This window comes from Rhodanobacter sp. C01, from assembly GCF_002001045.1.
Taxonomy (GTDB): Bacteria; Pseudomonadota; Gammaproteobacteria; order Xanthomonadales; family Rhodanobacteraceae; genus Rhodanobacter.
Genome location: NZ_MUNR01000006.1, coordinates 173014 through 286615, shown reverse-complemented (window position 1 = coordinate 286615; position 113602 = coordinate 173014). Strand labels below are relative to the sequence as shown.

General features: G+C 64.0%; 114 protein-coding genes and 1 tRNA gene (2 of these 115 running past the window's edge). 49 read left to right on the top strand and 66 right to left on the bottom strand.

The genetic code is table 11. From position 1 onward, the window contains the following. The 3 genes in view from recC to recD are tightly spaced (each overlapping or abutting the next) and all read left to right on the top strand, a layout consistent with a single transcriptional unit that may run on beyond the window. Window positions 1–1777: the 3' portion of an exodeoxyribonuclease V subunit gamma gene (gene recC, locus B0E50_RS04005; RefSeq protein WP_077439882.1), read on the top strand. Its footprint begins 1694 nt before the window's first position; the window shows 1777 of its 3471 coding nt (coding positions 1695–3471); its start codon lies beyond the left edge, outside the window; the stop codon is at window positions 1775–1777. Continuing rightward, window positions 1774–5370 (top strand): UvrD-helicase domain-containing protein, encoded by a 3597-nt coding sequence (locus tag B0E50_RS04000; protein WP_077439881.1) that lies wholly within the window; start codon window positions 1774–1776, stop codon window positions 5368–5370. Before recC ends, B0E50_RS04000 begins: the two co-directional genes overlap by 4 nt. After that, a complete protein-coding gene (gene recD / locus B0E50_RS03995) occupies window positions 5367–7259 on the top strand; it encodes an exodeoxyribonuclease V subunit alpha (protein WP_077439880.1) in 1893 nt (630 codons plus the stop codon). The genes B0E50_RS04000 and recD overlap by 4 nt, the downstream gene beginning before the upstream one ends. A 50-nt stretch (window positions 7260–7309) precedes the next feature. Here the strand turns inward: recD and B0E50_RS03990 are convergent, their stop codons facing one another. The 11 genes from B0E50_RS03990 to B0E50_RS03940 all read right to left on the bottom strand — a co-directional run bounded on the left by B0E50_RS03990 (window position 7310) and on the right by B0E50_RS03940 (window position 20743). Then, window positions 7310–7708, bottom strand: coding sequence for a type IV pilin protein (locus B0E50_RS03990; protein ID WP_077439879.1), 399 nt, complete (start codon window positions 7706–7708; stop codon window positions 7310–7312). 114 nt (window positions 7709–7822) lie between these two features. Next, window positions 7823–11671, bottom strand: a complete 3849-nt coding sequence (locus tag B0E50_RS03985) for a PilC/PilY family type IV pilus protein (protein ID WP_077439878.1) — start codon at window positions 11669–11671, stop codon at window positions 7823–7825. A 67-nt stretch (window positions 11672–11738) separates the two neighbouring features. Continuing rightward, the gene (locus B0E50_RS03980; RefSeq protein WP_254427170.1) at window positions 11739–12437 is read right to left on the bottom strand and encodes a PilX N-terminal domain-containing pilus assembly protein; all 699 of its coding nucleotides are present in this window, start codon (window positions 12435–12437) and stop codon (window positions 11739–11741) included. Between the two features lies 1 nt (window position 12438). Continuing rightward, a complete protein-coding gene (locus B0E50_RS03975; protein WP_077439877.1) occupies window positions 12439–13446 on the bottom strand; it encodes a prepilin-type N-terminal cleavage/methylation domain-containing protein in 1008 nt (335 codons plus the stop codon). A gap of 11 nt (window positions 13447–13457) precedes the next feature. Next, on the bottom strand, window positions 13458–13976 hold the full coding sequence (gene pilV, locus B0E50_RS03970; RefSeq protein WP_254427169.1) for a type IV pilus modification protein PilV: 519 nt from the start codon (window positions 13974–13976) through the stop codon (window positions 13458–13460). Continuing rightward, a complete protein-coding gene (locus B0E50_RS03965) occupies window positions 13961–14554 on the bottom strand; it encodes a GspH/FimT family pseudopilin (protein WP_256364085.1) in 594 nt (197 codons plus the stop codon). The genes pilV and B0E50_RS03965 overlap by 16 nt, the downstream gene beginning before the upstream one ends. A 476-nt stretch (window positions 14555–15030) precedes the next feature. Beyond that, window positions 15031–15106: transfer RNA gene (locus B0E50_RS03960), tRNA-Thr, on the bottom strand. Window positions 15107–15180: 74 nt separating this feature from the next. Further along, window positions 15181–16143, bottom strand: a complete 963-nt coding sequence (ispH, locus tag B0E50_RS03955; RefSeq protein WP_077439874.1) for a 4-hydroxy-3-methylbut-2-enyl diphosphate reductase — start codon at window positions 16141–16143, stop codon at window positions 15181–15183. Window positions 16144–16207: 64 nt separating this feature from the next. Beyond that, on the bottom strand, window positions 16208–16708 hold the full coding sequence (gene lspA, locus B0E50_RS03950) for a signal peptidase II (protein WP_077439873.1): 501 nt from the start codon (window positions 16706–16708) through the stop codon (window positions 16208–16210). A 126-nt stretch (window positions 16709–16834) separates the two neighbouring features. Then, a complete protein-coding gene (gene ileS, locus B0E50_RS03945) occupies window positions 16835–19696 on the bottom strand; it encodes an isoleucine--tRNA ligase (RefSeq protein ID WP_077439872.1) in 2862 nt (953 codons plus the stop codon). A 93-nt stretch (window positions 19697–19789) separates the two neighbouring features. Beyond that, window positions 19790–20743, bottom strand: a complete 954-nt coding sequence (locus B0E50_RS03940) for a bifunctional riboflavin kinase/FAD synthetase (protein WP_077439871.1) — start codon at window positions 20741–20743, stop codon at window positions 19790–19792. Between the two features lie 300 nt (window positions 20744–21043). Here B0E50_RS03940 and rpsT point away from each other — a divergent pair, with 300 nt between their 5' ends. The 3 genes from rpsT (at window position 21044) to B0E50_RS03925 (ending at window position 23541) form a co-directional block, all read left to right on the top strand. Next, complete coding sequence (rpsT, locus tag B0E50_RS03935) at window positions 21044–21307, top strand: 30S ribosomal protein S20 (protein WP_072760571.1); 264 nt, start codon at window positions 21044–21046, stop codon at window positions 21305–21307. A 252-nt stretch (window positions 21308–21559) separates the two neighbouring features. Further along, window positions 21560–22468, top strand: a complete 909-nt coding sequence (locus B0E50_RS03930) for an SEL1-like repeat protein (protein WP_077439870.1) — start codon at window positions 21560–21562, stop codon at window positions 22466–22468. Between the two features lie 137 nt (window positions 22469–22605). Then, window positions 22606–23541: an SEL1-like repeat protein gene (locus B0E50_RS03925; RefSeq protein WP_077439869.1), complete on the top strand. Its 936-nt coding sequence runs from the start codon at window positions 22606–22608 to the stop codon at window positions 23539–23541. A gap of 100 nt (window positions 23542–23641) precedes the next feature. Here B0E50_RS03925 and B0E50_RS03920 read toward each other — a convergent pair whose 3' ends face one another. From B0E50_RS03920 to B0E50_RS03910, 3 genes are read right to left on the bottom strand one after another with little or no spacing between them, the layout of a single operon-like run. Beyond that, on the bottom strand, window positions 23642–23944 hold the full coding sequence (locus tag B0E50_RS03920; RefSeq protein ID WP_077439868.1) for a DUF6587 family protein: 303 nt from the start codon (window positions 23942–23944) through the stop codon (window positions 23642–23644). Continuing rightward, the gene (locus tag B0E50_RS03915) at window positions 23941–25779 is read right to left on the bottom strand and encodes a ferrous iron transporter B (protein WP_077439867.1); all 1839 of its coding nucleotides are present in this window, start codon (window positions 25777–25779) and stop codon (window positions 23941–23943) included. Before B0E50_RS03915 ends, B0E50_RS03920 begins: the two co-directional genes overlap by 4 nt. After that, window positions 25776–26021 (bottom strand): FeoA family protein, encoded by a 246-nt coding sequence (locus B0E50_RS03910; protein WP_077439911.1) that lies wholly within the window; start codon window positions 26019–26021, stop codon window positions 25776–25778. The genes B0E50_RS03915 and B0E50_RS03910 overlap by 4 nt, the downstream gene beginning before the upstream one ends. A gap of 116 nt (window positions 26022–26137) precedes the next feature. Between B0E50_RS03910 and B0E50_RS03905 the strand changes: the two genes are divergently transcribed. From B0E50_RS03905 to B0E50_RS03880, 6 genes are all read left to right on the top strand, one after another. After that, on the top strand, window positions 26138–26938 hold the full coding sequence (locus B0E50_RS03905) for an enoyl-CoA hydratase-related protein (RefSeq protein WP_077439866.1): 801 nt from the start codon (window positions 26138–26140) through the stop codon (window positions 26936–26938). Window positions 26939–27063: 125 nt separating this feature from the next. Next, on the top strand, window positions 27064–29052 hold the full coding sequence (locus tag B0E50_RS03900) for a biotin carboxylase N-terminal domain-containing protein (protein ID WP_077439865.1): 1989 nt from the start codon (window positions 27064–27066) through the stop codon (window positions 29050–29052). Between the two features lie 12 nt (window positions 29053–29064). Then, window positions 29065–29964 (top strand): hydroxymethylglutaryl-CoA lyase, encoded by a 900-nt coding sequence (locus tag B0E50_RS03895; protein WP_077439864.1) that lies wholly within the window; start codon window positions 29065–29067, stop codon window positions 29962–29964. Between the two features lie 32 nt (window positions 29965–29996). Then, a complete protein-coding gene (locus B0E50_RS03890; RefSeq protein WP_077439863.1) occupies window positions 29997–30485 on the top strand; it encodes a GNAT family N-acetyltransferase in 489 nt (162 codons plus the stop codon). Window positions 30486–30492: 7 nt separating this feature from the next. After that, window positions 30493–31095 carry a YdeI/OmpD-associated family protein gene (locus B0E50_RS03885; protein ID WP_077439862.1) on the top strand — a complete coding sequence of 201 codons (603 nt, stop codon included), beginning with the start codon at window positions 30493–30495 and terminating at the stop codon, window positions 31093–31095. Further along, window positions 31092–31664, top strand: coding sequence for a GNAT family N-acetyltransferase (locus B0E50_RS03880; protein ID WP_254427176.1), 573 nt, complete (start codon window positions 31092–31094; stop codon window positions 31662–31664). Before B0E50_RS03885 ends, B0E50_RS03880 begins: the two co-directional genes overlap by 4 nt. Window positions 31665–31741: 77 nt before the next feature. Here the strand turns inward: B0E50_RS03880 and B0E50_RS03875 are convergent, their stop codons facing one another. Next, a complete protein-coding gene (locus B0E50_RS03875; protein WP_077439910.1) occupies window positions 31742–32074 on the bottom strand; it encodes an RcnB family protein in 333 nt (110 codons plus the stop codon). Window positions 32075–32351: 277 nt separating this feature from the next. Then, the gene (locus tag B0E50_RS03870; protein WP_077439860.1) at window positions 32352–32693 is read right to left on the bottom strand and encodes an RcnB family protein; all 342 of its coding nucleotides are present in this window, start codon (window positions 32691–32693) and stop codon (window positions 32352–32354) included. Window positions 32694–32944: 251 nt separating this feature from the next. Here B0E50_RS03870 and B0E50_RS03865 point away from each other — a divergent pair, with 251 nt between their 5' ends. From B0E50_RS03865 to kynU, 7 genes are all read left to right on the top strand, one after another. Then, window positions 32945–33712 carry an SDR family NAD(P)-dependent oxidoreductase gene (locus B0E50_RS03865; RefSeq protein WP_077439859.1) on the top strand — a complete coding sequence of 256 codons (768 nt, stop codon included), beginning with the start codon at window positions 32945–32947 and terminating at the stop codon, window positions 33710–33712. A gap of 39 nt (window positions 33713–33751) precedes the next feature. Then, window positions 33752–34315 (top strand): elongation factor P-like protein YeiP, encoded by a 564-nt coding sequence (yeiP, locus tag B0E50_RS03860; protein ID WP_077439858.1) that lies wholly within the window; start codon window positions 33752–33754, stop codon window positions 34313–34315. A gap of 41 nt (window positions 34316–34356) precedes the next feature. Then, complete coding sequence (locus B0E50_RS03855) at window positions 34357–34686, top strand: hypothetical protein (protein ID WP_077439857.1); 330 nt, start codon at window positions 34357–34359, stop codon at window positions 34684–34686. Window positions 34687–34775: 89 nt separating this feature from the next. Continuing rightward, window positions 34776–36878, top strand: a complete 2103-nt coding sequence (locus B0E50_RS03850) for an FUSC family protein (RefSeq protein ID WP_077439856.1) — start codon at window positions 34776–34778, stop codon at window positions 36876–36878. Window positions 36879–36947: 69 nt separating this feature from the next. Continuing rightward, entirely contained in the window at window positions 36948–37982 is a 1035-nt protein-coding gene (locus B0E50_RS03845; RefSeq protein WP_077439855.1) for an amidohydrolase family protein, read from the top strand. Beyond that, window positions 37979–38503, top strand: a complete 525-nt coding sequence (locus tag B0E50_RS03840; protein WP_077439854.1) for a hypothetical protein — start codon at window positions 37979–37981, stop codon at window positions 38501–38503. Before B0E50_RS03845 ends, B0E50_RS03840 begins: the two co-directional genes overlap by 4 nt. A 116-nt stretch (window positions 38504–38619) precedes the next feature. Continuing rightward, on the top strand, window positions 38620–39897 hold the full coding sequence (kynU, locus tag B0E50_RS03835; RefSeq protein WP_077439852.1) for a kynureninase: 1278 nt from the start codon (window positions 38620–38622) through the stop codon (window positions 39895–39897). Here the strand turns inward: kynU and B0E50_RS03830 are convergent, their stop codons facing one another. Next, window positions 39898–40368, bottom strand: coding sequence for an Lrp/AsnC family transcriptional regulator (locus B0E50_RS03830; protein ID WP_077439850.1), 471 nt, complete (start codon window positions 40366–40368; stop codon window positions 39898–39900). A 123-nt stretch (window positions 40369–40491) separates the two neighbouring features. Here B0E50_RS03830 and B0E50_RS03825 point away from each other — a divergent pair, with 123 nt between their 5' ends. From B0E50_RS03825 to B0E50_RS03800, 6 genes are all read left to right on the top strand, one after another. Continuing rightward, window positions 40492–40902, top strand: coding sequence for a VOC family protein (locus B0E50_RS03825; RefSeq protein ID WP_217343192.1), 411 nt, complete (start codon window positions 40492–40494; stop codon window positions 40900–40902). Window positions 40903–40936: 34 nt separating this feature from the next. Further along, a complete protein-coding gene (locus B0E50_RS03820; RefSeq protein ID WP_077439847.1) occupies window positions 40937–41137 on the top strand; it encodes a hypothetical protein in 201 nt (66 codons plus the stop codon). Window positions 41138–41369: 232 nt separating this feature from the next. Then, a complete protein-coding gene (locus tag B0E50_RS03815) occupies window positions 41370–44177 on the top strand; it encodes a TIM-barrel domain-containing protein (protein ID WP_077439845.1) in 2808 nt (935 codons plus the stop codon). A 371-nt stretch (window positions 44178–44548) separates the two neighbouring features. Beyond that, the gene (locus tag B0E50_RS03810; RefSeq protein WP_254427167.1) at window positions 44549–44902 is read left to right on the top strand and encodes a BlaI/MecI/CopY family transcriptional regulator; all 354 of its coding nucleotides are present in this window, start codon (window positions 44549–44551) and stop codon (window positions 44900–44902) included. Window positions 44903–44907: 5 nt separating this feature from the next. Continuing rightward, window positions 44908–46470, top strand: a complete 1563-nt coding sequence (locus B0E50_RS03805) for a cytochrome c oxidase assembly factor Coa1 family protein (protein WP_077439841.1) — start codon at window positions 44908–44910, stop codon at window positions 46468–46470. A gap of 60 nt (window positions 46471–46530) precedes the next feature. Next, window positions 46531–47628: a S41 family peptidase gene (locus tag B0E50_RS03800; RefSeq protein WP_077439840.1), complete on the top strand. Its 1098-nt coding sequence runs from the start codon at window positions 46531–46533 to the stop codon at window positions 47626–47628. A gap of 147 nt (window positions 47629–47775) precedes the next feature. On the opposite strand, the gene B0E50_RS03795 is transcribed toward B0E50_RS03800, so the two are convergent. The 12 genes from B0E50_RS03795 to B0E50_RS03740 all read right to left on the bottom strand — a co-directional run bounded on the left by B0E50_RS03795 (window position 47776) and on the right by B0E50_RS03740 (window position 59548). Further along, entirely contained in the window at window positions 47776–49041 is a 1266-nt protein-coding gene (locus B0E50_RS03795; protein ID WP_077439838.1) for a glutamate-5-semialdehyde dehydrogenase, read from the bottom strand. Next, window positions 49038–50192: a glutamate 5-kinase gene (proB, locus tag B0E50_RS03790; RefSeq protein ID WP_077439836.1), complete on the bottom strand. Its 1155-nt coding sequence runs from the start codon at window positions 50190–50192 to the stop codon at window positions 49038–49040. Before proB ends, B0E50_RS03795 begins: the two co-directional genes overlap by 4 nt. After that, window positions 50189–50551, bottom strand: coding sequence for a cupin domain-containing protein (locus B0E50_RS03785; protein ID WP_077439909.1), 363 nt, complete (start codon window positions 50549–50551; stop codon window positions 50189–50191). Before B0E50_RS03785 ends, proB begins: the two co-directional genes overlap by 4 nt. A gap of 14 nt (window positions 50552–50565) precedes the next feature. Continuing rightward, the gene (gene argH / locus B0E50_RS03780; protein WP_077439908.1) at window positions 50566–51861 is read right to left on the bottom strand and encodes an argininosuccinate lyase; all 1296 of its coding nucleotides are present in this window, start codon (window positions 51859–51861) and stop codon (window positions 50566–50568) included. 90 nt (window positions 51862–51951) lie between these two features. After that, window positions 51952–52905, bottom strand: a complete 954-nt coding sequence (gene argC, locus B0E50_RS03775; RefSeq protein ID WP_077439834.1) for an N-acetyl-gamma-glutamyl-phosphate reductase — start codon at window positions 52903–52905, stop codon at window positions 51952–51954. A 3-nt stretch (window positions 52906–52908) separates the two neighbouring features. Continuing rightward, window positions 52909–54174, bottom strand: coding sequence for an acetylglutamate kinase (locus B0E50_RS03770; protein WP_254427175.1), 1266 nt, complete (start codon window positions 54172–54174; stop codon window positions 52909–52911). 37 nt (window positions 54175–54211) lie between these two features. Next, window positions 54212–55312, bottom strand: coding sequence for an acetylornithine deacetylase (locus tag B0E50_RS03765; protein ID WP_077439831.1), 1101 nt, complete (start codon window positions 55310–55312; stop codon window positions 54212–54214). Further along, complete coding sequence (locus B0E50_RS03760; protein WP_077439829.1) at window positions 55309–56502, bottom strand: argininosuccinate synthase; 1194 nt, start codon at window positions 56500–56502, stop codon at window positions 55309–55311. The genes B0E50_RS03765 and B0E50_RS03760 overlap by 4 nt, the downstream gene beginning before the upstream one ends. 28 nt (window positions 56503–56530) lie before the next feature. Further along, the gene (locus B0E50_RS03755) at window positions 56531–57010 is read right to left on the bottom strand and encodes an OsmC family protein (RefSeq protein ID WP_077439828.1); all 480 of its coding nucleotides are present in this window, start codon (window positions 57008–57010) and stop codon (window positions 56531–56533) included. Continuing rightward, a complete protein-coding gene (locus tag B0E50_RS03750; protein WP_077439826.1) occupies window positions 57007–57633 on the bottom strand; it encodes an FMN-binding negative transcriptional regulator in 627 nt (208 codons plus the stop codon). Before B0E50_RS03750 ends, B0E50_RS03755 begins: the two co-directional genes overlap by 4 nt. 19 nt (window positions 57634–57652) lie before the next feature. Further along, complete coding sequence (locus tag B0E50_RS03745) at window positions 57653–58660, bottom strand: N-acetylornithine carbamoyltransferase (RefSeq protein ID WP_077439825.1); 1008 nt, start codon at window positions 58658–58660, stop codon at window positions 57653–57655. 324 nt (window positions 58661–58984) lie between these two features. Next, window positions 58985–59548, bottom strand: a complete 564-nt coding sequence (locus tag B0E50_RS03740; RefSeq protein WP_077439823.1) for a glycine zipper 2TM domain-containing protein — start codon at window positions 59546–59548, stop codon at window positions 58985–58987. A 176-nt stretch (window positions 59549–59724) separates the two neighbouring features. On the opposite strand from B0E50_RS03740, the gene cysS reads away from it, so the two are divergent. Beyond that, window positions 59725–61098 carry a cysteine--tRNA ligase gene (gene cysS, locus B0E50_RS03735; RefSeq protein ID WP_077439821.1) on the top strand — a complete coding sequence of 458 codons (1374 nt, stop codon included), beginning with the start codon at window positions 59725–59727 and terminating at the stop codon, window positions 61096–61098. An 88-nt stretch (window positions 61099–61186) separates the two neighbouring features. Then, window positions 61187–61633 (top strand): SufE family protein, encoded by a 447-nt coding sequence (locus B0E50_RS03730; protein WP_077439820.1) that lies wholly within the window; start codon window positions 61187–61189, stop codon window positions 61631–61633. 85 nt (window positions 61634–61718) lie between these two features. On the opposite strand, the gene dksA is transcribed toward B0E50_RS03730, so the two are convergent. After that, complete coding sequence (dksA, locus tag B0E50_RS18450; protein WP_305775355.1) at window positions 61719–62762, bottom strand: RNA polymerase-binding protein DksA; 1044 nt, start codon at window positions 62760–62762, stop codon at window positions 61719–61721. 259 nt (window positions 62763–63021) lie between these two features. Here dksA and yidD point away from each other — a divergent pair, with 259 nt between their 5' ends. Next, window positions 63022–63288 (top strand): membrane protein insertion efficiency factor YidD, encoded by a 267-nt coding sequence (yidD, locus tag B0E50_RS03720; protein ID WP_077439906.1) that lies wholly within the window; start codon window positions 63022–63024, stop codon window positions 63286–63288. Between the two features lie 278 nt (window positions 63289–63566). On the opposite strand, the gene folE2 is transcribed toward yidD, so the two are convergent. The 7 genes from folE2 to efp form a co-directional block, all read right to left on the bottom strand. Continuing rightward, a complete protein-coding gene (gene folE2 / locus B0E50_RS03715) occupies window positions 63567–64550 on the bottom strand; it encodes a GTP cyclohydrolase FolE2 (protein ID WP_139350737.1) in 984 nt (327 codons plus the stop codon). Window positions 64551–64658: 108 nt separating this feature from the next. Then, the gene (locus B0E50_RS03710) at window positions 64659–65513 is read right to left on the bottom strand and encodes a phytoene synthase (RefSeq protein ID WP_077439818.1); all 855 of its coding nucleotides are present in this window, start codon (window positions 65511–65513) and stop codon (window positions 64659–64661) included. Continuing rightward, entirely contained in the window at window positions 65510–66190 is a 681-nt protein-coding gene (gene gph / locus B0E50_RS03705) for a phosphoglycolate phosphatase (protein ID WP_077439816.1), read from the bottom strand. Before gph ends, B0E50_RS03710 begins: the two co-directional genes overlap by 4 nt. Continuing rightward, complete coding sequence (ubiG, locus tag B0E50_RS03700) at window positions 66187–66894, bottom strand: bifunctional 2-polyprenyl-6-hydroxyphenol methylase/3-demethylubiquinol 3-O-methyltransferase UbiG (protein ID WP_077439814.1); 708 nt, start codon at window positions 66892–66894, stop codon at window positions 66187–66189. Before ubiG ends, gph begins: the two co-directional genes overlap by 4 nt. A gap of 30 nt (window positions 66895–66924) precedes the next feature. Next, window positions 66925–67179 (bottom strand): YciI family protein, encoded by a 255-nt coding sequence (locus B0E50_RS03695; RefSeq protein ID WP_077439905.1) that lies wholly within the window; start codon window positions 67177–67179, stop codon window positions 66925–66927. A gap of 14 nt (window positions 67180–67193) precedes the next feature. Continuing rightward, window positions 67194–68525: a TRZ/ATZ family hydrolase gene (locus B0E50_RS03690; RefSeq protein WP_077439904.1), complete on the bottom strand. Its 1332-nt coding sequence runs from the start codon at window positions 68523–68525 to the stop codon at window positions 67194–67196. A gap of 142 nt (window positions 68526–68667) precedes the next feature. Then, on the bottom strand, window positions 68668–69249 hold the full coding sequence (gene efp / locus B0E50_RS03685; protein ID WP_077439812.1) for an elongation factor P: 582 nt from the start codon (window positions 69247–69249) through the stop codon (window positions 68668–68670). Between the two features lie 88 nt (window positions 69250–69337). Here efp and epmB point away from each other — a divergent pair, with 88 nt between their 5' ends. Then, complete coding sequence (epmB, locus tag B0E50_RS03680) at window positions 69338–70348, top strand: EF-P beta-lysylation protein EpmB (protein WP_077439811.1); 1011 nt, start codon at window positions 69338–69340, stop codon at window positions 70346–70348. 134 nt (window positions 70349–70482) lie between these two features. Next, entirely contained in the window at window positions 70483–72525 is a 2043-nt protein-coding gene (locus B0E50_RS03675; protein ID WP_077439809.1) for an EAL domain-containing protein, read from the top strand. 114 nt (window positions 72526–72639) lie between these two features. Here the strand turns inward: B0E50_RS03675 and rplS are convergent, their stop codons facing one another. From rplS to ffh, 5 genes are all read right to left on the bottom strand, one after another. Continuing rightward, on the bottom strand, window positions 72640–73035 hold the full coding sequence (gene rplS / locus B0E50_RS03670; protein ID WP_077439807.1) for a 50S ribosomal protein L19: 396 nt from the start codon (window positions 73033–73035) through the stop codon (window positions 72640–72642). Between the two features lie 51 nt (window positions 73036–73086). Beyond that, a complete protein-coding gene (gene trmD / locus B0E50_RS03665) occupies window positions 73087–73860 on the bottom strand; it encodes a tRNA (guanosine(37)-N1)-methyltransferase TrmD (protein ID WP_077439805.1) in 774 nt (257 codons plus the stop codon). A gap of 35 nt (window positions 73861–73895) precedes the next feature. Continuing rightward, entirely contained in the window at window positions 73896–74417 is a 522-nt protein-coding gene (gene rimM / locus B0E50_RS03660; RefSeq protein WP_077439803.1) for a ribosome maturation factor RimM, read from the bottom strand. A gap of 10 nt (window positions 74418–74427) precedes the next feature. Beyond that, the gene (rpsP, locus tag B0E50_RS03655) at window positions 74428–74682 is read right to left on the bottom strand and encodes a 30S ribosomal protein S16 (RefSeq protein WP_077439801.1); all 255 of its coding nucleotides are present in this window, start codon (window positions 74680–74682) and stop codon (window positions 74428–74430) included. 174 nt (window positions 74683–74856) lie between these two features. Continuing rightward, on the bottom strand, window positions 74857–76245 hold the full coding sequence (gene ffh, locus B0E50_RS03650) for a signal recognition particle protein (RefSeq protein ID WP_077439799.1): 1389 nt from the start codon (window positions 76243–76245) through the stop codon (window positions 74857–74859). 96 nt (window positions 76246–76341) lie between these two features. On the opposite strand from ffh, the gene ccsA reads away from it, so the two are divergent. Next, on the top strand, window positions 76342–77142 hold the full coding sequence (ccsA, locus tag B0E50_RS03645; protein WP_077439798.1) for a cytochrome c biogenesis protein CcsA: 801 nt from the start codon (window positions 76342–76344) through the stop codon (window positions 77140–77142). A gap of 15 nt (window positions 77143–77157) precedes the next feature. On the opposite strand, the gene radA is transcribed toward ccsA, so the two are convergent. The 7 genes from radA to B0E50_RS03610 form a co-directional block, all read right to left on the bottom strand. After that, complete coding sequence (radA, locus tag B0E50_RS03640; RefSeq protein WP_077439796.1) at window positions 77158–78543, bottom strand: DNA repair protein RadA; 1386 nt, start codon at window positions 78541–78543, stop codon at window positions 77158–77160. An 85-nt stretch (window positions 78544–78628) separates the two neighbouring features. Further along, window positions 78629–79717 carry an alanine racemase gene (gene alr, locus B0E50_RS03635; protein ID WP_077439794.1) on the bottom strand — a complete coding sequence of 363 codons (1089 nt, stop codon included), beginning with the start codon at window positions 79715–79717 and terminating at the stop codon, window positions 78629–78631. 19 nt (window positions 79718–79736) lie between these two features. After that, on the bottom strand, window positions 79737–81131 hold the full coding sequence (locus B0E50_RS03630; protein ID WP_077439792.1) for a replicative DNA helicase: 1395 nt from the start codon (window positions 81129–81131) through the stop codon (window positions 79737–79739). A gap of 253 nt (window positions 81132–81384) precedes the next feature. Next, window positions 81385–81837 carry a 50S ribosomal protein L9 gene (rplI, locus tag B0E50_RS03625; RefSeq protein ID WP_077439790.1) on the bottom strand — a complete coding sequence of 151 codons (453 nt, stop codon included), beginning with the start codon at window positions 81835–81837 and terminating at the stop codon, window positions 81385–81387. Window positions 81838–81970: 133 nt separating this feature from the next. After that, window positions 81971–82201, bottom strand: a complete 231-nt coding sequence (rpsR, locus tag B0E50_RS03620) for a 30S ribosomal protein S18 (RefSeq protein WP_007081973.1) — start codon at window positions 82199–82201, stop codon at window positions 81971–81973. Window positions 82202–82215: 14 nt separating this feature from the next. Then, entirely contained in the window at window positions 82216–82647 is a 432-nt protein-coding gene (gene rpsF, locus B0E50_RS03615; RefSeq protein ID WP_077439788.1) for a 30S ribosomal protein S6, read from the bottom strand. Window positions 82648–82801: 154 nt separating this feature from the next. Next, on the bottom strand, window positions 82802–83128 hold the full coding sequence (locus B0E50_RS03610; protein WP_077439786.1) for an iron-sulfur cluster assembly accessory protein: 327 nt from the start codon (window positions 83126–83128) through the stop codon (window positions 82802–82804). Between the two features lie 156 nt (window positions 83129–83284). On the opposite strand from B0E50_RS03610, the gene asnS reads away from it, so the two are divergent. The 7 genes from asnS to B0E50_RS03575 all read left to right on the top strand — a co-directional run bounded on the left by asnS (window position 83285) and on the right by B0E50_RS03575 (window position 89393). After that, a complete protein-coding gene (gene asnS / locus B0E50_RS03605; RefSeq protein WP_077439903.1) occupies window positions 83285–84685 on the top strand; it encodes an asparagine--tRNA ligase in 1401 nt (466 codons plus the stop codon). Between the two features lie 14 nt (window positions 84686–84699). Next, window positions 84700–85560, top strand: a complete 861-nt coding sequence (locus B0E50_RS03600) for a MalM family protein (RefSeq protein ID WP_077439785.1) — start codon at window positions 84700–84702, stop codon at window positions 85558–85560. Then, complete coding sequence (locus B0E50_RS03595) at window positions 85557–85871, top strand: hypothetical protein (RefSeq protein WP_077439783.1); 315 nt, start codon at window positions 85557–85559, stop codon at window positions 85869–85871. The genes B0E50_RS03600 and B0E50_RS03595 overlap by 4 nt, the downstream gene beginning before the upstream one ends. Before the next feature lie 19 nt (window positions 85872–85890). Continuing rightward, a complete protein-coding gene (locus tag B0E50_RS03590; RefSeq protein WP_077439781.1) occupies window positions 85891–86682 on the top strand; it encodes an SDR family NAD(P)-dependent oxidoreductase in 792 nt (263 codons plus the stop codon). A gap of 78 nt (window positions 86683–86760) precedes the next feature. After that, window positions 86761–88227 carry an aldehyde dehydrogenase gene (locus tag B0E50_RS03585; protein WP_077439779.1) on the top strand — a complete coding sequence of 489 codons (1467 nt, stop codon included), beginning with the start codon at window positions 86761–86763 and terminating at the stop codon, window positions 88225–88227. Window positions 88228–88308: 81 nt separating this feature from the next. Next, window positions 88309–88968, top strand: a complete 660-nt coding sequence (gene can, locus B0E50_RS03580; RefSeq protein WP_254427173.1) for a carbonate dehydratase — start codon at window positions 88309–88311, stop codon at window positions 88966–88968. Next, window positions 88965–89393: a Rid family hydrolase gene (locus tag B0E50_RS03575; protein WP_077439776.1), complete on the top strand. Its 429-nt coding sequence runs from the start codon at window positions 88965–88967 to the stop codon at window positions 89391–89393. The genes can and B0E50_RS03575 overlap by 4 nt, the downstream gene beginning before the upstream one ends. 94 nt (window positions 89394–89487) lie before the next feature. Here B0E50_RS03575 and B0E50_RS03570 read toward each other — a convergent pair whose 3' ends face one another. The 3 genes from B0E50_RS03570 to B0E50_RS03560 form a co-directional block, all read right to left on the bottom strand. Next, window positions 89488–89730, bottom strand: a complete 243-nt coding sequence (locus B0E50_RS03570; protein WP_077439774.1) for a hypothetical protein — start codon at window positions 89728–89730, stop codon at window positions 89488–89490. Window positions 89731–89921: 191 nt separating this feature from the next. Beyond that, on the bottom strand, window positions 89922–90707 hold the full coding sequence (hutG, locus tag B0E50_RS03565) for an N-formylglutamate deformylase (RefSeq protein ID WP_077439772.1): 786 nt from the start codon (window positions 90705–90707) through the stop codon (window positions 89922–89924). Window positions 90708–90718: 11 nt separating this feature from the next. Continuing rightward, window positions 90719–91978: an FAD-dependent oxidoreductase gene (locus B0E50_RS03560; RefSeq protein WP_077439770.1), complete on the bottom strand. Its 1260-nt coding sequence runs from the start codon at window positions 91976–91978 to the stop codon at window positions 90719–90721. 112 nt (window positions 91979–92090) lie between these two features. On the opposite strand from B0E50_RS03560, the gene B0E50_RS03555 reads away from it, so the two are divergent. Genes B0E50_RS03555 through B0E50_RS03545 form a run of 3 tightly spaced genes read left to right on the top strand, consistent with a single transcriptional unit; the run spans window position 92091 to window position 94342 of the window. Continuing rightward, a complete protein-coding gene (locus B0E50_RS03555) occupies window positions 92091–92477 on the top strand; it encodes a BlaI/MecI/CopY family transcriptional regulator (RefSeq protein ID WP_077439769.1) in 387 nt (128 codons plus the stop codon). Window positions 92478–92479: 2 nt separating this feature from the next. Further along, window positions 92480–93715 (top strand): M56 family metallopeptidase, encoded by a 1236-nt coding sequence (locus B0E50_RS03550; RefSeq protein WP_077439767.1) that lies wholly within the window; start codon window positions 92480–92482, stop codon window positions 93713–93715. Between the two features lie 60 nt (window positions 93716–93775). Then, window positions 93776–94342, top strand: coding sequence for a C40 family peptidase (locus B0E50_RS03545; RefSeq protein WP_077439765.1), 567 nt, complete (start codon window positions 93776–93778; stop codon window positions 94340–94342). 84 nt (window positions 94343–94426) lie between these two features. Here the strand turns inward: B0E50_RS03545 and B0E50_RS03540 are convergent, their stop codons facing one another. Together B0E50_RS03540 and B0E50_RS03535 are read right to left on the bottom strand one after the other, a co-directional pair. After that, window positions 94427–94912, bottom strand: coding sequence for a peptidylprolyl isomerase (locus tag B0E50_RS03540; RefSeq protein ID WP_077439764.1), 486 nt, complete (start codon window positions 94910–94912; stop codon window positions 94427–94429). 50 nt (window positions 94913–94962) lie between these two features. Beyond that, the gene (locus B0E50_RS03535) at window positions 94963–96195 is read right to left on the bottom strand and encodes an MFS transporter (RefSeq protein WP_077439762.1); all 1233 of its coding nucleotides are present in this window, start codon (window positions 96193–96195) and stop codon (window positions 94963–94965) included. A 327-nt stretch (window positions 96196–96522) separates the two neighbouring features. Here B0E50_RS03535 and B0E50_RS03525 point away from each other — a divergent pair, with 327 nt between their 5' ends. Next, window positions 96523–97851 (top strand): DEAD/DEAH box helicase, encoded by a 1329-nt coding sequence (locus B0E50_RS03525; protein ID WP_077439758.1) that lies wholly within the window; start codon window positions 96523–96525, stop codon window positions 97849–97851. A 45-nt stretch (window positions 97852–97896) separates the two neighbouring features. Here the strand turns inward: B0E50_RS03525 and fghA are convergent, their stop codons facing one another. Further along, a complete protein-coding gene (fghA, locus tag B0E50_RS03520; RefSeq protein WP_077439756.1) occupies window positions 97897–98745 on the bottom strand; it encodes an S-formylglutathione hydrolase in 849 nt (282 codons plus the stop codon). A gap of 135 nt (window positions 98746–98880) precedes the next feature. Between fghA and B0E50_RS03515 the strand changes: the two genes are divergently transcribed. Together B0E50_RS03515 and B0E50_RS03510 are read left to right on the top strand one after the other, a co-directional pair. After that, complete coding sequence (locus tag B0E50_RS03515) at window positions 98881–100821, top strand: DEAD/DEAH box helicase (protein WP_077439754.1); 1941 nt, start codon at window positions 98881–98883, stop codon at window positions 100819–100821. Between the two features lie 127 nt (window positions 100822–100948). After that, window positions 100949–101731 carry a class III extradiol ring-cleavage dioxygenase gene (locus B0E50_RS03510; RefSeq protein ID WP_077439902.1) on the top strand — a complete coding sequence of 261 codons (783 nt, stop codon included), beginning with the start codon at window positions 100949–100951 and terminating at the stop codon, window positions 101729–101731. A gap of 24 nt (window positions 101732–101755) precedes the next feature. On the opposite strand, the gene B0E50_RS03505 is transcribed toward B0E50_RS03510, so the two are convergent. Together B0E50_RS03505 and B0E50_RS03500 are read right to left on the bottom strand one after the other, a co-directional pair. Next, window positions 101756–102142, bottom strand: coding sequence for a YkgJ family cysteine cluster protein (locus B0E50_RS03505; RefSeq protein ID WP_077439752.1), 387 nt, complete (start codon window positions 102140–102142; stop codon window positions 101756–101758). A gap of 100 nt (window positions 102143–102242) precedes the next feature. After that, complete coding sequence (locus B0E50_RS03500) at window positions 102243–103109, bottom strand: neutral zinc metallopeptidase (protein WP_077439750.1); 867 nt, start codon at window positions 103107–103109, stop codon at window positions 102243–102245. 119 nt (window positions 103110–103228) lie between these two features. On the opposite strand from B0E50_RS03500, the gene B0E50_RS03495 reads away from it, so the two are divergent. Continuing rightward, window positions 103229–103621 (top strand): MAPEG family protein, encoded by a 393-nt coding sequence (locus tag B0E50_RS03495; RefSeq protein WP_077439748.1) that lies wholly within the window; start codon window positions 103229–103231, stop codon window positions 103619–103621. Between the two features lie 9 nt (window positions 103622–103630). Here the strand turns inward: B0E50_RS03495 and B0E50_RS03490 are convergent, their stop codons facing one another. Continuing rightward, complete coding sequence (locus tag B0E50_RS03490) at window positions 103631–104407, bottom strand: class I SAM-dependent methyltransferase (RefSeq protein WP_077439747.1); 777 nt, start codon at window positions 104405–104407, stop codon at window positions 103631–103633. A gap of 208 nt (window positions 104408–104615) precedes the next feature. On the opposite strand from B0E50_RS03490, the gene B0E50_RS03485 reads away from it, so the two are divergent. Further along, window positions 104616–105464 (top strand): type II CAAX endopeptidase family protein, encoded by an 849-nt coding sequence (locus B0E50_RS03485; RefSeq protein ID WP_254427166.1) that lies wholly within the window; start codon window positions 104616–104618, stop codon window positions 105462–105464. Between the two features lie 3 nt (window positions 105465–105467). Here the strand turns inward: B0E50_RS03485 and B0E50_RS03480 are convergent, their stop codons facing one another. The 7 genes from B0E50_RS03480 to B0E50_RS03450 form a co-directional block, all read right to left on the bottom strand. Continuing rightward, the gene (locus tag B0E50_RS03480; RefSeq protein ID WP_077439745.1) at window positions 105468–106046 is read right to left on the bottom strand and encodes a Maf family protein; all 579 of its coding nucleotides are present in this window, start codon (window positions 106044–106046) and stop codon (window positions 105468–105470) included. A 90-nt stretch (window positions 106047–106136) separates the two neighbouring features. Then, on the bottom strand, window positions 106137–106586 hold the full coding sequence (locus B0E50_RS03475) for a GNAT family N-acetyltransferase (RefSeq protein WP_077439743.1): 450 nt from the start codon (window positions 106584–106586) through the stop codon (window positions 106137–106139). A 59-nt stretch (window positions 106587–106645) separates the two neighbouring features. Continuing rightward, window positions 106646–107116: a 23S rRNA (pseudouridine(1915)-N(3))-methyltransferase RlmH gene (rlmH, locus tag B0E50_RS03470; protein ID WP_077439741.1), complete on the bottom strand. Its 471-nt coding sequence runs from the start codon at window positions 107114–107116 to the stop codon at window positions 106646–106648. A 13-nt stretch (window positions 107117–107129) separates the two neighbouring features. Then, entirely contained in the window at window positions 107130–107516 is a 387-nt protein-coding gene (gene rsfS / locus B0E50_RS03465) for a ribosome silencing factor (RefSeq protein ID WP_077439739.1), read from the bottom strand. An 88-nt stretch (window positions 107517–107604) separates the two neighbouring features. Beyond that, entirely contained in the window at window positions 107605–108687 is a 1083-nt protein-coding gene (locus tag B0E50_RS03460; protein WP_077439738.1) for a nitronate monooxygenase, read from the bottom strand. 181 nt (window positions 108688–108868) lie between these two features. After that, a complete protein-coding gene (locus tag B0E50_RS03455; protein ID WP_077439737.1) occupies window positions 108869–109558 on the bottom strand; it encodes a DUF1345 domain-containing protein in 690 nt (229 codons plus the stop codon). Window positions 109559–109643: 85 nt separating this feature from the next. Continuing rightward, complete coding sequence (locus B0E50_RS03450; RefSeq protein ID WP_077439736.1) at window positions 109644–109919, bottom strand: GNAT family N-acetyltransferase; 276 nt, start codon at window positions 109917–109919, stop codon at window positions 109644–109646. Between the two features lie 149 nt (window positions 109920–110068). On the opposite strand from B0E50_RS03450, the gene B0E50_RS03445 reads away from it, so the two are divergent. The 3 genes from B0E50_RS03445 to B0E50_RS03435 all read left to right on the top strand — a co-directional run bounded on the left by B0E50_RS03445 (window position 110069) and on the right by B0E50_RS03435 (window position 113452). After that, window positions 110069–110494 carry an OsmC family protein gene (locus B0E50_RS03445; RefSeq protein WP_077439735.1) on the top strand — a complete coding sequence of 142 codons (426 nt, stop codon included), beginning with the start codon at window positions 110069–110071 and terminating at the stop codon, window positions 110492–110494. A 47-nt stretch (window positions 110495–110541) separates the two neighbouring features. Further along, entirely contained in the window at window positions 110542–111483 is a 942-nt protein-coding gene (locus tag B0E50_RS03440; protein WP_077439734.1) for an oxygenase MpaB family protein, read from the top strand. A gap of 97 nt (window positions 111484–111580) precedes the next feature. After that, entirely contained in the window at window positions 111581–113452 is a 1872-nt protein-coding gene (locus B0E50_RS03435; RefSeq protein WP_217343191.1) for a 3'-5' exonuclease, read from the top strand. Window positions 113453–113522: 70 nt separating this feature from the next. Here the strand turns inward: B0E50_RS03435 and nadD are convergent, their stop codons facing one another. Further along, window positions 113523–113602, bottom strand: partial view of a nicotinate-nucleotide adenylyltransferase gene (gene nadD, locus B0E50_RS03430; RefSeq protein ID WP_077439732.1) — the 3' portion only. Its footprint extends 553 nt past the window's final position; only the last 80 of its 633 coding nucleotides appear in the window; its start codon lies beyond the right edge, outside the window; the stop codon is at window positions 113523–113525.

Genomic DNA, 113602 nt, shown 5'->3' with positions numbered 1-113602 from the left:
CAGGGCACGCGATGCATTCGCCGGCACGCGACCGCTTGCCGCATGGAGCGAGTGGCTGCTGGAATTGATCGACGCGCTGTTCCTCACCGACCAGCGCGACGATGCCGAGAACAATGCACTCGATGCGCTGCGCCGGCTTGTCGCCGGTCTCGGCGTGCAGGCTGCCGAAACCGGCATCGCCACGCCGCTGCCATGGAGCGTGGTGCGCGAAGCGGTGCGCGGCGCGCTCGATGCGGTTCCGGAACGCCAGGCCTTCCTGCTCGGCGGCGTGACGTTTTGCGGGCTGGTGCCGCAACGCTCCATTCCGTTTCGCGTGGTCTGCCTGCTCGGCATGAACGAGGGCGAATTTCCGCGCCCCGGCAACGACGCCGGACTCAACCGGATCCTCGGCCAGCCTCGGCACGGTGACCGTGACACGCACAGCGAGGATCGCTACCTGTTCCTGGAAGCGATGATGTCGGCGCGCAGCGTGCTGCATATCAGTTACGTCGGCGAAGGCGTGCGTGACGGCAAGCCGCGCAATCCGGCCGCTCCGCTAGCCGAACTGCTGCAATTCCTCGACGAGCAGCATGGCATCGCCGACAACGAAAAAGTCGATCGACCGTGGCGCATCCGCCATCCACTGCAACCGTTCGACGCGCGCTATTACGAGCGCGATGCCGGTGGCCAGCCACGGCACGATTCGCGGTTGTTCTCGTACGACCCCGGGTATCTCGCTGCACCATCCGGCGCCGGCACACCATGCTTTCTCGATGAAACCCTCGGCACAGCCGCCGTCATCGCCCCATCCGGGGGTGAAATCGCGCTCGCTGCCCTCAAGCGCTACTGGCGCGATCCAGCCAGGGATACGCTGCTGCACGGCCATGGCATCAGCCTGCAGGCACTCGACCATATCGGCTGGCCTGATCGCGAGCCGCTGGAAACCGGACTCGACCGGATCGACCGGATCGACCATCGGCTGCTGTTCGAAACCCTCGCCGCCGGACGCAGCGAGCTGCCTCCCGAACCGCCGGCGTGGCTGGCGCGCTCCGGCATGCTGGCCGGCGGAGCCATCGGCGCCGAAACCTACGTGCAACTGCGTGATTCGCTGCAAGGCCTGCTCGAGAACGCACAGTTGCTGTTCGCCGATGGCATCGCCCAACCACGGGCGCAGGCGATCGACCTGGATCTCGGCGACGGCCTGCGCCTGACCGGAGTGGTCGACCGGGTCTTTCGCGGTGCCGACGGTGAGCTGCTGCTGTTCGATGCGCAACCGGGCCGCAGCGCTGGCTTGAAAGACATGCTGGCGTTCTATATCGACTGGGCCGCGTTGCGACTGAGCCATGCCGATACCGTGCACGGCGATTATCTTGAGCCGACATCAAACAACAAGAAGGCACGCAGTTCGGGACTGCTCGATCCCATCCGCGCACAGGATGCCGCCCAGCTCCGGCAGGGACTGCGCCGCCTGATCGACGCGTATCGGTCTGCCACGCAACAGCCGCTGCTGTTCTTCCCACGCAGTGCCCAGGCCTATGCCACGAGCGAACCCGACGCACGTCTCGGCAAGGCACAAGCTGCATGGGCCGGCGACGATTTCAACGGCGGCGAGCGCGACTACGCTCCGGGTTATGCCGCGTTGCTGAGTCGCGGACTGGAACTGTTCGATCAGGACAGTCCGGCACATCGTGCGTTCGTCGCCGCCACCGAACTGGTCTGCGAGGTGCTCGACCCGCAGCACACGATGCTTTTGAGAGTGCCAGCAACTGGACCCGCCAAAAGCGGGGAAACGGCATGAGCACCATCGACACCACGACATACGCTGCCCTGCCTGCACTCGACTGGCGTCGGATGCCACTGCACGGCCGCATCCTGATCGAAGCCAGCGCCGGTACCGGCAAGACCTGGAACATCGGGCTGATCTACCTGCGTCTGCTGCTGGAAAGCGAGCTGCGGGCGGAGCAGATCCTGGTCACCACGTTCACCGATGCCGCCGCGCAGGAACTGCGCGAGCGCCTGCGACGGCGGCTGGTCGAGGCCGAGCGATTACTTGAGTCTTGCTCCATCGAGCCGGCCGATGACGATTCTCTGGAAAACTACCTGGCGTCGCTGTGCCCCGACGAAGACAGCCGTCGTCGTGCCTTGCGCAAGATCCAGCTGGCACGCACCGATCTCGATCGCGCCCCCGTATCGACGATTCATGCCCTGTGCCAGCGCATCCAGCGCGACTACCCGCTGGAAAGCGGTGCCGCGTTCGCCAACGACAAGCTGTTCGACGAACAGCAGTTGCAGCGCGAATGCGTGGAGGATTTCTGGCGCCGCCGCTACCTGGCCGGTGAAGTCGATCCGCGTGAAGCCGAGCTGCTGCTGAAAGATGGCCCGGAAGGTTTGCTGCGCGATCTCGGCGGCCTGTCGAACAGTACCGATGCGCGGATCGAGGCTGGTGGACTGGCCGAACTCGAGCGACAGATCGCAGCCTTGCATGCGCAAGAAACCGTTGCCGAATTGCAGCGGCTGGCCAACGAGAAGTCGCTGTACGGGCCACGCAAGACCGCCCTGTCCAACCGTCTCAACAAGATCGTCGCTGCACTCGAGGCTGACGACGAAGAACAATTGACGGCCGCACTCGACAAGACGTTTGAGCCGGACAACATCCTCGAACAGGAATCCCCGGATCACACGGGCACGCTGAACGACCATCCGCTCATCCGGGCGCTGCAGACCCTGCGTCCGCTGCTGCAATTGCGCACCATCTTCACCCGCGGCGCCGTGCTGGCCGAAGCGGCGCAGAGCTGCCGCGAGGAAATGCCGCGTCGCGCACGCCAGCGTCACGTCCTGACGTTCTCGATGCTGATCGACGCGGTATACCAGCGCCTCTGCGGCGAGCACTCGGACAGCGTGCTCGCCGATCGCCTGTTCGAGGCGTTTCCGGTTGCCCTGATCGACGAGTTCCAGGACACCGACCAGCGCCAGTTCGCGATCTTCGACCGCATCTATCGCGGGCGCGGCACGCTGGTGATGATCGGCGACCCCAAGCAGGCCATCTACAGTTTTCGCGGCGGCGACATCGCCGCCTACCTGCGCGCCAGCGAGCAGGCCAGCCAGCGTTTCTCGCTGGGCACCAACCACCGCTCCAGCCGTGCACTGGTCGAGGCCTTGAATGCCTGGTACGGCCACACCGAAGGCGGCTTCGGCCACCCGCAGATCCGCTATCAGCCAGTCATCCCGGCGGGCAAGGCGGACGACACGCCATACGCCATCAACGGCGAACCCGCGGCGCAGCCGCTGGTCATCCATCCGTTCCGCGGCGATGCCACCGACAAGCGCGGCAATCCGCTGAAGGCGCTTGGCGAGCTGGAGGCACTGGCGCTGGACGACTGCGCCAACCGCATCGCCGAACTGCTCAACGATCCGCAACAGCAGATCGGCGGCCGGCGCGTGACGCCTGGCGACCTCGCCGTGCTGCTCTCGACCAACAGCCAGATCGTGGCATTGCGCATGCGGCTGGTCGCACGCGGCGTGCCCTGTGTCGGCAGCGGCCGCGGCAATATCTTTGCAAGTGACGTGACGCGCGAACTGGAGTTGATCCTGTTCGCCGTGCTGCACCCCGACGACGACCAGGCCGTGCGCGGCGCCCTGGCTACCTGCCTTCTCGGCGTCACGCTGGAGCAATTCGGTGCATGGGCGCTGCAGCCAGCCGCTTTCGAATACGAGCTGGAGCGCTTCGAAGCATGGCGCACGTTGGTGCGCATGCGCGGTGTGCTGGCACTGATCGATGCCTTGCTGGCCGCACGCGCGACCGCCCTGCTGGCGCTTCCCGAAGGTGAACGCATGCTCACCGACCTGCGTCATCTGGGTGAACTGCTTGCAGCGGAAGAAGCTGCCCTGCAGGGATTGGATGGCCTGTACGCATGGCTGCTCGAAATGCGTGAGCAAGGCAGTGATGGCGACGCCGATGCCGCCGACGAGCGCCAGCTGCGCATCGAAAGCGATGCACGTCGGGTGCAGTTGCTCACCATCCACGCCAGCAAGGGTCTGGAATTTCCGATCGTGTTCCTGCCACTGGTCTGGCGCATCGGTGATCGCAGCGGCCCGCGCGCGCCGAAGTTGCTGCGCTATCACGATGCCGACGGCCAGCGCTGCGTCGACCTGGGCTCGGCAGACTTCATCGAGCACCGTGGGCAGCACTTCCGCGAAGAGCTCGAAGAGCGCCTGCGCCTGCTCTATGTCGCCCTTACCCGCGCGGTCCATGCGGTGCACGTGTACTGGGTCGACCGCGGCCCATCACCCGGCAACGACGCGCTGGCCTGGGAGTGCGCGGCGATCGACCTGCTGATCCGGCAAGCGCAGCAGAAGCTGGCATTGCCCGAGGGCGAGAGCTCACTTGAGCCCATGGCCAGGACCCTCGGCGGCATTGCGCTGGCTGCGCCATATGCGAATGTCTTCACCCGTTACCAGGCAGCCGTTTCGATTGCCGCGCCACGTGCCACGCAAACCCCGCTGCCGCGCTCGCGGCCGTTCCAGTGGCTGCACAGTTTCAGCGGCCTGACCCGCTACGCAGCAGCAGCCGTGGTGATCGACGACAACAGTGCTGTGGACGAAACCCCGGCAGCTCCCGAAGACCCCGACGACAGCGCCGAGGACATCCGCCTGCTGGCGCTGTACCCACTGCGCGGCCCGCGCTTCGGCGATGCCGTGCATCACGTGCTCGAACTGGCCCACCAGGGCCCGATATGGCCAGGGCAGCGTCAGCTGCTGCAGCATCAGCTCGGGGTACAGGCGGTCAAGGGCGGCAACCTGACCCACGACGAAGCTTTGGAACGCGTCGGCCGCCTGATCGACCGTGCCCGCCAGGCCGATCTCGGTGATGGCCTGCGCCTGATCGACGTGCCGGCCGAACACCGCATCGTCGAATTCGAATTCCAGTTCCCGGTGCAGCAGGTGTCGCTGGCACGATTGCGCCGGCTCTGCACCGCCCATGGCCAGTCCGATGTGATCCCGGCCAGCCTCGAAGCGACCACACTCAACGGCATGCTCACCGGCTTCGCCGACCTGATCATCGAACGGGATGGCCGCTTCCACGTGCTCGACTACAAGACCAACTGGCTCGGCGCACGGTTGGAGGACTATCGAGGTACTTCGCTCGATGCCGCGATGGCCGAACATCACTACCCGCTGCAGGCGTTGCTCTATACCGTGGCGCTGCACCGTTACCTGCGCCAGCGGATGAATGGCTACAAGGCCGCCCAGCATCTCGGCGACAGCTGGTATCTGTTTGTCCGCGCGCTGGGCATGGAGCCGGGGCTTGGCGTGTGGCGTCACCGCTGGCCGACAGCCCTGATCGAGGCGCTGGACGATGCATTCGCCGGCGCGCAGGAGGCTGCTGCATGAATCCCGCGTTGCCACAAACCACCGAAACCGACGAGCGCGCGATCGACCACACCCTCGCCCAGTGGGTGCTGAAGCGCACCGGCTCACCCTTGCTGGCCGCAGCCGTGCGTGCAGCCAGCCAGGCAGAGGGACACGGTCATTCCTGCGCATGGCTGACCGATCCATTCACTGACGTCGGCTTCGATGCCGATGCACTGACCGCACTGCATCGGCACGAATGGGTTGGCGACGGATCACGCTTCACACCCTTCGTGCTCGATGCGCAGAACCGCTTCTACCTGTGGCGCAACTGGCAGCATGAGTCGAAGCTGGACACTGCGATCCTGCACCGTTGCGAGCAGCGCAGCTTGCCGATTGCCACTGCCACACTGGCCGAGGATCTGCGCACGTTGTTCGCCGACATGCCGCCCGGCCCCACCGACTGCCAACGGGCAGCGGTGGCCGCCGTGCCCGGTGCGCGCTTCTTCGTGCTCACCGGTGGCCCCGGCACCGGCAAGACCACCACCGTCGTGCGCATGCTTTTGATGCTGCTGCGCCATGCCCGCGCATGTGGCTTGCCGGCGCAGCCATCGATCGCGCTGGCCGCGCCTACCGGCAAGGCTGCGCAGCGACTGCTGCAGGCGATCGCCAAGGGCAAGAACGAGCTGCAGGTGATGTTGGGCAACGTCGCCCCTGCAGGAGCGCCCCCTGTGCGCGAGCTCTTCGCTGAAGACCATCGCGCGTGGGGTGCGCTCCTGCAGCAGATCCCACACACCGATGCACGCACACTGCATCGCCTGCTCGGCTATCAGCCACGCGACAACAGCTTCAGTCGCGGTTCGCACAATCCGCTGGCCGAGGACATCGTGGTGGTCGACGAAGCCTCGATGGTGGATCTGGCGATGATGCGCCAGCTGCTGGAGGCGCTGCGCCCCGATGCGGTGCTGATCCTGCTTGGCGATCCGGGCCAGCTCGCCTCGGTGGATGCCGGCTCGGTGCTCGCCGACATCGTCGCCGGCACACCGTCGAACCAGCTGCCATCAACCATGGCCAGCCTGCTTGCGCCATTGCTGCAACATCCGCCGGAGACCGCTGGCGACGACACACCACTGGCGGGCAACGTGCTGACCCTTACCCACAGCTGGCGCGCCGGCAGCGGCCTGCAACACGGCATCGAAGCCATGCGCCATGCGCCGGATCCGCTGTGGCTGGATACGCTGTTGACCAAGCGTGCGGATGGCGATCTGCACCTGCGCCCATGCGCCAGCACGCAGGCGCTGCGCGACTGTGTCGACCGCTGGATCGAGCGGCATGCCGAACTGCTGCAAACGCTGCTCGCTTCGCGCATCGAGCCAGGTAACGCCCTGCCGCATCTGCACCAGCTGCAGATCCTGTGCGCACTGCGTGATGGCCCGTTCGGAGCACAAGGCATCAACGCACTGCTCACTCGCCGGCTCGCGGTGCGTTTCGGCATCGACATCGGCCATACCTGGTACCACGGCCGCCCAGTGATCATCACGCGCAACGACTATGCACGCGGCCTGTTCAACGGCGATGTCGGCATCACGCTGGAAGGTCCTGAAGGATTGCGCGTGTGGTTCGAACTTGGCGACCGCGACGGCAATGCCAACCTGCGCAGCTTCTCGCCACGTGCCCTGCCCGCTCACGAAAGCGCGTGGGCGATCACCATCCATCGCAGCCAGGGCTCGGAATACGGGGACGTCGCCGTGGTACTGCCGCCCGACGCGGACAACCGCATACTTACCCGCGAACTGGTCTACACCGCCATCTCGCGCGCAAGGAGCCACGCCGAAATCTGGAGCACAGATGCTTCGCTGCGCGCGGCATTGGCGCGCCCGATTCGACGCCAGGGAGGACTGCGCGAGCGGCTGCAGTCACGCCCGGATTGAAGGTCTCTTGTACATTCTCACAGGCGGGAGTGCACAAGGTTGAGCCGAGCTCACCAGCAACCCGTGTCACTGGCTGCTGTGCGCGCACCAGTCTGGTTCAACGTGAGCGTACCGCACTGGGTGTCCGCAACTTGCGGACCCTGTGGCGTTGCGCTGACTTCGTAGGTTGAAGCATCCGGGGTACCGACGAAAGCGTAGGCGTAGTTGTTTCCCGTCTGCGCGGCACTCTCGCAATCCAGTCCCGGGTTGGTGGCGTCCGTGTAGCTCAGGTTGGTGGTGTAGTAACGCTCCATGTAATTGGCGTATTCCGACAGGCAGGCCTTCGCCGCTGCCCGGCGCGCCTTGATGACATGCTGGGTGTACGACGGATACGCGATCGCGGCCAGTACCGCGACGATCGCCACCACGATCATCAGTTCCAGCAGGGTGAACCCCGCGCCATATCGCATGCGCCTCCGCGCAATAGCCGGCGTGTCCCGGCATGTCACTACCGGACCCTGCATGTCCGTGCCCGACCGGGCGCCGCGTTCAACCGACAGCAGCAGTTTCATCGTTCCCTTCCTTTATTGGTTGATCAGCTCTCGCCAGGACACCCGCTTGGTGCCAGCGGTTGAGCTCGATGTCTTGATGCTGCTGGTCGAGCCGTTGTCGAAGCTGGTCAGCATGGTGCTGCCGACGAAGATCGGGTTGTTCGGCAGCGAGGAGAAACCGATGCCGGCAGCGGGCGTATCGCCGAGCGAATCGGATGCATCGACCACGCCATCGCCGTTGCGGTCGAAGAAGTTCGCCGTCGGGTTGGTGCCGGTGAACGGATCCAGCGCCATGATCCAGCCGCGGCCCGACGGGTTGCACGGGTCGGTGGCCTGGGGAATGCGCGTCGTGCCAAGCAACAGGTTGCCCTGGAACTGGTTCGGCGTGACCATTCGCTCGCCCTCGGCGCCATTGACCGGCGAAGTCAGATCCATGTACCAACCGGATTTGTCCGTTATCGAGGCGTTGTTCGCAGCGGCCTGGGCCAGCGTGGTCACGGTGCGGCCATTGCCGGCCTCACCGGTGATGGAACGCTTCGCCAGATTGGACGCACGCGTCATGCCCGATGTCACCGCCAGCCCGCTGGTGCCGGACTGCACGATCAATCCATACCAGCTCTGGGTTTTCAGGTTGTTGAGATCGGCCGTGGTCAGGTATTGACCGGTACCGAAGAACACCCAGACGTTGCCGGTGTTCGGATCCTTGCCTGTCAGCAGACCCGCCGTGATCGGCTGCGTGTTGCCGCTGGAATCCCTGGCAGTGAACAGTTTCACACCATCGCTGTCCGGCGTGGCCGTGGCGGCGGTACCGGCAGCCGCGTTGATCTCGAACGACCACACGTTGCCATCGGCATCACCTGCGTAGGCGATCGTGCTGACACCATTGCCTGACGGATCCATCCATACGGCCGGCGCAGCCAGACCACTGGCATCGGTGGTCTTGTGCACATCGAGGCTGCCGTCGATCAGGTTGAACTGAAGCAGTGCCGCCACACCGGCCGTGCTGTTGTAGCCGTTGCCCATCAGGACCGACCAGGTGCCATTGGCGCTCTGTGCAATCACCGGCTTGCCGGTCATCTGACCGATGTAATTGCTGTTGACCACGCCATCACCAGCCGAGCGCTCCCACAGGAACTTCACATTGGCCGGATCGGTGATATCCAGCGCATAGACCGTCCTTGCCACGCCGCGACCGGTGGTGCCCACCAGCACGGTTTTCCAGCCGCCGATATAGGCATCGGCCACGGTCAACTCGCCGTCGTTGAAGAAACCGTGCGCCACCGCGCCGCCGTAATCCGGACTTGCCAATGCACTCACCCCGGACGCGATCACCGCACCAGGCAGGTAGGCGAAGTTCTCCGCACCGGTACTGGCGTCGAACGCGTGCAGCATGCCGTCATTCGACGCCACGTAGATTGCGCCCGCGCGACCAGCCTTGTCGCTGGCGAACTGGGAGAACGTCGACGAACCGGTGAACGATTCGGTATAGAACTGGTTCGCGTTCGGCGCGCCTGCATAGACCGGTTGCGAATTCACGACGTCGCCAATGGCGGTGTCGCGATTGCGGAAACTGCCGCCGTTGGCCTGCTCCTTGGAGCTGTCGCCACGCAAGTAGTTGATCATGTCGGCCTGGGCGGCACTACTGCTGCCCAACGCAGTGAGCTGCGTGCTGGAAATTGCCGGCAACGCACCGCTCGTACCCGTCTTGAACGCCACGAACCGGCTGCCAACTGCCGCGGTCGGGTTGTAGGTCATGATGTTGCGACTGGCCGTAGCCGGCAACTTGGTCGACGCTGCCCAGGATGGATTGGTTGCGATGGCGCCACTGGTGGAATCCACCGACAACGCCTTCAGATCGCCCTTCCACTTGGCCGTCCAGTAATTGGCCTGGTAGGCCACCGTTCCCGTCTGCAGCTGGGTGGAATTCGCCGCCAGGCTGGCACCGGTGCCGACGCGCTCGGAGGCACGTTTCAGTGCCTCCTTCAGGCCGTCGGCAAACGTCTGCGGACTGGTAGCGGAGTAGAAACCGCCATGACCGTTGACGGCGGCATGCGCAAGGTCGGCAATATTGTTGATGGAGTCACCCGTCGGCTTCGGCCAGGTGAATCCGCTGATCGCCTTGCTGTTGTCACCGTTGGCCCAGGCGAAGACCTGATCTACCGGTATCAGCTTGCCGCTCGCATCCTGAGGCGTGAAACCAAGTCCCAGCGTGAAAGTCGTCATGTGCTGCCAGAACGCCGGATCTTCGGCGTTGGTCGGTACTTCGTTGGCCACACTCGGCTGCAGATCCGTGCGCCAGTATTTCATGGCGACATCGGAAAGCGTGTCGCTGTAGGTGACTCCTGCCGTGACCACTGCGGTTTTTTCGCATTTGAGCGAAGTGGCGTTATAAGCATAACCGCTGCCGCAACTTGGATTTGCAGTGGTACTGGTGCCCTTCAGGCACTTGCCCTTGTAGGTTCCACTGGTCTGAAACGTATAACCACTACTGCATGAAGGATCCTGCTGAAGCAGGCCGGTTATGTCAGTTGTCTGACCACTGTCCGCGTAGGGCGAAGCAGCCGTATAGGTATAGCTCTGGCCATTGGATCCAGTCACCGCCGTGCCATTGGAACCATCCACGTCACCCGCACCAGAGAAACTTTCGTTCCAGAATCCGTCAGTCGTCAGGATGGTATAAGACTGACGACAGGCGAGCTGGGTGTTTCCGGCAGCCGTGGTGTAATCCGGATCGGAAGTGTTTCCCTGCCAAGGCTGGGTCGTTTGGTAATACTTGCCGGTGGCATCCAGTGCCTGGCGCAGCGGTGTACCGCCACTGGCCGTCGCCTTTGCCACCCAATTCCAAAACTGGCTCTTTTGGCTGCCCGCACTTGACCCATCGCCGAATGGCTGAACCTGGGCAATATAATTTGTCCCGCCATTATAGGAATCCGAGTAGCTATAGCGCGATGAAGGGAGGTTGCTGTAGTTCTTGTTGCCGCTACCACCACCGTCGATCGAGCCAAAACCAACCCGGAAAGTCGTATCAAGGGTTGAAAAGGAGTTCATCAGGCCGCTCTTGGCCATCAGGATGCGTGTACGGTAGAACGAAAACCAGTTCGCCACGTTCCGCTGTGTTGCTGCGCTGTCGTCGCAAACTGCCTGCTGGGCCGTGGTCAGGGAGGCGCAATCCCCCGTCACTCCAACATAATTCTGCGTGTTGTTGGTGCCGGTCGTGTACGTAAAGAAATATTTATACGTGGTATTTGTACATTGACTGCCGCTCAGAGAGTCGCCTGTCGTACAGCTATACGTCGTGTTCGGTGTGGCAGCCACAGGGCTGTAACCACTTCTTGTACATTGAGTGCCGTTGAGAGTGTAATTCTTGGGGCACGAATACGTGGTATTTGCCGTTGCCGCATATTTGTTGATGATCGTGAACATCGTGTAATAAGGAAAAGTCTTCGCATTACTGCTGTTTCCACCAGTGAACCTGGTGATATCGGTGGTACCGGTACCTGCAAAGCCATCCGCATAAGCGCTCGTAATGCTGGTTGGTGCTGTATAAAAGGTCCCGTCTGCCTTGGGCGGCGGCGAATAAGTCATGCTGGGGTTGTAGTAGGTACCGTTGATGCTGGCGTTACGCACGGCGTCAGGGGTGGTGCTGCTCAAATAGCCCCAATCCGGCATGTAATCCCATGCCATCGACCCCGAATCATCCAGCATCAGCACCACGTTCGGCGGCAGCGAACGCTGGATGATCAGCGGCGACTGGTCGACGGTGACGGTGGCCGCCCGTGCCGGCGTATAGACGACACCCAGCATCCAGATGGACAGGCTGGTGTACAGCAGCCTGCCAAGGAAACCACCGCGTTCGCTGCGTAAACAGGCTGATAGGTTCATGACGTCTGTGTTCTCGATTGATGCGCCATGGAAAGGTCCATGCGCCGTGTCAATTTGAAGCAGCGGCTCAGCCCTGCTTGATCATGGCCTGCAGCACGACCACGGCACGATCACCCACCAGAGCGGGATTGCCGCTGCGGGCCGTCACGCGGTAATAGACGACGGTGGCGGAAGTGCCCTGGGCGCCATAGTTGTGCGCGTTGGCGCTCTGGTTGTAGCCCGTGCTGGAATTGGGGTCGTACCAGTTGCCCATGTTCTCGATCACGTACTGCGGCTGGCTGGCGGCCAAGGTGCCGGCCTCGAACTGGCCCGCTGCCGTGCCCTTGGGCACCGACATGACCTTGGCTGGGTCCAGCGTCGTATCGTCGAATGGATTGGCCGGACAAACGATGCCACCAGCCTGGCAATTGCGTGCGATGTCGTTCGGATTGGCGGCGATGCGCGCCGTCGCGGCACGCATCGCCGCCTCGGCACTCTGGAAGGCGATCTGCCGATCAAACAGGTTGGCTGCCATCTTCTGCTGCATGATGGTGCCGCGTACGGCAGCCAGGCCGACCAGGGTAATCACGACCAGCAGCAACAGCGCGACTACCAACGCCACGCCACGCTGATCGATTCGCCTCGATGGCAGGCCTCGCGGGCGACGTCCGCCGATGACACATGCGGCAGTGTGATGGATGCTGTTCGCCTCGGCCCGGGCACGCGCCATGCGCGCGTCATGACGAGCGGACCCGGGAAGATTGCTGGATGCGGGAACGTGACTCATGTCAATTCACCCGGTTACGCACAGTGGTGGTGGCAGTAAATTTGCGCGAGAGCGGCTTGACGTCGATACCGGCGTGTTTGTCCGTGCTCTCGACTGTCAGGTTGACCTGCACGGCATCGACCAGCGCCCAGTTGGTGAGGAGCGGATCGCTGGCACCGACGAAGCTGTTGTTGCCCGACTGGTGGTAGGTGATGCTCATGCCGGTCACATCACGCACCATCTCCTGCGCCGTGTTGGTCGCATCCATGCGATACAGCGATTTGCCGGAGACTCCATTACCGTCGACGTAATTGCCGATATACCAGTCAGCCGCAGTCAGTTTGGCGATCTGCGCATTGGGCGCGAAGACGTAGCTGCTTTCACTGCTGCATACGGTGGGATAATTGAGATCCGTGGTGCAGTTGCCTGGCGATCCACTGGCAGCGTGTGTGATCGTGCCGTTGGCGTAACCGGTGATCTGCACGATGGCTGCGTGGTCGGGATCACATACGATGATCACGTCCCCCGCCTGCAGGTTCGAACTTGTTTCGTTGATCGTGAATGTGGCTGCTGGCTCGGCATTGTTCTTCACGCTCACTCCCGAACTGTCGGCCCCCAGCAGCATGAGCGAGTCCGTGCCGCTGGCCCGCTGACCCGCGCCTGCCCCTGTGGTCACCGCCAGATCGGTCTGGCCAGCGCCATAGCCCATCAGGGTATTGCTCCAGTTGGCCCACCATGCGGTTGACCTGTTGTTGAGCACGTTGGCGACACGGCCGCTGTTGCTGCAACCGGTGAGTCCGGCATTCCGGATGTCACGCGCCATCATCTCGAAGGCGACGCGCGAACTGTCCTGCACGTCGCTCAAGGCCTGATTGGTGCGATAGGAGCGCTGATTGGCCAGGAACACGCTGACCACACCACCGATGACGATCAGACCAAGCAACATGGCGACCATCAGTTCGATCAGGGTGAAGCCTGCCGATGACCTGACCGGCCAAGGTGCATGCTGCTGCCGGCGACCATGATTCATGGGGCAAGGTTTCATAGCATGGCCCTGGTGACTACTGTCTGGACGTTGCCGCCCACACCTGCCCGGCTGTCGTCGAAGGTGATGGTGACGGTGCAGTCGCCGGTGGCCGTGCAGCTGATATCGCCGGTAGTGGACGCTGCCGCGCCCAGGGTCTGGCCAAGCTGAGTGCACCACTGGTTGAGTTGGGCATTGGCAAGCGAGCCGTCTGCGCCCGGGCATGCGTTGGCCTTGATCGCGGAAGACCCGGTCCGGTTGTAACTGCCCGCGCTGGCGCCGCCGAGATCGGCCCGCATGGCGTCCAGGATCGAGTAACTGTGGATGGTCGCCATGCTGCGTGCCATCGCGCTGTTGTTGGTGGACAACGACATGGCCTGCAACGCGGCGATGCCAAGAAATGCGATCGACAGCACCAGCACGGCCACCAGCACTTCGATGAGACCGACGCCGGACTGGGCAGCAACCTGCAAACGACCGTGGCAGCGGCGCAGGCGCGCAAAAACAGAGCCAGGAGTATTCATGACGATGGGCAATCTTTGCTGGTGGTGGTAGTCACGAGGATCGAGCCGGCCGTCATCGTGATGACACGGTGGTTGTCGGTGCTCATCTGGCTCGTGCAGATGTCCGCGACGGTGTTGCTGTACGGGGTCGAGGTACCCACCTTCTGCCCCAGTCCCTGCGCCGTAAAACGCAGCGCCGTCATGTCGCCATTCAGTTGGAGCGGCGCCGTGATTCCGGATGTGCCGGCCAGCACCTGCGTGGGCGTGGGCGTGGTCAGGACATAAACCGCCCCGGCCTCCGAACCGCAGGCGGACCCGAGCGCATCGCTCGCTTTCGCGTTGGCACTGGACGAGTTGCTGCAAAGCTGGGTGCTGGCGTTGCGCTTGACCGCCTCCAACCGCGCGGAGTGGATCGCATTGACGATGTCGTTGGCCGTGGTGGTGAGCTTGTTGGAAAGCGTGATGTTCCTGAAACTCGGCACAGCGATCATGATCAGCACGACTGCCACGACGAGCGTGATCATCAGCTCGACCAGGGTGAAACCACGTTCATGCCGCTTCACGGTGGCCCGTACCGACCGCGACCCGGTAACGTCGCCCCATCCATGCATGGACAGGCGCCCGTCAGCCAGCCGTGGCTCGCTCACCCTTATCAACGAAACACTGCGCTGACCCAACCACGATTGCATGAGGACTCCCCTGCTGATCCTTGGGAGGCACCATAGCAACGCATTAACTTACGTCAATATCTTGCGAATGAAAGTGCAGACACTCCCCGATAGGCGGTAGAGAAATTCCGACAAACGGTAGGTCGGCTTGGCAGAAAGCCATGATCAGCAGACGCCATACGCAATTTTTTGCAGGAAACACCCGAAAAGGGTCCCACTGCCATTCAAGACGGCACAGCTCAAGACGCGCCCGTCTTGACGTCCGGTATGCGCCCAATCTCGGGCGCCTTTCATCAGCACGGAGCCAACGATGCCGCCCTGATTCCCATCACCAGTCAAGAGCACTTCGAGGCTCTTCCGGAACTCGTGCAAAGGGCTCCAGCAAAACAAAGGCCCGCTTGCGCGGGCCTTTGGAGTTCTGGTGCCGGAAATAGGAATCGAACCTACGACCTACGCATTACGAATGCGCCGCTCTACCAACTGAGCTATTCCGGCAAAGAGCCGCGGATTTTACGGTGCGGGGCGAAATGGCGCAAGCACGGCCCTTCCGGCGAAGGCGCCGCCTCGGCTCAGAGACTGGCCGTCGCATTACTGCCGACCACGCGCAGTTCCTTGGGCAGGGCGAAGGTGATGTTTTCCGGTTCGCCATCCAGCTCGCGGACGTCTCCGGCACCCCACGATTGCAGGCGGGCGATCACGTCGCGCACAAGCTTTTCCGGTGCCGAGGCGCCTGCGGTGAGGCCGATGCGGGTGACGCCATCGAGCCAGCTGCGGTCGATGTGCTCGGCGCCGTCGATCAGGAACGAACGAACCCCCTGCTTCTCGGCCAGTTCGCGCAGGCGGTTGGAATTGGAGCTGTTCACCGAACCGACCACCAGCATCAGGTCGACCGCGTCGGCGAGCCGGCGTACGGCGTCCTGGCGGTTCTGTGTGGCGTAGCAGATGTCGTCCTTGCGTGGACCTTCGATGTCGGAAAATTTCGTGCGCAAGGCTTCGATGATCGCCTTGGTGTCGTCCACCGAGAGCGTGGTCTGGGTGACGTAGGACAGTTGATGCGGAAACTTCGGCGTCAGCCTGTCCACACATTCCAGCGACTCGACCAGCAGGATTTCGCCGGTATTGGCATGGTTCCATTGCCCCATCGTGCCTTCGACTTCGGGGTGGCCTGCGTGGCCGATCAGCACCACGCTGCGACCGATGCGCCCGAGTCGTGCCACCTCCATGTGTACCTTGGTGACCAGCGGACAGGTGGCGTCGAATACCTTGAGGTGACGTTGTTCAGCCTCCTCACGCACGGCTTGCGACACGCCATGCGCGCTGAAGATCACCGTGGCGCCATCAGGGACCTCGTGCAGTTCCTCGACGAATACCGCGCCATCGGCGCGCAGCTTGTCGACCACATAGCGGTTGTGCACCACCTCGTGGCGCACGTATATGGGCGCACCCCACGATTCCAGCGCGCGCTCGACGATGGCGATGGCGCGATCGACGCCGGCGCAGAAACCACGTGGGTTGGCGAGCAGGATGTCCACAGCAGACCTCGATGGAATCTCGATAAGCGATTCCGGCCTGTGCCGGAATGATGAGAAGCCGGAATTATCGCACGCTGCCCTTGGGCTTGCCGGCGAACAGGCCGAATGCAATCAGCAGTACGGCGCCAACGCTGATACCGCAGTCAGCGAGATTGAAAACCGGGTAGCTCCACTGACGGAAATACACCTGGATGAAGTCGGTCACTTGCGCGGCATGCAGGCGGTCGATCAGGTTGCCCAGGGCTCCGCCCACGATCAGCCCCAGCGGCAGGCCCGTGCGCCAGTCACGTCGCGGCGTACGCGCCAGCCACACCACCAGCACCGCGCTGATCACCAGCGCCAGTACCACGAAAAACCAGCGCTGCCAACCGCTGCCATCGTCCAGGAAACTGAATGCGGCACCACGGTTGAACGCCAGCGTCCAGTTCAGGAATCCGGGAATCACCGCATGCGGCATGCCCATCGGCTGCAACGCCTGCACCGCCCACCACTTGCTGAGCTGGTCGAGTGCAATGACCACGGCGGACAGCCATAGCCAGATGAGTGCATTGGGTTTGGTGGTCATGGAGTGCGAATTACCAGATAAGAGACTTGAACGACGAATTGTCACGGGAGCGCCCTGCGCGCGATCGGTGGCCCGATCAGCAATACCAATGCATTGCACGCAGTGTGCGCTCCGGAAGGGTTTCGATCAGAACCAGCGGCGGTTCTCTCCGGGCCCCTCGACATTGATGATGCAGCGGCCGCACAGCTCGGGATGCGCAGCGTGGCTGCCGACATCATCGCGCCGATGCCAGCAGCGCACGCACTTGGCCGCATCGCTGACGGTAGCCGACACCCATACGTCGGCGCCTTCCAGTTCGGTCAGCACGGCGCTGTCCGGCTGGCCGCCCGCCAGATCAAGGCGCACGTCGGAGGTGATGAAGAAAAAGCGCAGTTCGTCGGCCGCCGCGGCATAGCGCACCACCGTGGCCTCGTCGGCATGGATCGCCAGCTTCGCCTCGAGCGCCGCGCCGATCTGCCCGTCCTTGCGCATGCCTTCCAGCACACGCGAAGCGGCATCACGGATCGCCAGCAGATCGGACCAGTAGCGACGCTGGGCGGGCGAGCTTTGTGTGGCGGCCAGTCCGTCGTACCAGGTCTCGAACAGCACGCTCTCGCCGTGCGGGCCCGGCAGCGCCTGCCAGATTTCCTCGGCGGTGAAGCTGAGGATCGGCGCCAGCCAGCGCACCAGTGCCTCGGCGATGCGGTACATCGCGCTCTGCGCACTGCGCCGGCCCAGGCTGTCGGTGGGCATCGTGTAGAGGCGGTCCTTGGTGATGTCGAGATACAGCGCACCCAGTTCGTTGGTGCAGAAGTTCTGCACGCGTTGCACCACTTCGGGAAAGTCGTAACGCTCGTACGCGGCAACCACGGCCTGCTGCACGTCGAACGCCTGCTGCACGGCCCATTGATCCAGCGGCAGGCTGTCTTCCACCTTGACCAGATGCTGCGCGGGATCGAAGCCGTCGAGGTTGCCGAGCAGGAAGCGTGCGGTGTTGCGGATGCGCCGGTAGGTGTCGGACACGCGCTTGAGGATTTCCTCCGACAGCGACATTTCGTTGCGGTAGTCGGTGGAGCAGATCCACAGGCGCAGGATGTCGGCGCCCAGCCGCTTCATGATGTCCTGCGGCTCGATGCCGTTGCCCATCGACTTGGACATCTTGCGGCCGTGCTCGTCCACGGTGAAGCCGTGGGTGAGCACGTCGTTGTACGGTGCGCGGCCGTGGATCGCGGACGAGGTGAGCAGGGACGACTGGAACCAGCCACGGTGCTGGTCCGAGCCTTCCAGATACATCACCTTGTATTCGTCGGCCGTACCCTGTTGCAGTTCCGGCCGCTGGCCGACCACGGCGTAATGGCTGACGCCCGAGTCGAACCACACGTCGAGCACGTCGGTGACCTTGTCGTAGTCGGCCGCCTGCTCGCCGAGCAGCTCGACCGGATCCAGCGCGAACCAGGCATCGACACCACCCTGCTCCACCTTCTTCGCCACCTGTTCCAGCAACGCCACGGAATCCGGGTGTGGCTCCTGCGTGGCCTTGTGCACGAACAGCGCGATCGGCACGCCCCAGGTGCGCTGGCGCGAGATGCACCAGTCAGGGCGTCCATCCACCATGCCTGCGATGCGCTCCTCGCCCCAGCCCGGCACCCAGCGCACGTCCTTGATCGAGGCCAGCGCGGTCTTGCGCAGATCCGCCTGTTCCATCGAGATGAACCACTGCGGCGTAGTGCGATAGATCACTGGCGTCTTGTGGCGCCAGCAGTTCGGGTAGCTGTGCTCGATCTTCGCAAAGGCGAGCAGCACGCCACGTCGACGCAGCAGATCGACGATCGCGTCGTTGGCTTTCCAGATGTGCATGCCGGCCAGCTCGAGCCCATCGGCCACCGGTGTATCGGCACGATAGGTACCGCGCGACTCGATGTAGTTCAGCAGGTCGATGCCGTACTCGCGCGCCACCACGAAATCCTCGACGCCGTGATCGGGCGAGGTGTGCACGGCACCGGTGCCGTCTTCGGCGCTGACATGATCGCCGAGAATCACCGGCACTTCGCGCGGGTAGAACGGGTGGCGGAGTTTCAAACCTTCCAGCGCGTGGCCGGCCGCATGGCCCAACACCGCCACTGAATCGAGACCGTAACGCTGCGCCACCTTGTCGACGAGTGCGCTGGCGATCACCAGCAGCACGCGCTGACCATCGCGGGATGGCCCTTCGATCAGTGCGTACTCGAGCTCGCCGCCAAGCGACACGGCCTGACTTTCCGGCAGTGTCCACGGCGTGGTGGTCCAGATCGGCACGGCCACGATGGCGTCGCCCGCATCCATGCCGAACTTCGCAGCCAGCGCCTTCGCGTCGACCGCGTCGTAGGCCACGTCCACCGCAGGCGACACCTTGTCGCCGTACTCGATCTCCGCTTCGGCCAGCGCCGAGCCGCAATCGAAGCACCAGTACACCGGCTTGGCGCCGCGTACCACGTGGCCGTTGGCGACGATGCGCGCGAAAGCGCGCAGCATGTCGGCCTCGTAGGTGAAATCCATCGTGCGATACGGCCGCTGCCAGTCACCCAGCACGCCGAGCCGCTTGAAGTCGGTGCGCTGCAGGTCGATCTGCTGCTGCGCGTATTCGCGACACTTCTGCCGGAACGCGGCGGCGTCGAGCTTGTCGCCCGGCTTGCCGTGCTTCTTCTCCACCGCTATCTCGATCGGCAAGCCGTGACAGTCCCAGCCCGGCACATACGGCGCACGATGACCGGCCAGCAACTTGGATTTGACAGTGACGTCCTTGAGCACCTTGTTGACCGAATGGCCCAGGTGGATCACGCCGTTCGCATAGGGCGGGCCGTCATGCAACACGAACACCTTGCTGCGGCCGGCCGTTTTCTGCTGGATCTGTGCATAGCGGTCGATCCGCTCCCACTCGGCCAGCCAGCCCGGCTCGCGCTTCGGCAGGTCGCCGCGCATCGGGAAATCCGTTTGCGGCAAGTTGATCGTGTTCTTGTAATCGTGGGTCATTGCCTGATTGCCGTCGCTGAAGTGTTGCTGGCCGCCAACTGGCGCGCCAAAGGGTTCAAACTTAATGGATTGATGCGTTTACCGGAATACCGCTCAGGTCTCGACCAGCCGCGGATTCATTCCCAGCAGTTCGCGCGCCATGCGCGAATCCAGGGCCATCTGCGCCTTGAGCGGCTCCAGTCCGTCGAACTTCTGCTCGTCGCGCAGCTTGGCCACGAACTCCACCGCCATGCGCTGGCCGTACAGGTCGCCGTCGAAGTCGAACAGATGCACTTCCAGCAAGGGCTCGCTGACCTCGTTCACGGTCGGCCGCACACCGAGGCTGGCGACGCCGGGCCAGCTGCATTCGCCTTCACCCAAGCCAACACGCACTGCAAAGATGCCGTGGATCGGGCTGACCCGCTGCTGCAGGTGGATATTGGCGGTGGGATAACCCAGCGTGCGGCCGAGCTGGTTGCCATATTCGACCTTGCCGTCGATCACGAAAGGGCGACCAAGCAGTGGTTCCGCGCCGGCAAACTCACCGGCAGCCAGCAGCATGCGCACCCGGCTGGCCGAGACGCGGGCACCGTCGAGTTGCACCGCCGGCATCGTGTGGGCGGCAAAGCCCAGTTGCGCACCCATCCGCTCCAGCAGGCTGACATCGCCCGAACGCTTGTGGCCGAAACGGAAATCATTGCCTACCCACACCTCCCGCGTGGCCAGCCGGTCCACCAGGACGTGCCGGACAAAATCCTCGGCCGTCATCGCCGTCAATGCCGCGTTGAAACGCAACAACAAGGTGTGTTGCATGCCGGCGGCAGCAAAACCGCGGAGCTTTTCACGCACGCTGGATAGCCGTGGCACCGGTTCGACGGAAAAGAACGCACGCGGCAACGGCTCGAAACTCACCACGATGGGCGTGCAATCGAGTGCCTGCGCGCGCTCACGCACCTGCGCCAGCAGCGCCTGGTGCCCACGATGCAGGCCATCGAACGCTCCGATCGCGATCGCGCTGCCGCGCGGTGCCAGGCAAGGGCCCGCAACATCCCTGGAAAGTCTCATCATCGCGTGAGTATAACGGGCACGACGGCGACATCAGGGCCGCATGAATGCCGGATACGGCGCGGATCGGATGCCAGCCACGTCCGGACCGCATGCGATGCCGTTGTCTTCGCCACCTGCAATAGCCAGCCATGGGAACAGGCGGCATCCCGGATATGGCAAAATGCACGTTCGTGGAGCCACCATCACACACTAGCCTGATCCAGGCTGTCAGTGGCCCATCTAAATGATTGACGCAACGGCAAATCGACGTCATAATTGGCGTCTTTTTCCAACCTCACCACTGCATTCCGGAGTTCTACCTTGGCCAACATCAAGTCCGCGAAGAAGCGCGCGCGCCAGTCCGAGCAGCGCCGCCTGCGCAACATCAGCGCCCGCTCCATGGTCCGCACCGCCCTGAAAAAGGTCGTCAAGGCCATCGAGGCCAAGGACAAGGCCGGCGCGATCGCCGCGTTCACCGTCGCCCAGCCGGTGATGGATCGTTACGCCGCCCGCGGCCTGATCCACAAGAACAAGGCTGCCCGCCACAAGAGCCGCCTCAACGCGAAGATCCGCGAACTGGCGTAAGCCGGGGCGCGACTCGGGTTGAAAGGAAAAGCCGGCGCAAGCCGGCTTTTTTTGTGAGCTGCGAACGTCATCCTGGCTTACATATAACCCGCAAACATCAGTTACTGCAGCAAAAGTGCAAGGCTTTGCCGGATGCTTGCCCATGCCACCCTGTAGCTTGCGGAGCGCCTGACGCATCTGAATTTGTGCAACTTCCTGCAAAAGCGTAGCGTGGCTTGACAAGCCGATTCATCAACTCAGGGAGTGATTGCCATGACCATTCGCTTGTCCGTTCCGATCCTTCTTCTCGCCACCACCGTACTTGCCCTTCCCTGCGCCGGAAATGCACAGGACGGCACGCCCACTGCCAATGCCAACCCTCCGGCGCCAACCACTCAAGCAGCGCCTCGTTACGATTCGGACGTCGACACCGGCCGGGAGCAGTCGTCCGCCTTCGATACCCCGGAATCCGATGGGCGCCCCGGCGTGTACTTTTTCGACCTCGCTGTCCAAGCGGTCAAGAAGAAAGACTATGTGCACGCCATCAAGATGTACCAGGTCGCTGCCTCTTGGGCCTTCAAGCCGGCCGAATACAACCTCGGCGTGATGTATCTGAATGGCCAGGGCACTCCCGTGGATCTGCCACGTGCACTGGCGTGGATGGCCCTGGCCGCGGAACGCAATGATCCGCAATACGTCAAGGCACGCAACCTGATCAATGGGCACCTGAACGATGCGCAGTTCAAGCAGGCCAATGTGATCCTGGCCGAGCTCTCGCCGACCTACGGCGACAAGGTGGCGCTGGCCCGCGCCGAGACCCGCTGGCGCGAGGTTCGCGCCGCCCAAACCGGTTCGCTCGTGGGATCGGCGGCCAGCCCCGTACAGGTGGGCGCCATCGCGGGTGATCCAAACCACATGCGATCTCCATACTACGATGTCGGCGGTGGTTCGCACGTCAGCAAAGTAGCGTTTGATGTAGTCGGAACTCATCAGATGGACGGCGCCATCGCCTATCAGCAGCTGCGTGCCAGCAACAACCCCTACGACCCGAAATTCGAGTGGCAACCGGGTGCAACCGGGACCGTCACGGTCGAGCCCTTGACCCCGGTCAGAAAGAAGGACGCCGTCAGCGCCAGGAAATCCGCTGATCCCGTCACAACAGGGCCAGGCAACCCATTCTGAGGTTGTGATGGCGGCCATCGAGCATACGAAAAGGATCCAGGCCGAATAATGCGAAACCACGTCTGCACTCATTTACGTCCATCTGGATGGAGCCAGCGTTGGTCCACACTTCGCGCAAGTTACCGGGAGGAATCACCATGAGCACGCCAAAACTGCTGACGATCTCGTCAATCTGTCTTTCGATCGGATTCGCCCTACTCCCGGTAGCAGCCACCGCCAGTACTGACGGCGCCCCCCAGGCAAGCAGCAACACCACCGCGCCGCCGCAACCCAGGCAGGCCCCGCTCTACGACTCAGATGCCGATCTCAACCGGGAGCCGTCGTCCAACGCCAACACCCCGGAAGCCGATGGTCGACCCGGCGAATATTATTTCGGCCTTGGCGCGCAGGCGGTCAAACACAAGGACTATGCACACGCCATGGCCATGTACAAGGTCGCCGCGTCGTGGGCCTACAAGCCGGCGGAATACAACTTGGGCGTGATGTATCTGAGCGGCCAAGGCACACCGGTGGATCTGCCACGTGCGCTGGCCTGGATGGCCCTGGCCGCGGAACGCAATGATCCGCAATACGTCAAGGCACGCAACCTGATCAATGGGCACCTGAACGATGCGCAGTTCAAGCAGGCCAATGTGATCCTGGCCGAGCTCTCGCCGACCTACGGCGACAAGGTGGCGCTGGCCCGCGCCGAGACCCGCTGGCGCGAGGTCCGCGCTGGCACTACCGGCACGCGCGTGGGGTCAGCGGCGGGTCATCTGCAGGTAGGTGCTGTCGCAGGCGTGTCGAATACAATGCAGTCGCCAAACTATGATGTCGGGGGAAGTCATTCCGCGGCCGATGGCGCCCACATGAGTGCATCGGGGGCTGAAGTAGCTGGGGTGCATCAAACCGACGGTGCCCTCGCGTATCAGCAGTTGCGTGCAAGCAACAACCCCTACGACCCGAAATTCAAGTGGCAACCGGGTGTAACCGGAACGGTCACGGTCGATCCCCTGATCCCGGTCAAGAAGAGTGACGCCGAAAAGCCTGCTGCATCAGGCGACACTCCGTCGACGGACAATTCCAACCACTGAAGGTCGCGTGGCACAGGGGATGCGTGCAGTGTCGAAAATGCACTCACGCATTCCGTCCGACGGTCGAATGCGCGCATCAACCATCGACACGAAACCGCCTTTACTTGGCGCGCGAACTGAACTCCAGCGGCACCGTCTCCGTCCGCGCCGCAGCCGGTGGCTTCGGCCCGCAGGCACCGCAGGTGCTGCAGCCGTCGCTGCAGTTGCCGGTGGCCTGCTTCGGCTGCAGGTGTTGCCCGAGGGCACGCAGCCATGCGGCACGCTCCGGCCGGCTGAATCGGATCGAAGCCGCCGCCAGCCAGCGGTTGCTGAGTTGCGGGGCCAGCTTGTGGAACACGATCAGCGTACTGATCAGCACGATCAGGCCGATCACCGCGTATTGCACCAGCAGGCTCGTACTCATGTCAGCACCCTCGTCACCTGGTAGACGATGAACGACGCGGCATAAGCCATCCCGAACATGTAGCTGAACGAGATCGCCACGTTGCGCCAGGAATTGGTTTCGCGACGGATCACCGCCAGCGTGGACATGCACTGCGGCGCATAGGCGAACCACACCAGCAGCGACAGCGCGCTGGCCAGCGATATCTGCCCGGCCAGGGCATGACCCAGCCCACCGGCCGCTTCACCGCCGACCAGATAGACGGTCGCCAGCGCGGCCACCGCGGTCTCGCGCGCGGCGAACGCCGGGATCAGCGCCAGGCTGATCTGCCAGTTGAAGCCGATCGGCGCAAAGATGTATTGCAGGCCGCGCCCGATATAGCCGGCGAAGCTGTAGTCGATGGCCGGGCCGGGTGCACCCGCTGGCGCCGACGGGAACGTGGAAATGAACCACATCAGCACGGTCAGGCCCAGGATCACGCCGGTCAGGCGCTTCAGGAAAATCCCGCCACGCTCGTAGAGGCCGATCGCCACGTCGCGCAGCTTGGGCATCCGGTACGACGGCAGTTCCATCAGCAACGCATGCTCGCTCTTGTCGCGGCGGATGCGCTTCATCACCCAGCCCACCGCCATCGCGCCGAGGATGCCCGCCAGGTACAACGAGAACAGCACGATGCCCTGCAGGTTGAACACGCCGAATACGTAACGGATCGGGATGAAGGCGCCGATCAGCAGCGCATATACCGGCAGGCGCGCCGAACAGGTCATCAGTGGCGCGATCAGGATTGTCGCCAGACGGTCGCGCGGGTCCTGGATGCTGCGTGTGCCCATGATGCCGGGGATCGCGCAGGCGAAACTCGACAGCAGCGGAATGAACGAGCGTCCGGTCAGACCTACCGACAGCATCAGGCGATCGAGCAGGAACGCCGCACGCGGCAGGTAGCCGGATTCCTCCAGCACGATGATGAAAAGGAACAGCACCAGGATTTCCGGCAGGAAGCCCAGCACGGTGCCAAGACCACCAAACAGACCATCGGTGACCAGGCTCTGCAGCGGCCCGGCCGGCAGCAGCGTGGCGACATGCTCGCCCATCCATCCGAACCCGTCGCCGATCGCGTCGGTCATCGGCTTGCCCACCGAGTACACCGCCTGGAACACCAGGAACATCACGACCGCGAGGATCAGCAACCCGCACACTGGATGCAGCGCCCAGCGGTCGAGCCGGTCGTCGATCGCCGCCGTGGCGCGTGGCATCGCCACCGTCGCGGTCAGCAACTCGCGCACTTGGGCATGCAGATCGGCGCGACTGGCCGCATCGTCCGGCTGCGCCGGTGCAGCCGTGGGCACTTCGCCGTCCACCCGTTCGATCAGCGCCTTGGCGCCGCCACGCTTTACCGCGATGGTTTCCACTACGGGCAGACCGAGCCGGCGCTGCAGTTCCGGCACGTCGATGACGATGCCGCGCTGACGCGCCGTGTCCATCATGTTCAGCGCCAGCACCACCGGCCGACCGAGGCGCTTCACCTCCAGCACGAAACGCAGGTGCAGGCGCAGGTTGGTGGCGTCGGCCACGCAGATGATCAGATCCGGCGCCGCCTCGCCCGGGTAGTTGCCGGCACAGACGTCGCGGGTGATCTGCTCGTCCGGGCTGTTCGCCTCGAAGCTGTAGGTACCCGGCAAATCGAGTATCTGCAGCACCCGACCGGATGGCGCGGTGAAGCGGCCTTCCTTGCGTTCGACGGTGACACCAGCGTAGTTCGCCACCTTCTGCCGGCCGCCGGTGAGCTGGTTGAACAGCGCGGTCTTGCCGCAGTTCGGGTTGCCGACCAGGGCGATCCGCAGAGTCGAGGCACTCATGCCGCCACCTCGCTGCGCACGCTGATCCGGGCGGCTTCGGCGCGGCGCAGGGCAAAGCGGGTGTAACCGATCTGGATCAACACCGGATCGCCACCCATCGGCCCGGTCGCCACCACCCGGACCGGTTCGCCATCGACGAAGCCCAAGTCACGCAGGCGCTGCGCAATCGGATCCGCCGCATGCGCATCATGCACGCGGTCGACCACAGCAGGAGCACCTTGGGGCAATTCGGACAGACGCACGGGCGGCTTCACAAATAAGAATTGTTCGCATTATAGACCTTTGTCCGTTCCACTGCATCAGGCCGCGTTCCGACGCTGGGCAGCGTTTATCATGGGGATCTTTGCGGGGACGACCGATGACCGATTCCATCCTGAGCGAACGCCGCGGCGCGGTGGCCTGGCTCACCCTGAACCGCCCGCAGATCCACAACGCGTTCGACGACACGCTGATCGCCGCACTCACCGACGCGCTGGCGCAGGCCGACGCCGATCCGGCCGTGCGCGCGGTGGTGCTGAGCGGCGCCGGCAGCTGCTTCTCCGCCGGTGCCGACCTCAAGTGGATGCGCGGCATGGCCAGCGCCAGCGAGCCGGAAAACCGCGAGGACTCGCTGCGCCTGGCGCGCCTGATGCGCAACCTGCAGTTCCTGTCCAAACCGACCATCGCGCGGGTCAACGGCGCCGCCTACGGTGGCGGCGTGGGCTTGGTCGCCTGCTGCGATATCGCGATCGGCGTCGACACCGCCAAGTTCGCATTGTCGGAAGTGAAGCTGGGCCTGGTGCCGGCGGTGATCTCACCGTACGTGATCGCCGCGATCGGTCTGCGCGAGGCGCGCCGGCTGTTCATTACCGGCGAGGTATTCGAGGCCGATATCGCCGCGCGGATCGGACTGCTGCACACCGTGGTGTCGGCAAGCGGACTGGACGAGGCGATCGAGCGCCAGTTGTACCTGCTGGCCAAGGCCGGCCCGCAGGCCCAGCGCGAGGCCAAGCAACTGGCCCTGCGCATTGGCGGGGCTGATCTCGCCCAGGCCGAACGCCTCGACCAGGCCAACGCCGAACTGATTGCCCGCCTGCGCGTCTCGGAAGAAGGTCAGCACGGCCTGAGTGCCTTCCTCGACAAGCGCGCGCCGGCATGGGCCGCACAAGCCGCTTCATAAGCCTCGCATCGGTTGACCGCCTGTCCCATGCTGCGTTGCGCATCGGCTGCAACATGGCAATCTGCTAGCTTAAGTGGCTTTGCATCGACACGAACAGCCCGACACAGCGGGCTCAGGAACACTGCATGTTCGAGCGCGTACTGATTGCCAATCGCGGCGAGATCGCCTGCCGCGTGATCCGCACCTGCCGGCGTCTCGGAATACGCACCATTGCGGTGTATTCCGAAGCCGATCGCGATGCACAGCATGTGCGACTGGCTGACGAAGCATGGCCGATCGGTGGACCGCGCCCGGCCGACTCGTACCTGCGCGGCGAGGTCATCCTCGAGGTGGCAAAGAAAACCGGCGCGCAAGCGATCCACCCCGGCTACGGTTTCCTCTCCGAAAACACCGGCTTTGCCCGCGCCTGCACGGAGGCCGGCATCGCCTTCATTGGCCCACGTCCGGAAAGCATCGACGCAATGGGTTCCAAGGCCGCTGCCAAGGCGCTGATGGAGCAATACGCCGTACCGCTGGTACCCGGTTATCACGGCGAGAACCAGGACGCCGGCTTCCTCGCCGAGCAGGCCGGCAAGACCGGTTTCCCGCTGATGATCAAGGCGGCATCCGGCGGCGGCGGCAAGGGCATGCGAATCGTGCGCAACGCGGCAGGGTTTGCCGATGCACTCGCCTCCGCGCAGCGCGAGGCTGCCAGCTCGTTCGGCGATACGCGGGTGATCCTGGAGCGATACGTCGAGCATCCCCGGCATATCGAATTCCAGGTATTCGGCGATACCCACGGCAACGTGATCCATCTCAACGAGCGCGAATGCTCGGCCCAGCGCCGCTATCAGAAGGTATTGGAGGAAACGCCCTCGCCGTTCCTCGACGAGTCGCGTCGCAAGGCGATGGGCGAAGCAGCCGTCGCCGCGGCAAAGGCGGTCGACTATGTCGGCGCCGGCACGGTGGAATTCATCGTCGCGCAGAGCGGCGAGTTCTTCTTCATGGAGATGAATACGCGCCTGCAGGTCGAACACCCGGTCACCGAACTCACGCTGGGACTGGATCTGGTCGAATGGCAGCTGCGCGTCGGCGCCGGCGAACCCCTGCCATTGCGCCAGGATCAGGTCCACGCGCACGGCCACGCGATCGAAGTGCGCCTGTACGCGGAAGACCCGGACCAGAACTTCCTGCCCGGTTCCGGCAAGCTGCAGACGCTGCGCCTGCCTGCACTATCGAAACATGTGCGCCTCGACGGTGGCGTGATCGAAGGCGACACGGTGACGATTTTCTACGACCCGATGATCGCCAAGCTGATCGTGTTCGACGTCGACCGTACGCAGGCGCTGCAACGGCTGCGCGAGGCATTGGCCGCGAGTGAGATCATCGGGCCGAAATCGAACATCGGCTTCCTCGAACGCCTCGCGCGGCATCCGGTCGTGATCGAGGGCCGCATCGACACCGGTTATCTGGATCGCCATCTGGAAGAATTTCTGGTCGGCGACGTGGCACCCATCGACCAGGTCCTGTTCGCCGCGGCCACCGCTGCCCTGCTCCACGACGAACGTCAAGTCAGCACTTCCGCAGCCGATCCCCACTCGCCGTGGGCAAGCGCCGATGCGTGGCGCATCGGCCATGCCGGCAAGCGCATCATTGCGCTGACCCTGCGCGAGCAGCGTCACGACATCGAAGCGCATGGTCACGATGGAAACTACGAACTGCACCATGGCGAAACGGTCTGCGAGGTACGCGGCGCACGTCTTCTCGACGACACCCTGAGCGCCCGTTTCGATGGCGAATCGTTGTGTATACCGTTGCGCACCGACGCGGCGCATGTGCTGCTGCACGACGCTCATGGCCAGCGGTACAGCTTTGCGCGCGCTGCCGCGTTCGCCTGGGAACCGAAGGATGCAGCCGGCGGCAATCAGGTCATCGCGCCGATGCCAGGCCGCATCGTGCTGGTGAAGGCGCAGGCTGGTGACAGCGTCGAACAGGGCCAGGAATTGCTGGTGATGGAGGCGATGAAGATGGAACTGGCCTTGAAGGCACCGCGTGCCGGCACCATCGAAAGCATCAGCGCCACACAAGGCGAGTTTGTCGAGGCAGACGCCGTGCTGGTACGTTTTGCCGACTGACCGGAGTACAAGATGACTTCCTCCAATCACGTCCGCATCGTCGAAGTCGGCGCCCGTGACGGCCTGCAGAACGAAAAGACCCTGCTGCCGGCCGATGTGAAGATTGCCTTGATCGACCGGCTTTCATCGACCGGCCTCACCACCATCGAGGCAACCAGCTTCGTCAGCCCGAAATGGGTGCCGCAACTGGCCGATGCGGCTGAAGTCTTCACCCGTATCCGCAAGGTACCCGGCGTGAGTTACCCCGTACTCGTGCCGAACGAACAAGGTTATCTGCGTGCACGCGAAGTCGGCGCGCGCGAAGTCGCGGTCTTCGCCGCAGCATCGGAGGCCTTCAGCCAGAAGAACACCAATGCCTCGATCGACGAGTCGATTGCACGTTTCGTGTCCGTGATCGAACACGCACAGGCTGATGATGTGAAGGTACGCGGCTACGTCTCCACCGTACTCGGCTGCCCGTATCAAGGCGAAGTGCCGATCAGCGACGTGGTGCGTGTCGCCAGGCGCCTGTACGAACTGGGCTGCTACGAGATCTCGCTGGGCGACACCATCGGCGTCGGCACGCCCGCGAAGGCGCGCGCGATGCTGCATGCGGTGGCGCAGGAGGTGCCGATCGGCGCGCTCGCCGTGCACTTCCACGACACCTACGGCCAGGCGCTGGCGAACATCCTCGCCTGCCTGGAAGAAGGTGCGCGTGTGGTTGACAGCTCGGTGTCCGGCACCGGCGGTTGTCCGTACGCCAAAGGCGCCACCGGCAATGTCGCCAGCGAAGATGTGGTCTATATGCTGCACGGCATGGGCATGAGCACCGGCGTCGACCTCGACCTGCTGGTCGCCACCGGTGCATGGCTGGCCACGCAGCTGCACAAGGACACCGCCAGTCGCGTCACCCGGGCGCGCACAGCTGGCTGAAGATCACCCTTCCCACTGCATCTCTTTGCCTCATGCTCACGCTTTTCCTTATCCGCCCCATCACAGTCAGCGACAATGCCGCGATGGCGGCGATCATCCGCCGGGTGATGCCCGAATTCGGTGCCGACGGCCCCGGCTTCGCGATCCATGACGCCGAAGTCGATCACATGCACGAAGCCTACGCACAACCACGCAGTGCGTATTTCGTGGTCGAACATGACGATCACATCGTCGGTGGCGGTGGCGTGGCACCCTTGGAGAACGCCGAGCCAGACGTATGTGAATTGCGCAAGATGTATTTCCTTCCGCAAGCCCGTGGCATCGGCGCCGGCACGGCGATGATGCAGCGCTGTCTCGATGCGGCTCGCAGCTTCGGCTTTCGTCGGTGCTACCTCGAAACGCTGACCGGGATGGACGCTGCGCAGGCACTGTACACACGCAGTGGCTTCACGCCGTTATGCGCGCCCATGGGCGGTACCGGCCATTTCAGTTGTGACCGCTTCTTCATCCGCGATCTGTGAGCAGGCCATGAGCAAGCACGATCCACACGTCGATGCGTATATCGCCGAATCAGCCGAGTTCGCCAGGCCCATCCTCGAACACCTCCGTGCGGTGGTGCATGCCACCTGTCCCGAGGTTGAGGAGAGCCTCAAATGGAGCATGCCGTTCTTCAACTACAAGAACGCGTCGATGTGCATGATGGCGGCCTTCAAGCAGCATTGCGGCTTCGGTTTCTGGTTGTCCGGGCAAGTCGTGGGTGAGGCAACCGAAGACGGCATGGGGCAGTTCGGCAAGCTCACTTCGCTGAAGGATCTGCCATCGAAGAAGGAGCTCACCACCCTCATCCGCAAGGCGATGGCATTGAACGAGGCCGGTGTGAAGCTGGCGCGCCCGAAAGTCGCACCGAAGCCGCTGCCGACGTTGCCGGACGATCTCGCCGTCCTGCTCGCACAGAAGAAGCATGCGGCTGCGCGCAAGACCTGGGCAGCCTTCAGTCCCAGCGCGCAACGCGAATACGTCAACTGGATCGCCGAAGCGAAGACCGACGCCACCCGCCGGAAGCGTATCGCCACCACCCTGGAATGGCTGGCCGAAGGCAAGCCACGCAACTGGAAATACCTGACGTGCTGAATCCGACGATCCGCATCGCCCACGAGGAAGATGCCACTGCCATCCATGCGATCTACGCGCCTTCGGTCACCGACGGCGTAGCCACCTTCGAGACCGAACTGCCTGGCGTGGCAGCCATGCGCGAACGCATCCGTGCCCGCCTGAAGCATTACCCCTGGCTGGTGTGGGAGGAAGCTGGCGAAGTGCTGGCCTATGCCTATGCCGGCCGCTTCCGCGAACGTGCCGCTTACGACTGGATCGCCGAGACCTCCATCTACGTGCGTGCCGATGCACACCGCCGCGGCATCGCGCGCCGGCTCTACGGCGTGCTGCTGGAAGCGATGAAGTTGCAGGGCATCAACCAGGCCGTTGGCGTGATCACCCTGCCTGGCACGGTCAGCGTGGCGATGCATGAAGCCATGGATTTCTGCGCCGCCGGCGTATGGCGTCAGTGTGGCTACAAGCTGGGGCAGTGGTGGGACGTGGGCGTATGGCAAAAGGAGCTGCAGACGCCGACTGCGACACCAGCGCCAATCATTCCGTTTCCGCAATTGGAAAATTCGCCCAAGCTGCATGCCCTGCTGTCCTGACGCGCTCGACAGCACCATGAAAAAAGCCCCGCCAGCGATGGCGGGGCTTTTGCTTCCGGGCTGTGCCGATCTGTCGCTCAATGATGCAGCAGCAGATCCGCAATCACGCCGGAGGTGATCGCGACCAGCAGGAAATCTCCATTGTCGCTGCGCACCCAGTGATAGCCACGCGGTGGCGGACGCAGACGCTCATGGCGCCAATCACTCACTACATACTGGCGACCGCGATACTCAGCCGGCATACGGCCACCCCTCTTGTACCAACCCTCGTGCTGACCGCGATCGTGCATGCCGTGATACTGATCCTGACCATGATCATGGTGATCGTTGCCGTAGTTCTGCGCCAGCAGCGGTGCGCTGAACATCGCCATGACTCCACAGATGACGAATGTACCCAACAGTTTCTTCATATCGCGCTCCTGATTGATGACAAGATACTGCCAACCACCTGCCAGACATGGCAGGTGGTTCCATGCGCACATTTACCCCCAAGCGCTTCGGCCAGTCATACGACTGATGATCGACGATGGCCGCATCCCACCCAATGACAGATGAACGCTACGCCAAAAAGGTTACAACCCACTGGTGACAATACGGTCTGAACAAACCGTATGGATTCAAGCGCAGGGCCGCCTTTCGGCGACCCTGTTGCTCAGATCCGCCATGCTGACTGACACAGGCCGTGTGTCAATGCTGCGCGGCGATGATGCTGGCAATCACGCCAGTCGTGATGGCGACCAGGATGAAATCACCGTTGTCGCTGCGCACATAGTGATAACCCCGCGGCGGTGCACGCAGATGCTCGCTCTGCCAGTCATTCACCACATAGGAGCCACCGCGGTATTCGGTCGGCATATGGCCACCCTTCTTGTACCAGCCTTCACTATGGCCGCGCTCGGACATGCTGCGATGGCTCTGATCCTGATGATTCTGGTTCTGATGATCCTGACCCAGGGGTTGAGCCACCAGAGCCGAGGTGGACATCATCAATGCACCGCAAATCAACCACGTACCCAATTGCTTTTTCATAAAGATGCTCCGTTTGTAATGGCGTGAAAAACCTGAGGAACCATGCAGCTCCAAGGCTTCCCTGAGCCGCCTGATGCTTTCGTTGAGCAGGAGGAGCCCGAGGCATCATTGCCCTGCCCCCAACATCACCGCTCAATCCCCAACGCCGCGTGAAGATTCCGGTGAACGGCCTTCACGTTTGGCCCTCAGCCCTTCGTGGTCGCCCTGCCTCTCGGTTACCATTCATGTTTCAGGTATCCAGAGAACCTCCCATGCAGCTCAATCAGGTCAAGGCGATCATCACCGGCGGCGCCTCCGGACTCGGCCATGCAGTGGCGCAAAACCTTGTCGCGAACGGCGGCAAGGTCGCGCTGTTCGACGTCAACGAAGAGAAGGGCCACGCCGCTGCAAAGGCACTGGGCGATGCCGCCCGCTTCTTCCGCACCGACGTCACCTCCGAGGATGGTGTGGTCGCTAACGTGGCTGCCGCACACGAGGCGATGAGCGGCCTCAACGTGGTGATGAACTGCGCCGGCATCCTCGGCGCCGGCCGCGTGCTGGGCAAGGACGGCGCGATGCCGTTGAACACTTTCGCCAGCACCGTGATGGTGAACCTGGTCGGCAGCTTCAATGTCGCCAAGGCCGGCGCGGCGTTGATGCAGGGCAACGAGGCAGGCGAGGACGGCGAGCGCGGGGTGATCATAAACACCGCAAGTGTTGCCGCCTACGAAGGCCAGATCGGCCAGGCTGCCTACTCCGCCTCGAAGGGTGGCGTGGTCGGCATGACCCTGCCGATGGCGCGCGAGCTGGCCCGTTTCGGCATTCGCGTCGCGACGATTGCGCCAGGCATCTTCTGGACCCCGATGGTCGATGGCATGCCGCCGCAGGTGCAGGAATCACTGTCCGCGTCGATCCCGTTCCCGTCGCGCCTTGGCAAGCCGGACGAGTTCGCTTCGACCGTCGCCTTCATCATCGGCAACCGCTATATCAACGGCGAAACGATCCGACTCGATGGCGCGGTGCGGCTGCAGCCGAAGTAATCTTCCAACACCCCATTCCACTCCATACGAATCCATCGCATGAAAGCTTCCGACGTCAAGAAAGGCAACGTGGTCGAACACGACGGCACCGTCTACCAGGTGCGCGACATCGAGCGCAGCTCGCCGAGTGCGCGTGGCGGCAACGTCACATTCCGCTTCACCCTGTATTCGATCCCCGGCGGTCGCAAGTTCGACCTCAGCCTGCGCGCCGACGATGAGTTGCGCGAGATGGACCTGGTGCGCCGCGCGGCGAACTTCTCGTACATGGACGACGGCGCCTTCGTGTTCATGGACGCCGAGGATTACACCCAGTACCTGCTCTCGCCCGAGCTGGTCGGCGACAACGCGGGCTACATCGTCGAAGGCATCGAGGGTTATTACGTGCAGGTGATCGACGAGGCGCCGGTCGGCCTGCAGGTGCCCAGCAGCGTGATCCTGACCGTGGTCGACACCGCACCGGAAATGAAGGGCTCGAGTGCCACCAAGCGCACCAAGCCGGCCAAGCTCGACACCGGTATCGAGATCCAGGTGCCCGAGTACATCAGCAACGACGAGAAGGTGTGGGTAAACACACTCACCGGCGAGTTTGCTGGGCGCGCGTGAGTCGTTTGATGCAGGGTGGCATTCGCCGACGGGGAATCGCAATGTCCTCGGCCGGCCTGCTGCTGGGCGCGCTTGCTGCACAACCTGCATCGGCGCTGTCCGCGGGTAGCGCCGATGCGAACTGGCCCGCACCCATGACGAAGTTCATCGAACGCAGCGAAAACTGCATGCACTTCGCCGGTGAGTTCAACGGCGATGGTTCCGCACGCGATGCCGAGATCAACCACCGAATGGACGAGTTGCGCTGCAACTCGCTGCCTCGCGACCTGCAGGCGCTGCGCAAGCGTTATCGCAACAATTCCCGCATCACCACGCGACTCGATGCCTACGACGATGACGGCATGCCGAGGGATGCCGAACCAGGTACCTGATCAGCGGCAGCGCAACCCGATACCACCTCTACGCCCGGCAGGCGCATGGTGCAAAATCAGCGCTCCGACGTGATTTAAGCGAAACCCTCATGCCCTCCAGCGGTTATTCGCTAAGCGCCCATGCCATTGAAAGCCTGACCCAGATCAAGCGGCCGGACGTGCCGTGGCAGGTGGTATTGCGCAACACCGCCGCGGTGATCCTGCCGCTGGGTATCGGGTTGGCAACGGGGCACACGGAAGCCGGGCTGGCCATCGGCGCCGGCGCGCTGGATACGATGTTCTCCGATCAGCCGGGACCCTATCGCCAGCGCATGCGCCAACTGCTGCTGGCCTCGCTGGCTGCAGGCGTGGCTTCGCTCTGCGGCTTCCTGATCGGCGGCCAGCTGCTGCCGATCCTGCTGGCCACTGCCGCCTGCGGTTTCTTCGGCGGCCTGCTGGTGGTGTTCGGCACCGATACCGCACGGGTCGGCATGACCAGCATGATCCTGCTGGTGATCACCGCCTCGACTCCGACGTCGCCGGCCGGCGCATTGAGCGGCGCGGCGCTGATCTTCAGCGGTGGCCTGCTGCTTACCCTGTTCTCGCTGGCGGCATGGCCATGGCAGCGTTATCTGCCGGAGCGGAACGCACTGGCCAGCGTCTATGCGGGCCTGGCCGCGCTGGCCAGGCAGCAGGCGCACAACGATGCCGAGGTACCTGCGTTGAGCGAGGCGATGACCACCCTGCAACAGACCTTGCTCGGGCGGCACCGGGCCCATGGCCGCGCGATGGAAGCATTCGGCGTGCTGCTGGAACTGGCCGAGCGCATCCGGCTGGAACTCACCGCGATGGCCGAACTGCATGCCAACCCGTCCATCGACGTGATGTTCCGTGACGATGCTGCCCGCGTGCTGGCAGCAATCGCCGATGCGCTGGAGCAAGGTGAATCGCCCGAACAGGCCGCACGCGCATTGCGGACCCTGCAGACCAGCGAAAGCGCGTTGCTCGACGGCCGCAGGAGCAGCAGCCTGACCACGCACATCCATGCGCTCTCCGGCCAGCTGGCTGCAGCGGTGCGCAATGCCGACTGGGCCGGCAGCCGTGGCGAATTGCGCGCCAGCGCGGCGGAAACCCGGCTGCCCAAGGCACTGCGCAGCAGTTCCACATGGGCCACGCTGCGCGCCAGCCTCACGCCGCGTTCGGTAGCGTTCCGGCATGCCTTGCGCATGGCCGTCTGCCTCAGCATTGCATTGTGGATTTCGCGACTATTGCAGCTGCCGCATGGTTACTGGTTGCCGATGACGGCAGCGATCGTGCTGCGACCCGACTTTGCCGCCACCTTCAATTTCGGCCTGCTGCGCGTGCTGGGCACCGTGCTTGGGCTGGTGCTCACCACGGCCCTATTGCACTTCTCGCCGAACGAACCATGGGCGCATCTCGCACTCATGGCCGTGCTGTGCATGGCGTTCCGCTACCTGGCTACGGCGCATTACGGCATCGCGGTGGCCGCGCTGACCGGCACCGTGGTGATCCTGCTTTCCTACGAGGGTGTGGGTTCCAGCGCCGCCGTGGTAGATCGGGTGATCAACACCGCCCTCGGCTGCGGCATGGCCTTGCTCGCATACGTGGCGTGGCCAACCTGGGAGCGCGGCCGGGCACGTGCTGCGCTGGCCGTGATGCTGGATGCTTACGCCAGCTATCTGCGCGCACTGGCGCAACCAGACCAGCACAACGCCCACCACGAGACACGCAGCGCGGCCCGTACCGCCCGCACCAATGCGCAGGCTTCGCTCGACCGCATGCGCAGTGAACCGGCCACGCCACCGGAACTGCTCGCGCTGGCCCGCACCCTGTTCGCCAATGGCAATCGGCTGGCGCGCACCGCGATGACGCTGGAAGCGATGGTCGACGACCTCGCCAGACTGCCCGCACAGGCCGAGATCAGGCACTTCGTGGAGCAGTCCGCCGAGACCGTGCAGGCCATCGCCACGGCGTTGCGTGAACAGCGCGGCATGGACACGCTACCGGACCTGCGTACGCGGCAACGCACGCTGGTAGCCCTGCTGCAGGGTGCCGATGATCGTGCTGCAGCCGAATCGTTGATGCGGCTCAGTGACCGCCTGGTCGACAACGTCAACACGCTGGCGCATGTGGTCAATCGTGCACAGCAGGAATCCTGCACCGAACCCCAGCGCAGCCACGCCCAGCCCTGAGTCGCGAACCCGGCTGCCATCGTGCGACTGCAGCGCGACGCCGGCCCGCAGAGGTTTTACACTGCGTGAATGCTCAAGATCGATACCCACGCGCACATCCTGCCCCGCGACTGGCCGAATCTGGCGGCCAAGTACGGCGACGACCGCTTTCCGGTGATGACGCATACCGATGGGCGCCATCGTATCTACAAGGACAGCCGGTTCTTCCGCGAGGTGTGGGATTCGGCGTTCGATGCGCAAACCCGCATCGACGACTACGCCCGCTTCGGTGTCGACGTGCAGGTGATCTCCACCGTACCAGTGCTGTTCTCGTACTGGGCGCCAGGCCACCAGGCGCTGGAGCTGCACCGCCATCTGAACAACCACATGGCCGGCATCTGCCGCGACTATCCACGGCACTATGCCGGCATCGGCACGGTGCCGTTGCAGGCGCCGGATCTGGCGATCCGCGAACTGGAACGCTGCATCGACGAGCTCGGCCTGCAAGGCGTGCAGGTCGGCTCGCATTGCGGCGACTGGAACCTCGATGCGCCGGAACTGTTCCCGTTCTTCGAGGCGGCCGCCGATCTCGGCGCCGCGGTGCTGGTGCACCCGTGGGACATGATGGGCGCGGCGAGCATGCCCAAGTACTGGATGCCGTGGCTGGTCGGCATGCCGGCTGAGCAGGCTCGCGCGGCCTGCTGCCTCGCCTTCGGCGGCGTGCTGGAACGGCTGCCAAAACTGCGTGTGATGCTGGCCCATGGCGGCGGCAGCTTCCCCTCGACGATCGGCCGTATCGAGCATGGCTTCAAGATGCGCCCGGACCTGGTCGCCACCGACAACCCGCGCAACCCGCGCGAATACCTCAAGCGTTTCTATTTCGACTCCTGCGTGCACGATGATCTGGCATTGCGCTATCTGCTGGATGTGACGGGCGTCGAGCAGGTGATGCTCGGCACCGACTATCCTTTCCCGCTGGGCGAACAGGAGCCCGGCAGCGGCATCGAGGCGCTGGGCCTTGATGACGTCGCACGAGCCCGACTGTTTCATGGCACTGCACTGGAATGGCTGGGTCTGCCCCGGCATCGCTTCGCCCCCGACAATATCGCCACGGAGTCAGCATGAGTTTTCTGCGCAGCGGCACCACTCTCGCCATGGTCATGGCCACCACCTTGCTGCTGGCCGGTCGTGTCCATGCCACCGATGTCAGCATGGCTGACGGCAGCGTGAGCTTCAGCACGCCGGACAGCTGGCTGGACATCATGGAAACCCAGGGCGATCCGGAAACGCGCGTGTTCCAGGTGCCTGATCCATCCCCCACTGGCAAGACCAGTCTCGCCCGCATCACGGTGACCGTGGCCCAGGCTGGTGACATCAGCAGCTTCAACCAGTTCAGAAGCGATGCCACCGCGAAAGCGATGGCACTTCCCGGCTACAAGATTTCCGCCGTGCCGCCGCAGCCGAACAGCAACCTCTACACCGCGCAGGAAAGCGGCACCCAGTTCAGCTACGTCGAGCACTACTGGTTCAAGAACGGCCACGCCATCCAGCTGCGCTGCGTGCGTCCCGCACACAGTCTGGCGGGCGCCGGCTGGGAAGCCGAGTTCGACAAAGGCTGCAACGCGATCGCGGCACACCTGAAATAGATTTTCCCTGGCTCCCTGTAGGAGCGGCTTCAGCCGCGATGCTTTTCCATCGACCCGCGAAAGCAAAAAGCGTCGCGGCTGAAGCCGCTCCTACACAAAACATGCAGGAAACCACCATGCCCGATTACCAGGCCACCGCCGACTGGGCCAGCACCCAGGATGCCGCCGACCCGTTGCGCGCATTCCGCGACGAATTCCTGATCCCGCCGCATGAAGGTCACGACAGTGTCTATTTCTGCGGCAACTCGCTGGGCCTGCAGCCGCGCGCGGTGCGCGAGGCGGTCAACGCGGAACTCGACTACTGGGGCGAGCTGGGCGTGGAAGGCCACTTCAAGGGGCGCCTGCCGTGGATGGACTACCACGAGTTCGTGCGCGACGATCTCGCCGCCGTGGTCGGTGCGCAGCCATCCGAAGTGGTTGCGATGAATACGCTTGGGGTCAACCTGCACCTGATGATGGTCAGCTTCTACCAGCCGACGCCGGAGCGCCACGCGATCCTGATCGAAGCCGGCGCGTTTCCCACCGACCGCTACGCGGTGGAGTCGCAGATCCGCTACCACGGCTTCAGCCCCGCACTTTCACTGATCGAACTGCAAAGCGACGAGCCGAACGGTACCACCTCGCCGACCGCGATCGAACGCGCGCTGGCCGAACACGGTGATCGCATCGCACTGGTGATGCTGCCCGGCGTCCAGTACCGCACCGGCCAGGCCTTCGATCTGAAGGCCATCACCACGCTGGCGCATCAGCACGGCTGCAAGGTCGGCTTCGATCTCGCCCACGCCGTCGGCAACCTGCCGCTGCAACTGCACGACAGCGGCGCCGACTTCGCGATCTGGTGCAGCTACAAATACCTCAACAGCGGTCCCGGCGCGGTGGGTGGCGCGTTCGTGCACGAGCGCCATGCCAGTGCCCATCTGCCACGTTTCGCTGGCTGGTGGGGTCACGACAAGAGCACGCGCTTCCAGATGGGTCCCGAGTTCGTGCCAACCACAGGGGCCGATGGCTGGCAACTTTCCAACCCGCCGATCCTCGCACTGGCACCGCTGCGCGTGTCGCTGCAGATCTTTCGCCGTGCGGGCATGCGCGCGCTACGCGAGAAGTCGCTGCAACTCACCGGCTATCTGGAATGGCTGGTGCAGACCCAGCTGGCCGGTGTACTGGAAGTCGTAACTCCGAATGATCCGCAACGCCGCGGCTCGCAACTCTCGATTCGCGTGACCGGCGGCCGCGAACGCGGGCGCGCCCTGTTCGAATATCTGATGGACCACGGCATCATCGGCGACTGGCGCGAACCTGATGTCATCCGTATTTCGCCCACGCCCCTTTACAACCGGTTTACGGATTGCCTGGCGTTCACAGAAGCAGCTCGCACCTGGAGTCGCAGCGGCTGACTACACCGGCACGACAAGGCCCACCTTGTCGCGGGCCATCACCACGTTCGTGGTGAAGCGCCGGATGTTCTCGTTGTCGAGCAGCAGGCGCCGCGTGAAGGCCTCGAATCCGGCCATGTCGCGTGCCACCACGACCAGTACGAAGTCCGCCTCGCCGGTGACGTAGTAGCACTGCTGCACGTTCGGATCGGCCTTGGCGGCACGGCGGAAAGCGTCGAGCACGTCCGCACGCTCGCGCTCCATCTCGACGCCGACGATGAAGCTCATCGCCTGTCCTACCGTCGCCGGATCAACCACCGAGACTTCGGCCGCGATCACACCCAACTCGCGCAGGCGTTTCAGCCGCCGCTGCACCGCCGCCGCGGACAAGCCGATATCCGCGCCGATGTCCTCGCCCGTCACGCGGGCATCATGTTGCACGCGGCGCAGGATCGCACGGTCGAAATCGTCAAGCAGGGGTTCTTCAGCCATGCCGCACCTTAGCGGCAAAAATCGCGGCGTGCCAACAGGAAATGTCCGCATTGCGCGGCCGAGCCGCGGCGCAAATCGCGATCATGTGCGTAGCCGGCGATCGACTCGCAGCAAGGTTTCTCGATGCAATCGACGCTGGCCGCCGGCCACACCCTCACCTTGACTGGAATACCGATGATCGACCATATCGAGCTGCAGACCCGAAACCTTGATGCAAACCTCCGTTTCTACGGCGACGTACTCGCGCCGCTCGGCTACGAGCAGAAGGTCGACGGTGCAGCGAAAGGCTACGGCAATGGCCACGACCTGGACTTTTTCATTGTCGTCGGCGAACCGTCGGCACACGTCCACTTTGCGTTTGGTGTCGCCAGCCGGGCGCTGGTCGAGCAGGTCTATGCGACCGCCCAAGCGGCAGGGCATCGGCTCGACCACGCCCCGGCACTCGCGCCGCATATCCATCCGAACTACTACGCCGCTTATCTGCGCGACCCGGATGGACGGCTGATCGAGTTCGTGTGCCAGCAGCCGACATGAGCACCATGCCGATCATGGCCCCGAGGAGACTTCGATGAGTTCGCTTCTGACCAACCTGCTGTTCCTGCACAGCCACATCCACGATCCGGAACTCGCCCGGCGATTGGCACAGCACCCGCAGCCCGCGCAAAGACCTGCCGGCAAGCGCTGGCACGTATCCGTCGTCGCCACACTGCTGCCTTTGATCGCACGTCTATGTCATGGCATCGGCGATGGTTCTGTGCGCACGCAATAGCAGGGCAACGAGCAGCCACTTTGCGGTGACCTGACCACCGGAGTGCACGCCCGCCGACGCAGCAGATTCACCTTTTGCCACCGCATGGTGGCATACAAGGCCAACGATGGTGGAGCAGCTCTAGCTCCACCATCGTTGCATGCAGCCAGCATCATGCTCTTCTCTCCGGGTCCGCTTGTTGTAACGTTGGCTGATCACATCGACCAATCCAATCCAGGCAGAGGGGCATGCAATGACTCTTCACCGCATCTTCGGACTGGCTTCGGCATGGATGCCTGCTGTTTTCCTGTCGCTTGTACTGGCGCCATGCGCTTATGCCCAGGACACTACGACCATCGTTGCCGGCCATGCGCGCTTCGAGTTCCTGACGCCATCCCTGGTGCGGATGGAATACGTGCCATCCGGCGACTTCATCGATGCCCCCACGGCCGTCGTGCTGAAAAGAGACTGGCCTGCCGTGCACGCCCAGTCGACGCACAAGGGCGGCTGGCTGGTGGCCAGCACCGATGCCGTGACCCTGCGCTACAAGCTGGACTCCGGCCCGTTCGCCGCGACCAATCTTGAAGTGAGCTGGCACGATGCCACCCACGGCACGCAAACGTGGCATCCCGGCCAGCCCGACCCACAGAACCTGGGTGGCCTCACCTACTCCCTGGACAACATCAGCAAGGCCAACCTGCCCAGCGGGCACATGGATCTCGAAAGCCCGGTCGACGACCTCATCCCCGGCATCGACGTGCACCTGGACGAGGCCAAGCCCGGGCTGCTGAGTCGCAGCGGCTACGCTTTCATCGATGACAGCCGCACCCCCGTGTGGAACGCGCAAAAGACCTGGATAGAACCGCGTCCACGGATGGACGGCCAGGACTGGTACCTGTTCGCCTACGGCCACGACTACCATCAGGTGCTGCAGGAATACGCGCAGTTGTGCGGCCCCGTGCCGATGATCCCGCGCTACACCCTCGGCCCGTGGATCACCGACCTCAATTTCGAATACTTCCCGGATACGGTGGAATCCGGCCAGCCCGAGTTCCTGCGCTACAACCAGCAGTATCTGGAGGACGAGGTTTCGCGGCTACGAGACGAGCACATCCCGTTCGACACCCTGGTACTGGATTTCGCCTGGCACAACTACGGCTGGCAGGGCGGCTACGACTGGAGCCCGCTGATCCCGCATCCCCGGCAATTCATGGAATGGCTGCAGCAGCGCGGCATCAAGCTCAGTCTCAACGACCATCCCGGCTATGCCAACACCGACGAGAGCATCCTGTCCTTCAGTGACAGCCACGCGCCGGACGTACTGCAGGCGCTGGGCCGGCCGCTGCCGCCGAAGCCGACGCTCGACCTGGACATCGCCGGCGGATGGACCTTCGCCACCGACCCGCACGACCAGGGGCTCGACCAGCACTGGTTCGCACCCGGCCACGACGGCCGCGACTGGAAGTCGATACGGACCGGGCTGCCATGGCAGGAACAGGGCTATGCGAACTACCACGGCGTCGCCTGGTATCGCACCTCGGTGCGCCTGCCCGACACGCTGCCCCATGCGCTGTACGTCGAGTTGGGCCAGGTCGGCGGCAGCTACCGGATCTTCGTCAACGGCAAGGAGGCGACGCACAGCTCGATCCGCTGGCCGCGCCGGCTCACCTATACCGACATCACGCCCTATGCCCGGGCCGGACAGGCGAACGACATCGTCCTCCGTGTGGATGGCGGCGGCGGTGACGACACCGGCAACAGCACCGTTGCCGGCCTGCTGCGCGGACCGCTGGCGATCCGCGACGTGCTGCCGCCAAAGCGCATCTATTTCGACCTCTCCGACCAGCGACAGGCGGACATCTTCATGCGCCAGCTGCACCTGCCGCTGATGCAGGCCGGCGTGGACGCGTGGTGGGTGGACGGCGGCGGTGGCTCCACCGAGATGCCCGGGCTCAATCCGCAGCTGTGGACCAACAAGGTCTTCTACGACTTCACCCCGCAGGAGACCGGCAAGCGCGGCTTCATCCTCAGCCGCTACGGCGACTGGGGCAGCGAGCGCTACCCCGCGTTCTTCACCGGCGACACGTATTCGGAATGGCCGGTGCTCGCCTACGAGGTCGCCTTCACCGCCCGCGGCGGCAACGTGCTGGTGCCGTACATCACGAACGATATCGCCGGTTTTCACGGCGCAAAGATCGACTTCGATCTGTATGCGCGCTGGATCGAATTCGGCACGTTCAGTCCAATCCTGCGCATGCACAGCGCCCACGCCAACCCGCGCGAGGGCAATGCGCGCATGCCCTGGGTCTACGGCGACCAGGGCGTGGCGCTGATGCGCAAGTACTTCACCCTGCGCACCCAGCTGATCCCCTACATCTATACCTGCACTTGGCTGGCGCACACCCAGTCCATGCCGATCCTGCGCCCGCTGTACCTGGAGTACCCAGACCTGGACGAAGCCTACCGGCACATGCATGAGTACTTCTTCGGCGACGAAATGCTGGTCGCGCCCGTGCTCGACAAGAGCGGCGAACGTACCGTCTACCTGCCACCCGGACAATGGATCGACTTCTTCACCGGCAAGCACTACGCAGGTGGCACCACGTTCACCGCGCACTATGCGGTGGACCAGACGCCGGTATTCGTCCGCGACGGTGCCATCGTTCCCGAACAGCCGGTGAGCGATTACTCCGACGCCAAGCCGCTGGATACCGTCATCCTCAACGTATATGGCACGGGCAACGGCCACTTCGACTTCTACGAGGACGACGGCGGCTCGCTCGCCTATGCCAAAGGACAGTACGCGTTGACGCCGATGAACTACGCGACCGATGCGACCGGCAGCCACCAACTCGTCATCGGGCCGGCCAAGGGCGCGTTCGCAAATCAGCTGCAGAGCCGTGCGTACGAATTGCGTATCCGCGCTGCCGGCAAGCCCGAGGTAGTCGTCGTGGACGGCACGAGCACCAGCCAATGGAGCTGGGATGCCGCGCAAGACATGGCAACCGTCACGCTGCCTCGGCAGGGCATCCGTAACCGTATCGAGGTGACATGGCGGTGATGCGCGAGCACTGCGACAGTTCTTCCATGCCGCATGACAGCATCGTTCGTGACAGGCTCGAAAGCGGCATGTTTGCAAGGTCTGCTTGCGACCCACTTGAGCCGGTTGCGAACGGCCGCTTTTAGGAGAGACAACGGCGTCAAATTGGGTCTTGTCTGAGGAAGCCCCCAACCGAGCTGTGGCATGAGATGCCTTTGCAGGCTCGGCCCAGTCGATGGACTTGAGCATCGCATTTGTTCGCTGGCTACCGCATCCGCGACCCTGTGGGCCGTTGTCGATTGACGAAGTACTAACGATGTAGTACTAATGTTGCAGTAGAAACTTCTGCGGAGCGTTCGTTGATGTCTTCCCCCAATCCTACCGAAGGTGAATTGGCGATCCTGCGCGTGCTCTGGAGCCGTGCTGCGCCAAGTACCGTGCACGAGGTTCATGACGAACTTCTGCGCAGCAAGGAGACCGCTTATACGACCGTGCTGAAGATGCTGACGGTCATGACCGAGAAGGGGCTCGTGCGTCGGGACGAATCCGAACGCAGCCACCGTTTCGTCCCCGCACATCCGGAGCCGGTGGTGCAGTCGTCTCTGCTGAAAGACCTCGCGCGACGCGCTTTTGGCGGTTCCGCCTTGAAGCTCGTGCAGCGCGCGCTCGACGACGACACAGCCAGCAGCGAAGACCTCGATGCGATCGCCAAGTTGATCGCCAAAGCCAAGGCAAAGCGGAAATAAGGTCGATGGACGCGTTCTGGAATGCCCAATACGCGCTTGCGCCGGCCTGCGCGAATGCGCTGCTGAATTCGTTGTGGCAAGGCGCGCTGTTCGCGCTGCTCGCGGCAGCGGCGTTTTCTGTGCTGCCGCGACGTAACGCGGCGCTTCGGCATGTCGTGGGCATGGTTTTCCTGCTGGCCATGGTGATTGCACCGTTGATCAGCATGGCGACGTTTCTGGAAAAATCGGCGACGACGCTGGGCATCGGACTCGTTCCTGTCTTGTCCAGACCGCATCTGGTCACGACGACCGGCATATTCGTGCAGGAATCCAATGGCGTTGCCGGCTGGGTGTCACTGCTGTGGCTGCTGGGTGCAGCGCTGATGCTCGTACGTCAGCTCGGCGGCTTGCGGCAGATCGGATCGCTCGACCGGCAGGCATTCGATGAACTGCCTGCAGTCTGGCAGAGCCGTGTTCTCGTCCTGAAGCAAGCCCTCGGGATTGCACGTGCGGTTGCCGTTCGTCTGTCGGACAACGTGCTTTCGCCGTTTACGGTGCGCTACTTCCGTCCGGTGATCTGGCTGCCGGTGTCGATGCTGACGCGGCTGGGGCCGGACCAGATCGAGGCCCTGCTGGCCCATGAACTCGCGCATATCCGGCGTGCGGACTGGCTATGGAACGGACTTCAGTGCGTGGCCGAATCGTTGTTGTTCTTCCATCCGGCAGCGTGGTGGTTGAGTCGGCGCATTCGGGCCGAGCGCGAATACGCTTGTGATGACCTGGCAGTGGATGCATGCGGGAACACCATTGCCTTGGCCGAGGCACTCGCGACACTGGAGCGTCAACGTCTCTCTTTCCCACATCTCATGCTAGCAGCCCATGGAGGCTCACTCATGCAACGCATCTCCCGTCTGTTGTCCGGACCACCCTCGCGCTTGCCTTGGCGAGTGCCAGCCGGTCTGATCGTATTGCTCTGCACTGGCGGCTTGCTCGCCACCGGCATTGGTGTGTCAAAGCACAAGCTGCCCAATCTGAGAATCGAGTCGTCGACTGACGGTGCACTCGCTCCCGGAGACTTCCGCGAGATCACCGCCAATGGCCTGGACAAGCAGCGCTACTACCGGATCAGCATGGATCGCCAGGGCCACATCATCGAGATCTACAAGGAAGACCAGCAAAGCCGACCCATCGATGGCAATGTGCGCGCATGGCTGAGTGACGTGACGACCTTGAGCGCCCCGCCGCCGCTTCCGGACATGCCGGCGCCACCGCCCATGCCGTCCATGGCTCTACCGCCTCCACCGCCTCCACTGCCATCGATCGCAGATTCGAATGCGTTCAAGGGTCTGCTCCGCACGGTGGCGATGGATAGTCGGGTGGTCACCACGCTCGGCAGCCCGATCAATGTCGCACCCGATTCGGTGGATGGATCGCTAAATCTTTCAGACACCAGCAACGCGGAAGGCAATGCCAACCTTTCCTTCGTCCTGACCGGTCCCAAGGGGCACGCGAAGGTCCGCGTTTCCGGCGAGCGTCGTGCGGGTGCCTGGCAGGTTTCCTCCCTGGAAGTCGGTTCGATCGCGCGCTAATCGCAGGTGTTTTTTTGTCCACAACTACTAATCACTTAGTACTCAACCCAAGGAGTACCCATGAACAAGATCTGCTTTCTCACTGCATCCCTGCTGCTCGGACTCAGCTTCGCAGGCGCGCTCCACGCACAGGACAAGCAACCCAATCCGGCTATCGGCAACGCGGAGCGCAAGGCAGTCATCGAAAGCCTCGCCAGACAATTGCAGGCCAACTACGTTTTCCCAGATGTGGCAAAACAACTGACAACTGCACTTGAAAGCAAACAGGCTAAAGGCGACTACGCTTCAGCGAATACCGCGGACAGCTTCGCCAAAGCACTGACGCAGGATCTGCGCGACATCGGCAAGGATGGCCATTTCGTCGTGGGATACGATCCGGATTTCCATCCGCCTGCGGCGCACGCTGCGGTTCCGGGCAAGGCCGAACTTGCGCAGCAGCGTCAGGAAGTGGCCAGCTTCAGTTTCGGGATCCAGCGGGTGGAACGACTGCCGGGCAATGTCGGCTACTTGGAGATACGTCAGTTCGGTCCGACCGCAATGGTGGGTGCTGCGTACTCCTCAGCGATGACCATCCTCGCGGGAACCGATGCGCTGATCATCGACCTGCGCCGCAATGGCGGCGGCGAACCGAACAGCGTTGCCTACTTGCTGAGTCACTTCTTCGTTGAGGGCGACGAGCGCCATCTCAACGATATCTATACGCGCCCGGACAATACCACGCGGCAGTACTGGACCAACCCGAGCGTCGGCGTGCACTACACCAAGCCGGTGTATGTGCTGACCTCGGCGCGTACGTTTTCCGGTGGTGAAGAATGCGCGTATGACTTCCAGACGCAGAAGCGTGCAACCCTCGTCGGTGAAACCACCGGCGGCGGCGCCAATCCCGGCGATCCGGTCGCACTGGGCCACGGCTTCGCGGCCTTCATCCCGAACGGGCGAGCGATCAATCCCGTGACCCATACCAACTGGGAACATGTGGGCGTGAAACCGGATATTGCGGTCGCCGCGGCCAAGGCACAACAGACTGCCTATGTCGCAATTCTGGACACGCTGCTTTCGAACGCGACCGACGCCGATCAACGCGAGGAACTCAAGCACGACCTGGCGAATGCGGAAAAGGGCGAGAGCGATCCGCCGAACTACTTGCCACCGCGGTAAGCTCTAATTCCTTCGCCTCAGCCTACCGGTCGAGGTGGAGGAACACAGGCGCAAACCTCGACGCCGATGCTTGTGCGAACGTCTGCTTTGCGCCGTTGAATTGAGTACATCGACCGTCCGTAGCTGGCCGAGAGCTGACATCCAGCACTATGTCCGGCTCTGCTGCGGATGTCGCACCTGCCCTTCCCCGCGCACCACAAAGCGCTCGACCGTCAACGCCTCGGCCCCCATCGGTCCATAGGCATGTAGCCGCGTTGTCGAGATGCCAATCTCGGCGCCCAGGCCAAGTTCGCCACCATCGCTGAAGCGCGAGGAGGCATTGACCATCACCACGGCGGAGCGGATCGCCTGCACGAAGCGTTGCGCAGCGGCTTCGTCGCGAGTGGCGATCACTTCGGTGTGGTCGGAACCATGGCGGCGGATGTGCGCGACGGCTTGATCAAGGTCGTCGACCACGCGCACGGCGAGGATCAAGTCGAGGAATTCGGCGGCGTAATCGTCATCCGTGGCTTCGCGCATGTCGGGGACCAGCGCGCGGCTGCGCTCGTCCCCGCGCAGTTCGACGCCACGTTCGTGCAATGCCTGCGCCGCGCAAGGCACAAATTCATTGGCGATGTCCCGATGCACCAGCAGCGTCTCCAACGCATTGCACACACCGGGGCGTGTGGTCTTGCCGTCGATCAGCAGGTCCAGCGCCCGTGCGGAATCGGCGGCACGGTCCACGTACAGATGGCAAACGCCCTTGTAGTGCTTGATCACCGGCACGCGTGCGTGTTCGGCGACGAAGCGGATCAGGCCTTCGCCTCCGCGCGGGATGGCGAGGTCGATGATGTCGGTGAGCTGCAGCAGCTCGACCATCGTCTCGCGGCGCAGGTCTTCGATCAGGACCAGCGCGGCAGCCGGCAGGCCATGCGCGGCCAGCGCCGACTTCAGCGCCGCGGCGATCGCGGTATTGGAATGGATTGCCTCGGAACCGCCACGCAATATCACGCCGTTGCCGGCCATCAGGCACAGTGCCGCGGCGTCGGCGGTGACGTTGGGGCGTGCCTCGTAGATCATCGCGATCACGCCGAGCGGGATGCGCGCGCGCTCGATCGACAAGCCGTTCGGCCGCGCCTCGCAGCGGGTCACCACGCCAACCGGATCGGGCAGCTCGGCGACCTCACGCAGCGCGTTGGCGATGCCGGCCACGCGCGCCTGGTCCAGCCGAAGCCGGTCGAGCATGGCGCCCTGCACACCTTTCTCCGCAGCCCCGCGCATGTCCTCGGCATTCGCCGCAAGCACCGTGGGCGATTGCGCTTCCAGTGCCGTGGCCATGTCACGCAGCAGGGCGCGCTTCGACTCGCTGTCCAGCGCGGCGATGACCTGGGCGGCATCGCGGCATGCCAGCGCCTGTTCGCGCATCGTGCTCATGCGCTGGCCTCCGCGTCGATCACGGTGACCAGGTCGTCGCGATGCACCACCTCGGCGCCATGGCTGTAGCCGAGCACGACGTCGATCTCGCGGCTGTGCCTTCCGGCCAACCGACGCACTTCAGCAGCGCCGTACTGGCTGAGTCCGCGCGCGATGGCCGCGCCAACGGCATCGACGATCTCGACCAGGTCGCCGCGATGGAACTCGCCGTCGACGCCGAGCACACCGCCCGGCAGCAGCGAGACGCGGCCACCAGCCAGCGCCTGCGCGGCGCCGGCGTCGACGCGGATATGTCCCGGCGCGGTGGGCGCATGACGCAACCAGTACTTGCGCGCCTGCATACGCGTGGACGCCGCCGCGATTGAAGTACCGTGCAAGCAGCCGTGCTGCAGCGCCTGCACCGTCGCTGCCTCGCGACCGCTGAACAGGGCCGTGGGAATGCCGGCCGCCGCCGCCTTCGCAGCTGCCTGCAGCTTGGTGCGCATGCCGCCGGTGCCGACTGCACTGCCGCTGTCGCCGGCCATCGCGACTACCTCGGGCGTCAGGGCAGCGACATGTTCGATTGGCGCGGCCGCCGGATCACGCCGCGGGTCGGCGCTGTACAGCGCGTCGACATCAGAGGCGATCAGCAGCAAATCGGCATCGACCAGCGCGGCGACGATGGCGGCGAGGTTGTCGTTGTCGCCGAGCTTGAGTTCGTCCACCGACACGGTGTCGTTCTCGTTGATCACCGGCAGCACGCCGAACTGCAGCAGTTCGCGCAGGGTGGCGCGTGCGTTGAGATAGCGGCGGCGGTTGCGCAGGTCGTCGTGGGTCAGCAGCACCTGTGCGACCGGTCGCGGCGACAGCGACTGCCACAGCGCGATCATCGGTGCCTGGCCCAGCGCGGCCAGCGCCTGGCGCGCCGCCAGGCCACCGCCGTCCGCCGCATGCTGGCGCAACAGCGCACGCCCCGCCGCCACCGCGCCGGATGACACCAGCACGACTTGGCGGCCAGCCGCGTGGCTGGCGGTGATGAAGCCGGCCAGCGCTTCTGCGTAACGCGGCGTCAGGCCGCCGCCGTCGGCAGCGAGCAGGTTGCTGCCCACCTTCAGCACGGCACGACGCCAAGCGGGCAACGCCTGCGCGGGCAGGCTGGCATGCGCGCTCATGCGGCGTCCTCCGCCAACGGTGCTGGCATGCGATCGCCGTGGCTCTTCGGTGCGGAAACCACCAGGAAGCGGACGTCTGCTGCGCTGTCGTTGCGCATCTGGTGCGCCATGCCGGGTGGCACGTGCAGGCCTTCGCCACGCCGCAGCCGATGCCGCGAGCCTTCCAGCTCCAGCACGGCTTCGCCTTCCAGCACATAGAAGAATTGCCGCGCCTTCGCGTGCCGATGCCGCTGCTCGGTGCTTCCGGACGGCATGCGTTCCTCGATCACGCTCAAATCATCACCGGCGAGCAGGTGCCAGCCGTCGCAGGCTTCACCCCAGTGATAGTGTTCGGCGCTCCCCGTGCTGATCGCCCCCATGCCGGATACTCCGTTCACTCGTCGAGTGTGCTCAAGCGTTGATGCAGTTCGTCCAGTCTCAGATCATGGCCCGCGCCAGGCGACACGCGCGCAGCGAGACTGCTTTCAGGTGTGCGGCCCTGCCCGGCCGAAGCTGCGGTTTCCGCCGCGGCACGGTAGGCATCGCGGAACGGTACACCGGCGGCAGCCTGTTCGATCGCCACATCGGTGGCATACATCGCCGGCTCGATGGCAGCACGCATCGCCGCTTCATTCCATTGCAGCCGCGCCAGCAGATCCGGCACCAGTTCCAGCGCGCCCAAGCCATGGCGGCAACCATGGAAGAGCGAACCCTTGGAGAACTGCAGGTCGCGTTGGTAACCGGACGGCAGCGACAGCAACTGCTCGATCTCGGTACGCGCAGCGGCGACGCTGGCGTAGCTGGCGCGCAGCAACTCGACCACGTCTGGATTGCGTTTGTTCGGCATGATCGAGCTGCCGGTGGTGTACTCCGAAGGCAGCTTCACGAAGTTGAACTCGGCGGTGGTGAACAGCGACAGATCCCACGCCAACCGACGCAGATCGAGCAATGCGCTGCCAATCGCCTCCAGCACGGCCATCTCGAATTTGCCGCGTGATAGCTGCGCGTAGATCGGCGAGACCTGCATGCGCGCGAAGCCCAGTGCTTGCGTGGTGTGCTCACGGTCCAGCTTGAGATTCACCCCGTAACCAGCGGCGGTACCAAGAGGGTTCGCATCGATCCACGAGGACGTCTGCTGCGCACGCAATGCATTGTCGATGAAGCCTTCGGCGAAACCGGCAAACCACATCGCGGTGGACGACACCACCGCGCGCTGCAGATGTGTATAACCCGGCAACGGCACTGCGGGCTGCGCCGCACGCTCGAGACAGACCTGCGCGATCGCGCGGCAATGCGCCTGCAGGGCGGCCAGTTGATCCTTCAGCCACAGCCGGGTGGCCACCAGGATCTGGTCGTTGCGGCTGCGTCCAGTATGTACACGACGCCCTGCATCACCGAGTCGTTCGGTGAGCCGTGCCTCGATCGCCGAGTGGCCGTCCTCGTAGCGCTCGTCCAGCACGAAGCTGCCGGCGCTGAAATCCGCCGCCAGCACATCCAGCTCGCGCTTCAAAGCCACCGCTTCGTCGGCACTGACCACACCGATATTCGCCAGCCCATCGACATGCGCCTTGCTGGCGGTGATGTCATGCAGGAAGAATTCGCGATCCAGCAGCACGTCGTCGCCGGCGAGGAACTTCATGATCTTGGCGTCGATCTGCACGCCGGATTTTTGCCATAGGGGCTGGGTCATGGTGAAGTCCTGAAAGAACCTGTAGGAGCGCACCTCGTGCGCGAAAGATCTGCATGGCGGCCAGTTGCATATCGCGCACAGGGTGCGCTCCTACAACGGAATCGCCGTGTATTCGTCGACGCCGATCGCGCGGTTGATGTTCTGCATTGCCTGGGTGGCCGCGCCCTTCAGCAGGTTGTCCAGCGTCGCCACGATCACCACGCGCTTGCCATCCGCCGACAGGGAAAAACCGCCGATCTCGGCATGATGGCGATGGGCGATGCGGCTGACCCATGGCGCCTCGTCCGTCACGGCCACCAGTTTCTCGTGGTCATAGGCCGCATGGAAACGCGCCAGCACGTCCTCGCGTTTCAGCGGCCGGGTGAGATACAGATTGGTGGTCACCGTGAGTCCGCGGAAATGCGGTGCGACATGCGGCATGAATTCCACCGGCACGCCGAGCCGGAACGAGGCTTCCTTCTCATGCATGTGGCCGGTAAGCGCGTACGGCATCAGGTTGTCGCGCAGCTTGTCCGGATCGTTCTTGTCCGACGGCGTGGTGCCGGCGCCGGAATAACCGGACACGCCGAAGCACACCGGCGGCGCGGCGAGCAGATCTTTCAGCGGCGCGATCGACAGTTGCATCGCGGTGGCATAGCAGCCGGGATTGCTGATGCGTCGCTCGCCACGCCACTTGTCGCGCGTCAACTCGGGCAAGCCGTAATACCAGCGAGCGTCGAAGCGGTAATCGGCGGAAAGGTCCACGATCAGTGGATCAGCACCCGCTGCATCGAATGCCGCCACGCAGACTTCGGCTTTGCCGTTGGGGAGTGCAAGAATCACCACATCGGCGCCCAGCTTCGGCAGATCCTCGTGCGCCGGCGCGCTGTAGCGCAGCTCGCCGCGATAGTCGGACACGTGCGCGTCGACGCGCTGGCCGTCCAGCTCGCGCGAGGAGACGAAGGCCAGCTCCAGCACCGGATGTGCCGCGATCAAGCGGATCAGCTCCGCACCGGTATGCCCACGCGCGCCGACGATGCCGATGCGTTTCCTGTTCGTGCTCATGCTTCAGTCCGTCAAGGTCGGTTGTCGCTGTGCGCAATGCGTCACGCAGCGGGCGATGGTGTCGAAGTCGTGGATGCCGTACCAGAACACCTTCCAGTGCGGCTGCTTGAGGCAACCATCGGACTCGGCGTAATAGAAAGGATTGACCGGGTTGCCGTGGCGCGAACGCCAGAACAGCTGCGGATTCTCCTCGCGCATCACCTGCCACACGGCGCGTCCGAGGCCTTCGCCCTGCGCGTCGTCGAGCACGGCGAACTTGTCCAGATACGGCAAGCCATCTTCTTCGGTGAGGATCATCGCGGTGCGATAGTTCTCGCTCACGTAGATGCGCAGTGGCCGGGTGCGTTCGAAATAGTCCGGCACCAGGGTGCGTCCGAAACTCGATTCTATCAGGGTACGCATTCGCGCAAGATCGATACCTTTCCACGAGTCGAACGTCAGCACCTTCTCGCCGCGCCGTACCAGGGTGCCCGAGCCCTTGTGGGTAAACAATTCCTTGGCCAGTTCCGCAGGCCGGGTGATCGACACCGACGAGGTCAGTGGCAGGTCGGCCAGCAGGTCGGCGATCTGCTCCAGCTTCAGGCGCATGCCGCCGTTGATCCACGGCTGCGCCATCAGGTGCTCGTACTCGGTGGACAGGTTGATCGAGTCGATCAGCTTGCCCTGCTCGTCGAGCAGTCCGCCGGTGCCGGTGAGGAACACGATCTTGTACGGCTGCAGCACGCGTACCAGTTCGTTGGCGGCGAAGTCGGCATTGATGTTGAGGATCTGCCCTTCGTCGGTCTCGCCGAGGCTGGCGATCACCGGGATCGAGCCGGCGCGCAAGCTGGCTTCGATCGGCGCCAGGTTGATGCTGTCGACCTTGCCGACCATGCCGTAGATGTCGCGGTCCAGATAGCTGGCCATGAACACGCCCGTTGCCACCGAGGTGGCGCGCGTATCCATCGACTGCAACGCCTCGACCAGCTTCAGGTTCTGCTGCTGGAACACGCGTCGCACGATACCGAGCGCCTTCGGCGAGGTGATGCGCAGGCCGCCCACGGTATGTTTCTCGATGCCGGCCACTGAGAGTTCCTCGTCCAGCTGCGGCCCCGCGCCGTGCAGCACGATCGGGGTGAGCCCGACCTGCTGCAGGAAGGTCAGCGACGAGGCGAGATCGGCCAGCTCATCGCGCAGGACGGCCCCGCCCACCTTCACCACCGCGAAGCGCTTGGCGTCGACTTCGGAGAAGCGCCTGAGGTACTGCTGGATTTCCTTCGCGCTGCCCATGCTCGAGAGCAGGCGCACGATGGTCTTGCGGGTGTGCTTATGCGTTTCCACTGTTGATGATCCGATAAATAGATTCTGCGTACTGCTGCAACTGGTCGAGCGCGACCCACTCGTCGGCGCTGTGCGCCTGGGCGATGTCGCCGGGGCCATAGACGAAGGCGGTATAGCCAGCGGCCGAGAACAGCGCGGCTTCGGTCCAGAAATCCACCGCATTACCGATCGGCAGCTCCAGTTCGTCGGCGATGTCGCGGGCGGCCAGTCGGCGCTCCTCGGCCCGCGCGGTATCGCCGGCCGGCAGGGATGCGCCGCGGAACGTCTCGGTAAATTCGACCGGCGCGGGCTCCACCAATGTGGAGAACCGCCGCAATAACTGATCCGGATCCATCGTCGGCAACGGGCGGAAGCCGAAGCGCACTTCCGCCGTCGGCGCGATCATGTTCGCCTTGATGCCACCTTCGATGCGGCCGATATTGAAGCGCAGCCCGGTAAGTCCACCGAAGCGCTCATGGGATTGCGCGGCGACGAAATCCAGCGCCGCATCACCCCAGCGCACTGTCTGATGCAAGGCGCTGTCGCTAGGCTTCTGCTCGCCCGAAGCGTGGCCGGCGTGACCGGCGAAACGCATCAGCACCGACTGGATGCCACGATGTGCCAGCACCGCTTCGGTCTTGGTCGGCTCCGCCACGATCACCGCCTGGTAATCGTGCGACTCGCTGAGGAAGCCGGCGATGCAGCGCGGATCATTTGCTTCCTCGTCGGTGGACAACAGCAGCGCCAGCGGGCCGTCGGTGGCATTCGCCACCGCCAGCAGCGCCGCCGCGGCACCCTTGATGTCGCAGGCACCAAGGCCGATCGCGCGATCCGCGGTGACCTGCAGTTCGTGCGGGCTCGCACTCCAGTGCGGCGAATCGGGCACCGTGTCCATATGCACGTTGAACAGGTACTTCGGCTGGCCGCGCACCGCATGCAGGGTCACCGCGCCGGCGCCGTAGTCGGTCACCTTGACGTCGAAGCCGGGCAATTGCGCACGCAGATAATCGAAGATGCCGTCGGTACCGATCGCACGCGGCGGGTTGCGCGTGTCGAAACCGACCAGCGCCTTCAGATGCTCCAGCGTGGCATCGAGCAGCGTGCTCATCCGCGGTTGACCTCGGCCCACAGCGTGCTGCTCATGCCGAACAGCTTGATGAAGCCCTCGGCCTCCTCCACGCCCCAGTCGGCCGACTGCGCGTAGGTGGCGCCCTTGGCATTGAGGATGTGCTTGGACTCGATCGCGACGGCGTTGACGACGCCACCGTTGGTTTCCAGCGTGACTTCGCCGTTGACGGTGGACTGGCTGGAGGCCAGGAAGGCTTCCAGGTCGGTCTTCAACGGGTCGTGGAAGAAGCCCTCGTAGACCAGCTCCACCCACTTGCGCGCCACCTCGGGCTTGAAGCGGTTCTGCTGCTTGGACAGCACGGCTTCTTCCAGCGCGCGATGTGCGGCGAGCAGCGCGGTCAAGCCCGGTGCCTCGAAGATGATGCGACCCTTCAGGCCAATCGTGGTGTCACCGGTGTAGATGCCGCGGCCGACACCGTACTGAGCGAACAGCCCATTCAACTTGGCAAGCATCGTGTGACCGGCGATCTTCTCGCCATCCAGCGTCACCGCCTCGCCCTTGACGAAGCCGATCTTCACGCGCAGCGGTTTGGACGGCCATTCGGCGCGTGGCTTGCACCAGCCTGCCGCGCCCTCGCCCGGCGCCTGCCAGCGGTCGATCTCGCCGCCGGACATGGTCAGGCCAAGCAGGTTCTCGTTGATCGTGTAGGCCTGCTGCTTGGCGCGCACGCCGAAGCCACGCTGTTCCAGATAAGCCTGCTCGTAGGCGCGCGTCTGGGTGTGCTCCTTCTGGATCTCGCGGATCGGCGCCACGATCTCGTAGTCGCCCAGCGCCTTCACCGTGAGGTCGAAGCGCACCTGGTCGTTGCCCATGCCGGTACAGCCATGCGCGATCGCCTTGGTGCCCAGCTCGGCGGCGCGCTTCAGCGCGGCCTCGACGATCAGGTAGCGGTCAGAGACCAGCAGCGGATACTGGCCCTGATAGCCTTCGCCGGCCTGCACGAAGGGTTTAACGAAGCCTTCCCAGATCGCTGGGCCACCATCGACGGTGACGTGCGAGGCGACGCCCAGCTCAGCCGCGCGCTGCTCGATGAACGCGCGCTCCTCCGCATCGACACCGCCGGTGTCGGCAAACACGGTATGCACGGCCCAGCCGCGCTCCTGCAGGTAAGGCACGCAGAAGCTGGTGTCGAGGCCACCGGAAAACGCGAGAACGATGTCTTTGCTCATGGCTTGCAGATCCTGGAAATGAAAATAATCAGACGGATTCAACAACGATGCGCGGCACGCAGCGCACCGGGAAATTCACGGAATTGGCGATGAAGCAGGCGTGGTGGGCAGCCTCATGTGCGGCCTCGGCCTTGACCGGATCGCTTGCGGCGCTGATGGTCACCGTGGGATGCAACACAACTTCGACGAAGCGACCGCCATCGCCTTCGGTTGCCATCGTGCCTTCGGCGGCATCGCTGTAAGCGGTCACTACCACACCCGCCACCGTGGCCATGTGCAGGTACGACAGCATGTGGCAGGTGGACAGCGCGGTTACCAGCATGTCTTCCGGATTGTGCCTGGCGGCGTCGCCGCGGAACGTGGGATCGGACGAACCAGCCAGGGTCGGCTTCCCCGCGATACGAATATCGTGGTCACGGCTGTAATTGCGATAGCCGTCCGTGCCACTGCCGAGGTTGCCGGTCCACGCCACGTCCACGCGATAGTGGTGCTGATGTCCGCTGCTCACAATTGAGATTCCTGTTGTTGGGCCATGAGGTCGGCCAGCTCCGCGTCGCCATCGCCATCGCGCTGCCGCAAACCGTGGATCACACCGAGGCGATTGGCTTCAGGATGGTTCTGGCTCAGCTTGAACTTGCCCTCGATGCGTTCGATCGCGATCTCCAGACCGACGATGCCGTGCAACGACTTCTCGATATGATCGGCCGGTGCATCCGACACCTTCCACGGCGCCGGTAATCCCGCCTCATGCCGATCGGTCAACGTCTCCAGCAGCTTGCGCAGCCAGACCGCATCCTCGACCACGCGCAGCCGGCCATGCACATGCACCACCGCATAGTTCCAGGTCGGCACCTCGCGACCGGTCTCGTGCTTGCTCGGATACCAGTTCGGACTGATATAGCCGTCCGGTCCACGAAAGATCAGCAGTACCTCGGCACCATCGGCCTGCCGCAGTTCGTTGCCGCGTGCGACATGCCCGTGAAGCAGGTTGTCGCCAACCAGCTCGAACGGCAGATGATTGGCCACCAATCCGGCATCGCCGTGGGTCACCACGGTGGCGAACGGAAAGTCATGGATCAACCCGTGCAGGGCTTCGATCCGCGCTTCGCTGAAGTAACTGGGTGTGTACATGAAGCTTCCCCAAAGAATCTCAGCGACCGACCATCAACGACGCCATCACCGCCTTCTGCACGTGCAGGCGGTTCTCGGCTTCATCGATGGCGATGCAGGCGGGCGAATCCATCACGGCGTCGGTGGCCTTGATGTTCCGGCGCAGCGGCAGGCAATGGCTGAACAGGCCGTGGTTGGTCAACGCCATCTTCGCCTCGTCGACGATGAAGTGCTTGTGCGCCTCGCGGATCGGCTTCTCCTGCTCCCAGCGACCGAAGAACGGCAGCGCGCCCCAGCTCTTGGCGTAGACCACATCGGCACCGGCGTAGGCCTCTTCGATGTTGTGGCTGACCTTGAGCGAGCCACCGTTCTCCTTCGCGTTCTGCTCGCCGAACGCCATGTAGCGCTCGTCCAGCACATAGTCAGGCGTTGGGCACAGCAGGGTCACGTCCATGCCCATCTTCGTCGCGATCAACAGCGCGGAGTTCGCCACCGCAGTGTTCAGTGGTTTCGGGTGGTAGGTCCAGGTCAGCACGTACTTCTTGTTCTGCAGGCTGCCCAGGTGTTCCTTCATCGCCAGCGCATGGGCCAGCTCCTGACAGGGATGGGTAATCGTCTCCATGTTGATCACCGGCACCGTGGCGTACTGCGCGAACGCCTTGATCACCTTGTCCTCGCGATCCACCGCCCAGTCCTGGAACTTGGGGAACGCGCGTACCGCGATCAGGTCGACGTAACGCGACAGCACGCGCGCCACTTCGGCGATGTGCTCCTCGGTATCACCATCCATCACGCTGCCCACCTCGAACTCGATCGGCCACGCATCCTTGCCTGGTGCCAGCACGATCGCATGGCCACCCAGGTGGAACGCACCCAACTCGAAGCTGGTGCGCGTGCGCATCGACGGATTGAAGAACATCAGCGCGACGGATTTGCCGGCCAGCTGCTGGCCGCGCGGCGAGCGTTTGAATGCGGCGGCCTGTTCCAGCAGCGCGTCGATCTCGGCGCGGCTGTAATCCTGGGTGGTGAGGAAGTGGCGAATGGTCATCGATCTTTTCCCTGCGGCTCCCGCCGCGTGAAGTCAAAATCCCAAAACAAAAAAACCCGGCACAGGGCCGGGTTTTATAGTCGATACACATGAAACGCGCGCGACAGCCTACCCGGCCGAATGTCGATACAACGGTCGGCGCGCACGCGACGTCATGCCAGCAGCCGCGCGGGCGCTGGTGAGTACGGTGGCGGTATAGACGGCTGCGGACATGCAGGGTTCCAGATGGTTGCCGTGCATGATGGCGACAATTTCGCTGCCATGCAACAAGAAAATCAGCCCCCGAACGACATCGCCGCCCGAAGGCGGCGATGTGAGGGCGGATCAGTCGGCCGGATCGACCTGCACGCGCACGCGCAGGCGCTCGCCTGGGTCGTAGCTCAATCGCGACGTATACACCTCGCCGCGATAACGGTATTCCACGTCATAGCCGATGATCCGACGCTGTTCGCTGACGGCATTGACCTGCTGGCACGTGGTCTGGGTGGTCTGGTAATTGCTGCCCTGGTTCGACACGCTGTTACCCACCGCGCCGCCGACCACGGCACCACCGACGGTCGCCGCCGTGCGGCCATCACCTTTGCCGATCGTGTGTCCCAGCACACCACCAATCACGGCACCAAGCACCGTACCGGCGGCGCTGTTGCCGGGATTGTGTTGCACGACCTGCTGGTCATAACACTGCTGCTGCGGGACATTCGTGCGCACGACTCCCTGCACCGGATCCGCACGCAATACGTCGGCCCATCCATAGTGGGCATTGTCGTCGCTGCCCGGGGGCGCCCCAGGAGGTGGCGGTCCGGGCGGTGGTGGGTAACGGGCATCCTGCGCATATGCACTGGAAGCCAACATGGCCAGAACCAGTGCTGAGAGCCATAACTTGGTCATTGCGACCTCCGATCAGAAACACCAAACATGCGTGTGCATGTACTGAATACATTTCAGCAAAATCACGCTGAATACAGGCTTAGAATTAACCTTTCGCAACCATTGCGCTTACACCTTGTTAATATGTCGGGCCGATCGCGCCTAGCAGCGCGGCCCACGCTGCGGATTTCCCTTTCATGCCGATCTCGCTCTACAACAGCCGGACCCGTCGCAACGAAACCTTCGCGCCGAGCGATCCGGCACGAGTGACGATGTACCTGTGCGGCCCCACGGTCTACAACTACGTGCACATCGGCAACGCACGCGGCCCGGTGGTCTTCGATGTGCTGGCTCGACTGCTGCGGCGGCATTATCCGAACGTGGTCTACGCCCGCAACATTACCGACGTGGACGACAAGATCAACGCCGCTGCGCTGGAACAGGGCGTCGAGATCGGCACGATCACGGGCAAGTTCTCCCAGGCCTACCGCGAGGACATGGCCGGTCTGGGCATCATGCCACCGGACATCGAGCCGTATGCGACTGCCCATATCGGGCAGATCATCGCGATGGTCGAGAACCTGATTGCCGGTGGACATGCCTATGCCGCGGAAGGCCACGTACTGTTCGACGTAGGTTCCTATCCGGACTATGGCGCGCTGTCGGGCCGCGATACCGAGGAGTTGATTGCCGGTGCCCGCGTCGAGGTGGCTCCCTACAAGAAGCATCCCGCCGACTTCGTGCTGTGGAAGCCATCCACGCCCGAACTGCCAGGTTGGAACAGCCCCTGGGGCATTGGTCGCCCCGGCTGGCATATCGAATGCTCGGCGATGAGTGCAGCACACCTGGGCGAAACCATCGACATCCACGCCGGCGGCGTCGACTTGCTGTTCCCGCACCACGAAAACGAAGTCGCCCAATCCACCTGCGCCCATGGCGGCAAACTGTTCGCCCGCTGGTGGATGCACAACGGCATGCTCACCTTCGATGGCCGCAAGATGTCCAAATCGCTGGGCAATGTGCTGCTGGTGCACGAACTGCTCAAGCTGCACCCGCCGGAGGCACTGCGCTTGCTGCTGCTGCGTGGCCATTACCGGCAGCCGCTGGACTGGTCCGAGGGCGCCATTGTGCAGGCCACAAGCACGCTGGATGGCTGGTATCGCGTGCTGCGCGATCTGGCCGATATCGAGTTGTTCCCCGGCGAACTGCCGGTGCCCGCGCGGGTGGAGGCTGCCCTGTGCGACGACCTCAACACACCGCAGGCACTGGCTGAGCTGGCCGTGCTCGCTGATGCTGCACGCCAAGCCGGCACCGCCGAGGCCAAGGCCGCCCTGCTCGGCGGTGGCGCCCTGCTGGGCTTGCTGCAGCAGGATGCGGAAGCGTGGTTCAAGCGCGGTGGCGAGCAGCCGGTGGATGCGGCGCGGATCGAAGCGTTGCTGGAGGAGCGCCGCAGCGCCCGTGCTGCGCGCGACTTCAACCGTGCCGACGCGATCCGCGATGAACTGGCCGCGATGAGCATCGTGATCGAGGACGGCGCACAGGGAACCCGCTGGAGTGTGCAGAAAAGCTGAGGCTGCGCATCCGTCATTCCAGCCGGGACCGGAATGACTGATACACAACCATTTCACGGGTTCATGCGCGCTGCGCGATAATGTCCACATGAACGCCATCGCCACATCCAGCGCCGACCAGGTACAGCTCGACATCGCCGAGGAATTCGCCTTCTTCGGCGACTGGACCGAGCGCTACCAGTACCTGATCGACCTCGGCAAGCAGCTGCCGCCGTTCCCCGAGGCGTGGAAGACCGAGGAACACCGCGTGCATGGCTGCCAATCGATGGTATGGCTGGTGCCCAGCGGCGATGCCTCGAAGATGCACTTCGATGCGATCAGCGACTCGGCCATCGTGTCCGGCCTGATCGCCTTGGTACTGCGTGTCTATTCGGGCCGCAGCGCGAAGGAGATCGTTGCCACAGAACCGGGGTTCATCGCCACGATAGGGTTGGCCAAGCACCTCTCGCCAACCCGCTCCAACGGCCTCGCTGCCATGTTGGCGAAACTGAAAGGGTACGCGGCTCAGGCATTGGCCCCTGACCCGGCGGCGTGACCCCGCCAGGACACCCTGGACATGAAAAGCAAAACCCCGCACGAGGCGGGGTTTTGCTTTTCTGTGTGAGTCGCCCCGGTGTGATTCAGTCGCCCATCTGCTTCTGCAGGTGTTCGCGACGCTCCTGCGCGTCCAGCGACAGCGTGGCGATCGGGCGCGCATCGAGACGATCGACGCCGATCTCCTCGTCGGTCTCCTCGCAGAAGCCATAGCTGCCATCCTCGATCCGGCGCAGCGCCTTGTCGATCTTGGAGATCAGCTTGCGGTAGCGGTCGCGCGTGCGCAGCTCCAGCGAGTTCTCGGTCTCGCGGGTGGCGCGTTCGGCTTCGTCACCGACATCGCGCACTTCGTCGCGCAGGTTTTCCATGGTCTGGCGTGACTCTTCCACCAGCTGATCGCGCCAGTCGCGCAGCTTGTTGCGGAAGTAGGCCAGATGCATCGGATTCATGTACTCCTCTTTGCTCGAAGGGTGATAACCCTTGGGCAAGGTGATCGTACTGGTGGATGGCAGCGCGTAACGCCCATCCTCCCGGGTGATGCCGTTGTCGAGGTTTTTTGCAGCAAGTTTATTCATTGAGGACGACGAGTTTTTCTGATTTTTGTGAGAAGAGGCATGACCCGCGGCAGCAGCCGGAGCTGCCCGCGGCGTCACCATGGCGGTGGCACTCGCCACCTTGCCCTTGAAGAGGGTGCTGGCGGGTGACGGGGATACGCTTTTGACGACCGGCACCGGGGCCGGAGCGGCCTTGGCTGCCGGCTTGGCAACAGGCTTGGCTGCAACATGAACTGGCTTGGTCGGTTTCGTAACATGCTTCACCGCCGGCTTGGCGGGTGCAGCGGTTTTCTTGGCTACTGGCTTGGTGACGGGCTTCGCGGTCGATTTCTTGACGACGCTGCTCTTGACCTTGGTGTTCTTGACGGCAGCCTTCTTCGGCGCCGGCTTCTTGACGGCAATTTTCTTGACGGCAACCTTTTTCGCCACCGCCTTCTTCGCGACGACTTTCTTGGCCGGAGCGGCTTTTTTCGGCTGCGCCTTGGCCGCGACCTTTTTGGGTGCCGGCTTGGCGACCGGTTTCGCTGGTTTGGCCGCGACTTTCTTCGCTGCCGTCTTGGCGACTGGTTTGCTCACGGTTTTCTTTGCAGGTGTCTTGGCGCTCTTCACGGTCCGCCCCTTTGTGGCAGCTGCTTTCGGCTTGCCGGCCTTGGTAGCCGGAGTCTTCCCTTTCTGCGCCTTGGTGGCAGTCGAATTACGTGTCGTTTTCGCCATATCCCTTCACCGTTTTTGGCCGTGGCGGCCGGGTGTTATAGCCCATGTGTTCCACACCAGCAAGCTTGCTTCTGGAATACTTGTACCACTACACGCCGCAAGTCGTACCGGTAACGTGAACATCCCAACCCGCTTGATACTGTGGTTGCTGCGTTTGTACAAGCGCTGGCTCAGCCCACTGCTCGGACAACGCTGCCGATTCCACCCCAATTGCTCTGATTATGCACGGATTGCGGTCACACGCTTCGGTCCGTGGCGAGGCAGCCTGCTGAGCGGCTGGCGGTTGCTGCGCTGCCAGCCATTGTGCACCGGCGGCGAAGACCTGGTACCCGAGCACTTCCATTTCCCCCGCTGCCGCTCTCACGGGGACTCAAACCACGTCCACTGAATGGCTGATCCTGCGGTGAAGTGAATGCGCAGAAATCGGACAAGGTACCGTCCGCCCCCCTTTGGTGCTGTTCGTGGTGCAGGCCACGCTGCAGCGCGTGCCGACGCTGGAACGGGCGGGCGAGGCGAGACGCTCTCAAGCTCGATCGTCAGCACCTCTGTCAAGGGCTGCGGGTGTGGGACGGTTCGAAGATCGACGACAACGGGCGTGGCCAGCGGCTCACGTTCGCCTGACAAGCAACGCTGAATGCGTGTTTGCGCAAGGCGGGACAATCCGCCTTACGCCCTATCTCCCTGATGGGAGAAAAGCGGGATCACGGCGTCGAGCCGTAGCCCCCCATCGACACCCTTGCTCGCATACGCCACCGCGTCATGCGGGTGCAGGCTTTCCTGGTGTTCGACGCGGATGTGGAAGTCGCTGAGCTTTGCATCGGCATCAAGCGCCTTCTGGATGCGCCGGGCGGCGTCCTCGCAGAACATCAGGTTGCTGCCGTTGGCCAGCGCGAAGGCTTGTTCGTCCTCGCGCTTCACCGCGGTCTGCACCGGCGTGCCAAGGGCATGCTCGACGCGGTCGATCAGGTCGATCAGGTGGAAGCCGGCGCCGGCCACGGGGCGAATGCGCAGGCGCGCCACGCTGCGCTGGGCATGCGGGGTAGCGACGATGCCATGCTCGCTGCCGAGCCACGCCAGCACGGCTGCATGATCAATCGGCTTGGCGGCGTCGAAGTCGCTGGCGAACTGGTCCTGGATCAGCTGGCGCGACAGCGCGGCCGAGGCCGGACAGGTGGAGGAATAAACGACCTCGGTACCGAATTCGAGCAGGAAGTCGTCACCGGTCAGGCTGGCTTCGATGCAGACCGGGTACGCGCGCCAGCCGCTGTTGTCGCTGCGCAAGGCGCGACGGCGCACCAGATGCTCGAAATGGATGCTGAGGCAGGCGCGGTCGGACAGATCCTTGTGTGAATCCAGGAAGCCGCGCAGCAAGGCATGCAGCGAATCCGCCGTAAGCGTCTGGCTGCTGAGCGCCTGCTCGACCTGCAGGTAGAGACGCGACATGTGGATGCCGCGCTTGTCCGGCCGCTTCAGATTGACGAAGGCACCGACCTTGGCGCTGGCGCGCTGCACATCGCCGTCACCGGCATCGAAACGTACCGGCACCTGGATATCGGCCATGCCGACCCAGTCCAGTGCGCTAGCAAGATGCGGCTGCGCGTGGACGGCAACGTCGGGGAGCAGGCGGGCGGTATTTTCCTGGTTCGGCATGGCAAATCCTGGTATCGGCGATATAGATCGCCGCGAAGTCCATCAAGTTTGGGGCAGGCAGCCCGCTGCGCAATAGTGGCGCGGCGGAAACACTGCGTCTTGCACGTGTCAGGGCAGCTGCCGCTGCCACGCCCGTGCGGCCTGCCATGCCTGCAGTGCGGTGGCCAAACCGGCATGCGGCTGCCCTGCCTGCAAGGTGGCCAGGGCGTCTCCCGTACGGACGGCACGCTGCGCCAGCTTGCTGCCGTGACGCGACTCCAAGGCACGAAACACGCTGAGCGGACCGGCCAGCGCTGCTGATTCGCGCCAGCTGGCCAGCAAATCGTCCAGTTGCGCCTTGACCGCCTGCTGCCGCGCGTTACTAGGTGCACGCAGTTGCGTGCGGCTCAGGCCATGTCGCGCCAGCTTCGCCATCGGCAGCGGCAGACGGTCGCGCTCGGCGTCCTGCTCCAGCCGCAGCAGCGCATACAGCAAATGGTTGAGTGTGGCGACCCGTGCCGCGCGCGCCGGCGACGCCTCGCTGCCGTACCACCAGGCGGTTTCCAGCGCAGCCAGTGCACCATGCAGCGGCATCGCGGCATCAAGCTGGGTGGAAAAGTCTGCGGCGGTGCCCTGCTCCAGCTGAGCCATCGCAGCCAGTACCGGTGCCAACCAGAGATCACTGGCGATGGCGTGCGCACGTTCGTCGTCGAACAGCACCTGGGTCAGCGGATGCCGGCCGCCGCTGGCCGCTGCACCGGCCAGTTCCTCGGCCCACCAGTTGAGCTTGGCCACCGCCACCTGGGGCTCGCGGATGCCGTAGGCCGCGCCGAGCAGTTCCTGCTCCAGCGCGGCCAGCGCGACGTGTCCGGGATAGCGCCTGCCATCGACAAACGCCAGCGCCACGCGCTGCTGCGGCTGCACCGCCAGCCACTTGTCGATGAAGCCCTGCAACACGGCATTTTGTTCGACCAATTCGATCATGCGGCGACCGGTTGCAGCTGCAGCAGATCGGCCAGCTCGGCCGGATGATCGAGTACTGCGTCGGCGCCCCACGTATGCGGATCGCCACCGTCCAGATAGCCCCAGCTCACCGCGACCGTGTACAGGCCGGCGGCAACGCCAGCCTGTATGTCGCGACGGTCGTCACCGATGAACAGGCAACGCGCTGGTTCCACACTGGCGCGTTCGCAGGCCAACAGCACCGGCGCCGGATCGGGCTTCTTCACCGGCAGCGTGTCGCCGGATACCACGGCGCTCGCGCGGCTGGCCCAGCCGATGCGGCTGACCAGTTCGTCGGTGAGGAACGCCGCCTTGTTGGTGACAATGCCCCAGCGCAGACCCTGTGCTTCGATACGAGCGAGCAGGTCGTCGATACCTTCGAACGCGCTGGTCTGCAGCGCCATCACCTGCTGGTACAACTCGAGATAACGCGGTATCAGCCCATCGAGCGCAAGCTCGCCACGGTCGGCGAAGGCGCAGCGCAGAACCGCCCGCGCGCCGCGTGAAACCACCTCGCGCACCGGCGCATACGGCGGCGATGGCACGCCCTCTTCCGCGCACTGCGCGACCAGCGCTGCGTACAGATCCGGCGCGCTGTCGAGCAAGGTGCCATCCAGATCGAACAGCACGCCCTGGATGTTTTCTGGTAGTGGCTTCATGCCGGCTTGTACGCGCTGAGCAGGTAGTTGACCGCGGTGAAACGGCTGAGCCACGCCTTGCGTTGCAACGGGTTGTAGCCCAAGCCGGACACGTCCTCCAGCTCCAGTCCAGCCTGCCGCAGCAGCCGACCGAGTTCAGAAGGCTTCAGGAATTGTGCATAGTGATGAGTGCCGCGCGGCAGCATGCGCATGACGTATTCGGCACCGAGAATCGCTGCACCGAACGCGGCCGGCGTGCGATTCAGGGTAGACATGAACAGTCGGCCGCCGGGCTTCAGCATCGTCGCCAGATCATGCACCAGCGCGGCTGGGTCAGGCACGTGCTCGATCAGTTCCATGCAGCACACCACATCGAAACCGGCCGGCTCCGCCGCGGCCAACTCGGCCGAGGATTGCACGCGGTAATCGACGTCGAGATTCGACTCATGCAGATGCAAGCGGGCGACGTCGATCACCTTCTGCCCCAGGTCGATGCCAGTAACCTTCGCACCAGCGCACGCCAGCGCCTCGCTCAGCAGGCCGCCGCCGCAACCGACATCAGCTACGCGGACACCGCGCAGATCGACGTGGGCGGCGATATAGGTCGCGCGCACCGGATTGAGGTCATGCAGCGGACGCGATTCGCCGTCCGGATCCCACCAGCGCGCAGCCAGCTGGTCGAAACGGGCGATTTCCTCGGGGCTGACATTGGCGGTCTGTGACATGGTCGTATGCTCAAAAAGGTACGGACAAGGCTAGCTGGCTTGCCATTCATGGATGGTGATCTCCCAACCGCCACTGACCGACGCCGGATCGCGCTGCACGATGGCCATGGCCTCGTCCAGATCGTTCGCGCGCAGCAGATACGCACCGCCGGATCCGTCACCGAACGGCCCATTCATTTCATTGCGGCCCTGGACGCGCAACTCGGCGAGAAAGTCACGGTGCGCCGACACCATGGCTGGCTCGACATGCGGCTTGCGCAGCAGGATGACGAGATAGCGGTTCACGGACTCACTCCACATCAACCAGCGATGATGCGCTCGCGCCAGGCGCGAGTGCGGGCAAGGATGGCGTCGGTATCCATGCCGACCAGCACGCGTTCGGCCAGCTTGCGCCGACCGGCGATCCACACATCGCTGACCTGGTGCCGACTGCTGGCGTAGATCAGCTGGGAGACCACATGGAACAGCGGCTGGGTTTCCAGATCACTCAACCGTATGGCGGTGAGGTCGGCCTGCTTGCCGACTTCGATCGAGCCAATCTTCGCCTCCAACCCCATCGCTTTGGCGCCGTTGAGGGTGGCGGCGCGCAGCGCATAGGCGGCATCAAACGCAGACGCATCCGCCGCCACCGCCTTGGCCAGCAAGGCAGCGGTGCGCATCTCGCCGAACATGTCCAGATCGTTGTTCGACGCGCAGCCGTCGGTACCCAGCGCCACGTTGACACCGGCCTGACGCAGCTTTTCCGCCGGGCAGAAGCCGGAGGCCAGCTTGAGGTTGGATTCAGGGCAATGCACCACCGACACGCCGGCCTCGGCGCAGGCGGCGATCTCGCCATCGGTAAGCTGGGTCATGTGCACCGCGATCAGGCGGTCGTTGACCAGGCCGAGTTTCTGCAGGCGCTGGAACGGACGCAGGCCGCTCTTCTTTTTTTCTTCCTCGACCTCGTGCGCCGTCTCGTGCGTATGCAGGTGCACCGGGATGTCGAGCTGGTCGGCCAGCACACGGATACGCTCAAAGCTCTCATCCGACACCGTGTACGGGGCATGCGGCGCGAATGCGGTGCTGATCAGCGCATCGCCCCGAAAACTGTCATGCACCTCGCCGGCACGCTCGAAGTATTCGTCCTGGCTCTTGGCCCACGCGGTCGGGAACTCGATCACCGGCAGACCGACCACCGCGCGGAAACCCAGCTTGCGGTAGGTAGCGCCAATCACGTCGGGGAAGAAGTAGTTCTCGTTGGCGCAGGTGGTGCCACCACGCAGCATCTCGGCCACCGCCAGCTCCACGCCATCACGCACGAACTCCGGCCCGATCACCTTCGCCTCGGCCGGCCAGATGTGCTGCTGCAGCCACACCATCAGCGGCAAGTCGTCAGCCAAGCCGCGCAGCAGGGTCATCGGGTTGTGCGTATGCGCATTGACCAGGCCCGGGATCAGCGCGTGCTCGCACAACTCGACGCGCTCGCGAGGCGCATAGACAGCATGCGCCTCGGCAATCGGCAGCAGCGCGATGATGCGCTCGCCCTGCACCACCACGGCGTGGTCTTCCAGCACCATAGCATGGGGTTCGACCGGCACCACCCAGCGTGCTTCGATCATCAGGTCGACGGGCTGTAGTGCGATCTGGTTCATCATGGACTCGCTCTATCTCGCTATCTCGATTCGGATACGACAAGGGGCGGTACCTCGCGGTGGCCGCCCCTCGCTTGTTCGTCACCCCGACGCAGGCCGGGATGACGCATTGGCAACGCCGCGCAAGCGCGGGCCAATCCGGTCACTTGCCGACGCGACTGTCGTACTCGCCGGTGCGGGTATCCACCTTGATGACTTCGTCCTGGTTGACGAACAGCGGCACGCGTACGACGGCACCCGTCTCCAGCGTGGCTGGCTTGCCGCCGCCACCCGAGGTGTCGCCACGCACGCCAGGATCGGTCTCGGTGATCTTCAACTCGACGAACTTCGGTGCCTGCACGGCGATGATGCCGCCGTTGAAAAGCGTGATCACACACTCCTCCTCACCCTTTAGCCACTTCCACGCGTCGCCCATGGCAGCCAGGGAAGCCGGCACCATCTCGAACGTCTCCATGTTCATGAAGTGCCACACCCGGTCCTTGCCGATGCCATCGATAAACGAAAGCTGCATGTCGGTGTCGGTAGCATCCGCTTCCTCGAAAGAGTCGCTGGACTTCAGCGTCTGCTCGGTGGTGCGGCCGTCTTTCAGGTTGCGGATGCGGATACGGGTGAACGCCTGGCCCTTGCCCGGCTTGACGAAGTCGGCCTCGGTGATGATCCACGGATCACCGTTGTGAAGGATCTTCTTGCCCGTTTTGACATCATTGAGGCCAAGGGTCGCCATGCGTTGTCTGCTCCAGAAGTAAAACCGTCCCATTGGGCGGTTAAAATAGGTATATGTCACGGGCGCCACGGCCCGCTCAAGGCCCGCCATGATAACCGCAAGCCCAAGCATCCGCCTATCTTCACCCTCCAGCGACTGGCGCGAACTGTGGCGGGACGCCATCACCGACCCCGCCGAACTGCTTCGAAGCGTCGGCCTAGGCGACCGCACCGACCTCCTGCCTGCCGACGATGCCGGTTTCGCCCTGCGCGTGCCACGCGGATTTGTCGCCAGGATGCGCCATGGCGATCCCGCCGATCCGCTGCTGCTGCAGGTGCTTCCACAACGGGTCGAGCATGACCATGTCGAAGGCTTCACCACGGATGCTGTGGGCGACATGGCCGCCAAGGCCGGACAGGGGCTGCTGCACAAATACGATGGGCGCGCACTGCTGATCGCCAGCGGCAGCTGTGCGGTGAATTGCCGGTACTGCTTTCGCCGGCATTTCCCCTACGGCGAGGAGATCGCGGCGGCCGGACAGTGGCGCGAGGCGCTGAGCCGCGTACGAGAGGATCCGTCGATTCGCGAACTGATCCTCTCCGGCGGCGATCCACTGGCGCTCGCTACCGGCAAGCTGGAAGAGCTGAGCCGCGGTCTGGCCGACCTGCCATACGTGACCCGCCTGCGCATCCATACCCGCCTGCCAGTGGTACTGCCCGAGCGGATCGACGCCCCCTTCCTGGCGTGGCTCGACGCCGTACCAGTTCAGAAAGTGGTCGTATTGCACGCCAATCATGCCAATGAACTGGACGCCGATGTCGATGCTGCCTGTGCCCGGCTGCGTGATGCCGGCGCGATTCTGCTGAACCAGTCGGTGCTGCTGCGTGGCATCAACGATGACGCTGATGCGCTGGCTGACCTGTCCGAGCGGCTGTTCGCTGCCGGCGTGCTGCCGTACTACCTGCACCAGCTTGATCGCGTGCAGGGGACCGCCCACTTCGAAGTGGAAGACGCCCGCGCACTGGCCCTGCTGGATGCCTTGCGTGCGCGCCTGCCGGGTTATCTGGTGCCCCGACTGGTGCGTGAAATGGCGGGTGACGCTTCCAAGCGGCCGCTGTAAATCCGGGATCTCGTCACCCCCGTACGGTTTTCCGCTGGCGGCCACTGACGGAATCCGTTACAAACAACGAAGGCGAACTCCCCTGCAGGCCGCTTCGCCCAGCCCGCGGTGATCAACGGACAGCTCAACGCCCCATGAAAAAAGACTACGTCATCAAGATCCTCTTCATCGAGAACTCGGTTGAGGAGGCGGAGCAGATCATCAGCCTGCTGCGCAATACCGGCATTGCCGTACGACCGGCCCGTGCCACCAATGTCGAGCAGCTGCAGTCCGCGGTGAACGAACTGGAACCGGACGTGGTGATGTTCGACCCGGCAACTACCACCCTTGGCCAGGCCGAGGCGGTGAAAGTGCTCGATGCGTATGGTCGCGACTATTCGCTGCTTGGCCTGGTCAACAACTTCGACAACCAGGTCATTGCGGACCTGTTCGTGCATGGCGTCCATGGCGTGGCTTCACGCAACCAGCCGAAGCAGCTGATCGCGGTGCTGCAACGCGAATTCGATTCGCTGCAGACACGCCGCCAGGTGCGCCGGCTGGAGACATCGCTGCGCGAGTCCGAGCGCCGCTGCGACGCCCTGCTGGACTCCTCCACCGATGCCATCGCCTACGTGCACGAAGGCATGCATGTGCGCGCCAACCATGCCTATCTGGAAACCTTCGGCTACGACAGCTTCGATGACCTGCTCGGGCTGCCCGTGCTGGACATGATCGACTCGGCCAATGCGGACGAGTTCAAGACCCTGCTCAGGGGGCATGCACGGCAGGAAAAGCTGCCCTCCCAGCTCAGCCTGCACGCACGCCGGGCTGACGGCAGCGCGTTCGACGCCACCGTAGAATTTGCGCCCGCCACGTTCGAGAGCGAGCCCTGCCTGCAGATCGTGTTCCGCCGTCAGCAGGTCGATCAGGCCGTGCTGGAGCAACTGCAGCGCGACCCGGTCACCGGCCTGTTCAACCGCGCCCGCATGCTGACCAGTGTCGACGACGCCGTCGCCGCGGCGGCCAAGGGCAAGAAGGGGCAGGCTCTGCTGCTGATCGAACCGGACAACTGGGCCGCGATCGTGGCCGGCATCGGCCTGGGCAAGGCCGACGAGCTGCTTGCCGGCTTTGCCGATCGCATCCGCATGCTGCTTGGCAGCGACGATGTTGCCGGCATGCTCGCCGAGCACACCTTGGGTGTGGTGCTGGACTCGCGCTCCGACGAACTGATCCGGGAATGGATCACCAAGCTTCAGCACAGCATCAGCAACGAGATCTTCGATGCCGGCACGCGTTCGATCACGGTCACCGCCAGCATCGGTGGCAGCCTGATCGGCGAGAAGAACGCCAACACCGAGCTGCTGCTCAACCAGGCCAGCCAGGCCCTGCGTACCGCGCAAAGCCTGGGCGGCAGCAAGATGGAACTGCACGATCCCGCTGCACGCGAAAAGGCCGATGAGGAGCGTGACCGCTACTGGCTGGACTTGCTGCAAAAGGCCCTGACCCAGGACGACTTCGTGCTCTATCACCAGCAGACCATCAGCCTGCAGGACGCCGAGGGCGACTATTCGGAAATCCTGCTGCGCCTGAACGGCCCGCAGGGCGAGGTGCTCCCCGGTTTCTTCATGCCGATCGCCGAAAAGCACAACCTCACCGGTGCGATTGACCGCTGGGTGCTCAACCGTGCCATCAGTGCGCTGCAGGCACGCGAAAACCAGGGCCAGCAGACCACGCTATTCATCAAGCTCACCGCCGCCTCGCTGCAGGACGACACCCTGCTTCCCTGGCTGGGCGATCGACTGAGGAAGGCGGCGTTGAAGCGCGGCCAGCTCGTGCTGGAGATGACCGAGAGCAAGGTGATGACCCTGCTGCGCCCGGCCCAGGAATTCGTCAACGGCTGGAAAAAACTGGGTGGCCGCTTTGCCCTGGAACAGTTCGGCTCAGGCCTGAACTCGTTCCAGGTGCTTAGCCACATCGATGCCGACTATCTCAAGATCGACCGCAGCTACATGGCCGAACTGCCGCAGCATCCGGAAAGCCAGAAGAAGATCACCGAGATCTGTCAGCAGGCGAAGGAGCTCAAGCGTCAGACCATCGCCGAATGGGTCGAGGATGCCACCAGTACGTCGCTGCTGTTCGCCTGCGGCGTGGACTTCGTGCAGGGCAATTTCCTGCAGCAGCCGATGCGACTGGAGTAAGCAACGGGGATCTGCCGGACCCCGTTGCATCCCGTTGCCAGGAGACTGACAGCAAGCAAGAAGCCCGCGGATTGCTCCGCGGGCTTCTTCATGTCGCGATTGTCGCAGCGAGGATTACTCGGCGGCGGCGGCAGCCTTGGCGCTGGCCTTGGCGGCGGCAGCGGCGGCGACGTCTTCCTTGATGCGCGCAGCCTTGCCTTCCAGACCACGCAGGTAATACAGCTTGGCGCCACGCACCTTGCCCTTGCGCTTCACCGTCAGCGAGTCGATCGCGGCGCTGTGCGCCTGGAACACGCGCTCCACGCCGGTGCCGTGCGAGATCTTGCGCACGGTGAAGGCCGAGTGCAGGCCGCGGCTACGCTTGGCGACGACAATGCCCTCGAACGCCTGTACGCGCTCGCGGTTGCCTTCCTTTACCTTCACGTTGACCACCACGGTGTCGCCGGGGCTGAATTCCGGCAACTGGCGGGTGATCTGCTCGGATTCGAACTGTTCAATGATCTTGTTCATGGCGCACCTGTTCGGTTCACGTAAATCGATGTCAATCAAGAGCTGCGGCCGTCACTCGACCGCATCGTTTTGCCGCATCAGCTCTTTTGAAGCATGTTCGCGGCGGAATTCATCCAGCAATGCACGGGATGTGGCATCCAGCGCACGCTGTGACAACAACTCCGGGCGGCGCAACCAGGTCCGTCCCAGCGATTGCTTGAGGCGCCAGCGGGCAATCGCCGCATGGTCACCGGACAGCAACACCTCCGGCACGGAACCCAGCGCATCGTGCACCGGTTTCGCATAGTGCGGGCAATCCAGCAGGCCATCCGAGAATGAATCCTGCTCGGCCGACTGCACGTCGTTCAACGCACCGTCCTGCAAGCGACCCACCGCGTCGATGATTACCGCAGCGGCCAACTCACCGCCGGAAAGCACATAATCGCCGATGGAAAGCTCCTCGTCGACCTCGTGCGCCAGCAGACGCTCGTCCACACCTTCGTAACGCCCGCAGAGCAGAGCAATGCGTGGCTGTTTCGCCAGCGCCTTCACCCGTCCCTGCGTCAGCCGCGCTCCCTGCGGACTGAGATAAATCAGATGCACCGGCTCCGGTGCAGCATCACGCATGACCGCCAGGGTCGTGCGCAACGGCTCGATCATCATCACCATGCCGGGGCCGCCGCCATACGAGCTCGCGTCCACGGTGCGATGCTTGTCAGTGGCGTAGTCGCGCGGATTCCAGGTTTCCACCTGCAGCAACTCGCGTTGCTGCGCGCGTCCCACCACACCGATGGCAGCACACTGGCGCACGAAGTCCGGAAACAAGGTGACTACGTCGATGCGCATGAATCCTCAACCCTTTGTCGCGATGCGATGCAACGTCAGAATTCAGGATCCCAGTCCACCACCATGCGCCCTGCGGACAAGTCCACCGAACGCACATACGAGCCCTGGATGAAAGGAATCAGCCGCTCGCGCTCGCCGTCCCTCACTACCACGACGTCGTTGGCACCGGTGGCGAACAGGTGACTGACCCGCCCCAGCTTCACGTCTTCCGTGGTGACGACCTCAACTCCTTCGAGATCGACCCAGTAATACTCATCCTTCGCGGGAGGGGGCAACTGGTCACGGGTGACATAGATGTCTTGGCCGATCAGCGCTGCCGCCTGTTCCCGGTCGTCCACTCCGGGCAATTGGGCCACCATGCCCTTGCCCTGTGCACGACCTTTCACTCCCGAGATCTGCGTCTCCACACCCGGCGCTGCAGTGAGCAGCCACGGCTGGTAGTCGAAGATCCGCATGCGCGGCTCAGCCCAGGATTCGATCTTGAGCCAGCCCTGCACACCGTACAGCCCGACGATGCGCCCGATCAGGACGCGTCGGCTGGCTGCCACATCACTCACGCGATAGTGCTCAGGCAGCCTGCTGCTTGCCGGCTTCCTTGACCAGGGCGGCGACCTTGTCGGTCAGCTGGGCGCCTTTGCTTACCCATTCCTTCACGCGCTCGACGTTCAGCTCGAGGCGCTTGTCCTTGCCCGACGCAACCGGGTTGTAGTAACCGATGTTCTCGATGTTGCGGCCGTCGCGCTTGTTGCGCTGATCGGTCACAACGACGTGGTAGAACGGACGGCCCTTGGCGCCACCGCGCGAAAGACGAATCTTGACCATAACTAAGCTCCAGAATTGCCGAATGAGCGGCAGGCACACGAGAGGCGTGCGCGGTAAACGGGGCATTTTAGCGGTTTTTCGCGAAAAGGGAATAGGGAATGGGGTTTCGAGGGCCATGGCGGCCACTTCTTGAAGCACGCTTTCCCTATTTTCAGGCCACCATGCCCGGATCGATCAGCGTGGCGGCGGCAAACTGCCCATGCCACCCATCCCGCCCATGCCCTTCATCGCACCGCGCATCTGCCGCATCAGGCCCTTGCTACCACCCTTGGACAGCTTGGACATCATCTTTTCCATCTGCATGTACTGCTTCAACAGGCGGTTGACGTCGGCCGGCTGGGTACCTGAACCGCGCGCCACACGGGCCCGGCGCGAACCGTTCAGCAGATCGGGATGGCGGCGTTCCTTCTTGGTCATCGAATTGATGATCGCGACCATCCGGCTCATCTCGCCGTCGTTGACCTTGGACTTGACGCTGTCCGGCAGGTTGCCCACACCCGGCAGCTTGTCCATCAGGCCAGCCAGACCGCCCATGTTGCTCATCTGCTCGAGCTGATCCTTCATGTCGTTCAGGTCGAAACGCTTGCCCTTCATCACCTTCTGGGCCAGCTTCTGCGCCTTCTCCTGGTCGACCTTGCGCTCGACTTCCTCGACCAGTGACAGCACATCGCCCATGCCGAGGATGCGCTGCGCCAGGCGATCCGGATGGAACGGCTCCAGTGCATCGGTCTTCTCGCCGGCACCGAGGAACTTGATCGGCTTTCCCGTGACATAACGCACCGACAATGCGGCACCGCCGCGAGCATCGCCGTCGGTCTTGGTCAGGATCACGCCAGTCAGCGGCAGCGCCTCGCTGAACGCCTTGGCCGTGTTGGCGGCGTCCTGGCCAGTCATCGAGTCGACCACGAACAGCGTTTCGACCGGCGTGATCGCGGCATGCAACGCCTTGATCTCGGCCATCATTGCCTCGTCCACGTGTAGTCGGCCAGCGGTATCGACGATCAACACGTCGACCACTTCGCGACGGGCCGCAGCCACTGCAGCCTTCGCGATGGCGACCGGATCCTGGCCCGCCTCGGACGGGAAGAACTTCACCCCGACCTGTTCGGCCAGCGTGCGCAGTTGCTCGATCGCGGCCGGACGATAGACGTCGCAGCTGACCACCATCACCTTTTTCTTCTTGCGCTCGGTCAGCAGTCGCGCCAGCTTGGCCACCGTGGTGGTCTTGCCGGCACCCTGCAGGCCCGCCATCAGCACCACCGCCGGCGGTGTCTGGGCCAGATTCAGTTCGGTGTTGGCGGTGCCCATCACCACGGTCAGTTCGTCGCTGACCACCTTCACCAGCGCCTGACCCGGCGACAGGCTCTTCATCACATCCTGGCCAACCGCGCGCACCTTGATCCGCTGGATCAGCGCCTGCACCACAGGCAACGCGACGTCGGCCTCCAGCAGTGCGATGCGCACTTCGCGCAACGACTCGCGGATGTTCTCCTCGGTCAGCCGGCCGCGGCCGCGCAGGCGATTGACGGTGGTGGAAAGGCGTTGGCTGAGCGACTCGAACATGGCGGAACCGGCAAACAGGAAAGTCCGTGATTATAGCGGACGGATCGCCGCACTCCGCATGCACGCCCAACGGAGCCTGTGCGACACTTCAAGGCTATGGTCATCCACGTCTTCGCCCTGCTCGCCATCGTGCTCTATCTCGCCGCTGCCGCAGGGTTGGCGCGGCCGCTGCTGAGCGGCGGCCAGCCGCTGAACCGGCTGGCGCTGGGCCTCGCCGGTGGCGCGGTGCTGATCCACGCCGGCATCCTGCTCGGCATGCATCGCGGCGCACTGGACCTGCACTTCTTCGCTGCGCTGTCGCTGGTCGCCTTCGTGGTCTCGGCGCTGACCCTGCTGGTGAATCTCTCGCGCCCGGTCGCCGCGCTCGGTGTGATCGTGTTTCCACTGACCGCCTTGCTGGTTGCCGTGGACAGTTTCCTCGCGCCACCGACGCTACCGCTGGCGATGGGCTGGCAGATCAAGCTGCATGTCACGGTGGCGCTGATCGCGTTCAGCGTGCTGTCGATCGCGACCGCGCTGGCGATTCTGCTCGCCGTGCAGGATCGCGCGTTGCGCCATCGCCAATTCGGTCCCTGGATGCGTGCGCTGCCGCCGTTGACGTTGACCGAGACGCTGCTGTTCCGGCTGATTGGCGCGGGCTTTCTGCTGCTGACGCTGACCCTGCTCACCGGCGCGCTGTTCGTCGACAACCTGTTCAGCCAGCACCTGGCACACAAGACGATTCTGTCGATCGTGGCATGGCTGGTGTTCGGCGTCCTGCTGTATGGCCGCTGGCGGCATGGCTGGCGCGGACAGCGCGCGGTCAACCTCACGCTGATCGGCATGGCCACTCTAGTGCTGGCCTTCTTCGGCTCGAAGTTCGTGCTGGAGCTGATCCTGCATCGCCCGGTCGGTTGAGCACCACGCAGGTATTCAGCGGCAGGCGTCGATCGCTTCGCCCAATCGCTCCACGCCGATCACTTCCATCTCGCCGACCCTGCCCTTCTTCGGCGCATTCGCCTTCGGCACGATCGCGCGGCGGAAGCCATGATGCGCGGCCTCCTTCAGGCGTTCCTCGCCATTCGGTACCGGGCGGATTTCGCCCGACAGGCCGACTTCGCCGAACGCGACGGTGTGTTCCGGCAATGGCCGGTCGCGCAACGACGACAGCACAGCCAGCAGCACCGGCAGGTCGACCGCCGTCTCCTGCACGCGGATGCCGCCGACCACGTTGACGAATACGTCCTGGTCATACGCCGCCACGCCACCATGCCGATGCAGCACGGCCAGCAACATGGCCAGCCGGTTCTGTTCCAGCCCCAGGGTGACGCGGCGCGGATTGCCCAGCGAGGACTGATCCACCAGCGCCTGCACTTCGACCAGCAGCGGACGTGTGCCTTCGCGCGTCACCATCACTGCACTGCCCGAGGTCGGCCCGCTGTGCGAGGACAGGAAGATCGCCGACGGATTCGGCACTTCGCGCAGGCCCTTGTCGGACATCGCGAACACGCCCAGCTCGTTCACCGCGCCGAAGCGGTTCTTGAACGCACGCAGGATGCGGAAGCGGCTGCCCGACTCGCCCTCGAAATACAGCACCGCATCGACCATGTGCTCAAGCACCCGCGGACCGGCTATGCCGCCTTCCTTGGTGACATGACCGACCAGGAACACCGACGTGCCGGTTTCCTTTGCAAAACGGGTGAGCTTGGCGGCGGATTCGCGCACCTGGCTCACCGAACCGGGCGCCGCGGTGAGCAACTCGGTCCAGATCGTCTGGATCGAATCGATCACCAGCACGCGCGGCCGCGAGGCCATCGCCTGTTCGAGGATGCGTTCGATGCAGGTTTCCGCCAGCGCTTGCAGCGGCTCCAGCGGCAGGCCCAGCCGTTGCGCTCGCGATGCCACCTGCGACAGCGACTCCTCGCCGGTGACATAGACGCTGGGCAGATGCGTCCCCAGCGTGCCAAGCATCTGCAGCAACAGGGTCGACTTGCCGATGCCGGGATCGCCACCGATCAGCACCACCGAGCCTTGCACCAGTCCACCACCGAGTACCCGATCCAGCTCACCGATGCCAGTCAGGGTGCGCGCCTCGGTAGTCAACGCCACCTCGGTCAGCGGCGTGATGCGTGTCGCGCCGGCGGCGCTGCCGGCATAGCTGGAACGCTGCGCACCGACCGACGACACCGCTGCCGACGCCGGCGTCAGCACGATCGCGCTGAGCGTGTTCCACACCCCGCACTCGACGCACTGGCCCTGCCACTTGCTGTGCTCGGCGCCGCACTCGGTGCAGACGTAGGCGGTCTTGGCTTTGGCCATGCGGGTTCCCGGCTGGATGGTAATGATGCAGGCAGCTTAGCTTGCGCTCATCGCAAACCACGAGACGCCGTGGCGTCGGATGCTGTCAGCTTTCGTCTTCGACGAACAGCACACGGCGGGTCATGCCGCAGGTGAGGTCATAGGAGATCGTGCCGGCTTGCGCGGCGATGATTTCCACCGGCAACTGCGGCCCCCACAGGGTGACGCGGTCACCCACCTTCGCCTGTGGCGCATCGCGCAGGTCCAGCGTGATCAGGTCCATCGAGACGCGACCGATCAACGCCACGCGCTGCTCGCCGACCAGTACCGGCGTGCCGGCTGCCGCACTGCGCGGATAGCCATCGCCGTAACCGACTGCAGCCACGCCGACCAGCATGTCTTCCGGACAGGTCCATATGCCGTTGTAGCCGATGCGCTCGCCCTTGCCGATCCGGTTGATCGCGATCAACCGCGTGCCCAGCGTCATTGCTGGACGAAAGCCGAAGTCGGTACCGCTTTTCCCTTCGACCACCGACAGACCGTAAAGCAGGCCACCGGTGCGCACCCAGTCGCCGCGTGCATCCGGCCAGCCGAGCACGGCGGCGGAGTTGGACAGCGAACGCGGGCCGCTGAACGTCTTGGTCGCCTCGACAAAGCAGGCGATCTGCTCTGCCGTCTGCGTACCTTCGAACACTTCGGATTCGGAAAAATGCGTGAGCAGGCCGATCTCGGGATCGATGCCAGGCATCGCGGCAAGCCGCGCATGCACGTCAGTCACGCGCTCCGGTGCAAAGCCCAGTCGATGCATGCCGCTGTCGACCTTCAGCCAGACACGCAGACGACCTCGCGTCGGCGAGGCCTGCGCCAGCCATTGCAACTGCGCCTCGTGATGAATCGCCGCATCCAGTTGCAGTCGCTGCATCTCGACCAGATCGCTGGCATTGTCCGGGCCGGACAGCACCACGATGCGCTGTCGGTGCCCGGCCGCACGCAGACGCAGGCCATCGCCGAGCGCGGCCACCGCAAACGCCTCGGCCTCGTCATCGAGCGCGCGGGCAACCCGCTCCAGTCCGTGGCCGTAGGCATCCGCCTTGACCACGGCCATCACCTTTGCCGGCGCAGCGAGCGCCTTCAGCCGCACCAGGTTGTGGCGCAGCGCACCGAGATGGATGGTGGCGACGGTGGTGCGACTCATCGTGGACGCAAACCCTGCATCAATCGAACGACCCGACGAAGGAATCCGGCGCGTAGTTCTCGAACTTGGTGTAGTGGCCGAGGAAGGTCAGCTTGCAGGTATCGGTGGGGCCGTTACGCTGCTTGCCGATGATGATCTCGGCCATGCCCTTGTCCGGCGATTCCTTGTTGTAGTAGTCGTCGCGGTAGATGAACATGATCACGTCGGCATCCTGCTCGATCGCGCCGGATTCGCGCAGGTCGGACATCATCGGACGCTTGTCGGCACGCTGTTCCAGCGAGCGGTTCAACTGCGAAAGGGCGATCACCGGCACGTTCAACTCCTTGGCGAGGCCCTTGAGTGAACGCGAAATTTCTGAAATTTCGGTGGCGCGATTCTCCTTGTTGCCGGGCACCTGCATCAACTGCAGGTAATCGATCACGATCAGGCCCAGGCCACCATGTTCACGGTGCAGCCGGCGCGAGCGCGAGCGCAGCTCCACCGGGGACAGGCTTGGCGTGTCGTCGATGAAGATCTTCGCCTCGGACAGGATCGAGATGGCGTTGGAGACACGCGGCCAATCCTCTTCCTGCAGGTCGCCGTTGCGCAGGTGCTGCTGGTGGATGCGTCCGACCGAGGAAATCAGGCGGAACGCCAGCTGCGAGGCGGACATTTCCATCGAGAACACCACCACCGCCTTCTTGCTGCGGATCGCGGCGGTCTCGGCGATGTTCAGTGCGAACGCGGTCTTGCCCATTGATGGACGCGCCGCCACGATGATCAAGTCCGACGGCTGCAGGCCGGAAGTCAGGTTGTCCAGGTCGGTGAAGCCGGTGGTGATGCCGGTGAGCTGGCCACGATTCTGGTAACGCTCGTGCAGCAGGCGAAACGCATCCTTCACCGCCTCGCGCATCGAGACCGAATCCTTCTTGCCACGCGCACCGGATTCGGCGATGTGGAACACGCGCTGCTCGGCGCTTTCCAGCACCTCCTGCACACTCTTGCCTTCCGGCCGGTAACCATCCTCGGTGATCGAGGTGCCGGCATCGATCAGCTGACGCATCACCGACTTCTCGCGCACGATTTCCGCATACGCGGCGATGTTCGCCGCGCTCGGCGTACTGTTGGCCAGCTCGATCAGGTAACTGGCACCGCCGACCATCTCGGCCAGACCGTTGCTCTCGAACCAGTCGCCCAGGGTCACTGCGTCGCACGGCATGCCCTTGTTGGCCAGCTCGTTGATCGCGCGCCAGATCAGGCGATGATCCTTGCGGTAGAAGTCCTGTTCGGCCAGCCGGTCGGCCACCTTGTCCAGTGCATCCGGCGCCAGCATCAGGCCACCGAGCACCGCCTGCTCGGCGTCGATGGAGTGCGGCGGTACCCGCAGCGCCTCGATGGCCGAGGACGAAGGTTTGCGTTCGGGCACGAAGGACATCGACTTACCTCTGGAGAATGACCCACGACCGGTACGCGATGCACCGACATCCCGTGGGTGGCCACGCCGACCATCATGCGCGGCGGCGTCTCACCCGTCGAGACAATAAGTCTGTGGATAAGCTGTGCGTTGATGGGGATAAGACTGGCAGCCACACGTGTTGCCGTCCTGGGTTTTGCGTTGCCGCGGTCAAAAACAAACGGGCGCCTCGCGGCGCCCGTCGGTTTCCATCACGTGATGGTGTGTCGCTTGCTCAGTCCTTGTCGCCGACCACGATCACCTTGACGCTGGTGTGCACGTCGGCGTGCAGGTGGATCGCCACCTCGAACTCGCCGGTGTGGCGCAGCGGGCCTTCGCCCAGGATCACTTCGCCCTTGTGGACGGTGTGACCGGCAGCCGCCAGCGCTTCGGCGATGTCACGCGGACCGACCGAACCGAACAGCTTGCCCTCGGCGCTGGCGTGCGCGGAGATGGTCACCGCCGCGTCGGCCAGCTTCGCCTTGCGCGACTCGGCGTCGGCCAGCAAGGTGTTGGCCTTGGCTTCGTATTCGGCACGACGCTGCTCGAACGCAGCCAGGTTGGCGGCATTGACGCGCACGGCCTTGCCCTGCGGCAGGAGGAAATTGCGACCGTAACCCGGCTTCACATTGACCTTGTCGCCAAGGTTGCCGAGGTTGCGGACTTTCTGCAGAAGAATGAGTTCCATGATGCTTCCTTTTCGTTAGCGCCGGTGTGGCCCGACGCAGCCAGAGGACGGTTGTCCGAAGGGTGCCTGAAGTGACGCCCGGCCAGGCCGGGCGAAACCACTGACCGCAGCACCAGGCTGCGGTCAGTCACGATCAGACGTCGTGGTTGTCGGTGTACGGCAGCAGCGAGAGGAAGCGTGCACGCTTGATCGCGGTGGCCAGCTGGCGCTGGTAACGCGCCTTGGTACCGGTGATGCGGCTCGGCACGATCTTGCCGTTCTCGGTGACGTACTGACGCAGGGTGTTGAGATCCTTGTAGTCGATCTCCTTCACGTCTTCGGCAGTGAAGCGGCAGAACTTGCGGCGGCGGAAAAACTTGGACATGGTCTGGATTCCTATCAGTCGTCGCTGTCGCGATCGTTGTCGCGGTCATCGCGGTCACGGCCGCGGCCTTCGCCCTCACCCTCGTCGTCGCGGCGACGCGAAGACTTGGCATCGTCCTTTTCCTTCGACTTCAGGATGAAGGACGGCTCGGTGTCGGCGGCGTCACGCTTGATGACGAGATGACGCAGCACGGCGTCGTTGAAGCGGAAACCCGACTCCAGCTCGTTCAGCGCGTTCTGGCTCACTTCGATGTTGAGCAGCACGTAATGTGCCTTGGCCAGGTTCACGATCGGATAGGCCAGCTGACGACGACCCCAGTCTTCCAGGCGGTGGATCTTGCCGCCGTCGGTCTCGATCAGCGCCTTGTAGCGCTCGAGCATCGCCGGGACCTGCTCGCTCTGGTCAGGGTGGACCATGAACACAACTTCGTAATGACGCAGGGTCATTGTGGTTTGACTCCTTGTGGATGCGGCCTTGCGGCCTAGCAGCCTCCCGCCGATGCGGTGAGGCAAGTATTCCGTCCGCACCTTTCGGGCATGGACAGAAGCGGAATTGTAGGATGTCGCAGGGGTTTCGCGCAAGTAACTGAAAACTAAGAGCTCAGCCGACCGTGAAACTCTCGCCGCAACCGCATTCGCCGGTGGCATTGGGATTGTGGAACACGAAGCTGGCGTTGAGCCCCTGGCGCTGGAAGTCGATCACCGTGCCCTCGACCATCGCCATGCTCTTCTCGTTGACGATCAGCGGCACGCCATCCACATCGACCAGCTGATCGCCCTCGCCGACTGACTCGGCCAGATCCACCACATAGGCGAACCCGGAGCAGCCGGTGCGCTTGACGCCGAACCGCACGCCGGCCGCTCCCGGAGTGGCTGCCAGGAAATGGCGCATGCGTTCGTTCGCGGCGACGGTGATGCTGATGCTCATGACGGGTGGATCCAACCTCAGTAAGAGCCCGGAAAGTCGCGGCCCGGGCAACAGCTACATTATCATGCAGGTCTTGCGCGCGTATTTCGTGCGGCGCGCGTCCTTCATCAACGACTCATGCGTCGATATGCGGCGCTCCAGCAGGAGTTTCAATTCATGGCAGTGGCAAGCGTCAAGCAGGCTTTATCCGGCAAGATCGAAGCCGGCAGCACGGTGACCGTGCGCGGCTGGGTGCGCACGCGCCGCGACTCCAAGGCTGGCCTGTCCTTCGTCAATGTCACCGACGGCTCCTGCTTCGACCCGATCCAGGCGGTGGTGCCGGCCACGCTGGGCAACTACCACAGCGAAGTGCTGCATCTCACTGCCGGTGCCGGCGTGATCGTCTCGGGCACCCTGGTGCCGTCGCAAGGCAAGGGCCAGAGCTTCGAGCTGCAGGCGGACGAGGTGATCGTCACCGGCCTGGTCGACGATCCGGAAACCTACCCGATCCAGCCCAAGCAGCACTCGATGGAGTTCCTGCGCGAAGTCGCCCACCTGCGTCCGCGCACCAACTTGTTCGGCGCCGTGACCCGCGTGCGCCACACGATGATGATGGCGATCCACCGCCATCTCACCGAGCAGGGCTTCTTCTGGATCAACACGCCGATCATCACCACCTCGGACGCCGAGGGTGCCGGCGACATGTTCCGCCTGTCCACGCTGGATCTGGCCAACCTGCCGCGCGACGACAAGGGCAAGATCGACTTCCGCAAGGATTTCTTCGGCCGCGAGGCGTTCCTCACCGTGTCCGGCCAGCTCAACGTCGAGGCGTATTGCCTGGCGATGAGCAAGGTCTACACGTTCGGTCCGACCTTCCGCGCAGAGAACTCCAACACGCCGCGCCATCTGGCCGAATTCTGGATGGTCGAGCCGGAAATCGCGTTCGCAGACCTCACCGCCAATGCGGATTGCGCCGAGGCGTTCCTCAAGGCCATCTTCAAGGCCGTGCTGGACGAGTGCGCCGACGACATGGCGTTCTTCGCCGAGCGCGTGCAGCCGGATGCGATCAGCCGCCTGGAGGCCTTCATCAGCCAGCCGTTCGAGCGCATCGACTACACCGACGCGATCACGATCCTGCAGAAGTCCGGGCAGAAGTTCGATTACCCGGTCGCCTGGGGCATCGACCTGCAGACCGAACACGAACGTTATCTGGCCGAGAAACATATTGGCCGTCCCGTGGTCGTAATGAACTACCCCGAGGCGATCAAGGCGTTCTACATGCGCTTGAACGATGATGGAAAAACCGTGGCTGCGATGGACGTGCTGGCGCCGGGCATCGGCGAAATCATCGGCGGCGCGCAGCGCGAGGAACGGCTGGATTACCTCGACCGCCGCATGGCCCAGTTCAACCTCGATCCCGTGACTTATGGCTGGTACCGCGACCTGCGCCGTTATGGCACGGTCCCTCATGCCGGCTTTGGCCTCGGCTTCGAGCGCCTGCTCGTCTACGTCTGCGGCCTGTCCAACATCCGCGACGCCATCCCCTACCCACGCGCGGCCGGAACGGCCGAATTCTGAGTACTCTCCCTGTCATGTCGCATCGTTTTATCGCCATCGCCGCCGCATTGACCTTCACCGTGCTGCTGGCTGGCTGCCATAGCGCCAAGGTCCTGATTCCGCCGAACCTGCGTGCTCCGACGGAAGATTCTGCCGACGCCCTCAAAACGGCCAAGCAGCAATTGCAGCAGGCTTCGCCGTGCTGCAGCAGCTATGCCGATTTCTCCTACAGCGGCATGCTGCCGTGGCAGCCGCAGAAGTTCGCCCTTGGCAGCGGCAGCATGGTCGCCAACCTCAACGGCACGCACAGTTATTTCGTCGCGTTCCGTCTGCCGACCGGCGTCAAGCTGCCCTACCGGGTGGCGCTGAAATCGGAATTGAACGGTCGCTGGCTGCATGCCAGCTACCTGTTCGCACCCACCGTCGTGTTGCTGGACGACGGGTTCCAGCCGATCCACACGGACGACATCGAGTTGTGCGAACACATGGGCTGGAGCGACGAGACGACCGGCGCCTTCGGCAGTGCCAAAATCGACAGCGACAAGGCGCGCTACATGCTGGTCTACAGCTCCGCCGCCCAGCAGTCGGGCAAGACCTACTGGGAACAGTCGCCTGCATCAGCCTCCAACACGACGACCGCAGCGACCCTGCAGATGAATTCGGCAGGCAGTTTCAGCATTCCGCACGGCCCGGACGGCACGTTGTGGGTCGGCATGATGAACAAGACCTACGCCAAGGCCATCGACAACGCGATCTGCAAGAAGGCACCGAAAGGTGACGGGCTGCTCAATGACCTGCGTACGGCATTGCCACTGCCCTGGGTCAAGAGCAATAGCACCACCAGCGATACAAGCAGCAAAGACAGCGACAGCCACGCCAGTGGCAGCTCCCAGTGATCGCCTTGTACCTCGCGCTGCTGGCGGCCGGCATCGGCCTGTTCGTGTTGTCCTACGCGGCCCAGTTCCGGCTCGCCGCCCTGCTGCGCCAGCGCCACCCGCAGCAATGGAAGATCATTGCCGAACCGGAGCAGGGACAGGCCACGGCATTTCGCATCTGGGTGCGCCTGCAGCATGTCTTGCGCTCGACGGCACTCCCCGCCCTGGAGGATGCCGGCATCAACCGCTGGCAACGGGTATGGCGTTACAGCCCATGGCTGGGCTGGCTATGCTGGCTCGCTGCGCTGGGAATGCGCCTGCTGTTGCACTGAAACCTGACCGGAGAATCCCATGCAACTGGATCTGAGTGGGCGCCATGCGCTGGTCTGCGGTGCCTCGCAGGGCATCGGCCGCGCCAGCGCGATCGAGCTGGCCGAGCTGGGCGCCCACGTCACCCTGCTCGCGCGCTCGGCCGACACGCTGAAGGCGGTCGCCGAAAATCTGCCGAGAACTCATGCAGGCCAGCAGCACGACTGGCGCAGCGTCGACATGCTGGATACCGCAAACCTGCGGACCATCGCCGCCGACATCGTCGCAAAGCAGCCGGTGCACATCCTGATCAACAACACCGGCGGGCCGCCCGGCGGCCCCGCATATGCCGCGACGCCGGATGCGTTCGAGGCAGCCTTTCGCCAGCACCTGCTCGCCGGCCAGACCCTGCTGCAGGCGCTGCTGCCCGGCATGCGCGCCAGCGGCTACGGCCGTATCGTCAACGTGATCTCCACCTCGGTGAAGGAACCGATCGCCGGTCTGGGCGTTTCCAACACCGTGCGTGCCGCCGTCGCCGGCTGGGCCAAGACCCTGTCTGCGGAACTCGCCGTCGACGGCATCACCGTCAACAACGTGTTGCCGGGATTTACCCGCACCCAGCGTCTCGACGGACTGTTGAGCGCGCAGGCGGCCGCCAGCGGACACAGCCAGGAAGAGATCGCCCGCGGCATGCTGGCCACCGTACCGGCCCGTCGCTTTGGCGAAGCAAGCGAAATCGCCGCGGTCATCGCCTTTCTGTGCACGCCCGCTGCAGCCTACGTCAACGGGGTCAGCATCGCCGTGGACGGTGGGCGGACACGGGCGCTGAGTTGAGCAGCAAGTCGCCTCCCGTCGTGACGCATACGCCAGCGTCCGGTGCATTTGCGGCACGCTGGTTTTAAGCTTGAGCAGATGCCCACCCAGCGCCTAGCCAATCTGATCGACGGTCGCCTGCAGGCGGCGCAGCACGATGCGTGGCTTGACGTGCATGAGCCGGCCACTGGCACCGTATTGGCTCAGTGCCCCGACTCTGTCGCGATCGACGTCGATGCCGCTGTCGCAGCGGCGACCCGCGCCGCCACTGACTGGGCGAATACACCGATCGAGCAACGTGCGCACCTGCTGCAGCGACTGGCCGATCTGATCGAGGCACGGCTGGAAGAATTCGCCGCGCTGGAATCGCGCGACAGCGGCAAGCCACTGGCGCTTGCACGGGGGCTCGACATCCCGCGCGCGGTCAGCAACCTGCGCCATTTCGCCGCCGCGATCATGGCCTGGGGCAGCGAATCACACGCGATGGCCATCGGCGCATCGCACACGGGTGCAATCAACTACACGCTGCGGCAACCGCTCGGCGTGGTCGTCTGCATCAGTCCGTGGAACCTGCCGCTGTACCTGTTCACCTGGAAGATCGCGCCGGCGCTTGCCGCCGGCAATACGGTGGTGGCCAAGCCTTCGGAGGTGACTCCGTGCACCGCCGCCCTGCTTGGCGAATTGAGTATCCAGGCCGGCTTTCCGCCCGGCGTGCTGAACATCGTGCACGGCCGTGGCCCGACAGCAGGCCAGGCGGTCGTGGAGCACGCGCAAGTGAAGGCGATTTCCTTCACGGGCAGCACCGCCACCGGTGCACAGATCGCCCGCACCGCGGCGACACAGTTCAAGAAGGTGTCGCTGGAAATGGGCGGCAAGAATCCGGCCATCGTGTTTGCCGATGCCGATCTTTCCGACGCCAACCTGGACACTATCGTGCGCTCGGGCTTCGCCAACCAGGGCGAGATCTGCCTGTGCGGCTCTCGCCTGCTGGTGCAGCGCTCGATCTACGAGGCTTTCCGCGAGCGTTACCTGGCGAAGGTGCAAGCACTGCAGGTCGGCGACCCGAATGATGCACGCAGCGACCTCGGCGCGATGGTTTCCCGACTGCACTACGACAAGGTGCTCGGCTGCATCGAGCAGGCGCGTGCCGAAGGCGGTCACGTATTGTGCGGTGGCCACGCGATAAACGTGCCTGGTCGTTGCGCCGACGGCTGGTTCATCGCCCCCACCGTGATCGAGGGCCTGCCGTCCTGCGCACAGACCAACCAGCAGGAAATCTTCGGCCCAGTGGTCAGCCTGATCCCGTTCGAGGACGAGGCCGAAGCGCTGGCGATCGCCAACGACAGTCGCTACGGACTCGCCGCTTCGCTGTGGACCGCTGATCTCTCACGTGCCCACCGGCTCGCCGGCCAGCTCGAGTTCGGCATCGTCTGGATCAACTGCTGGCTGCTGCGCGACCTGCGCACGCCGTTCGGTGGCGCCAAGCAATCCGGACTTGGCCGTGAGGGCGGCAGTGATGCGCTGCACTTTTTCACCGAGCCGAAAAACATCTGTATCCGCTATTGATCAGGTATTACCTGATCAGATGCTTTTGATCCACCCCGCGGCGCAAGCCTCACCGATGAGTACCCAACCGTGACCAGTCCCCTGCAAGAACTGCTCGATGGCAACCGCCGCTGGTCCGCTGCCAGGCATGCGGAAGACCCGCATTTCTTCGAGCAACTGGCAAAGCAGCAATCGCCGAAATATCTGTGGATCGGCTGTTCCGATTCACGCGTGCCGGCCACCCAGATCGTCGACCTGCCGCCGGGCGAGATCTTCGTGCAGCGCAATGTGGCCAACGTGGTCTCGCACAGTGACCTCAACTGCCTCAGTGCGATCCAGTTCGCGGTGGACATCCTCAAGGTCGAGCACATCATCATCGTCGGGCACTACGGCTGCGGTGGTATCCAGGCGGTGCTGGACGAACGCCGGCTCGGCCTGGTCGACAACTGGTTGCGGCATGTTGGCGATGTAGCGGAAAAGCATTCCTCGCTGCTCGCCTCACTCGACCTGATGTCGCTGCGCAACACCCGCCTGTGTGAGCTCAACGCGATCGAGCAGGTGACCAATACCTGCCGCACCACGGTGGTGATGGACGCCTGGGAACGCGGCCAGAAGCTCGCGGTGCATGCGTGGTGCTACAGCCTCGACAATGGCCACATGAGCGACCTGAACATGCATGTCGACTCTCGCGCCGCGCTGGAGCCGGCCTACGAAAACGCCCTGCAGCGATTGATGCGACTGCCGGCAGCGTATCAGCCATGAGTGGGATCATCCGCACCGACATGGCCCCGGCGCCGGTCGGCGCCTACCCGCACGCTCGGCGTGTCGGCGACCTGCTGTTCCTGTCCGGCGTGGGCCCACGTCAGCCTGGCAGCAACCTGATCCCCGGCAACGTGCATGATGCAGCCGGCCAGCTGGTCGGCTACGACTTCGAGGCGCAATGTCGGCAGGTCTTCGCCAACGTGCGCGCGGTGCTGGAAGCCAGTGGTGCAGCCTGGACCGACCTGGTCGACATCACCGTGTTCCTCACCGACATGCAGCAGGATTTCGCGACCTTCAACCGGCTTTATGCGGAGTACTTCGCCGGTGTCGACGCCTGCCGCACTACCCTGGGCATCACCGCGTTGCCGACACCGATCGCCATCGAGCTGAAGTGTGTGGCGGCATTCCCGTCGTCGGCATCCTGACCTCCGCGCTGCATATCGCGATTCCGGATCGCCCATGAAAAACCCCGCCGGCTGGGCCGACGGGGTTTCGATTCACAACAGCCTGATCGAACTATCAGCCTGCCGTGCTGGCAGCGGCCGGAGCAGCAGCCTTCTTGCTCTTGTGCTGCTTCTTGTGGTGAGTCGTGGTTGTGGCAGCCTTCGGCGCATCGGCCTTCATCGCATCGGCCGGAGCTGCGGCCGGAGCGCTCTGCTGGGATGCTGCCGCTGCCTGCGGAGCAGCAGCCTGAGCCAGCACGGAACCGGAAAGAGCCACGCCCGCCGCGAGCAGGGAAGCGATCGCAAGTTTACGCATCATGATGTTTGAGCCTCGGATCATTGGGTATCGCGAACCCGGCCGGAACCCGGCAACTCGGGTGGCGCGACGGGAATGACAATAGCAGCAGAAAGGGAATACCAAGACTGAACGAAACGGAGGTTTTTTACGTCGCCATCGACGTCGCGGCTTGACTTCACTTTCACGGTGATCTCACCCGCAAAAACATGCGGTCATGCCAGACTGATGCGCAGCAGCCTTTCAATCAGCTCTTGTACCGTTGCTGCCTTTTTCCCGTCGTACTCGAAGCTCTCCTCGTCCATGTAATTGCATTGCGCGAGTTCCAGCTGCACTGCCTGCACACCCGCATCGGGAGCGCCGAAATGACGGGTGATATAGCCACCCTTGAAACGTCCGTTCACGGCAAAACTGAAGCGCGATTGCGATTCCAGACAGCTCTGCAATCGGCCCTGCAGCGACGCACCGCAGCTCTGCCCTGACGCGGTACCGAGGTTGAAGTCCGGCAACTGGCCATCGAACAGCATCGGCACCCGGCTCCGGATGGAATGGCCTTCCCACAGCACGGCCCGGCCATGTTCGGCGCACAGTCTCGCAAGTTCATGCGAAATAGCCTGGTGATACGGTCGCCAGTAGTCGTTTATCCGCTGTTGAATTTCGGCGGCATCGGGCAAGACACCCTCCAGATACAGCGGCTCACCATCGAAGCCGATGGTCGAAACCAGACCGGTCTCGCGCTGCCCCGGGTACAGCGCATGACCGTCGGCAGGCCGGTTCAGATCGATCACGTAGCGTGAGGCCAGAGGCTTCAGCACGCTGGCGCCCAGCGCACTGGCCAATGGCTCGTACAGTCTCCCCACGTGCCAGTCGGTATCCGGCGAACGTCGCGCCGCCGGACGCATGCGTGCGGCGATATGGTCCGGAATATGGCTGCCGTCATGCGGCAGGCTGATCAGCAGCGGCACGCGGCCGCGCTGCAGATCGAAGTTGCTCGTGCTCATTGTCATTCCGTCTACAGTCCGAAACGTGCCGGCAAGTAGGGAGCCGGATCGATCACTGGTGGCGCGCCACCGATCATCGCGGCGACCAGTTCACCTGTGGCTGCCGACATGCTGACACCGAGCATGCCATGCGCAGTTGCCAGCAGCAGGTTCGACCAGCGCGCGCTGGGGCCGATGATCGGCACCTCGTCGACGCTCATCGGCCGCCAGCCCCACCACTCCTCCAGCAACTCCGGACCCTCCGGCTCGCGCAGGCCACTCGCCGCACCGCGCCGCAGCGCGTCAAGCCGCGTGCGATTGAGCCCTTCGGCGTAACCGGAAAACTCCATTGTGCTGCCCAGCCGATAGCCGCTGTTCCAGGTGGTGACGCAGACCGATGCCTCGCGCAACACCAGCGCATGGCGCGGCACCAGCGTGGGGCGCGCATAGGTCAGCGAATAACCCTTGCCCGGCTGCATCGGCAAGCGCAGATCGAGTGCCTTGGCCAGCAACGGCGACCACGCGCCGAGCGCCATCACGATCCGCTCGGCCTCGAACGCGGCGCTGCCAGCATGAACCCGGGTAATGCGATTGTTGTCGGTGCTGAAGCGCTCGATCCTCGCGCCGGTTTCGATCACGCCACCCAGTTCGGTCACGCGACGCGCCAGTTCGGCTGCATAGCGGTCCGGCCGCAACCTTGCATCGCCGGGATGCAGCAGGCCGCCGACCACGCCGGGCTTCAATGCCGGCTCCATCGCCTCGACCTGTTCTCCATGCAGACGCTGCACCTCGATGCCGAGGCGCTCCAGCACCGCGACGTGATCGCGCGCGTCCGCCGTCTGCTTCCGTGCCGTGCGATAAACATACAGATCGCCCTCCTCGACGAATTCGCAGTCCAGCGATTCGTCGCGCACGAGTTCCGCCAGCAACCGGCGGGAACGCTGCAGGATCGCCGCGCGCGCCGTGGTGGCGCGGGCGAAGTCACGCCAGTTGCAGTGCCGTGCAAAACCCAGCAGCCAGCGCAGGCGCGGCCCGTCGAAACGCGGGTTGAGATATAGCGGTGCATCCGCCGTCAGCATCGAACGCAGGGCCACGCCGATCATGCCCGGCATTGCCAGCGGTGCCGCGTGGCTTGGCGTGATCGTGCCGCAGTTGCCATGCGAGCTGCCGCAGCCCGGTGTGCCCTGTTCGAGCACCCGCACACTGGCGCCCGTCTTCAGCAGGTACAACGCACATGCCAGACCAATGACACCGCCGCCAAGAATCAACACATCACTGCGCGAAGCATTCATCCGCCGATTGTAGCGGCCCGGGCCAGCAGCAGGCTTCCGGGCCACTTGCAATGAATAAATTACGCATGTAATCTCATTCGGACTACACACGTAATCCACGACGGGAGCAACCATGCCCAATCCACCAGTCACCATCAGCGATGCCGAAAGCCGGGTGATGGACGTGCTGTGGCAGAAAGCGCCGCAGACCTCCGAAGACATCGTCGCCGCCCTGCTGGGGCCTACAGGCTGGCACGAGAAAACCGTCAAGACCCTGCTCAACCGTCTGCTGGGCAAGGGGGCGGTGAGTGCCGAGAAGGACGGCCGGCGCTATCTGTACTCGCCGCAATTGCACCGCGAGGACTGGCAACGACTGGAAAGCCGCAACCTGCTCGACCGCGTGTTCGGCGGCAAGGTCGCACCGCTGCTGGCGCACTTCAGCCAGCACGAGAAGCTTTCGGCCAGGGACATCGCCGAACTGCGCAAGCTGATCGACTCCATCGAGAAGAAGGGGCGCTGACAATGCTCACCATGCTGTTGTACGTCACCCTGGGGCTGGCACTCGTGCTGGCAGCACGCAAGCCTGCGCGACGGCTGTTCGGTGCCGGTCCGGCATTCACCCTGTGGCTGCTGCCGCTGCTGCTGGCCATGCTCCCGTGGCTGCCGGCGTTGCCATCCGGTTGGATCGTCGCGCCAGCGTTGCCGGTGCTTTCTGCAACACCGGCAACCATCGCCGCAGTTGCGCCGGTCACCTTTCCGGCGCACTGGCTATTGCCATTATGGCTAGCCGGCACGTTGTGCTGCCTGCTGCGCCTGACCATTCACTACAGTCAGTTGCTGCGACAGTGCCACCCTCTTCCCGACTCCATGCGGCACATGCTGCCGGGCATTCCGCATGCATCGGATCGGCTGCGGCTGCATCCCGCCGGGCCGGCAGTGCTGTGGGCACCACGCAGCCTGGTCTTGCTGCCGGCGGACTTTCTCGAACGCTTCGACGCGGATGAACAGCGACTGGTGCTGCAACACGAATTCATGCATCTGCGCCGGGGCGACGCGCTGTGGAGCCTGCTCGCCGAATTCGCCATGGCGTTGCTGTGGTTCCACCCGCTGGCGTGGCTGGCACTGCCGCGGTTGCGGCTGGACCAGGAGCTGGCCTGCGACGAGCGCGTCCTGCTCCAGTCGCCGCAGGACGAGGCGAAGTACGCACACACCTTGCTGCACAGCACCGGCATGGATGCCACGCCGGTGCTCATTCCCTGGCTGGCCCAGCCACAACTGAAGGAGCGACTCAGCATGATCCAGCGTCAACGTCCCGGCGCCCTGCGCCGCCGCATCGGCTTCATCGGATTGACCCTTTTGATGGTTGGCGGTGCCTGCATGGCGCAGGCCGCCAGCCAGCCCGATCGCGTGACCGCCACCCAGAACGCGACCTTCAACTCGCGGATTCCCCCGCGCTACCCGCAGGACGCCATCCAGAACAAGCAGGAGGGCACGGTCATCCTCAAGGTGCTGGTCGGCGCCGACGGCACCCCGCGAGAGATCAGCGTGGACCCGGCGACCCAGGCCGCCCCCAGCCTGATCAAGGCTGCCAGCGATGCCGCCATGCAGTGGCACTTCAATCCCGCCATGAAGAACGGCAAGCCGATCGAGAGCTATGCCAAGGTGCCGGTCAATTTCAGCCTGGATCCGATGCCGGCAGCCCCATCGACACCGCACGCGCCGGCTCCCGCAACACAGCCACGCTCGACCAATTCCTGAGGACTTTCCTGCAACTTGTTGATTTGATAACCTCAGCCCGAACCAGGCCGAGGTTACCCCATGCCCGCGGATTCACTGCAACGAGCCAACAGCCCGCGCTACGGTGGTCCGCTCGCCCTGCTGGGCATCGCCATCCTCCTGCTGGCCGGCTGCGCCAGCGGTCCGCGACGCCATGAACCCACATACAAGCCCTCGCATTCGGCCCTGGCCGACCTGCCGCCGCAGGCACCCTCGGCGGCCAATGCGCAGGTAGCCAACGACGTGCTGTTCCGTGCGATGGCGCTGGTCGGCACGCCTTACAAGTGGGGTGGCAACACGCCGGAAAGCGGCTTCGACTGCAGTGGGCTGGTCGACTATATCTACCGTCACGCAGCCGACATCCTGCTGCCGCACAGCTCGCGCGCGATGGCCGACATGCAGGGCCGCAAGATCCAGCGCATGACCGAACTGGCCAGTGGCGATCTGGTGTTTTTCGGCAATCACAGCGGCATCGACCACGTGGGCGTCTACGTCGGCCAGGGCCGTTTCGTGCATGCACCCAACAGTGGCGGCACAGTACGGCTGGACGATATCGACGGACCGTACTGGGTGGATCATTTCGAGTACGGCAAGCGACTGCTGGATTGAGCCTGTTCCAGGAACTGATGAAGGGATGAACGAACAACGGCGCCCCAGGGCGCCGTTGTCATGTCACTCCATGGCGGCCGAGACTCAGTGGGCCGCACCGCCCGGCGGGTGGGCATGGCCGTGCTGAAGCTCTTCCTCGGTGGCGTCGCGCACGTCGCCGATGGCCACGTCGAAATGCAGCGCCTTGCCGGCCATCGGGTGGTTCAGGTCCACGTCGATCGCACTCATGCCGACCTTGTGCACGGTCACCGCACGCTGACCGCCATCCTTCAGCTTCAACACGGTGACCATGCCGGGCTTGAGGCGGTTCGCCTGCGGGAAATACTTCTTCGACATGCGCTGGATCTGGTCTTCCTGGCGCTCGCCGTAACCATCGGCAGCCGCCACCTCGACCTGCAGCGTCTCGCCAGCCTCACGGTCTTCCAGCGCCTTTTCAAGGCCCGGAATCAGCTGGCCGTGGCCAAGCAGGATCCACAACTGTTCATCGCGATCGTGCGAGCTTTCCACCTTCTCGCCGTCCACCGTCAGGGTGTAGTGGATCGCGATGACCTTGTCCTTGCCAGCCTTCATTGCCTGTCTCTCGAAGAAGTAAAGGACGCAATTCTATCAGTGCATCCCGCTCATGGCCGCGCCTTCTCGAAATCCAGCCCGCGCGCCTCAGGTCCCAACCACACCAGCAGCGCCAGGATCACCGCGACCACGGCGATCCACAACGACATGGCGAACGCAAAATCGCCGCCATGCCAACGGGCGATCCAGGTCTGCACCGTCGCCGTGCCGGCTGCCAGCAGGTTGCCCATCTGATAGGCAAAGCCCGGCAGGGTGGCGCGCACGTTTGCGGGCGACAGTTCATTGAGGTGCGTCGGCACCACGCCCCAGGCACCTTGCACCATCACCTGGATCAGGAACGCACCGAGGCCCAGCAGCAGCAACGAGCCGCCATGGGTCCATAACGGAATCACCGGGATCGCAAGCAGCGCGGCAATGATCATCGCCTTGCGCCGACCGATCCGCTCCGACAATCCACCGAAGAACAAGCCGCCGACCAGTGCGCCGAGATTGAGCAGCGCCACCAGCATGAAGGCTGCACCGGAGCTGGTATCCAGATGCAGGTTCACTTCCTCGAAGGTGTGGTACATGTCCTGCGAGCCATGGCTGAACATGTTGAACGCCGCCATCAGCAGCATCAGGTAGATCGCCAGCTTCCAGTGACCGCGCATGGATTCAAGCACGCCGATCTTCTTCTGTTGCGCCTGGCCGCTCTGCCACACTGGCGACTCCGGCACGCTGCGGCGGATGTACAGCACCAGCAACGCCGGCACGGCGCCCACCACGAACAGCCCACGCCAGCCGATGTGATCGAACAACAACCAGTTCGCCAGCGCGGCGAGGAAAAAGCCGCAGGGATAGCCGCTCTGCAGCAGGCCGGAAATCAGCCCACGCGACTTGGCCGGAATCGATTCCATCGCCAGCGACGCACCGATGCCCCACTCGCCTCCCATCGCGACACCGAACAGGAAGCGCAGCACCAGCAGCATCGTGAGCGAGGTCGAGAACGCGGTGGCCAGCTCGAACAGCGAGAACAGGACCACATCCAGCATCAGGATCGGACGCCGACCGTAACGATCGGCCAGCCGTCCAAACAGCAGCGCACCCAGCGGCCGTGCTGCGAGAGTCAGGAACAGGCCATAAGTGACCTTGGCATTGTCCACGCCGAATTCCTTCGACACCGCGACGATGACGAAGGTGAGCAGAAAGTAGTCGAACGCATCCAGCGTCCAGCCGAGGAAGCTTGCCAGCACGGTATGCCGCTGGGTGGTGTCCAGTTCACGCAGGGGTGCAAGCAACGACATCGGCTACTCCTCAGAATCGACAGGTCGCTGCATCGTATGCCCGATGCCGCCAGAACACGCAACGCCTGCGCAGCGTGCGTATTCGAAATCACGGCATGAACGCATCGGATTCATCCGCTATCCGGCCACGATGCATGGCTTCTTCACCTGGATGATCCGGCGCGAGCGCATGCATCCGTTCAGACTCGTCACCACCAAGACGGGCACGACCCTCGTAGATCGGCTATACTTGCCGGCGCAGTCGCTCTGACTGCTGCGGCACACCGCCGCCCCTTCCCCCAAGTCTGCAACACGGTATGAACACTCCGGGTTGCTCAGGAGTGTTACATGTCCTTCGATTCGCTGGGCCTTGCGCCCGCGTTGCTGCGTGCGCTTGCCGATTACGGCTACACCCAGCCCACCCCGATCCAGGCCGCCGCGATCCCGGCTGCACTGGAAGGTCACGATCTGCTCGCCGCCGCCCAGACCGGCACCGGCAAGACCGCCGCGTTCGCACTGCCGCTGTTGCAGAAACTGTCCACCAGTGGCCAGACCATGACGCGCCGTCCGCGCGCACTGGTGCTCACCCCGACCCGTGAACTCGCTGCCCAGGTGCACGAGAACCTGCGCGACTACAGCAAGCACATGCAGGTCAGCGCCACCACCATCTTCGGTGGCGTCAGCATGGGCCCGCAGATCAACGCGCTGCGTCGCGGCGTGGATATCGTCATCGCCACCCCCGGCCGGCTGATGGACCACATGCAGCAGCGCACGCTGGACCTGTCCGGCGTGGAAACGCTGATCCTGGATGAAGCCGACCGCATGCTCGACATGGGCTTCCTGCCAGCACTGAAGCGCATCCTCGTCGCGTTGCCGAAGAAGCGCCAGACGCTGCTGTTCTCGGCCACCTTCGCACCGGCGATCAAGGCGCTGGCGATGGATTTCATGCGCAACCCGAAAGAGATCTCGGTTTCGGCGCCGAATACCGTCACCACCCTGGTCAGCCATCAGGTGCACCCGGTCGACACCTCGCGCAAGCGCGACCTGCTGCTGCACCTGCTGTCGGCCGACAGCCGCCGTCAGTCGCTGGTGTTCAGCCGCACCAAGCATGGCGCCGACAAGCTGGTGACCTTCCTCAATGCCTCCGGCCTGCGCAGCGCCGCGATCCACGGCAACAAGAGCCAGAACGCGCGCACCCGCGCCTTGAGCGACTTCAAGAGCGGCCGCGTCACCGTGCTGGTAGCCACGGACATCGCCGCCCGTGGCATCGACATCGAACAACTGCCGATCGTGATCAACTTCGACTTGCCCTCGGTCGCCGAGGACTACGTGCACCGCATCGGCCGCACCGGTCGTGCCGGCATGGAAGGTCTCGCCGTATCGCTGGTCAGCCATGACGAATCCGGCCTGCTGTTCGACATCCGCAAGCTGCTGAAGCAGGACATCGCCATCAACAACGTGACCGGCTACGAGCCGTCCACGCCGTTGCGGCTGGACGCCGGTGCACCGCGCCCGAAGCAGGGTGGCGGCGGTGGCCAACGTCAATCGCGCGCGCCGCGCCAGGGCAAACCCGCCGGCTCGGCTCGGCCGAACGGCTATGCCCCGCAGGGTCGTGGCGATCACGCCGCGGGCAACCAGCGCCGCCGTTCGAATCCGCGCCCGGCCGCCAAGGCCTGAGTGGATCGACGACATGGTGGCCTGACGGCCGCCATGTCGCATGCTTCAGCGCAACGCCAGAGCAGCGGCGTGGTGGCGCAGGTGATCGTCGATGAAGCTGGTGACGAACCAGTAGCTGTGGTCATAGCCGGCATGCCGGCGCAGCAGCAGTGCCTGTCCGGCTTCGGCGCAGGCCCGGCCGAACAGCTCGGGTCTCAGCTGCGTCTCCAGGAACTGATCCGCGTTGCCCTGATCGATCAGGATCGTGCCGGGAAACATCTGCTGCCGCACCAACGCGCAGGCGTCATAGTCGGCCCAAGCCACCGGATCGGTGCCGAGATAGCGCGGCAATGCCTTGCGTCCCCATGGCACTTCAGTGGGTGCCACGATCGGCGCAAATGCGGACACCGAGCGGTAACGCGAGGGATGTTTCAAGGCGATCGTCAACGCGCCATGACCACCCATCGAATGGCCGCAGATGCTGCTGCGTGAGACATCCACCGGAAAGTGGGCGGCGATCAAGGCCGGCAACTCGTCCACCACGTAGCTATGCATGCGGAAGCGTGACGACCACGGCGCCATGCAGGCATCGACGTAGAAGCCGGCGCCCTCGCCGAATTCCCAGTCGCCGGTGGCGCCGTCGATACCGGTGCCACGTGGACTGGTATCCGGCATCACCAGCACCAGGCCCAGCTCGGCAGCCAGTCGCTGCGCACCGGCCTTGACCGTGGCGGTTTCCTCGGTACAGGTCAGCCCGGCCAGGAAATACAGCACCGGGCACGGCTGCTGTGTGGCCTGCGGCGGCTGATACACGGCAAAGCGCATTGGGCCGCTACAGGCCTCCGAAGTGTGCCGGTAAAAGCCTTGAATGCCGCCATGCAGTCGCTGTTCCGAAATCGTTTCAAGCATGTTCACCGTCCTTCATTCCACCCAAACATAACCACGCACCGCTTCACATTCAGTCACACCACAACGCGCAAGGCTGCAGACTGATAGAATGCACGACTTGCGCGCCGCATTCCCGGTGCCGCTTCCAGTTTCGAGGTTCCCATGTCATCCCCCGCTTCCGACAACGCCCCGGTTTCGTCCGGCTTCGGCGCACTCGCTCTGCACCCTGACGTTCTGCGTGTCCTGACCGACGTCGGCTACGAATCCCCCTCGCCGATCCAGGCTGCCACCATCCCGCCGCTGCTGGAAGGCCGCGACGTGCTCGGTCAGGCGCAGACCGGCACCGGCAAGACCGCGGCGTTCGCGCTGCCGATCCTGTCACGCATCAACCTCAAGCCGGGCAAGCCGCAGGCACTCGTGCTGGCACCCACGCGCGAATTGGCCATCCAGGTGGCTGAAGCATTCCAGCGTTACGCCACGCATCTGCCTGGACTGCAGGTGCTGCCGATCTATGGTGGCCAGAGCTACGGCCCGCAGCTGCATTCGCTCAAGCGCGGCGTGCACGTCGTGGTCGGTACGCCCGGCCGCGTGATCGACCATCTGGACAAGGGCACGCTGGATCTGTCCGAACTGAAGTACCTGGTGCTCGATGAAGCCGACGAAATGCTGCGCATGGGCTTCATCGACGACGTCGAGAAAGTGCTGCAGGCGACACCGCCGCAGCGCCAGGTCGCGCTGTTCTCGGCGACCATGCCCAGCGTCATCCGCAAGATCGCGCAGCGCCATCTGAAGGATCCGGTCGAGGTCACGATCAAGTCCTCCACCACCACCGCGGCGAACATCCGCCAGCGCTACTGGTTCGTCAGTGGCATGCACAAGCTCGATGCGATGACGCGCATCCTCGAAGCCGAGCCGTTCGATGCGATGATCATCTTCGCGCGCACCAAGCAGGCCACCGAGGAACTGGCCGGCAAGCTGCAGGCGCGTGGTCTCGCGGCGGCTGCGATCAACGGTGACATCGCCCAGCCGCAGCGTGAGCGGGTGATCCAGCAGTTGAAGGACGGCAAGCTCGACATCCTGGTCGCCACCGACGTGGCCGCGCGCGGTCTCGACGTGGAACGCATCAGCCACGTGATGAACTACGACATTCCGTACGACACCGAGAGCTATGTGCACCGAATCGGTCGCACTGGCCGCGCCGGGCGCAGCGGTGAGGCGATCCTGTTCGTCAGCCCGCGCGAACGCGGCATGCTACATGCGATCGAGCGCGCCACCCGCCAGCCGATCGAGCAGATGCAGCTGCCATCGGTCGACGTGGTCAACGACGTGCGCATCGGCAAGTTCAAGCAACGCATCAGCGACACGCTGGCCATCGGCGACCTGGGCGAATTCCAGAAGCTGATCGAGCAGTACGAGCAGGAACACAACGTGCCGGCGATCGAGATCGCTGCCGCGCTGGCACGCATCGCGCAGGGCGATCAGCCGCTGCTGCTGGCGCCCCCGCCGAAGCGCGAGAAGTACGAGCCGGCATCGCGCGAGCGCAGCGACCGTGCACCGCGCGAGCGCGCCGGCAACGAGCGACGTCCGTCGTTCGAACGCGAAGGCGCCGCAAGCCGCCCTGCGCGCGAATCCAGGCCGCATGAACACAAACCGCGCGAACACGGCGCGCACGAGCATGCACCCTCGCGCGAATTTGGCCATCGTCCGGCGCGCGCGCATGCCACTGAAGAAGGCAAGCGCACCTATCGCATCGAGGTCGGCCACGAGCACGGTGTGAAGCCGGGCAACATCGTCGGCGCGATCGCCAACGAGGCAGGCCTGGAAAGCCAGTTCATCGGCCGCCTCAGCATCCGCGACCATTACAGCCTGATCGACCTGCCCGACGGCATGCCGAAGGAAGTGTTCGAACACCTGAAGAAGGTCTGGGTCGTGCAGCAGCAGTTGCGCATCCACGAATGGGACGGCAGCGACACCGACACCGGCCATGCCGCGCCGGCGCACAAGCCGGGTGGATTCAAGAAACCTGGTGGATTCAAGCCGGGCGGTGCCAAGTCAGGTGGCTTCAAGCCGCGGCACGGTGGCGGGAAACCACCGCGAAAGTAATTCGCGAACCTCGCGTCCGGGTCGCCCGATTGTTTCGATCGGGCGACACAGCATCTCCCACCGGAGGCCGCTGAAAAACACCATGGCGTCCATACTCTATGGACAACCTCTGCCTATGGACGACGCCATGACCAGGCTGCCCAGCTTGTACATCTCGCACGGTTCACCGATGACCGCGCTGCAACCCGGCCTGACCGGCAAACGGCTTGCCGAGCTGGCCGCGGTGCTGCCGCAGCCGAAGGCGATCGTGATGGCCAGCGCCCACTGGCTATCGCGGCGGCCGCAGGTTGGCAGTGCAGCCGCGCCTGAGACCATCCACGATTTCGGCGGCTTCCCGGCCGCGTTGTATCAGCTGCACTATCCCGCGCCGGGCGATCCCGTGCTGGCCGATCGCGTCATGCAGTTGCTGGATCAGGCCGGCTTGGCGCCTGCCATCAATCCCGAACGCGGGCTCGATCACGGCGCTTGGGTACCACTGCGTCTGCTGTATCCGGCAGCAGACATCCCGGTCGTGCCGGTCTCAATCCAGCCTGAACTCGGCCCGGCACATCAGTACGCGCTGGGCCAGGCACTGGCGCCACTGCGCGATGATGGCGTCCTGGTGATCGGCTCAGGCAGCATCACCCACAACCTGCACGATCTCCGTGCCGGCTACAGCGACGAACGGCAGGCGCCGTACGTGAAGCCGTTCATCGACTGGATCGAGCAGAAACTCGCCGCCGGCGACATCGGCGCCCTGCTCGACTATCGCCGGCAGGCACCGTTTGCCGAACGCGCGCACCCCACCGACGAGCATCTGCTGCCGCTGTTCGTGGCGCTCGGGGCGGCGGGCGAACATGCGCATGCACAACGGATCGATGCGGGCATCGACATGGGCCTGCTGGCGATGGACATCTATCGCTTCGATTGAACGACATCCCAGCGGCGGGAGCGATCAGGCGATCTGCGGCAACGGCGGCGTGTCGGCATCGAATGGTTGGAACCAGTCCCGTGGTGTCAGCACTGGCAGCCCATGCGCGAGGCGCGCCTTGTCGCATTGCAGGCTGATCGTGCCGGACTCCCACGATGGCTGCACCTCGCGGCATACCGATGGGCGCCGCGCATAAATACCGCAATGCGCCGCCACACCCACCGTGCCTTGCAAGGCCACGCAGCGTGGCTGCGCGGTGTCGGTGCCGCGCATCGCCAGCCGGTGCGGGTCGAGTTTCTCGGTAAGCTCTGGCGGTACGCAGCCACCGAGCGAGGCATCGGCCTCCGACCAGTGGAACGCCACGCGAAAGTGCGCGCAGCAGGCACCGCAACGCAGACAGGGATGTTCCATCGAGCTAACCATGGCGCACCCCGAGGCACGCAGCCTGTGGATTCTAGAACGCGAAAGGCCTGCCGTGCGGCAGGCCTTTCTTCGTGGACGTCAAATTTTCCTACGGTGCGCCGGCAAACGTGTTGCACTGATCCATGTCGCCGCTGCTGAAACCGGTCTTGAACCACTTCACCCGCTGCGCCGACGTGCCGTGGGTGAAGGTATCCGGCCGCACACGCCCCTGCGCCTGCTGCTGCAAGGTGTCGTCACCGATGTGGCTGGCTGCGTTGAGCGCCGACTCGATGTCACCCGGCTGCAGCCAGTTCAGATCCTTCTGGCTGTGGTTCGCCCACACGCCGGCATAGCAGTCCGCCTGTAGCTCCTGCCGCACGGACAAGCCGTCCGCACCATCCATCGGCTGGCCTTGACGCTGCAACTGTTGCACCTTGTCGAACACGCCGGTCAGCTTCTGCACGTGATGGCCCACTTCATGCGCGATCACGTAGGCGCGGGCGAAGTCGCCTGAAGAATGCAGCTCATCCTGCAGTTGCTGGAAGAACGCCACATCGAGGTAGACCTTCTGGTCGCCCGGACAGTAGAACGGCCCCACTGCCGTTGTCGCGCCACCGCAGGCCGTGTTCACGCCACCGCTGAACAGATGCAGTTTCGGATCCACATAGGTCATCCCTTTCGCCTGAAAAATCTCGCCCCAGGTCTGCTCGGTCGAATGCAGGATCGCGCTGACAAACGCTTTCTGCTGTGGGTCGATCTGCACCGGTGCGCTCTGCGCGGGCACACTTGATTGGGTACCGCCCTGATCCAGCAATGCCAGCGGATTCTTGAAGAAGACCCAACCCAGGATGGCCAACACGATCAGGCCGCCCAAGCCCATGCGACCGCCGCCGAAACCACCCCCTCCGCCACCGCCACCACCGTTGCCACTATCGACTTCGACGTTGTCGCTGCTGCCACCTTTCTGCCAGTCCATACGCCCCTCGCTGTCTTGTGCACCGCCCCCGGCACGCCCGGCGACGATAGCGCCTTGCCCGGCATCACGCCATGCACGCCTTCCCGTTACAGTAGGCGACTTTTCAGCGAGAGCCTGCCATGACCCACCTGCCCGCCCTGGTCACCCTGCTTACCGTCTTTTTGCTGTTCGGCACCATGTGGGCCGTAGGTCACGCCCGTGGCAAGTACAACATCAAGGCACCTGCGATCAGCGGCGATCCGGCATTCGAGCGCACCTACCGCGTGCAGATGAATACGCTGGAGAGCACGGTGATGTTCCTGCCGGTGCTGTGGCTGGCGGCGACATACGGCTTCAGCGGGTGGGCCGGCATCGCCGGGCTGGTCTGGCTGGTCGGTCGGGTATGGTATGCGCTGGCCTATCTCAAGGATGCGGGCAAGCGTGGGCCTGGCTTCATGGTCGCCATGGTCGGCTGGGCTGCGTTGCTGGTGATGGCCTCGATCGGTGTCGTGCGCGTCATGCTGCTGGGCTGAGGCAACAGCTCAAGCCAGCAGGCCAGGCGCGACCGCACTCAATACCCATACGCGATGCGGCACCGCCATCGGTTCTGCCGCATGGCGGGCACTCAACATGGCGGCCAGCTCGCTGTCGAAGCGCTGCACCCTGGTTTGGTCCAGTACCGCGCCGATGGCGGCGCTGGCACGAACGCGGCCGCGCCAGTCCACATGGCTGTACGGCACATCGAGATCGAACGAATAGGTGCGCAGGCCGGTGAAACCGGCTTCGGCCACGTCCTTCAGCCATGCCGGATACAGGCCGCTGCCGCTGTGCATGGTCCAGCCGGGATTGCAGGTCAGGATCAACCGCTCGGTGTCCTGCACCAGATTGCCGTTCAGCGGCAGCCAGTCGAAGTGCGCGATCACCAGCCGGCCGCCCGGTTTCAGCCAGCTGCGTGATTGCGACGCCGTGCGCGAACGGTCGAACCAGTGCCAGCATTGGCCGGCGGTGATCACGTCGAATGATGCCGGTGGAAACTCGGCGTTCTCGACCCGCGCACGCACCTGCTTCACCTGCACGCCGGCAGCACGATCGAGCTCCGCTGCCTCCGCCAGCAAGGCAGCGGAATGATCAAGACCGGTGACCTCGCCACCGCGGACGGCCAGTCCGCGGGCGACGGTGCCGGTGCCGGTGCCGAGATCCAGCACCTGGTTACCCTTCTGCACGGTACCGTCGGCAAACAGTCGCTCGAAGAATGCCTCGGGAAACCCGGCACGATGGCGAGCGTAGTCATTGGCAGTCCTGCCAAAATCGACAGTCATCGATGTTCCCCCTGACCCGACCGGTACCGCGATGTTACCGGGATGATCCGCTGCTGCAAGTTTTTGCGAGGAATCCACTGCAGTCCACAGTACAACCATGCCGATCGACCGATTGCGCCAGCCGGCGTCGGCTGGCTAGCTTGGACGTGTTGAATGTCACACCGTACGCGCCGCCACGGGGCCTGCCCGACTGCGAAATCGACTCACCATGGATACCATGCCCGCGCCCATCGATATTTTGCCGACACCATCCGCGATACCGCCGGCGCCGATCATCGCATCGCCTCCCGCCCGTCCACCGGGGCTGCGGGCGGCACTGGGCCTGGTCGCGCTTTACTTCGTGCTGCAGGCTGTCGGCAGTGGCCTGATCGCACTGGTGCTGGGTGTGGCGATGGGCTTCGTGCGCCCGTGGCAAGGCATGGCCCATGCCGACGATGGCATCCGCAGCATGCTGGATCAACCCGGCATGCCGGCGCTGCTGGTGATAGCCACGCTGAGTCTGGCCGCGGCCCTGATCCTGCTGCTGACACGACGGCGCTGGCCGCATCTGTGGTCGCTGGCGCAGCCGCCCGGTTTCGGTTTCGTGCGCACGACCCGTCCGCTGTTTCTCGCATTGGCTGTCGCGATCGGACTGACTGCGCCACTGCTCGGTGGATGGCTGACCCAGCTGCTGGCGCACGGACAGACCGTGACCCAGAACATCCAGCAGCTTGGCGCGGATACCCCACCGGCATGGCGCATCATGCTGGTGCTGGTCGTGGTGAGTGTGGGGCCGGTGGTGGAGGAACTGCTGTTCCGTGGCGTGCTGCTTTCGGCGCTATGGCAGCGCTGGCGTACCGGCTGGGCGATGACGCTGAGCTCGCTGGCGTTTGCCCTGGTGCACCTGCCGGGCCTGCAATGGCAATGGTTCGCGCTGCCCGACCTGTTGCTGCTGGCGCTGGCACTGGCCTGGCTGCGGTTGCGCTCGGGCTCGATCTGGCCAGGCGTGCTGGCGCATGGCGTCAACAATCTGCTGGCGGTAGCCGCATGGTTCGTGGCGATCAATTTGCCCGGCTGAAGCTCAGCCCGTGGTCACCTTGAAGTGGCGCAGCAGGCGCTCCGTCTCGAACAACGGCAGACCCATCACGCTGGAATAGCTGCCCTGCAAATGCTCGATCAAGGCCGCACCACGCCCCTGGATCGCATACGCCCCCGCCTTGCCGAGCGACTCACCGGTGGCAACATAGGCGGCAATCGTCGCTTCATCCAGTACGGCGAAGCGCACGAGCGAGATACAGACATCGCCATGTTCGTGTCCGGCACCGACCAGCCATACCGCGGAGATGACCTCATGCGTGCGCCCCGAAAGCCGGCGCAACATCGCTGTAGCGTCCTCGGCATCACGCGGCTTGCCGAACACATCGCCAGCCAGCACCACTTCGGTATCCGCGCCAAGCACGATGGCATGGTCACGATCGCCGGCATCCAGCAAGGCCAGTCCTGCACGTGCCTTGTCGCGCGCCACGCGATGAACATAGTCCTGTGGCAGTTCACCAGCAGCACGCTGTTCCGGCACCTCCACATCGAGCACGGAAAATGTTGCACCGAGCTGCTCCAGCAGGGCACGACGACGTGGTGACTGCGAAGCCAGATAAAGCATCACACTGTTCCCGGATTCGTAAGAGATGCAAGGATAGTGGCTGTTGGGAGCATCAGGTGCGGTGCTGCTGACGCTCACCCGGACCGATGCCTAAAGCACCAGGCCGTACTCGCAAAACCCCTGGTCACGTTGCCAGCCCAGCGACTCGTAGAGCGCCTGTGCCGGCGCATTGTCGAGTGATGTGGACAGCGACAGGCTGGCCACGCCCTGACTGCGCGCATGATCGGCGGCAGCGATCAGCAAGGCCCTCGCCACCCCCTGCCGCCGTGCGGCGGTGGCAACGAACAGATCATTGAGCAGCCAGGTGCGCACCACACGCACCGACGAGAACAGCGGATAGAGCTGGCTGAAACCGAGCCCTGAACCGGAATCATCAAGCGCCAGCAGAACCTGCGACTCCTGCCTGGCGATGCGCTCGGCCAGGAAGGCACGCGCGCGCGCAACATCCGATGACTGTCTGTAGAACTGGCGATAGTCGTCGAACAGTGGCACCAGTGTGTCGAGATCGTCGATGCTGGCCTGGTGGATCCGGAAGCTCATGGCGACTCCTGTGCATGCGGTGGCTCAGACTCGCGCTGCACGCTTTCGCGAGGCTGACATCAGGCGCGATGGTAAGGGTGCCCGGCCATGATGGTGGTGGCACGATACAACTGCTCGGCCAGCACCAGTCGTACCAGCATGTGCGGCAGGGTCAACGGGCCGAGCGACCAGCGCTGGTCGGCGCGTGCCAGCACGTCGGGTGCGTGGCCATCGGGACCACCGATCAGGAAGGCCAGGTCACGCCCGGCCATGCGCCAGCGTGCGAGCTGTCCGGCGAGCTCCTCGCTGGACCAGGTCTTGCCGCGGCCATCGAGCGCAACCACGTGGATATCGTGCGGCAAGGAGGCAAGTATCGCCACGCCTTCGTCCTGGATGGCCCGCGCATCGTCGCGACCCTTGCCGCGGTTGCCGGGTTTCAGCTCGATCAGTTCGAGCGGCAACTCGTGCGAAAGGCGCTTGCGGTATTCGGCAAAACCCTCGGCCACCCAGCCGGGCATGCGTTCGCCAACCGCGATGAGGCGTGCGCGCATGCCGCAGGACAACTCAGCCGGCTTGCACAGCGTCGGCTTCGTGGCCGTGGTCACCCACCGTCCACAGGCGCTCCAGCCCGTAGAACTCGCGGATGCGTGGCAGCATCACATGGACGATCACGTCACCCAGGTCGACCAGCACCCACTCGCCTTCCACTTCACCTTCCACGCCCAACGGCATCACGCCCGCCTTCTTGGCGAACTTGGACACTTCGTCGGCGATGGATTTGACGTGGCGTGCGGAGGTGCCGGAGGCGATGACCAGCAGGTCTGCAATCGAGGTTTTGCCGCGGACGTCGATCTCACGGATGTCCTTGGCTTTCAGCTCTTCCAGCGCGTCGATGACGGACTTGCGCAGGGTGGCCGTGGTGACGGACTTGTTCGTGCGGGCAGTACTCAAGAGGATGGGCCTCGATGCGGGATCGCAGCGCAAAATGGCGCGGACGCAGTATACCTGCCCTGCCGCCAAGTCGCGTTCCGGGTCCCGATCAGGATACCAGTGTCCGCCGGGCCAGCCGGCACTCATGCATCAGGCGCGCCACCAGCTCGGCGGCGGGCTGCGGGCGCACCAGGCCGGCGGCCTGCCCGCACCACTCGGACAGCAGATCACCACGCCCGGCTGCCGCAGCGGCGCGGCGCAACGGCGCGGTGAGCGCATTCAGTACCGGATACGGCAGCCCCTGCACCGCTTCCGGCATGGCCTCGACGAAGCGGTTGCGCAAGCCACGGGCCGCACGCCCGGAGAAACCCCGGATGGTAGTGACCTGCTGTTCGTCGGCCCGCAGCAGATCCTGTTTCCAGGCTTCGGCCGCCGAACATTCAGGACAGGTGAGAAAGGCCGTGCCAAGCTGACTGGCCGCTGCGCCGAGAACTTCCGCCGCCAGCAGGCCGTTGCCGTCCATGATGCCGCCGGCGGCGATCACCGGGACATTCCTGGCCCCAGCCGCCAGCGCGCGCACGGTGAGCGGCAGCAGCGCAAACAGGCCGATCATCGCGTCCTCGGCCCGGTGCAGGAAGGTGCCACGATGGCCACCGGCTTCGGCGCCCTGCACGCAGACGGCATCCGCGCCCCCATCGACCCAGGCATGCGCCTCGGCCACCGTGGTGGCGGTGCCGATCACGTAGATGTCGCGCTGACGCAGCTCGTGCAATTGCGCCGGGCTGATCACGCCAAACGCGAAACTCGCCACCGCCGGGCGCGCTTCGCACAAGGCAGCGAACTGATCGGAAAAACGCGGTGCCCAGCGTGCGGGCAGGCTGGTGCGGACATCGACGCCCTCCTGCACCATCAGCGCATCGAGCTGCTCGCGAGCCTTCGCCACGGCCGCCATGTCGGCCTCGAATTCGTCCGGCAGCACGAACAGACCGATCGCATATGGGCAGTCGCCGAGGGCGCGGATCTGCGCCGCCTGATCGAGGATCGCCTGCGGTTCCAGATAACCGGCGCCGAGCGAACCGAGGCCACCCGCGTTCGACACGGCGGCCACCAGAGCCGGTGGTGTCGAACCGGACATCGGCGCCTGGATCAGCGGATGCTCGATGCCGAGGCGGCTGGCGAATGGTGAAGTCATGTCGATGACCGGCAGCGGATGGGCGGCCCAGTATCCGCTGCCCTTGCCTGCAGCAAAAGTAGCCGGCGGGATGCCATGATGGTGGCGCCCGCCAGCAGGTGCCGACGTCTCAGCCGCCTGAGCTCATGGTGTCGCCAGCCTTCTTCATCGCATCCTTCGACACCAGCTATCGGCCGGTTACCTAGCCGCCCTGCCCGGCCACGATGTTGACCGTGATCGCGATGATGAACACGTTGAAGAAGAACGCGATCACGCTGTGCAGCAAGGCCACACGGCGCAGGTAACGGCTGGTGATCTGCACGTCGGAGACCTGGAAGGTCATCCCGATCACGATCGCGAAGTAGGCGAAGTCCCAGTAATCCGGCTGCGGCGTGTCGGGAAACTGCAGCCCTGCGTGCTTCTCGCCGAGATCGCCGTAGAAGCCGTGCGCGTAATGGATCGCGAACATGATGTTGAGGAACAGCCAGCTCAGCACCACGCTGAGCGCCCCCACGCCCAGCGCCAGCAGACCACCACCCTTGGCGGCGTGCAGCTCGCTGCTCAACGCCACCAGCACCACGGTCGAGAGCACGATGCCACTCCACAGGATGCCCCAGCGTCCGGTGTCCTGCGCGCGCGACTGGCTGCGCATGTGTGCTGCGGAAGCCTGGTTGAACATGCGGGCGATGATGCCGAGGAACACCAGCGCCGCCAGATCGAACGCCAGCAGAACCGCCGTGGCCGGTCGCAGTTTCATCGCCAGCAGCACGGCGCCGACGACGATGAAGATCAACAGGGCAATGAATGTCCGCGGACGTGCCTTCACGGAATGCAGCGGCCGCCAGCGACGCCTCTTCGCGCCACCCGCCATGCCTGCATTGTCGTTATCCATATCCATGCGAACCTCCGGATCGGCGCCCCGCTGGCGCCGGCAATCTCACGATGATAACGGGAGTCTCGAGGCCTGTTTACGATCTTCAGGCAACCAGATCCCGGTACTCCGGATGCCGTCCCAACCACACGGCGGAATACGAACATGCCGGCACTACCTTCCAGCCTTCGCGGCGCGCCGTCGCAAAAGCCTCCTGAACCAGCGCCGAGGCAATGCCGCGACCACCCACCGCCGGCGGCACTCCGGTGTGGGTGATTGTCATCACACCCGCGACGAGGGCGTAGTCGAGCCCGCAATCGGCACCGTCCACCTGTGTGCTGAAACGATGCGCGCTGCGATCGTGCTGGATGATGAGCGACATCTGGACTCCGCCGTGAAAACCCGATTGCCCAGCATACGATCAGTACGGCCATGCCGATGTGATGGCGGCGCATCGTTCCATTCGCGCCATCTGTACACGTCGCCGGTCATGGTTGGCACTTGTTTGTCACTGTTCCACAGGAGAATCCCGTGAAGAAATCCGCATCTGCCCACTGGTCCGGCGGCATCAAGGACGGCCAGGGCTCGCTCTCGACGGAATCCGGCGTGCTGCGCGAGTCGCCTTACGGTTTCCGCTCACGCTTCGAGGACGGCCCCGGTACCAACCCGGAGGAATTGATCGCGGCGGCCCATGCCGGCTGCTATTCGATGGCGCTCTCGTTGGGCCTGGGCAGCGCAGGACTCACCGCCGACAGCATCGACACCAAGGCAACGGTGACGCTGGACAAGAACGGTGACGGCTTTTCGATCACCGCAGTACATCTCACGTGCAGGGCCAGGGTGCCCGGCGCAGACGCCGCCACGTTCGCGAAGATTGCACTGGCCACCAAGGAGGCCTGCCCGGTCTCCAAGGTGCTGAAGGCCACCATCACGCTGGATGCCACGCTGGATACCTGAAACACCATGTCGACAGAGTGGGCGTGGCATCACGCTAGACTTGCCGCATGCCCACGCCGCCAAACTTTCTCACCCGCATCGCCCGCGAACCGGTTCGCACGGCGATACGGCACTGGGTGCTGAGCGCATTCCCGCGCGCCCGGAGTGGCAGCGGTGGCATCGATTACGACCACCCGCACGGCGATCCGGGCCTGTTCGGTCCGGACAGCGCGACCTGGCGCGTGCACTCGGATTTCCCCGGCATGCTGGCCGGTGGGTTGGCCGCACTGACCTTGCAGACACTGCATCCACTGGCGCTGGCCGGGGTCTGGGATCACTCGAATTTCCGCGGTGATCTGGTCGGTCGCCTGCGCCGCACCACCGCTTTTGTCGGCGGCACCACCTACGCGCCGCGCACGCAATCCGAGGCATTGATCGAACACGTCCGGCAGATCCATACGCATATCACCGGGCATGGCGAGGATGGATGTCCCTATGCGGCAAACGATCCGGCCCTGCTGACCTGGGTACATGTCACCGAGGCATACAGCTTCCTGCAGGGTTATCGCCGTTACAGCCACGTGGCGATGCCGGCCGACGCAGCCGATCGCTACTATGACGAAGTGCGACGCATTGCCGAGGCGCTTGGCGCCTGTGACGTACCGGCATCCGAGCACGCCGTCACCGAGTATTTCCAGCGTATCCAGCCTGAACTGGCTTATACCGAACGCTCACGCGTGGTGCTTGAACTGCTGTCGCAGGTCCGCCTGCCGGTACCGGCGGCCGGCTTGTCGCGTGACCTGTTCCTGCTGGCCGGCAGCGCACTGTTGCCCGACTGGGCAGTCACCCTGCTGGGCCGCACATCGCGACAGCAACGACAGGCCCGGCTGGCGGCCCACGCGTTGCGATCGATCGCGCCAGTGTTCCGCGCCGCATTGAAAGACGGCATCGCCAGCCGTGCCTGCCGGCGCGTGGACATGTCGCCGGAACAGCTGCAGCACTGGGAGTGACGGGTCGCATGAGCCTCCGCGCCGAAACGGCCGTCCGAGATTGACAGCTCCGTCCGATCCGCTAACGTCCTTCGATACGCGTCATTCAGGGGCTCCAGTGGCAACACTCATTCCGACCCGCAACAGTTGCCTGCCGCGCATGACCGGCGGCGAGAAACGCGTTTCCGAACGGCTGGAACAGAAGCTCGAGGACGATTACCTGCTGTGGTACGACGTGCCGGTCGGGTTGAAGCAGCGCCATCCGGACTTCGTGGTGTTCCACCCGCGCCGTGGCTTGCTGGTACTGGAAGTGAAGGACTGGAAGGCCGACACCATCCAGCATGCCGACAGCACCCAGTTCACCCTGATCACCGATCGTGGCCTGGTGAAGGAGAACAACCCGCTGCTGCAGGCACGCGCCTATGCACTGGAAATCGGTGTGGTGCTGGAGCGCGATCCAGCGTTGCGCCACCCGCAAGGTTCCCGCCATGCCGGCAAGCTGATCATGCCGTGGGCCTGGGGTGTGGTGCTGGCCAACATCACCCGCAGGCAATTCGATGAAGGTGGCCTGGGCGACGTGGTGCCCGAACATCTGGTGATCTGCCGCGACGAACTGTACGAAACGGTCGATGCCGAGGCGTTCCAGGAGCGTTTGTGGGCAATGTTCCCGCAGGTGTTCCCGGTGGCGATCACCCTGCCGCAGATCGACCGCGTGCGCTGGCATCTGTTTCCCGAACTGCGGGTCGAGCCCGGCAGCGGCCAGTTCGGTCTGTTCGGCCCCACCGACGCAACGGTGCGTCCGCTGGAGATTCCCGACCTGGTCAAGGTGATGGATTCGCAGCAGGAACAGCTGGCGCGTTCGCTCGGTGGCGAGCACCGGATCATCCACGGCGTCGCCGGTTCCGGCAAGACGATGATCCTGGGCTTCCGCGCGATGCAGCTGGCACGCGAATTGGGCAAACCCATCCTGGTGCTCTGCTACAACAAGACGCTGGCCGCACGGCTCGAACAGCTGATCGGCGAGCGCGGTCTCAGCGAGAAAGTGCAGGTCTACAACTTCCACAAGTGGTGCCGCAAGATGCTGGTGGCGTACCACGTGCCGCTACCGCCGGGAAAGGACAAGGCGTTCTTCGAGGCATTGCCGCCGGCCGTGATCGCCGGCGTCGACCGCGGCCAGATTCCGCGCTTCCAGTACGGCGCCGTGCTGATCGACGAAGGCCACGACTTCGAGCCGGACTGGTACAAGCTGATCGTGCAGATGATCGACCCGGCCACCAACTCCCTGCTGGTGCTGTACGACGACGCACAGAACATCTACGGCAATGCCGACCGGCGCAAGATCAGCTGGAAGAGCTTGGGCGTTCAGGCGCAGGGGCGCACCACCATCCTCAAGCTCAACTACCGCAACACGCTGGAGATCCTCTCGGTCGCACGTGCCTTCGCCCACGACCTGCTCGAATCGCGCAGCGATGATGATGACGGCGTGCCGCTGATCGCACCGGAGAGCGCTGGTCGTCGCGGTGCCGTGCCCGAGCTGGTACGCACCGACACCGCCGGCGCCCAGCTCGACGTGTTGATCGCACGCCTGCGCGACGAGCACGCCAGCGGCCGGCCGTATTCCGACATGGCGGTGCTGTTCCGCAACCAGTGGGAAGGCGAGAAGCTGCACGAGGCACTCCAGCGCATCGGTATCCCGAGCCGGCTTGCCGACAGCACCGGCAAGCAAACCCTGTTCGTGGTCGAGGACAGCGTCAAGCTGGTCACCATGCATTCCAGCAAGGGCCTGGAGTTTCCATTCGTGATCATCCCCGGCCTCGGTTCGCTGCCCAAGCCCGGCCAGACCGAGGCTGACGAAGCGCGCCTGCTCTACGTCGCGATGACCCGCGCGACCGAACACCTGTTGCTGATCCACCACGACGACTCGGTGTTCAGCAAGCGCATCCGCGATTCGATCAACGAGGTGCAGGGGCAGTTGGCGAATCGCACATGATTCGGCACGACATCGATAGGGCGTTCATATCCGGCTTGAGATCACACGAAGACATCTACCTGCTGGCGACTCAACTGCGGTATGGCGCCAGCAATCCCGGATCGTCGAACAAACCCGCAGGCAGCAGATAGCGCGGATCGCGTCCCTCGG

Bases quoted from the DNA above. Each gene is read 5' to 3' on its own strand.
- B0E50_RS04000 (WP_077439881.1), top strand. From the start codon at position 1,774: ATGAGCACCATCGACACCACGACATACGCTGCCCTGCCTGCACTCGAC.
- recD (WP_077439880.1), top strand. From the start codon at position 5,367: ATGAATCCCGCGTTGCCACAAACCACCGAAACCGACGAGCGCGCGATC.
- B0E50_RS03990 (WP_077439879.1), bottom strand. From the start codon at position 7,708: ATGCGATATGGCGCGGGGTTCACCCTGCTGGAACTGATGATCGTGGTG.
- B0E50_RS03985 (WP_077439878.1), bottom strand. From the start codon at position 11,671: ATGAACCTATCAGCCTGTTTACGCAGCGAACGCGGTGGTTTCCTTGGC.
- B0E50_RS03980 (WP_254427170.1), bottom strand. From the start codon at position 12,437: ATGAGTCACGTTCCCGCATCCAGCAATCTTCCCGGGTCCGCTCGTCAT.
- B0E50_RS03975 (WP_077439877.1), bottom strand. From the start codon at position 13,446: ATGAATCATGGTCGCCGGCAGCAGCATGCACCTTGGCCGGTCAGGTCA.
- B0E50_RS03965 (WP_256364085.1), bottom strand. From the start codon at position 14,554: ATGCATGGATGGGGCGACGTTACCGGGTCGCGGTCGGTACGGGCCACC.
- lspA (WP_077439873.1), bottom strand. From the start codon at position 16,708: ATGACCACCAAACCCAATGCACTCATCTGGCTATGGCTGTCCGCCGTG.
- ileS (WP_077439872.1), bottom strand. From the start codon at position 19,696: ATGACCCACGATTACAAGAACACGATCAACTTGCCGCAAACGGATTTC.
- B0E50_RS03940 (WP_077439871.1), bottom strand. From the start codon at position 20,743: ATGATGAGACTTTCCAGGGATGTTGCGGGCCCTTGCCTGGCACCGCGC.
- B0E50_RS03930 (WP_077439870.1), top strand. From the start codon at position 21,560: ATGACCATTCGCTTGTCCGTTCCGATCCTTCTTCTCGCCACCACCGTA.
- B0E50_RS03925 (WP_077439869.1), top strand. From the start codon at position 22,606: ATGAGCACGCCAAAACTGCTGACGATCTCGTCAATCTGTCTTTCGATC.
- B0E50_RS03920 (WP_077439868.1), bottom strand. From the start codon at position 23,944: ATGAGTACGAGCCTGCTGGTGCAATACGCGGTGATCGGCCTGATCGTG.
- B0E50_RS03915 (WP_077439867.1), bottom strand. From the start codon at position 25,779: ATGAGTGCCTCGACTCTGCGGATCGCCCTGGTCGGCAACCCGAACTGC.
- B0E50_RS03905 (WP_077439866.1), top strand. From the start codon at position 26,138: ATGACCGATTCCATCCTGAGCGAACGCCGCGGCGCGGTGGCCTGGCTC.
- B0E50_RS03900 (WP_077439865.1), top strand. From the start codon at position 27,064: ATGTTCGAGCGCGTACTGATTGCCAATCGCGGCGAGATCGCCTGCCGC.
- B0E50_RS03895 (WP_077439864.1), top strand. From the start codon at position 29,065: ATGACTTCCTCCAATCACGTCCGCATCGTCGAAGTCGGCGCCCGTGAC.
- B0E50_RS03890 (WP_077439863.1), top strand. From the start codon at position 29,997: ATGCTCACGCTTTTCCTTATCCGCCCCATCACAGTCAGCGACAATGCC.
- B0E50_RS03885 (WP_077439862.1), top strand. From the start codon at position 30,493: ATGAGCAAGCACGATCCACACGTCGATGCGTATATCGCCGAATCAGCC.
- B0E50_RS03875 (WP_077439910.1), bottom strand. From the start codon at position 32,074: ATGAAGAAACTGTTGGGTACATTCGTCATCTGTGGAGTCATGGCGATG.
- B0E50_RS03870 (WP_077439860.1), bottom strand. From the start codon at position 32,693: ATGAAAAAGCAATTGGGTACGTGGTTGATTTGCGGTGCATTGATGATG.
- B0E50_RS03865 (WP_077439859.1), top strand. From the start codon at position 32,945: ATGCAGCTCAATCAGGTCAAGGCGATCATCACCGGCGGCGCCTCCGGA.
- yeiP (WP_077439858.1), top strand. From the start codon at position 33,752: ATGAAAGCTTCCGACGTCAAGAAAGGCAACGTGGTCGAACACGACGGC.
- B0E50_RS03855 (WP_077439857.1), top strand. From the start codon at position 34,357: ATGTCCTCGGCCGGCCTGCTGCTGGGCGCGCTTGCTGCACAACCTGCA.
- B0E50_RS03850 (WP_077439856.1), top strand. From the start codon at position 34,776: ATGCCCTCCAGCGGTTATTCGCTAAGCGCCCATGCCATTGAAAGCCTG.
- B0E50_RS03845 (WP_077439855.1), top strand. From the start codon at position 36,948: ATGCTCAAGATCGATACCCACGCGCACATCCTGCCCCGCGACTGGCCG.
- B0E50_RS03840 (WP_077439854.1), top strand. From the start codon at position 37,979: ATGAGTTTTCTGCGCAGCGGCACCACTCTCGCCATGGTCATGGCCACC.
- kynU (WP_077439852.1), top strand. From the start codon at position 38,620: ATGCCCGATTACCAGGCCACCGCCGACTGGGCCAGCACCCAGGATGCC.
- B0E50_RS03830 (WP_077439850.1), bottom strand. From the start codon at position 40,368: ATGGCTGAAGAACCCCTGCTTGACGATTTCGACCGTGCGATCCTGCGC.
- B0E50_RS03825 (WP_217343192.1), top strand. From the start codon at position 40,492: ATGCAATCGACGCTGGCCGCCGGCCACACCCTCACCTTGACTGGAATA.
- B0E50_RS03820 (WP_077439847.1), top strand. From the start codon at position 40,937: ATGAGTTCGCTTCTGACCAACCTGCTGTTCCTGCACAGCCACATCCAC.
- B0E50_RS03815 (WP_077439845.1), top strand. From the start codon at position 41,370: ATGACTCTTCACCGCATCTTCGGACTGGCTTCGGCATGGATGCCTGCT.
- B0E50_RS03805 (WP_077439841.1), top strand. From the start codon at position 44,908: ATGGACGCGTTCTGGAATGCCCAATACGCGCTTGCGCCGGCCTGCGCG.
- B0E50_RS03800 (WP_077439840.1), top strand. From the start codon at position 46,531: ATGAACAAGATCTGCTTTCTCACTGCATCCCTGCTGCTCGGACTCAGC.
- B0E50_RS03795 (WP_077439838.1), bottom strand. From the start codon at position 49,041: ATGAGCACGATGCGCGAACAGGCGCTGGCATGCCGCGATGCCGCCCAG.
- proB (WP_077439836.1), bottom strand. From the start codon at position 50,192: ATGAGCGCGCATGCCAGCCTGCCCGCGCAGGCGTTGCCCGCTTGGCGT.
- B0E50_RS03785 (WP_077439909.1), bottom strand. From the start codon at position 50,551: ATGGGGGCGATCAGCACGGGGAGCGCCGAACACTATCACTGGGGTGAA.
- argH (WP_077439908.1), bottom strand. From the start codon at position 51,861: ATGACCCAGCCCCTATGGCAAAAATCCGGCGTGCAGATCGACGCCAAG.
- argC (WP_077439834.1), bottom strand. From the start codon at position 52,905: ATGAGCACGAACAGGAAACGCATCGGCATCGTCGGCGCGCGTGGGCAT.
- B0E50_RS03770 (WP_254427175.1), bottom strand. From the start codon at position 54,174: ATGGGCAGCGCGAAGGAAATCCAGCAGTACCTCAGGCGCTTCTCCGAA.
- B0E50_RS03765 (WP_077439831.1), bottom strand. From the start codon at position 55,312: ATGAGCACGCTGCTCGATGCCACGCTGGAGCATCTGAAGGCGCTGGTC.
- B0E50_RS03760 (WP_077439829.1), bottom strand. From the start codon at position 56,502: ATGAGCAAAGACATCGTTCTCGCGTTTTCCGGTGGCCTCGACACCAGC.
- B0E50_RS03750 (WP_077439826.1), bottom strand. From the start codon at position 57,633: ATGTACACACCCAGTTACTTCAGCGAAGCGCGGATCGAAGCCCTGCAC.
- B0E50_RS03745 (WP_077439825.1), bottom strand. From the start codon at position 58,660: ATGACCATTCGCCACTTCCTCACCACCCAGGATTACAGCCGCGCCGAG.
- B0E50_RS03740 (WP_077439823.1), bottom strand. From the start codon at position 59,548: ATGACCAAGTTATGGCTCTCAGCACTGGTTCTGGCCATGTTGGCTTCC.
- cysS (WP_077439821.1), top strand. From the start codon at position 59,725: ATGCCGATCTCGCTCTACAACAGCCGGACCCGTCGCAACGAAACCTTC.
- B0E50_RS03730 (WP_077439820.1), top strand. From the start codon at position 61,187: ATGAACGCCATCGCCACATCCAGCGCCGACCAGGTACAGCTCGACATC.
- folE2 (WP_139350737.1), bottom strand. From the start codon at position 64,550: ATGCCGAACCAGGAAAATACCGCCCGCCTGCTCCCCGACGTTGCCGTC.
- B0E50_RS03710 (WP_077439818.1), bottom strand. From the start codon at position 65,513: ATGATCGAATTGGTCGAACAAAATGCCGTGTTGCAGGGCTTCATCGAC.
- gph (WP_077439816.1), bottom strand. From the start codon at position 66,190: ATGAAGCCACTACCAGAAAACATCCAGGGCGTGCTGTTCGATCTGGAT.
- ubiG (WP_077439814.1), bottom strand. From the start codon at position 66,894: ATGTCACAGACCGCCAATGTCAGCCCCGAGGAAATCGCCCGTTTCGAC.
- B0E50_RS03690 (WP_077439904.1), bottom strand. From the start codon at position 68,525: ATGAACCAGATCGCACTACAGCCCGTCGACCTGATGATCGAAGCACGC.
- efp (WP_077439812.1), bottom strand. From the start codon at position 69,249: ATGGCGACCCTTGGCCTCAATGATGTCAAAACGGGCAAGAAGATCCTT.
- epmB (WP_077439811.1), top strand. From the start codon at position 69,338: ATGATAACCGCAAGCCCAAGCATCCGCCTATCTTCACCCTCCAGCGAC.
- B0E50_RS03675 (WP_077439809.1), top strand. From the start codon at position 70,483: ATGAAAAAAGACTACGTCATCAAGATCCTCTTCATCGAGAACTCGGTT.
- rplS (WP_077439807.1), bottom strand. From the start codon at position 73,035: ATGAACAAGATCATTGAACAGTTCGAATCCGAGCAGATCACCCGCCAG.
- trmD (WP_077439805.1), bottom strand. From the start codon at position 73,860: ATGCGCATCGACGTAGTCACCTTGTTTCCGGACTTCGTGCGCCAGTGT.
- rpsP (WP_077439801.1), bottom strand. From the start codon at position 74,682: ATGGTCAAGATTCGTCTTTCGCGCGGTGGCGCCAAGGGCCGTCCGTTC.
- ffh (WP_077439799.1), bottom strand. From the start codon at position 76,245: ATGTTCGAGTCGCTCAGCCAACGCCTTTCCACCACCGTCAATCGCCTG.
- ccsA (WP_077439798.1), top strand. From the start codon at position 76,342: ATGGTCATCCACGTCTTCGCCCTGCTCGCCATCGTGCTCTATCTCGCC.
- radA (WP_077439796.1), bottom strand. From the start codon at position 78,543: ATGGCCAAAGCCAAGACCGCCTACGTCTGCACCGAGTGCGGCGCCGAG.
- alr (WP_077439794.1), bottom strand. From the start codon at position 79,717: ATGAGTCGCACCACCGTCGCCACCATCCATCTCGGTGCGCTGCGCCAC.
- B0E50_RS03630 (WP_077439792.1), bottom strand. From the start codon at position 81,131: ATGTCCTTCGTGCCCGAACGCAAACCTTCGTCCTCGGCCATCGAGGCG.
- rplI (WP_077439790.1), bottom strand. From the start codon at position 81,837: ATGGAACTCATTCTTCTGCAGAAAGTCCGCAACCTCGGCAACCTTGGC.
- rpsR (WP_007081973.1), bottom strand. From the start codon at position 82,201: ATGTCCAAGTTTTTCCGCCGCCGCAAGTTCTGCCGCTTCACTGCCGAA.
- rpsF (WP_077439788.1), bottom strand. From the start codon at position 82,647: ATGACCCTGCGTCATTACGAAGTTGTGTTCATGGTCCACCCTGACCAG.
- B0E50_RS03610 (WP_077439786.1), bottom strand. From the start codon at position 83,128: ATGAGCATCAGCATCACCGTCGCCGCGAACGAACGCATGCGCCATTTC.
- asnS (WP_077439903.1), top strand. From the start codon at position 83,285: ATGGCAGTGGCAAGCGTCAAGCAGGCTTTATCCGGCAAGATCGAAGCC.
- B0E50_RS03600 (WP_077439785.1), top strand. From the start codon at position 84,700: ATGTCGCATCGTTTTATCGCCATCGCCGCCGCATTGACCTTCACCGTG.
- B0E50_RS03590 (WP_077439781.1), top strand. From the start codon at position 85,891: ATGCAACTGGATCTGAGTGGGCGCCATGCGCTGGTCTGCGGTGCCTCG.
- B0E50_RS03585 (WP_077439779.1), top strand. From the start codon at position 86,761: ATGCCCACCCAGCGCCTAGCCAATCTGATCGACGGTCGCCTGCAGGCG.
- B0E50_RS03575 (WP_077439776.1), top strand. From the start codon at position 88,965: ATGAGTGGGATCATCCGCACCGACATGGCCCCGGCGCCGGTCGGCGCC.
- B0E50_RS03570 (WP_077439774.1), bottom strand. From the start codon at position 89,730: ATGATGCGTAAACTTGCGATCGCTTCCCTGCTCGCGGCGGGCGTGGCT.
- hutG (WP_077439772.1), bottom strand. From the start codon at position 90,707: ATGAGCACGAGCAACTTCGATCTGCAGCGCGGCCGCGTGCCGCTGCTG.
- B0E50_RS03560 (WP_077439770.1), bottom strand. From the start codon at position 91,978: ATGAATGCTTCGCGCAGTGATGTGTTGATTCTTGGCGGCGGTGTCATT.
- B0E50_RS03555 (WP_077439769.1), top strand. From the start codon at position 92,091: ATGCCCAATCCACCAGTCACCATCAGCGATGCCGAAAGCCGGGTGATG.
- B0E50_RS03550 (WP_077439767.1), top strand. From the start codon at position 92,480: ATGCTCACCATGCTGTTGTACGTCACCCTGGGGCTGGCACTCGTGCTG.
- B0E50_RS03545 (WP_077439765.1), top strand. From the start codon at position 93,776: ATGCCCGCGGATTCACTGCAACGAGCCAACAGCCCGCGCTACGGTGGT.
- B0E50_RS03540 (WP_077439764.1), bottom strand. From the start codon at position 94,912: ATGAAGGCTGGCAAGGACAAGGTCATCGCGATCCACTACACCCTGACG.
- B0E50_RS03535 (WP_077439762.1), bottom strand. From the start codon at position 96,195: ATGTCGTTGCTTGCACCCCTGCGTGAACTGGACACCACCCAGCGGCAT.
- B0E50_RS03525 (WP_077439758.1), top strand. From the start codon at position 96,523: ATGTCCTTCGATTCGCTGGGCCTTGCGCCCGCGTTGCTGCGTGCGCTT.
- B0E50_RS03515 (WP_077439754.1), top strand. From the start codon at position 98,881: ATGTCATCCCCCGCTTCCGACAACGCCCCGGTTTCGTCCGGCTTCGGC.
- B0E50_RS03510 (WP_077439902.1), top strand. From the start codon at position 100,949: ATGACCAGGCTGCCCAGCTTGTACATCTCGCACGGTTCACCGATGACC.
- B0E50_RS03505 (WP_077439752.1), bottom strand. From the start codon at position 102,142: ATGGAACATCCCTGTCTGCGTTGCGGTGCCTGCTGCGCGCACTTTCGC.
- B0E50_RS03500 (WP_077439750.1), bottom strand. From the start codon at position 103,109: ATGGACTGGCAGAAAGGTGGCAGCAGCGACAACGTCGAAGTCGATAGT.
- B0E50_RS03495 (WP_077439748.1), top strand. From the start codon at position 103,229: ATGACCCACCTGCCCGCCCTGGTCACCCTGCTTACCGTCTTTTTGCTG.
- B0E50_RS03490 (WP_077439747.1), bottom strand. From the start codon at position 104,407: ATGACTGTCGATTTTGGCAGGACTGCCAATGACTACGCTCGCCATCGT.
- B0E50_RS03485 (WP_254427166.1), top strand. From the start codon at position 104,616: ATGGATACCATGCCCGCGCCCATCGATATTTTGCCGACACCATCCGCG.
- B0E50_RS03480 (WP_077439745.1), bottom strand. From the start codon at position 106,046: ATGCTTTATCTGGCTTCGCAGTCACCACGTCGTCGTGCCCTGCTGGAG.
- B0E50_RS03475 (WP_077439743.1), bottom strand. From the start codon at position 106,586: ATGAGCTTCCGGATCCACCAGGCCAGCATCGACGATCTCGACACACTG.
- rlmH (WP_077439741.1), bottom strand. From the start codon at position 107,116: ATGCGCGCACGCCTCATCGCGGTTGGCGAACGCATGCCCGGCTGGGTG.
- B0E50_RS03460 (WP_077439738.1), bottom strand. From the start codon at position 108,687: ATGACTTCACCATTCGCCAGCCGCCTCGGCATCGAGCATCCGCTGATC.
- B0E50_RS03455 (WP_077439737.1), bottom strand. From the start codon at position 109,558: ATGGATAACGACAATGCAGGCATGGCGGGTGGCGCGAAGAGGCGTCGC.
- B0E50_RS03450 (WP_077439736.1), bottom strand. From the start codon at position 109,919: ATGTCGCTCATCATCCAGCACGATCGCAGCGCGCATCGTTTCAGCACA.
- B0E50_RS03440 (WP_077439734.1), top strand. From the start codon at position 110,542: ATGCCCACGCCGCCAAACTTTCTCACCCGCATCGCCCGCGAACCGGTT.